The sequence below is a fragment of the Duganella rhizosphaerae genome (assembly GCF_040364205.1).
Classification (GTDB): Bacteria; Pseudomonadota; Gammaproteobacteria; order Burkholderiales; family Burkholderiaceae_D; genus Rugamonas; species Rugamonas rhizosphaerae.
Window position 1 is genome coordinate 335,082 of sequence record NZ_BPWK01000004.1, and the last position, 110,635, is coordinate 445,716.

Annotated in this window: 108 protein-coding genes, 2 tRNA genes and 1 pseudogene (2 of these 111 only partly in view); 44 read left to right on the forward strand and 67 right to left on the reverse strand. The window is 64.2% G+C overall.

What is annotated here, in order from left to right:
- Positions 1-1,638, forward strand: the 3' portion of a protein-coding gene (leuA, locus tag RUGAMON1_RS11480; protein ID WP_445230628.1) for a 2-isopropylmalate synthase. 63 nt of this gene lie to the left of the window's left edge; 1,638 of the gene's 1,701 nt are visible here — the last part of the coding sequence; the start codon falls outside the window, past its left edge; it ends in the stop codon at positions 1,636-1,638.
- Between the two features lie 20 nt (positions 1,639-1,658).
- On the opposite strand, the gene RUGAMON1_RS11485 is transcribed toward leuA, so the two are convergent.
- The gene (locus RUGAMON1_RS11485; protein WP_445230629.1) at positions 1,659-2,612 is read right to left on the reverse strand and encodes a CE1 family esterase; all 954 of its coding nucleotides are present in this window, start codon (positions 2,610-2,612) and stop codon (positions 1,659-1,661) included.
- A gap of 135 nt (positions 2,613-2,747) precedes the next feature.
- Between RUGAMON1_RS11485 and RUGAMON1_RS11490 the strand changes: the two genes are divergently transcribed.
- Positions 2,748-4,295 carry a methyl-accepting chemotaxis protein gene (locus tag RUGAMON1_RS11490; protein WP_445230630.1) on the forward strand — a complete coding sequence of 516 codons (1,548 nt, stop codon included), beginning with the start codon at positions 2,748-2,750 and terminating at the stop codon, positions 4,293-4,295.
- On the opposite strand, the gene RUGAMON1_RS11495 is transcribed toward RUGAMON1_RS11490, so the two are convergent.
- The 4 genes from RUGAMON1_RS11495 to RUGAMON1_RS11510 are packed head-to-tail and all read right to left on the reverse strand — an operon-like array spanning position 4,270 to position 7,131.
- Positions 4,270-4,797, reverse strand: coding sequence for a GNAT family N-acetyltransferase (locus RUGAMON1_RS11495; protein ID WP_445230631.1), 528 nt, complete (start codon positions 4,795-4,797; stop codon positions 4,270-4,272). The two genes, RUGAMON1_RS11490 and RUGAMON1_RS11495, sit on opposite strands and share 26 nt — an antisense overlap.
- 9 nt (positions 4,798-4,806) lie before the next feature.
- Positions 4,807-6,066, reverse strand: coding sequence for a hypothetical protein (locus RUGAMON1_RS11500; protein ID WP_445230632.1), 1,260 nt, complete (start codon positions 6,064-6,066; stop codon positions 4,807-4,809).
- Between the two features lie 5 nt (positions 6,067-6,071).
- Entirely contained in the window at positions 6,072-6,494 is a 423-nt protein-coding gene (locus tag RUGAMON1_RS11505; RefSeq protein WP_445230633.1) for an ExbD/TolR family protein, read from the reverse strand.
- Between the two features lies 1 nt (position 6,495).
- Positions 6,496-7,131, reverse strand: a complete 636-nt coding sequence (locus tag RUGAMON1_RS11510; RefSeq protein ID WP_445230634.1) for a MotA/TolQ/ExbB proton channel family protein — start codon at positions 7,129-7,131, stop codon at positions 6,496-6,498.
- Between the two features lie 119 nt (positions 7,132-7,250).
- On the opposite strand from RUGAMON1_RS11510, the gene RUGAMON1_RS11515 reads away from it, so the two are divergent.
- Positions 7,251-7,502, forward strand: coding sequence for an AbrB/MazE/SpoVT family DNA-binding domain-containing protein (locus RUGAMON1_RS11515; protein WP_445230635.1), 252 nt, complete (start codon positions 7,251-7,253; stop codon positions 7,500-7,502).
- The gene (locus RUGAMON1_RS11520) at positions 7,496-7,843 is read left to right on the forward strand and encodes a type II toxin-antitoxin system ChpB family toxin (protein ID WP_116989695.1); all 348 of its coding nucleotides are present in this window, start codon (positions 7,496-7,498) and stop codon (positions 7,841-7,843) included. The genes RUGAMON1_RS11515 and RUGAMON1_RS11520 overlap by 7 nt, the downstream gene beginning before the upstream one ends.
- Here RUGAMON1_RS11520 and RUGAMON1_RS11525 read toward each other — a convergent pair.
- Complete coding sequence (locus RUGAMON1_RS11525; RefSeq protein WP_445230636.1) at positions 7,833-8,516, reverse strand: response regulator; 684 nt, start codon at positions 8,514-8,516, stop codon at positions 7,833-7,835. The two genes, RUGAMON1_RS11520 and RUGAMON1_RS11525, sit on opposite strands and share 11 nt — an antisense overlap.
- Before the next feature lie 23 nt (positions 8,517-8,539).
- The gene (locus RUGAMON1_RS11530) at positions 8,540-10,048 is read right to left on the reverse strand and encodes an ATP-binding protein (protein ID WP_445230637.1); all 1,509 of its coding nucleotides are present in this window, start codon (positions 10,046-10,048) and stop codon (positions 8,540-8,542) included.
- 153 nt (positions 10,049-10,201) lie between these two features.
- On the opposite strand from RUGAMON1_RS11530, the gene RUGAMON1_RS11535 reads away from it, so the two are divergent.
- Positions 10,202-11,785, forward strand: a complete 1,584-nt coding sequence (locus tag RUGAMON1_RS11535) for a cytochrome C (RefSeq protein WP_445230638.1) — start codon at positions 10,202-10,204, stop codon at positions 11,783-11,785.
- Positions 11,786-11,802: 17 nt separating this feature from the next.
- On the opposite strand, the gene egtB is transcribed toward RUGAMON1_RS11535, so the two are convergent.
- Together egtB and egtD are read right to left on the reverse strand one after the other, a co-directional pair.
- Positions 11,803-13,056: an ergothioneine biosynthesis protein EgtB gene (egtB, locus tag RUGAMON1_RS11540; RefSeq protein WP_445230639.1), complete on the reverse strand. Its 1,254-nt coding sequence runs from the start codon at positions 13,054-13,056 to the stop codon at positions 11,803-11,805.
- Positions 13,057-13,071: 15 nt separating this feature from the next.
- The gene (egtD, locus tag RUGAMON1_RS11545) at positions 13,072-14,085 is read right to left on the reverse strand and encodes an L-histidine N(alpha)-methyltransferase (protein ID WP_445230640.1); all 1,014 of its coding nucleotides are present in this window, start codon (positions 14,083-14,085) and stop codon (positions 13,072-13,074) included.
- Positions 14,086-14,241: 156 nt separating this feature from the next.
- Here egtD and RUGAMON1_RS11550 point away from each other — a divergent pair, with 156 nt between their 5' ends.
- The 7 genes from RUGAMON1_RS11550 (at position 14,242) to RUGAMON1_RS11580 (ending at position 20,617) form a co-directional block, all read left to right on the forward strand.
- Positions 14,242-15,117, forward strand: a complete 876-nt coding sequence (locus tag RUGAMON1_RS11550; protein WP_445230641.1) for a putative selenate ABC transporter substrate-binding protein — start codon at positions 14,242-14,244, stop codon at positions 15,115-15,117.
- Between the two features lie 3 nt (positions 15,118-15,120).
- Complete coding sequence (locus tag RUGAMON1_RS11555; protein WP_445230642.1) at positions 15,121-15,939, forward strand: phosphonate ABC transporter ATP-binding protein; 819 nt, start codon at positions 15,121-15,123, stop codon at positions 15,937-15,939.
- Entirely contained in the window at positions 15,939-16,766 is an 828-nt protein-coding gene (locus RUGAMON1_RS11560) for a PhnE/PtxC family ABC transporter permease (protein ID WP_445230643.1), read from the forward strand. Before RUGAMON1_RS11555 ends, RUGAMON1_RS11560 begins: the two co-directional genes overlap by 1 nt.
- Positions 16,763-17,554, forward strand: coding sequence for a phosphonate ABC transporter, permease protein PhnE (phnE, locus tag RUGAMON1_RS11565; RefSeq protein WP_445230644.1), 792 nt, complete (start codon positions 16,763-16,765; stop codon positions 17,552-17,554). The genes RUGAMON1_RS11560 and phnE overlap by 4 nt, the downstream gene beginning before the upstream one ends.
- A gap of 16 nt (positions 17,555-17,570) precedes the next feature.
- Positions 17,571-18,266, forward strand: coding sequence for an ABC transporter ATP-binding protein (locus tag RUGAMON1_RS11570; protein WP_445230645.1), 696 nt, complete (start codon positions 17,571-17,573; stop codon positions 18,264-18,266).
- A 181-nt stretch (positions 18,267-18,447) separates the two neighbouring features.
- The gene (locus tag RUGAMON1_RS11575; protein WP_008447145.1) at positions 18,448-18,735 is read left to right on the forward strand and encodes a hypothetical protein; all 288 of its coding nucleotides are present in this window, start codon (positions 18,448-18,450) and stop codon (positions 18,733-18,735) included.
- A 265-nt stretch (positions 18,736-19,000) separates the two neighbouring features.
- Positions 19,001-20,617 (forward strand): methyl-accepting chemotaxis protein, encoded by a 1,617-nt coding sequence (locus RUGAMON1_RS11580; RefSeq protein ID WP_445230646.1) that lies wholly within the window; start codon positions 19,001-19,003, stop codon positions 20,615-20,617.
- 10 nt (positions 20,618-20,627) lie between these two features.
- Here RUGAMON1_RS11580 and RUGAMON1_RS11585 read toward each other — a convergent pair whose 3' ends face one another.
- Together RUGAMON1_RS11585 and RUGAMON1_RS11590 are read right to left on the reverse strand one after the other, a co-directional pair.
- Entirely contained in the window at positions 20,628-21,227 is a 600-nt protein-coding gene (locus RUGAMON1_RS11585) for a YdeI/OmpD-associated family protein (RefSeq protein WP_445230647.1), read from the reverse strand.
- Between the two features lie 28 nt (positions 21,228-21,255).
- Positions 21,256-22,590 (reverse strand): hypothetical protein, encoded by a 1,335-nt coding sequence (locus RUGAMON1_RS11590; protein ID WP_445230648.1) that lies wholly within the window; start codon positions 22,588-22,590, stop codon positions 21,256-21,258.
- A gap of 53 nt (positions 22,591-22,643) precedes the next feature.
- Between RUGAMON1_RS11590 and RUGAMON1_RS11595 the strand changes: the two genes are divergently transcribed.
- Together RUGAMON1_RS11595 and RUGAMON1_RS11600 are read left to right on the forward strand one after the other, a co-directional pair.
- Positions 22,644-24,188 (forward strand): DUF1800 domain-containing protein, encoded by a 1,545-nt coding sequence (locus RUGAMON1_RS11595; protein WP_445230649.1) that lies wholly within the window; start codon positions 22,644-22,646, stop codon positions 24,186-24,188.
- A gap of 11 nt (positions 24,189-24,199) precedes the next feature.
- Positions 24,200-25,387 carry a DUF1501 domain-containing protein gene (locus RUGAMON1_RS11600; protein ID WP_445230650.1) on the forward strand — a complete coding sequence of 396 codons (1,188 nt, stop codon included), beginning with the start codon at positions 24,200-24,202 and terminating at the stop codon, positions 25,385-25,387.
- 18 nt (positions 25,388-25,405) lie between these two features.
- Here RUGAMON1_RS11600 and RUGAMON1_RS11605 read toward each other — a convergent pair whose 3' ends face one another.
- From RUGAMON1_RS11605 to RUGAMON1_RS11615, 3 genes are all read right to left on the reverse strand, one after another.
- Complete coding sequence (locus RUGAMON1_RS11605; protein ID WP_445230651.1) at positions 25,406-25,966, reverse strand: TetR/AcrR family transcriptional regulator; 561 nt, start codon at positions 25,964-25,966, stop codon at positions 25,406-25,408.
- Positions 25,967-25,985: 19 nt separating this feature from the next.
- Positions 25,986-26,453 (reverse strand): nuclear transport factor 2 family protein, encoded by a 468-nt coding sequence (locus RUGAMON1_RS11610; protein ID WP_116989679.1) that lies wholly within the window; start codon positions 26,451-26,453, stop codon positions 25,986-25,988.
- Positions 26,454-26,551: 98 nt separating this feature from the next.
- Positions 26,552-28,108 (reverse strand): carboxylesterase/lipase family protein, encoded by a 1,557-nt coding sequence (locus RUGAMON1_RS11615; protein ID WP_445230652.1) that lies wholly within the window; start codon positions 28,106-28,108, stop codon positions 26,552-26,554.
- Positions 28,109-28,239: 131 nt separating this feature from the next.
- Here RUGAMON1_RS11615 and RUGAMON1_RS11620 point away from each other — a divergent pair, with 131 nt between their 5' ends.
- Positions 28,240-29,127, forward strand: a complete 888-nt coding sequence (locus tag RUGAMON1_RS11620; protein ID WP_445230653.1) for a LytR/AlgR family response regulator transcription factor — start codon at positions 28,240-28,242, stop codon at positions 29,125-29,127.
- Positions 29,128-29,203: 76 nt separating this feature from the next.
- Positions 29,204-30,172: a PEP-CTERM sorting domain-containing protein gene (locus RUGAMON1_RS11625; RefSeq protein ID WP_445230654.1), complete on the forward strand. Its 969-nt coding sequence runs from the start codon at positions 29,204-29,206 to the stop codon at positions 30,170-30,172.
- 10 nt (positions 30,173-30,182) lie between these two features.
- Here RUGAMON1_RS11625 and RUGAMON1_RS11630 read toward each other — a convergent pair whose 3' ends face one another.
- Positions 30,183-30,425 carry an ArsR family transcriptional regulator gene (locus RUGAMON1_RS11630; RefSeq protein ID WP_445230655.1) on the reverse strand — a complete coding sequence of 81 codons (243 nt, stop codon included), beginning with the start codon at positions 30,423-30,425 and terminating at the stop codon, positions 30,183-30,185.
- Between the two features lie 87 nt (positions 30,426-30,512).
- Here RUGAMON1_RS11630 and RUGAMON1_RS11635 point away from each other — a divergent pair, with 87 nt between their 5' ends.
- Positions 30,513-32,834, forward strand: coding sequence for an FdhF/YdeP family oxidoreductase (locus tag RUGAMON1_RS11635; protein ID WP_445230656.1), 2,322 nt, complete (start codon positions 30,513-30,515; stop codon positions 32,832-32,834).
- Here the strand turns inward: RUGAMON1_RS11635 and fdhD are convergent, their stop codons facing one another.
- The 9 genes from fdhD to RUGAMON1_RS11680 all read right to left on the reverse strand — a co-directional run bounded on the left by fdhD (position 32,835) and on the right by RUGAMON1_RS11680 (position 42,131).
- Positions 32,835-33,653, reverse strand: coding sequence for a formate dehydrogenase accessory sulfurtransferase FdhD (gene fdhD, locus RUGAMON1_RS11640; protein ID WP_445230657.1), 819 nt, complete (start codon positions 33,651-33,653; stop codon positions 32,835-32,837).
- A 53-nt stretch (positions 33,654-33,706) separates the two neighbouring features.
- Positions 33,707-34,480 carry a GNAT family N-acetyltransferase gene (locus tag RUGAMON1_RS11645; RefSeq protein WP_445230658.1) on the reverse strand — a complete coding sequence of 258 codons (774 nt, stop codon included), beginning with the start codon at positions 34,478-34,480 and terminating at the stop codon, positions 33,707-33,709.
- A gap of 107 nt (positions 34,481-34,587) precedes the next feature.
- Positions 34,588-35,076, reverse strand: coding sequence for a hypothetical protein (locus RUGAMON1_RS11650; RefSeq protein ID WP_445230659.1), 489 nt, complete (start codon positions 35,074-35,076; stop codon positions 34,588-34,590).
- A 175-nt stretch (positions 35,077-35,251) separates the two neighbouring features.
- The gene (locus RUGAMON1_RS11655; RefSeq protein WP_445230660.1) at positions 35,252-35,629 is read right to left on the reverse strand and encodes a response regulator; all 378 of its coding nucleotides are present in this window, start codon (positions 35,627-35,629) and stop codon (positions 35,252-35,254) included.
- Positions 35,626-38,271 carry an ATP-binding protein gene (locus tag RUGAMON1_RS11660; protein WP_445230661.1) on the reverse strand — a complete coding sequence of 882 codons (2,646 nt, stop codon included), beginning with the start codon at positions 38,269-38,271 and terminating at the stop codon, positions 35,626-35,628. The genes RUGAMON1_RS11655 and RUGAMON1_RS11660 overlap by 4 nt, the downstream gene beginning before the upstream one ends.
- 13 nt (positions 38,272-38,284) lie before the next feature.
- Positions 38,285-39,073 carry a substrate-binding periplasmic protein gene (locus RUGAMON1_RS11665; protein WP_445230662.1) on the reverse strand — a complete coding sequence of 263 codons (789 nt, stop codon included), beginning with the start codon at positions 39,071-39,073 and terminating at the stop codon, positions 38,285-38,287.
- Between the two features lie 15 nt (positions 39,074-39,088).
- Positions 39,089-40,543, reverse strand: coding sequence for a Ppx/GppA phosphatase family protein (locus RUGAMON1_RS11670; RefSeq protein WP_445230663.1), 1,455 nt, complete (start codon positions 40,541-40,543; stop codon positions 39,089-39,091).
- A 123-nt stretch (positions 40,544-40,666) separates the two neighbouring features.
- Entirely contained in the window at positions 40,667-41,842 is a 1,176-nt protein-coding gene (locus RUGAMON1_RS11675; protein WP_445230664.1) for a GGDEF domain-containing protein, read from the reverse strand.
- Positions 41,843-41,855: 13 nt separating this feature from the next.
- The gene (locus tag RUGAMON1_RS11680) at positions 41,856-42,131 is read right to left on the reverse strand and encodes a hypothetical protein (RefSeq protein WP_020705967.1); all 276 of its coding nucleotides are present in this window, start codon (positions 42,129-42,131) and stop codon (positions 41,856-41,858) included.
- Between the two features lie 136 nt (positions 42,132-42,267).
- On the opposite strand from RUGAMON1_RS11680, the gene RUGAMON1_RS11685 reads away from it, so the two are divergent.
- Positions 42,268-43,038: a spermine/spermidine synthase domain-containing protein gene (locus tag RUGAMON1_RS11685; RefSeq protein WP_445230665.1), complete on the forward strand. Its 771-nt coding sequence runs from the start codon at positions 42,268-42,270 to the stop codon at positions 43,036-43,038.
- A 93-nt stretch (positions 43,039-43,131) separates the two neighbouring features.
- On the opposite strand, the gene RUGAMON1_RS11690 is transcribed toward RUGAMON1_RS11685, so the two are convergent.
- Positions 43,132-43,590: a Rid family hydrolase gene (locus tag RUGAMON1_RS11690; protein WP_445230666.1), complete on the reverse strand. Its 459-nt coding sequence runs from the start codon at positions 43,588-43,590 to the stop codon at positions 43,132-43,134.
- Between the two features lie 21 nt (positions 43,591-43,611).
- A complete protein-coding gene (locus tag RUGAMON1_RS11695) occupies positions 43,612-45,198 on the reverse strand; it encodes a flavin monoamine oxidase family protein (protein WP_445230667.1) in 1,587 nt (528 codons plus the stop codon).
- 178 nt (positions 45,199-45,376) lie between these two features.
- Between RUGAMON1_RS11695 and RUGAMON1_RS11700 the strand changes: the two genes are divergently transcribed.
- Positions 45,377-48,250, forward strand: coding sequence for a bifunctional diguanylate cyclase/phosphodiesterase (locus RUGAMON1_RS11700; RefSeq protein ID WP_445230668.1), 2,874 nt, complete (start codon positions 45,377-45,379; stop codon positions 48,248-48,250).
- Positions 48,251-48,323: 73 nt separating this feature from the next.
- On the opposite strand, the gene RUGAMON1_RS11705 is transcribed toward RUGAMON1_RS11700, so the two are convergent.
- The 5 genes from RUGAMON1_RS11705 to RUGAMON1_RS11725 form a co-directional block, all read right to left on the reverse strand.
- The gene (locus RUGAMON1_RS11705; RefSeq protein ID WP_445230669.1) at positions 48,324-49,262 is read right to left on the reverse strand and encodes a hypothetical protein; all 939 of its coding nucleotides are present in this window, start codon (positions 49,260-49,262) and stop codon (positions 48,324-48,326) included.
- Between the two features lie 273 nt (positions 49,263-49,535).
- Complete coding sequence (locus RUGAMON1_RS11710) at positions 49,536-50,024, reverse strand: MgtC/SapB family protein (protein WP_445230670.1); 489 nt, start codon at positions 50,022-50,024, stop codon at positions 49,536-49,538.
- Between the two features lies 1 nt (position 50,025).
- On the reverse strand, positions 50,026-50,547 hold the full coding sequence (locus RUGAMON1_RS11715) for an SET domain-containing protein (RefSeq protein WP_445230671.1): 522 nt from the start codon (positions 50,545-50,547) through the stop codon (positions 50,026-50,028).
- A 14-nt stretch (positions 50,548-50,561) separates the two neighbouring features.
- Positions 50,562-50,840, reverse strand: a complete 279-nt coding sequence (locus tag RUGAMON1_RS11720) for a KTSC domain-containing protein (protein ID WP_445230672.1) — start codon at positions 50,838-50,840, stop codon at positions 50,562-50,564.
- A 9-nt stretch (positions 50,841-50,849) separates the two neighbouring features.
- Positions 50,850-51,317, reverse strand: a complete 468-nt coding sequence (locus tag RUGAMON1_RS11725) for an acyl-CoA thioesterase (protein ID WP_445230673.1) — start codon at positions 51,315-51,317, stop codon at positions 50,850-50,852.
- A 129-nt stretch (positions 51,318-51,446) separates the two neighbouring features.
- Between RUGAMON1_RS11725 and RUGAMON1_RS11730 the strand changes: the two genes are divergently transcribed.
- Positions 51,447-52,760 carry a M16 family metallopeptidase gene (locus tag RUGAMON1_RS11730; RefSeq protein ID WP_445230674.1) on the forward strand — a complete coding sequence of 438 codons (1,314 nt, stop codon included), beginning with the start codon at positions 51,447-51,449 and terminating at the stop codon, positions 52,758-52,760.
- A gap of 4 nt (positions 52,761-52,764) precedes the next feature.
- Entirely contained in the window at positions 52,765-54,162 is a 1,398-nt protein-coding gene (locus tag RUGAMON1_RS11735) for a M16 family metallopeptidase (protein WP_445230675.1), read from the forward strand.
- Positions 54,163-54,166: 4 nt separating this feature from the next.
- Here the strand turns inward: RUGAMON1_RS11735 and RUGAMON1_RS11740 are convergent, their stop codons facing one another.
- The 7 genes from RUGAMON1_RS11740 to RUGAMON1_RS11770 form a co-directional block, all read right to left on the reverse strand.
- Entirely contained in the window at positions 54,167-57,592 is a 3,426-nt protein-coding gene (locus RUGAMON1_RS11740; RefSeq protein ID WP_445230676.1) for a response regulator, read from the reverse strand.
- A gap of 77 nt (positions 57,593-57,669) precedes the next feature.
- Complete coding sequence (locus RUGAMON1_RS11745) at positions 57,670-58,035, reverse strand: hypothetical protein (protein ID WP_445230782.1); 366 nt, start codon at positions 58,033-58,035, stop codon at positions 57,670-57,672.
- A 141-nt stretch (positions 58,036-58,176) separates the two neighbouring features.
- Positions 58,177-58,314, reverse strand: coding sequence for a hypothetical protein (locus RUGAMON1_RS11750; RefSeq protein WP_175001208.1), 138 nt, complete (start codon positions 58,312-58,314; stop codon positions 58,177-58,179).
- Between the two features lie 142 nt (positions 58,315-58,456).
- Positions 58,457-58,600, reverse strand: a complete 144-nt coding sequence (locus RUGAMON1_RS11755; RefSeq protein ID WP_199538447.1) for a hypothetical protein — start codon at positions 58,598-58,600, stop codon at positions 58,457-58,459.
- Positions 58,601-58,724: 124 nt separating this feature from the next.
- Positions 58,725-59,423: a DUF6624 domain-containing protein gene (locus tag RUGAMON1_RS11760; protein WP_445230677.1), complete on the reverse strand. Its 699-nt coding sequence runs from the start codon at positions 59,421-59,423 to the stop codon at positions 58,725-58,727.
- Positions 59,424-59,460: 37 nt separating this feature from the next.
- Positions 59,461-60,465: a phosphotransferase family protein gene (locus RUGAMON1_RS11765; protein ID WP_445230678.1), complete on the reverse strand. Its 1,005-nt coding sequence runs from the start codon at positions 60,463-60,465 to the stop codon at positions 59,461-59,463.
- Positions 60,462-61,193, reverse strand: a complete 732-nt coding sequence (locus tag RUGAMON1_RS11770) for an SIMPL domain-containing protein (RefSeq protein WP_445230679.1) — start codon at positions 61,191-61,193, stop codon at positions 60,462-60,464. Before RUGAMON1_RS11770 ends, RUGAMON1_RS11765 begins: the two co-directional genes overlap by 4 nt.
- Before the next feature lie 117 nt (positions 61,194-61,310).
- Here RUGAMON1_RS11770 and RUGAMON1_RS11775 point away from each other — a divergent pair, with 117 nt between their 5' ends.
- Entirely contained in the window at positions 61,311-61,460 is a 150-nt protein-coding gene (locus RUGAMON1_RS11775) for a hypothetical protein (RefSeq protein WP_445230680.1), read from the forward strand.
- Between the two features lies 1 nt (position 61,461).
- Here the strand turns inward: RUGAMON1_RS11775 and RUGAMON1_RS11780 are convergent, their stop codons facing one another.
- The gene (locus RUGAMON1_RS11780) at positions 61,462-61,965 is read right to left on the reverse strand and encodes a DUF2059 domain-containing protein (protein WP_445230681.1); all 504 of its coding nucleotides are present in this window, start codon (positions 61,963-61,965) and stop codon (positions 61,462-61,464) included.
- An 88-nt stretch (positions 61,966-62,053) separates the two neighbouring features.
- Here RUGAMON1_RS11780 and RUGAMON1_RS11785 point away from each other — a divergent pair, with 88 nt between their 5' ends.
- Positions 62,054-62,611, forward strand: coding sequence for a UPF0149 family protein (locus RUGAMON1_RS11785; protein ID WP_445230682.1), 558 nt, complete (start codon positions 62,054-62,056; stop codon positions 62,609-62,611).
- Here the strand turns inward: RUGAMON1_RS11785 and RUGAMON1_RS11790 are convergent.
- The 7 genes from RUGAMON1_RS11790 to RUGAMON1_RS11820 all read right to left on the reverse strand — a co-directional run bounded on the left by RUGAMON1_RS11790 (position 62,608) and on the right by RUGAMON1_RS11820 (position 66,917).
- Positions 62,608-63,060, reverse strand: a complete 453-nt coding sequence (locus RUGAMON1_RS11790) for a hypothetical protein (protein WP_445230683.1) — start codon at positions 63,058-63,060, stop codon at positions 62,608-62,610. The genes RUGAMON1_RS11785 and RUGAMON1_RS11790 overlap by 4 nt on opposite strands.
- Positions 63,053-63,319 (reverse strand): PAAR domain-containing protein, encoded by a 267-nt coding sequence (locus RUGAMON1_RS11795; protein WP_116989649.1) that lies wholly within the window; start codon positions 63,317-63,319, stop codon positions 63,053-63,055. Before RUGAMON1_RS11795 ends, RUGAMON1_RS11790 begins: the two co-directional genes overlap by 8 nt.
- Before the next feature lie 136 nt (positions 63,320-63,455).
- Positions 63,456-63,545: transfer RNA gene (locus RUGAMON1_RS11800), tRNA-Ser, on the reverse strand.
- A gap of 31 nt (positions 63,546-63,576) precedes the next feature.
- Positions 63,577-63,666, reverse strand: a tRNA-Ser gene (locus RUGAMON1_RS11805).
- Positions 63,667-63,733: 67 nt separating this feature from the next.
- On the reverse strand, positions 63,734-65,023 hold the full coding sequence (gene serS / locus RUGAMON1_RS11810) for a serine--tRNA ligase (protein ID WP_445230684.1): 1,290 nt from the start codon (positions 65,021-65,023) through the stop codon (positions 63,734-63,736).
- A gap of 90 nt (positions 65,024-65,113) precedes the next feature.
- Positions 65,114-65,311 (reverse strand): hypothetical protein, encoded by a 198-nt coding sequence (locus tag RUGAMON1_RS11815; protein ID WP_445230685.1) that lies wholly within the window; start codon positions 65,309-65,311, stop codon positions 65,114-65,116.
- A gap of 154 nt (positions 65,312-65,465) precedes the next feature.
- Positions 65,466-66,917: an aminotransferase-like domain-containing protein gene (locus RUGAMON1_RS11820; RefSeq protein WP_445230686.1), complete on the reverse strand. Its 1,452-nt coding sequence runs from the start codon at positions 66,915-66,917 to the stop codon at positions 65,466-65,468.
- A gap of 102 nt (positions 66,918-67,019) precedes the next feature.
- Between RUGAMON1_RS11820 and RUGAMON1_RS11825 the strand changes: the two are divergent.
- The 3 genes and pseudogenes from RUGAMON1_RS11825 to RUGAMON1_RS11835 all read left to right on the forward strand — a co-directional run.
- Positions 67,020-67,097 (forward strand): annotated as a pseudogene (locus RUGAMON1_RS11825) (hypothetical protein); the annotation flags it as partial.
- Positions 67,094-67,417 carry a DUF2917 domain-containing protein gene (locus tag RUGAMON1_RS11830; RefSeq protein ID WP_445230687.1) on the forward strand — a complete coding sequence of 108 codons (324 nt, stop codon included), beginning with the start codon at positions 67,094-67,096 and terminating at the stop codon, positions 67,415-67,417. The pseudogene RUGAMON1_RS11825 and the gene RUGAMON1_RS11830, both read left to right, overlap by 4 nt.
- Before the next feature lie 86 nt (positions 67,418-67,503).
- A complete protein-coding gene (locus RUGAMON1_RS11835; RefSeq protein ID WP_445230688.1) occupies positions 67,504-67,917 on the forward strand; it encodes a hypothetical protein in 414 nt (137 codons plus the stop codon).
- Between the two features lie 4 nt (positions 67,918-67,921).
- Here RUGAMON1_RS11835 and RUGAMON1_RS11840 read toward each other — a convergent pair whose 3' ends face one another.
- Both RUGAMON1_RS11840 and RUGAMON1_RS11845 read right to left on the reverse strand, forming a co-directional pair.
- Complete coding sequence (locus RUGAMON1_RS11840; RefSeq protein WP_445230689.1) at positions 67,922-68,755, reverse strand: alpha/beta fold hydrolase; 834 nt, start codon at positions 68,753-68,755, stop codon at positions 67,922-67,924.
- 36 nt (positions 68,756-68,791) lie between these two features.
- On the reverse strand, positions 68,792-69,541 hold the full coding sequence (locus RUGAMON1_RS11845; RefSeq protein ID WP_445230690.1) for an alpha/beta fold hydrolase: 750 nt from the start codon (positions 69,539-69,541) through the stop codon (positions 68,792-68,794).
- Between the two features lie 98 nt (positions 69,542-69,639).
- On the opposite strand from RUGAMON1_RS11845, the gene RUGAMON1_RS11850 reads away from it, so the two are divergent.
- Complete coding sequence (locus RUGAMON1_RS11850) at positions 69,640-70,071, forward strand: MarR family winged helix-turn-helix transcriptional regulator (RefSeq protein WP_445230691.1); 432 nt, start codon at positions 69,640-69,642, stop codon at positions 70,069-70,071.
- On the opposite strand, the gene RUGAMON1_RS11855 is transcribed toward RUGAMON1_RS11850, so the two are convergent.
- The 5 genes from RUGAMON1_RS11855 to RUGAMON1_RS11875 all read right to left on the reverse strand — a co-directional run bounded on the left by RUGAMON1_RS11855 (position 70,068) and on the right by RUGAMON1_RS11875 (position 77,863).
- Positions 70,068-71,696, reverse strand: a complete 1,629-nt coding sequence (locus tag RUGAMON1_RS11855; protein ID WP_445230692.1) for a diguanylate cyclase domain-containing protein — start codon at positions 71,694-71,696, stop codon at positions 70,068-70,070. The two genes, RUGAMON1_RS11850 and RUGAMON1_RS11855, sit on opposite strands and share 4 nt — an antisense overlap.
- Positions 71,697-71,844: 148 nt before the next feature.
- A complete protein-coding gene (locus tag RUGAMON1_RS11860; protein WP_445230693.1) occupies positions 71,845-73,140 on the reverse strand; it encodes an NRAMP family divalent metal transporter in 1,296 nt (431 codons plus the stop codon).
- Positions 73,141-73,463: 323 nt separating this feature from the next.
- On the reverse strand, positions 73,464-74,768 hold the full coding sequence (locus tag RUGAMON1_RS11865; RefSeq protein WP_116989635.1) for a replication-associated recombination protein A: 1,305 nt from the start codon (positions 74,766-74,768) through the stop codon (positions 73,464-73,466).
- An 86-nt stretch (positions 74,769-74,854) separates the two neighbouring features.
- Positions 74,855-75,490, reverse strand: a complete 636-nt coding sequence (gene lolA / locus RUGAMON1_RS11870; RefSeq protein ID WP_445230694.1) for an outer membrane lipoprotein chaperone LolA — start codon at positions 75,488-75,490, stop codon at positions 74,855-74,857.
- 15 nt (positions 75,491-75,505) lie between these two features.
- Positions 75,506-77,863 (reverse strand): DNA translocase FtsK, encoded by a 2,358-nt coding sequence (locus RUGAMON1_RS11875; protein WP_445230695.1) that lies wholly within the window; start codon positions 77,861-77,863, stop codon positions 75,506-75,508.
- A gap of 249 nt (positions 77,864-78,112) precedes the next feature.
- Between RUGAMON1_RS11875 and trxB the strand changes: the two genes are divergently transcribed.
- Both trxB and RUGAMON1_RS11885 read left to right on the forward strand, forming a co-directional pair.
- Positions 78,113-79,066: a thioredoxin-disulfide reductase gene (gene trxB / locus RUGAMON1_RS11880; RefSeq protein ID WP_445230696.1), complete on the forward strand. Its 954-nt coding sequence runs from the start codon at positions 78,113-78,115 to the stop codon at positions 79,064-79,066.
- Positions 79,067-79,070: 4 nt separating this feature from the next.
- The gene (locus RUGAMON1_RS11885) at positions 79,071-79,739 is read left to right on the forward strand and encodes a Smr/MutS family protein (protein WP_445230697.1); all 669 of its coding nucleotides are present in this window, start codon (positions 79,071-79,073) and stop codon (positions 79,737-79,739) included.
- Between the two features lie 12 nt (positions 79,740-79,751).
- On the opposite strand, the gene RUGAMON1_RS11890 is transcribed toward RUGAMON1_RS11885, so the two are convergent.
- Positions 79,752-80,645, reverse strand: a complete 894-nt coding sequence (locus RUGAMON1_RS11890; RefSeq protein WP_445230698.1) for a LysR substrate-binding domain-containing protein — start codon at positions 80,643-80,645, stop codon at positions 79,752-79,754.
- 115 nt (positions 80,646-80,760) lie between these two features.
- On the opposite strand from RUGAMON1_RS11890, the gene RUGAMON1_RS11895 reads away from it, so the two are divergent.
- The 7 genes from RUGAMON1_RS11895 to RUGAMON1_RS11925 all read left to right on the forward strand — a co-directional run bounded on the left by RUGAMON1_RS11895 (position 80,761) and on the right by RUGAMON1_RS11925 (position 87,605).
- Positions 80,761-81,438 (forward strand): FMN-dependent NADH-azoreductase, encoded by a 678-nt coding sequence (locus tag RUGAMON1_RS11895; RefSeq protein WP_445230699.1) that lies wholly within the window; start codon positions 80,761-80,763, stop codon positions 81,436-81,438.
- 88 nt (positions 81,439-81,526) lie between these two features.
- The gene (locus tag RUGAMON1_RS11900) at positions 81,527-82,165 is read left to right on the forward strand and encodes a trimeric intracellular cation channel family protein (protein ID WP_116989629.1); all 639 of its coding nucleotides are present in this window, start codon (positions 81,527-81,529) and stop codon (positions 82,163-82,165) included.
- 19 nt (positions 82,166-82,184) lie between these two features.
- Positions 82,185-82,559: a VOC family protein gene (locus RUGAMON1_RS11905; protein WP_445230700.1), complete on the forward strand. Its 375-nt coding sequence runs from the start codon at positions 82,185-82,187 to the stop codon at positions 82,557-82,559.
- 153 nt (positions 82,560-82,712) lie between these two features.
- Positions 82,713-82,913: a hypothetical protein gene (locus RUGAMON1_RS11910; RefSeq protein WP_445230701.1), complete on the forward strand. Its 201-nt coding sequence runs from the start codon at positions 82,713-82,715 to the stop codon at positions 82,911-82,913.
- 329 nt (positions 82,914-83,242) lie between these two features.
- The gene (locus RUGAMON1_RS11915; RefSeq protein WP_445230702.1) at positions 83,243-84,790 is read left to right on the forward strand and encodes a hypothetical protein; all 1,548 of its coding nucleotides are present in this window, start codon (positions 83,243-83,245) and stop codon (positions 84,788-84,790) included.
- Between the two features lie 183 nt (positions 84,791-84,973).
- Positions 84,974-87,127: a formylglycine-generating enzyme family protein gene (locus tag RUGAMON1_RS11920; RefSeq protein WP_445230703.1), complete on the forward strand. Its 2,154-nt coding sequence runs from the start codon at positions 84,974-84,976 to the stop codon at positions 87,125-87,127.
- 25 nt (positions 87,128-87,152) lie between these two features.
- Positions 87,153-87,605, forward strand: a complete 453-nt coding sequence (locus tag RUGAMON1_RS11925; protein ID WP_445230704.1) for a GNAT family N-acetyltransferase — start codon at positions 87,153-87,155, stop codon at positions 87,603-87,605.
- 15 nt (positions 87,606-87,620) lie between these two features.
- Here RUGAMON1_RS11925 and RUGAMON1_RS11930 read toward each other — a convergent pair whose 3' ends face one another.
- The 7 genes from RUGAMON1_RS11930 to RUGAMON1_RS11960 form a co-directional block, all read right to left on the reverse strand.
- Positions 87,621-88,007 carry a type II toxin-antitoxin system VapC family toxin gene (locus tag RUGAMON1_RS11930; protein WP_445230705.1) on the reverse strand — a complete coding sequence of 129 codons (387 nt, stop codon included), beginning with the start codon at positions 88,005-88,007 and terminating at the stop codon, positions 87,621-87,623.
- 8 nt (positions 88,008-88,015) lie between these two features.
- Positions 88,016-88,276 (reverse strand): antitoxin, encoded by a 261-nt coding sequence (locus RUGAMON1_RS11935; RefSeq protein ID WP_445230706.1) that lies wholly within the window; start codon positions 88,274-88,276, stop codon positions 88,016-88,018.
- 72 nt (positions 88,277-88,348) lie between these two features.
- Positions 88,349-89,764 (reverse strand): sulfatase family protein, encoded by a 1,416-nt coding sequence (locus RUGAMON1_RS11940; protein ID WP_445230707.1) that lies wholly within the window; start codon positions 89,762-89,764, stop codon positions 88,349-88,351.
- A gap of 13 nt (positions 89,765-89,777) precedes the next feature.
- Positions 89,778-92,162: a TonB-dependent receptor gene (locus RUGAMON1_RS11945; RefSeq protein ID WP_445230708.1), complete on the reverse strand. Its 2,385-nt coding sequence runs from the start codon at positions 92,160-92,162 to the stop codon at positions 89,778-89,780.
- A 126-nt stretch (positions 92,163-92,288) separates the two neighbouring features.
- The gene (locus RUGAMON1_RS11950) at positions 92,289-93,698 is read right to left on the reverse strand and encodes an aryl-sulfate sulfotransferase (protein WP_445230709.1); all 1,410 of its coding nucleotides are present in this window, start codon (positions 93,696-93,698) and stop codon (positions 92,289-92,291) included.
- A gap of 188 nt (positions 93,699-93,886) precedes the next feature.
- The gene (locus RUGAMON1_RS11955) at positions 93,887-94,225 is read right to left on the reverse strand and encodes a P-II family nitrogen regulator (protein ID WP_020705920.1); all 339 of its coding nucleotides are present in this window, start codon (positions 94,223-94,225) and stop codon (positions 93,887-93,889) included.
- A 112-nt stretch (positions 94,226-94,337) separates the two neighbouring features.
- Positions 94,338-96,401, reverse strand: a complete 2,064-nt coding sequence (locus RUGAMON1_RS11960) for an NAD(+) synthase (protein WP_445230710.1) — start codon at positions 96,399-96,401, stop codon at positions 94,338-94,340.
- Between the two features lie 127 nt (positions 96,402-96,528).
- On the opposite strand from RUGAMON1_RS11960, the gene RUGAMON1_RS11965 reads away from it, so the two are divergent.
- Complete coding sequence (locus RUGAMON1_RS11965; RefSeq protein ID WP_445230711.1) at positions 96,529-97,656, forward strand: GNAT family N-acetyltransferase; 1,128 nt, start codon at positions 96,529-96,531, stop codon at positions 97,654-97,656.
- 10 nt (positions 97,657-97,666) lie between these two features.
- Here the strand turns inward: RUGAMON1_RS11965 and RUGAMON1_RS11970 are convergent, their stop codons facing one another.
- Positions 97,667-98,299: an HdeD family acid-resistance protein gene (locus RUGAMON1_RS11970; protein ID WP_445230712.1), complete on the reverse strand. Its 633-nt coding sequence runs from the start codon at positions 98,297-98,299 to the stop codon at positions 97,667-97,669.
- Between the two features lie 247 nt (positions 98,300-98,546).
- On the opposite strand from RUGAMON1_RS11970, the gene RUGAMON1_RS11975 reads away from it, so the two are divergent.
- Positions 98,547-99,137: a Crp/Fnr family transcriptional regulator gene (locus RUGAMON1_RS11975; protein WP_116989620.1), complete on the forward strand. Its 591-nt coding sequence runs from the start codon at positions 98,547-98,549 to the stop codon at positions 99,135-99,137.
- Positions 99,138-99,190: 53 nt separating this feature from the next.
- Here the strand turns inward: RUGAMON1_RS11975 and ppa are convergent, their stop codons facing one another.
- Positions 99,191-99,733 (reverse strand): inorganic diphosphatase, encoded by a 543-nt coding sequence (ppa, locus tag RUGAMON1_RS11980; protein ID WP_008447002.1) that lies wholly within the window; start codon positions 99,731-99,733, stop codon positions 99,191-99,193.
- A gap of 173 nt (positions 99,734-99,906) precedes the next feature.
- Between ppa and RUGAMON1_RS11985 the strand changes: the two genes are divergently transcribed.
- The 3 genes from RUGAMON1_RS11985 (at position 99,907) to RUGAMON1_RS11995 (ending at position 101,577) form a co-directional block, all read left to right on the forward strand.
- The gene (locus RUGAMON1_RS11985; protein ID WP_445230713.1) at positions 99,907-100,308 is read left to right on the forward strand and encodes a hypothetical protein; all 402 of its coding nucleotides are present in this window, start codon (positions 99,907-99,909) and stop codon (positions 100,306-100,308) included.
- Between the two features lie 263 nt (positions 100,309-100,571).
- Entirely contained in the window at positions 100,572-101,321 is a 750-nt protein-coding gene (locus RUGAMON1_RS11990; RefSeq protein ID WP_445230714.1) for a DUF899 domain-containing protein, read from the forward strand.
- Positions 101,308-101,577, forward strand: a complete 270-nt coding sequence (locus RUGAMON1_RS11995) for a hypothetical protein (RefSeq protein WP_445230715.1) — start codon at positions 101,308-101,310, stop codon at positions 101,575-101,577. The genes RUGAMON1_RS11990 and RUGAMON1_RS11995 overlap by 14 nt, the downstream gene beginning before the upstream one ends.
- Before the next feature lie 28 nt (positions 101,578-101,605).
- Here the strand turns inward: RUGAMON1_RS11995 and RUGAMON1_RS12000 are convergent, their stop codons facing one another.
- From RUGAMON1_RS12000 to hemC, 4 genes are read right to left on the reverse strand one after another with little or no spacing between them, the layout of a single operon-like run.
- Positions 101,606-102,802 carry a heme biosynthesis protein HemY gene (locus RUGAMON1_RS12000; protein WP_445230716.1) on the reverse strand — a complete coding sequence of 399 codons (1,197 nt, stop codon included), beginning with the start codon at positions 102,800-102,802 and terminating at the stop codon, positions 101,606-101,608.
- Between the two features lie 2 nt (positions 102,803-102,804).
- Positions 102,805-103,950 (reverse strand): uroporphyrinogen-III C-methyltransferase, encoded by a 1,146-nt coding sequence (locus RUGAMON1_RS12005; protein ID WP_445230717.1) that lies wholly within the window; start codon positions 103,948-103,950, stop codon positions 102,805-102,807.
- Positions 103,947-104,750, reverse strand: a complete 804-nt coding sequence (locus RUGAMON1_RS12010; protein WP_445230718.1) for a uroporphyrinogen-III synthase — start codon at positions 104,748-104,750, stop codon at positions 103,947-103,949. Before RUGAMON1_RS12010 ends, RUGAMON1_RS12005 begins: the two co-directional genes overlap by 4 nt.
- 7 nt (positions 104,751-104,757) lie before the next feature.
- On the reverse strand, positions 104,758-105,807 hold the full coding sequence (gene hemC / locus RUGAMON1_RS12015; protein ID WP_445230719.1) for a hydroxymethylbilane synthase: 1,050 nt from the start codon (positions 105,805-105,807) through the stop codon (positions 104,758-104,760).
- A gap of 148 nt (positions 105,808-105,955) precedes the next feature.
- Between hemC and ppc the strand changes: the two genes are divergently transcribed.
- The 3 genes from ppc to RUGAMON1_RS12030 form a co-directional block, all read left to right on the forward strand.
- Positions 105,956-108,796, forward strand: a complete 2,841-nt coding sequence (ppc, locus tag RUGAMON1_RS12020; protein WP_445230720.1) for a phosphoenolpyruvate carboxylase — start codon at positions 105,956-105,958, stop codon at positions 108,794-108,796.
- Positions 108,797-109,356: 560 nt separating this feature from the next.
- Entirely contained in the window at positions 109,357-110,289 is a 933-nt protein-coding gene (locus tag RUGAMON1_RS12025; RefSeq protein WP_445230721.1) for a hypothetical protein, read from the forward strand.
- A 79-nt stretch (positions 110,290-110,368) separates the two neighbouring features.
- Positions 110,369-110,635: the 5' portion of a nuclear transport factor 2 family protein gene (locus tag RUGAMON1_RS12030; RefSeq protein ID WP_445230722.1), read on the forward strand. Its footprint extends 249 nt past the window's final position; only the first 267 of its 516 coding nucleotides appear in the window; its start codon is at positions 110,369-110,371; the stop codon falls past the right edge of the window.

The window sequence follows — 110,635 nt, forward strand, 5'->3', positions numbered from 1 at the left end:
CAGTGGCCGAACAACGTGATCTCCAAGCCGCCGATCTGGATGAGCACCGATCTGCGCGACGGCAACCAGGCCCTGATCGAACCGATGAGCGCCGAGAAGAAACTGCGCTTCTTCGAACTGCTGGTCAAGGTCGGCCTCAAGGAAATCGAAGTGGGCTTCCCGTCCGCCTCGCAGACCGACTTCGACTTCGTGCGCAAGCTGGTCGAGGAAAACCGCATCCCCGACGACGTCACCATCATCGTGCTGACCCAGTCGCGCGATGAACTGATCCGCCGCACCGTGGAATCGGCGGCCGGCGCCAAGCGCGCCATCGTCCACCTGTATAACTCGGTGGCGCCGGTGTTCCGCAAAGTGGTGTTCGGCATGTCGCGCGAAGAGATCACCAACATCGCCACCACCGGCACCAAGCTGGTGAAGGAATTGATCAAGCAGCACCCGCAGACCGAATGGGGCTTCGAGTACACGCCTGAATCGTTCTCCACCACCGAACTCGATTTCTCCAAGCACATCTGCGACGCCGTCACCGCGATCTGGGAACCGACGCCGCACAACAAGATGATCATCAACTTGCCGTCGACGGTGGAATGCAGCACCCCCAACGTCTACGCCGACCAGATCGAATGGATGTCGCGCAAGCTGGCGCGCCGCGATTCGCTGATCATCAGCGTCCACCCGCACAATGACCGCGGCACCGCCGTCGCCTCGGCCGAGATGGCCGTGATGGCAGGCGCCGACCGTGTCGAGGGCTGCCTGTTCGGCAACGGCGAACGCACCGGCAACGTCGACCTGGTCACGCTGGCCTTGAACCTGTACACGCAGGGCGTGCACCCGGGCCTGGACTTCTCCGACATCGACGAAGTGCGCAAATGCGTTGAAGAGTGCAACCAGCTGCCGGTGCACCCGCGCCATCCATACGTGGGCGACCTGGTGTTCACCGCCTTCTCCGGTTCCCACCAGGATGCGATCAAGAAGGGCTTCGCCCAGCAGCAGGAAGGCGCGCTGTGGGAGATCCCTTACTTGCCGATCGACCCGCAGGACCTGGGCCGCAGCTACGACGCCGTCATCCGCGTCAACAGCCAGTCCGGCAAGGGCGGCATGGCTTACTTGCTGGAGCAGGATTACGGCCTGGTGCTGCCGCGCCGCTTGCAGATCGAATTCAGCCGCGCGGTGCAGGCCGTCGCCGATTCCACCGGTCTGGAAATCACCGCCGAAGGCATCTACGACATCTTCAACAAGGAATACTTCGAGCAGACCTCGCCGTATGCCTACAACGCGCACAAGATGGTGGAAGACACCAGCAGCGACGAGCCGGTGCAGATCGACATCGCCCTCACCCACCGCAAGGCGCAGCTGGCGCTGCAAGGCGGCGGCAACGGCCCGATCGACGCCTTCGTCAACGCGCTCGGTCTGGACATCAAGCTGATGGACTACCATGAGCACTCGATCGGCTCCGGCGCCAACGCCAAGGCGGCCTGCTACGTCGAACTGCGCCTGGCCAACGGCCCGACACTGTTCGGCGCCGGCATCGACAGCAACATCGTCACGGCCTCGTTCAAGGCGGTGCTGAGCGCCGTCAACCGCCAGCTCTCGCAGCAGCAAGCCGCGGCAGCACCAGCGGGCGCCGACGCTACCGCATAAACCCCGGCGCGCGGTTGCCGCTAGGCGGCCGCGCGCTTCTCCCTGAAAAACTCCCAGGCGACTTCCGCCACCTCAAAGTCGGCGTTCTGCCGGCCTGTCAGCTTGTTGATGAAATAGGGATAGCGCTTGCTGCTGCTTGGCTCCGCGTGGCCGCCATTCTCGATTTTATACAGTCCCACTTGCAGCCCGCTTCCGGCCTCGCCCCACATCGTGCGCGTGGCCCGCGTCTTGTCCCACTGGTTGCGATGGGGGATCTCCAGCACATTCGGTTCGTCGGGAAGGCCAGCCAGTTCGCGCCAGATCCTGGCGCTGTCCTCGATGCTGCTGACCGGGTCCAGGAAACCCAGAACATAAAAAAATTTACCTCCCCGGTAAGGCATCAGCGGATCCGCCGTGCAGCCCATGATCAATGCCGGCAGCGCGGCCGTGGGCATCCGCGCCGCGTGCGGCGGCGGCATGCAGGCGAGGACGGTCGAGAATGCAGCCAACTTGTGTGGAATCTCCACCGCCGCGCGGTAGGTCAACAAGCCGCCACGGGAAACGCCGATCAGATAGACGCGGCTGGCATCCACCTCGTATTCGGCCACCGCCTTGTCGATCAGCGCGGCGATGAACGCGACGTCGTCCTTCTTCGCCACCTTCTCCGCGCTGGCGAAACAATCGCTCCAGCCACCCGCGCCCGCATCCGGCGCGATCACGACGATGTCGTCACGCTCGGCGATCTCCAGCCAGACCGACAACGGCGACGGTGGAAACGCCTTGCCCATCACCTGCTCCGCCGAAGCGCCGGCGCCATGCACGACGATGACCAGTGGGCGCTTGCCGGATGTTTGCCGGCTCGGTCGCGCGAGCAGATAGCGGCGCAATCCATCCGGCCGCAAAAGCGTCTCCCGCGTGGCCTGCGCACATGCGGCATTCACGACGGAAGTACCGAGAAACGAGGCCTTCAGCCCCGCGCGTATGCGTCCCAACATGCAGCCTCCGTAGACAATAGTGTCACAATACTATGCGTCGTCACACCTGCGCAACAGTCGTCGTTAGCCAATTCCGCCGCACCGCAGCATTGCCGCTATACTGGCTTCTCGCCTGGTGTTCTCATGGAGCCATTCATGAATATCTCGAATTTGAAGATCGGTGTGCGGCTTGCGGTCGCATTTGGTGCGGTGCTGGTCTTGATGGCGGTGTTGATCGGCGTCGGCCTGCAAAGGCTGAACAGCATCAGCCGGCTCAACGCGGTCATCATCGACAAGGATTGGGTCAAGGCCGATGCGGCTGCCACCGTCGGCAGCACCACCCGCGCCAACGCGGCGCTGACGCTGGAGCTCTTCACCACCACCGATGCGGCGCGCACGGCGGAGATCTACCGCGAGATGGACGTCAACAAAAAGACCATCACCACCGCGCTGGAAACCCTGGACACCCTGATCTACACCGACGAAGGCAAGGCCCTGATGCAGACCATCCGCGAGCAGCGCAAGGCCTACGTCGCATCGTTCACGCAGGTCGGCAAGATGCTGGCCGGCGGCCAGCGCGACGAAGCGCAAGCCGCGCTGCGCGCCGACATGCTGCCCAAACTGGCCAAGGTGCAGGCCAGCATCCGCCAGCTGGCGGAGCTGCAAAAATCCGTCGTCGTCTCCAACGGTGAGCTGGTCAAGCACGATATCGCGATGGCCAGCCAGATGATGGGATGGCTCGGCATCGTGGCGCTGGCGCTGGGCTTGGCCTTCGCCTGGCGCGTCACGCGCTCGATCACCGATCCTATCGGCCACGCCCTGAAGATGGCGCGCGCCGTGGCCTCCGGCGACCTGACCTGCCGCATCAGCAACGAGCAACGCGACGAAATGGGCCAGCTGCTGGGGGAGCTGGGCAAGATGAACGACAACCTCGCCAGCATCGTCGGCCGTGTGCGCAGCGGCACCGGCGCCATCACCACCGCCTCGGCGGAAATCGCCAGCGGGAATATGGACCTGTCCTCGCGCACCGAGCAGCAAGCCAGCTCGCTCGAGGAAACCGCCGCCTCGATGGAAGAACTGACCAGCACCGTCAAGCAGAACGCCGCCAACGCGCAGCAGGCCAACGAACTGGCGCTGTCGGCGACACAGGTGGCGCAGCGCGGCGGCGACGTGGTGGCGCAGGTGGTCGGCACCATGAACTCGATCAATGACTCGTCGCGCAGGATCGTCGACATCATCGGCGTCATCGACGGCATCGCCTTCCAGACCAATATCCTGGCGCTGAATGCGGCGGTGGAAGCGGCGCGGGCGGGCGAACAGGGACGCGGCTTTGCGGTGGTGGCGTCGGAAGTGCGCAACCTGGCGCAACGCTCGGCCGGCGCGGCCAAGGAAATCAAGACCCTGATCGACGATTCGGTGGACAAGGTGGCGGCGGGCGCGCGCCTGGTCGACCTGGCCGGAAGCACCATGAACGAGGTGCAGGACAGTGTGCGTAAAGTGACCGACATCGTCGCCGAGATCACGCTGGCCAATCGCGAGCAGACCGGCGGCATCGAGCAAATCAATATCGCCATCAGCCAGATGGACCACGTGACGCAGCAGAATGCCGCGCTGGTCGAACAGGCGGCAGCCGCCGCGGCGGCGATGCAGGACCAGGCCGGCCAGCTGAATCAGGTGGTCAGTCAGTTCCGGCTGATGGTTTGACGACGAGCGCGCGCGACATCATGATTTCGTCGTAAAACCGGCCGTCGACGATCATCGAGTCCGGCTCGCGGCCGAACTCGATGAAGCCCAGCGATTCATACAGGCCGACCGCTTCCGCATTGCCGGCGGTGACCGAGATCGTCATGCGCAGCACGCCATCCAGGGTGGCGGCGCACGCCATCACCTGCTCCATCAGGCGCCGCCCTATGCCCCGGCCACGGTGAGGCTCGGCCACGTACATCGCATACACAAAGGCTTTGTGGCGGACCTTGAGCGCCGTTTCGCGCGCCAGACCGACGATGCCGATCAGTTGATCGCCGTCGAAAGCGCCGAAGACGATGCGGCCCGAATCCGGCGCCAGCCGCGCCTCCGTGGTGGAAAGCGGCATGTCGCATTCCTCCTGGTAGCTGGAACCAAAGGCGGAAGCCGACGCACGCAACCCCGCCAGCCGCAGGGAGCGGAACGCGGCGGCATCGGATGGAGTCAAACGACGTATCAACATGTTTAGCCTTTAAAGAGAATTGGCGAGCACCAGCGAGAAGAACATTTCTGCCTGTCCGTTGTAGAGTTTAAACAGCAGCGTGTTCCGCCCTTTTTTCAGATGGACCTTGCGGCTGCCCTCAGTCAGGTCAAGCGCGGCGATTTCCTTCCCGAAGGCGCGATAGGTATCGTGATACCACGGCTTCATGCCGTCGGCGCTGGTCCACACCAGCGTGTCGTTCAACCAGAGTTTCGAATCGTCGTCGCTGCCGATATCGAACCAGACGTCGCGTTCGCGGTCCGCCACGATCTCCGTGTAGCCATAGTAGACGGCGTTTTCCGCGCCATGCGGCGGCACGATGGGATAGCGGTCGAAATGCGTGTACTGCCACTTCAACAAGCGGCGATTCTTGCCCAGGTAGACGGCATCGAGATCGATCAACTGCTCCGGCGGGAACTCTTCCGAAACGCGGGTCGCATTGCTGGCCGCGAAAGGCCCAAGCAAATACCAGGTGTCGATGAAGACCCGGCTGGAAAAAACTCCGTCGCGGCCGATCGCGCGGCCGGTGCCCGGACGCACCGCGCCCTGGTCCAGCGCGCGCGTCTTCGCCGCCACCGCATACTCGCGATGGGCGGCCACGCTGGAGTCGGTCAGGTCCAGCGCACCGCCCATCGGCAGCGGCATGCCATCGCCCTGGCGTTGCGAAACGCCGCTAAAACCGGTGTTCTCGCCATTGCCGCCGACGCTCATCCGCGCACCGTCCACCTGCCGCTGCTGCTGTTCCTGGCGCGCGGCCAGCGCCTGGCGTGCCTGGCGCTGCATCTGGCCTAACGCACCGCTCAACTGCGCCGGCGTCATCGACTTTGTATCCAGCGCCACCGGTTTGCGCTGCTCGACCTTTTTCAGCGCTTCCTCTTTCGGTATCTTCAAAAGGCGGGACAGTTCAGCGGCCTTGGTCTCGCGCCTGAGCTGCTCGATCGACTGCGACAGCTCCTTGATCTTCTCCGCCATCTGCTCCGGCGTCTTCTTCACCTGCTGCTCGCGGGAAGCGGCCGACGGGCCAGACGCGGCGACCTTGACGGCATCCTGGCCGCTGCCCTGCTCCAGCGCCGCCTTGATATTCGCCAGCTCGTTCATCTCGCGATCCAACGCCGCGTTGCCGGCCTTCTCGGCGTAATCGACCGCCCGCACCTCGTTCTGGTTTCCCTCGACATAGCTGGCCACCGTCCACAGGGCGCCCAGCACAGCGCCGTGGCCCAACATGGAAAGCAGCAGATACTTGCGATCCATCGGATTCAATTCCTGGTGCGCATGGCGACGTTATGCAGGCCTTCGATCTGGCACAGGTCCATCACCCGCACGATATGCTGGTAGGCGGCGAGCTTGTCGCCGTCGATACGGACGCGCGTGCCGGCATCCGCCTCCGCAATGGCCCGCAGCCGCGCATGCAGCGCTTGCGCCGTCACCGCCTGGCCCTCCAGATACAGCTTGCCGTCGCGGTCCACGCCGATGATGAACGGATGGGCGTTGTCGTCAGACTGCTCCAGCGCGTTGGACGACGCCGGCAACGTGATCGGCAGCTGTTTTTCCTTGCGCTGCGTGGTCTGCTGCTTGAAAGACGTCGCGACCATGAAAAACATCAGCAGGAAAAAAATGCAGTCGATGAGCGCAGTCAGGCCGATCTCCGGCTGTTCCTCGTCCCCCAGGTCGATACGCATGCTATGCGACCTCCCGCGCCGCGATGAACCAGCGGCTGATCAGGCGGTTGACCTGCTTCTCCAGCTCCAGGCCATACAGCACCACGCGGCTCTTGAAGTAATGGTGCAGGCAAAGCGCCGGCAAGGCCACGCTCAGGCCGGCCGCAGTGTTGATCAGCGCCTTGGAAATGCCGCCGGCCAGCAAGGCGGGATCGCCCATGCCGCCCGAGTAGGCGATGACGTGGAAGGATTCGATCATGCCGATCACGGTGCCCAGCAGGCCGACAATGGGCGCCACCGTCGCCACCACCGCCAGCGGTTGGGCTTTTTGCTGATGCTGGCGCATCTCGATCGAGGCCAGGTCGCCGCAGCCGGCCGAGATGACGGCCGCGCTTTGCTTGCGGTGCTCGACCATGTATTCCACCGTGCGCGCCAGCGTGCTGTCGTTCGCCGCCAGCAGCACTTCGATCTCGTCGAATTTACCGGCATCCCACAGCGGTTGCAGTTGCTGCGCCAGCCCGTCCGGCGTGATGAACTTACGGCGCAGGTGCGCCAGGCGCTCCAGCGTTACCGCCGCCGCCAGTATCGACAACGCCAACACGACCACCATCGCGACGCCGGCATGGGAAATTTGTTCGATCAGATTCAAGTCCTGCATGCCTGTGTCCACTTGTCAGTCAAGCGATGATTATCAATTAATTTATATTTATAAGCAACACCGACATCTTGACCTGGCACTTTTCATGAATCTACAATGTATCAACATTCGGAGGTTTTATGGAATTATCGATTCAAAAATGGGGCAACAGTGCGGCGGTGCGTCTGCCGACTGAGTTGCTGGGCATCCTAAAGGTCGCTCTGGGGGACAAACTTAGCGTCAATGTGTTGCCAGACGGCGTACTGTTGAAGGCGGCGCGGCCGTCATATTCGTTGGCTGAACTGGTGGCACAATGCGATACCACGTCTCAGGAGCCTGCCGACATGACGGCATGGCATAACGCCAAGCCTGTTGGACGTGAAACGTGGTGAGCCGGAGTAAATTCGGACGCGGCGACATCGTGATGGTTAATCTCGATCCGACGCAAGGGCATGAACAGAAGGGAATGCGGCCCGCACTGGTGCTCTCCACTAGCGCGTTTAATGCGCTGGGTACGGTGCTGGTGGCACCGATCACTCAGGGAGGAGACTTTGCTCGTCACGCCGGATTCGCCGCGTCTCTTTCCGGGACTGGAACGAAAACTCAGGGCGTCGCTTTGGTCAACCAGATTCGCATGCTGGACTTGGAAGCACGAAAGGCAAAGCGGGTTGAGACCGTGCCTGAGTTTGTTATAGAAGACGCGCTTGCACGCCTGCGCGCAATTACCGATTGAACTCAAAGCGGTAGCCCACGCCATAAACCGATTGCAGGCATTCGGCGTCGGGCAGCTTGCGGCGGATGTTCTTGATGTGCGAATCGACGGTGCGGTCGCTGATGTCGCGCTGGTCCTGGTGTGCAAAGTCCAGCAGTTGCTGGCGCGTGTAGACCCGGCTTGGATTGTCGATCAACTCGGCCAGCAGGCGGAACTCCAGCGGCGTGAGCGCCAGCGCGGCGCCCTGGTGCAGCACGCGCATGCCGGCGCGGTCGATCTGGAACGGCGAAACGGGCGCGGTCGGCGTCGCCGCTGCAGTCGCAGTCACAGTCGCGCCGCTGCGACGCAGGTGCACGCGCACGCGCGCCACCACCTCGCGCGGGCTGAATGGCTTGCAGACATAGTCGTCGGCGCCGCTGTCCAGGCCCAGCAAACGGTCGATCTCGTCGACGCGCGCGGTCAGCATGATGATCGGCAGCTGCGAAAAGACGCGCACCTCGCGGCACACGCCGATGCCATCCAGTTCGGGCAGCATCAGGTCCAACAGCACCAGATCCACGCCGCCGTCGCGGATGGTGTCGACCGCGCTGCGGCCGTCGGCGACGCGCCGGGTTTGCCAGCCGGCGGCGTTCATGTAGTCCGCCAGCAGCGCGGCGATCTTGGTATCGTCTTCGACGATCAGGATAGTGGGCATGATAGTAGGCACCTCGTTGCTTCCTAAGTTTTCAACGGCAGGCGCACCAGCATCTTGACGCCGCCCAGCACCGACGGCGCGGCGACGATGCTGCCGCCGTGCGCTTCCGCCAGCGCTTTGCAGATCGCCAGTCCCAGCCCGCTGCCGCCGCGTTCGCGCGTGCGGGCGCCGTCCACGCGGTACAAGCGCTCGAAGATGCTGCCAAGGACGGCGGACGGCACGCCGGGCGCGCTGTCCTCCACCACGATCTCGGCGACGCCGCCGGCGCAGCTCAGCGCGACCACGATCTGGCCGCCGCTGTCGGTGTAACGCAGGCTGTTTTCCAGCAGGTTGGTGACCACCTGTTGCAAGCGGCCGGCATCGCCTTGCAGCAGCACGGGCGCGGACGGCAGGCTCCAGCTCAGGTCCAGCCCGCACGCCTGCGCGCGCGGCTGGTAGCGTTCGAGCGTGGGCCGCAGCAGTTCGCCGAGGTTCAGCTCATGCCAGTGGTAGTGCAGGTCGCCGGCATCGGCCATAGTCAGCTGGTGCAGGTCGTCGACCAGTTTATTCAGGCGCAGCACCTCGGCATGCAGCGATTGCAGCGCGTTGGCGTCGGCCTTGCGGATGCCGTCCAGCAGTGCCTCGATCTCGCCGCGTATCACCGTCAACGGCGTGCGCAGCTCGTGCGAGACATCAGCGAGCATCTTGCGGCGCTGGCGTTCGCTGTCCTCCAGCGCTTCGGCCATGGCGTTGACGTGAAGCGCCAGTTCCGCCACTTCGTCGCGCGACAGCAAGGGTGCGCGGGCGCTCAACTCGCCCAGCGCCAGCCGCGCCGTGACGTCGCGCAGCGCGGCAACGGGCCGTAGCAGATGGCGGGCAAGCCAGATCGCCGCCAGCACGGCAAGGCCGATCAATCCGGCGGACAGCAACAGGATCGATTGCAGCTGTTCGCGCAGGAAGACGGTGGCGCTGGCGTCGGCGCCACCCGTCTCGCGCAGCGGCATCAGGCGCATGTGGCCGACCACCACGCCACCGACCTTGATGGCGCGTTCGGCGCCGACCTGGATGTCCGGAGGACCGATCAGTTTATGGCCCTGGGCATCGGTGATGGAGAGGCGCTGCGCGAAGTCCATCGGGTCGTTGCGGCGCGGTGGCGGCTCGCCGTGGCGTGCTTCGGGTGGCGGCGGGTCGGCCTCCGGCGGTGGTTCACCTCTCGGCGGCCGTTCGCCTCGCGGCGGCGGCGGTCGGCGTTCATGGCGTGGACGGCGCGCGTCGCCATCGGGCTCGAAGACTTGGCTGCGCGGCGTGATCCTGTTGAGCAGTTCGCCGAGCGCGCGCGGCTGCCCGCGCAGCCAATCGAAATTGCCCTCGACCCGATAGCGGTCCTCCAGCAGCTCGCGCAGCTGGTCGAAGTCCTGTACCTGAAGATCGTTGAGATAAGCGACGAAACCGCGCTTGAGATTACTGCTGGCGACCCACGCCATCGTGCCCACGCACAGGATGACGATAGCGATGACCGCCAGCGCGATCTTGCGGGCGATGGTCAACCGCATGGCTGGCTCCTTGGCTTCATGCCTCCATCATAACCGCCAAATGTGGAGAAATTATGAGCGACTGACAAAAACGCGACACCACCGCCGGTCTTCATTTTTTCTACACAATTGCACGTCAATCTCGCACCGTCATCACACAAGACGGAGAACACCATGTATCAACGCGCGCTTTACCTGACACCGGCCATCGCCGCAGCAGCCTTGCTGACCGCATGCGGCGGCAGCGATCCAACGGCGGACACCACGACCAGCGCCACCGCGCGCGTGCTGCAAGGCGGCGCACCGGCCGCCACCACGCTGGCAGCGGTCACCGTGCAGGCGGCAGCGCCCACGCCGACGGCAGCGCCGCCCGTGGTGCTGGCGCCGGTGCCGAACGATGAAGGCGCCTCCCTCACCTTCAGCAGCGTGGGCGCGGTGGACACCGCCAATCCCTTCTTCAAACCCTTCGGCAACGGCCGCTCGTGCGCAACCTGCCACCAGCCCGACAACGGCTGGAGCATAGGCCCGGACAAGCTGGCCGTCCGCTTCGCCAACAGCAACGGCGCCGATCCGGTATTCCGCCTGGTGGACGGCGCCGTCTCGCCGCTGGCCGCCACCGCCACGCTGGACCAGAAGCGCGTCGCCTACAGCATGCTGCTGACCAAAGGCCTGATCCGCGTCGGCCTGCCGATGCCGGCCGGCGCCGAATTCTCGCTGGTCAAAACCGAAGACCCCTACAACTACGCCAGCGCCAAGGAACTGTCGCTGTTCCGCCGCCCGCTGCCCACCACCAACCTCAAGTTCAACAGCAGCGTCATGTGGGACAGCCGCGAAACCGCCAGCGATCCCGCTTCCACCCTGTGCCTCAAGGACGTGCGCCCGGCCCAATGCTTCGCCACCCTCGACGCCAGCCTGCTACACCAGGCCAACAGCGCGGTGCGCGGCCACGCGCAAGCAGCGCAGGACCTGACCGCCGCCGAGCAGCGCGCCATCGTCGATTTCGAGAAAACGCTGTTCACCACCCAGGTCAGCTCCATCGACGCCGGCAGCCTGACCGACGCGGGAGCACTGGGCGGACCTGCGCGCCTGGCGGCGAACGCCTTCTACTTCGGCATCAACGACCTGGAATCCGGCGACTACCAGAACGGTGCGCCCTTCAATCGCAATGTGATGACGATCTTCGGCGCGTGGCGCAACCTGGACCGCCCTGCACCGCCGCCTCCACCACCGGCACGCGGTCGCCCCGCCCCACCGCCGCCGGCGGCCCCAAGCCCGCAGAACCTGGCGCGCGCCTCGATCGCGCGTGGCGAGCAAATCTTCAACAACAAGCCGTTCAACATCAGCGGCGTGGCCGGCTTCAACGACGAACTGCGGCGCCCCTTGCAGCGCGGCTCCTGCGCCAGCTGCCACGACACGCCCAACTCCGGCACGCATTCGGTGGTCCGCATGTTCAACACCGGCGTATCGGATGGCGCGCGCCGCACGGCGGACATGCCGCTCTACACGCTGCGCAACAACGTCAGCGGCGAAACGGTCGCCACCACCGATCCGGGTGCGGCCATGTTGACGGGTAAATGGAAGGATATCGGCCGCGTCAAAGTACCGAGCCTGCGCGGCATCGAATCGCGCTCGCCCTACTTCCACAACGGTTCGGTGCACACGATCGAGGACATCGTAACCTTCTACGACAAGCGCTTCAACATCGGCTTCACCGCGCAGGAGGCGGCCGACCTGGCGGCCTTCATGAAAGCGCTGTAAGTCGTAAGGCTTAAGCTTTACGGCGCCAGGCGCGCCAGCCGGATGCCGGTGAACTGCCAGCGGGCGCCGGCAGGGAAGAAATTACGGTAGCTGGCGCGCGCGTGGCCGTCCGGCGTGGCGCAGGACGAGCCGCGCAGCACGTACTGGTTCAGCATGAACTTGCCGTTGTACTCACCCAGCGCACCGGGCGCGCTCTGGAAGCCGGGATAGGCGGCGTAGCTGCTGCTGGTCCACTGCCAGCAGTGGCCGAACATTTGCAGCAGGCCGTCCTCATCGGCGGCGCCTGCCGGATGCAGCGTGCCGGTTTCCACCTCCGCCTGCGCGGCGGCGAATTCCCACTCCGCCTCGGTCGGCAGGCGGGCGCCGGCCCAATGGGCATAAGCATCCGCTTCAAACAGCGACAGATGGGTCGCGGGCCGCGACAAGTCCAGCGGCTGCGCACCATGCAGCGTGAACTCCCGCCACTGCCCCTGCTCGTCCTGCTGCCAGTAGATCGGACAATTCAGGTTCTGGCTGCGCACCCAGTCCCAGCCCTCCGCCAGCCACAGCGCCGCGTTGAAGTAACCGCCGGCGGCGACAAACTCAAGGTACTCGCCGTTCGTCACCAGCCGAGACGCCAGTTCGAACGGCGCCACGTACTGCTTGTGGCGCGGCAGTTCGTTGTCGAAGCAAAAACCGCTGCCGTGATGCCCGATGTCGGTCAAGCCGCCCACAAACGGCAGCCATGCCATCGGCGGCGCCGCCTTGGCCGGCGCCAACGGCAGGTCCATATACTCCGGCAGCAGCGCGCTTTGCGCCAGCAGGTGCTTGACGTCGGTGAGCATCAGTTCCTGGTGCTGCTGCTCGTGCTCCAGTCCCAGCGTGACCAGCATCGTCAGCTGCGCGCGCTGTTCGGCATCGAGATCGCTGGCCAGCAGGCGGGCCACGCGGGCGTCGACGTCGGCGCGATACGCGCGCACCTGCGCCATCGCCGGCCGCGTCAGCAGGCCGCGCTGCGCGCGTGGATGCTTCTCGCCGATGCCGTTGTAGTAGGAATTGAACAGCACCCGGAACGCCGGATGGAACGGTTCAAAGCCGGCCTCCATCCGTTCAAGGATGAAGGTCTCGAAGAACCAGGTGGTGTGCGCCAGGTGCCACTTGATCGGACTGGCGTCCGGCATCGACTGCGCGCCGCAGTCCTCGTCGGTCAGTGGTTCGGCCAGCGCCAGCGAGCGGCGGCGAACCTTGTCATAGCGGGCGTGCAGGTCTTGCTGCGGTGGGCGCATGTCCATGGGTATGATCGGCTTTCAGCCAGGGATAACCCTGGCGTGGATGACGGCGAACCAGTTCGACGAATCGGTCCATACCTGGGCCGTGGCGAAGCCGGCCCGCTCCAGCAGGTTGACGAAGGACTGCCGCGTGTACTTGTAGCTGTCCTCGGTGTGGACACGCTCGCCGCGCGCGAAATGACGTTCGCCGCCGGCCCAGCGCACGGTCAGCGCGGCGCGCGCTTCCAGGTGCATCTCGATGCGGCTGTCGGCCTCGTTGAAGAAGGCACGGTGCTGCCACTGGGCGACATCGAAGTCGGCGCCGATCAGGTGGTTCAGGTGGCGCAGCATGTTCAGGTTGAAGGCTGCCGTGACGCCCAGCGCATCGTCATAGGCCGCGTCCAGCACGGCGCTGTCCTTGATCAGGTCGACGCCGATCAGCAGGCCGCCGTCCGCGCCCGCGTTGGCGCGCAGCCCGCGCAGGAAGGCGACCGCCTGCTCCGGCGAGAAATTGCCGATCGAGGAACCGGGATAGAAGAACAGGCGGCGGCCGTGGCGCACGCTGTCCGGCAGTTCGAAGCCATGGGAAAAGTCCAGCCCCAGCGCCGTCATCTCGATATCGGGGAAGCGCTGCTGCAGGCGGCCCACCGCCTCGGTCAGGAAATCGCGCGAGATATCGACCGGCACATACTGCGCCGGTTGCAGCAGCGGGAACAGGCTGGCAGCCTTGGCGCAATTACCTGCGCCCAGGTCGATCAGCGTGGCGCCGGTGCCGATCGCGCCCGCCATGTCGGCGCCGTGCTCGGCGAAGACGCCGGCCTCGGTACGGGTCGGATAGTATTCGGGCAGCTCGCAGATGGCCTCGAACAGCTTGGAGCCGAGGCCGTCGTACAGGTATTTGGGCGAAATGTGCGGCTTGGCGGCCAGCAGGCCGGCGCTGATCTCCGCGACCACTTCGGCACTGCCGTGCGCAGCTTGCCGCGGCTGCGGCGCTGGCGTGTTGCTTGCGTCGGGCGAAACAACACGGATCGCCGAGGAGCGGGACATCTGCATAGAAGCTCTGCCTTTAAAGGAGGTCATCCCATTTACGGAAGACATTTTTGTTATGATAGCCGAATATCCATTTTGCAGCGCCGGGCCCACAAAACTGTGCGGTCCTTCACATTCGTCGCAACTGAAGCACAAATCTTACAAAAAAGGCACACGACTATGACATTCTCCGCCATGCGCACGATCAAATCCCTGTTTGCCGCCGGCCTGATGCTGGCAGCAGCCCACTCCCAGGCCCAGTCGGCCGACCACGTGTTCCGCGTCTCCGCCATCCCGGACGAAGCGCCGACCGAATTGCAGCGCAAGTTCAAGCCGCTGGGCGAGTACCTGGAGAAGAAGATCGGCATGAAGGTTGAATTTACGCCCGTGACCGACTACGCCGCTTCGGTGGAAGCGCTGATCAACAAGAAGGTCGACATGGTCTGGTTCGGCGGCTTCACCTTTGTGCAAGCCAAGGACCGCAGCAAGAACCAGATCACGCCGCTGGTGCAGCGCGCCGAAGACGAGAAGTTCCGCTCGGTCTTCATCACCACCAACAAGGACATCAACAAGCTGGAAGACCTGAAGGGCCACACGCTGAGCTTTGGTTCGGAATCGTCGACCTCGGGCCACCTGATGCCGCGCTCCTACCTGCTGGCCGCCAAGATCAACCCGGACACCGACCTGAAACGCATCGCCTTCTCCGGCGCGCATGACGCCACCGTGGCCGCCGTCGCAGGCGGCAAGGTCGACGCCGGCGCGCTGAACATCTCGGTCTGGGAAAAACTGGTCGCCGAGAAGAAGGTCGATCCGGCCGTGGTCCGCGTGTTCTACACCACGCCAGGCTACTACGACTACAACTGGAGCGTGCGCACCGACATGAACGCCGACCTGAAGAAAAAACTGACCGACGCCTTCCTGGCGCTGGATCCGAAGAACCCGCAAGACAAGGCCATCATGGACCTGCAGCGCGCCTCCAAGTTCATCCCGACCAAGGCCGAGAACTACACCGCGATCGAAGCCGCGGCACAGAACGCGGGCCTGCTGAAGAAGTAATCGATGTCCACTTACCACCTGCAGAACCTGACGGTGCGCCATCTCGGCGCATCGCGGGCGGCCGCACTGCATGCGATCTCGTTGACGATACAACAGGGCGAGCAACTGGCGCTGATCGGCCCATCAGGCGCCGGCAAAACCACCTTGCTGGCGACGCTGGCCTGCGCCCACCAGCCGGCTGAAGGCAGCTTCCAGGCCTTCGGCGTCGACCCGTGGGCGCTGGGCCACGCGGAGCGCCACCGCCTGCGCGCGCAGCTGTTCCTGGCGCCGCAAACGCCGCCGTTGCCGGCGCGCCAGCGCGTGGTGACGGCGGTGCTGGCCGCGCGCCTGCCGCAATGGAGCTTGTGGCGCGCGCTGGTGTCGCTGGTCAAGCCGGCCGACCCGGAAGCGGCGTGGCAGGCGCTGTCGCGCTTCAACCTGGGCGACAAACTGTATTCTCGCGTCGACCGCCTGTCCGGCGGCGAGCGCCAGCGCTGCGGCCTGGCGCGCCTGCTGCTGTCGCCGGCCAAGGCGCTGCTGGTGGACGAGCCGCTGTCCGCGCTCGACCCGGTGCTGTCCGAACTGACATTGACCACCTTGCGCGACGAAGCCAAGGCGCGCAACGCCACGCTCATTTGCAGCCTGCACCAGGTCGACCTGGCGCTGAGCCACTTCCCGCGCATCGTCGCCCTGCGCGACGGCCGCATCGAATTCGACCTGCCGCGCGCCCAGGTCACTCCCGACATGATCGCCGCGCTGTACCAGGGCGAACAGCCCGCCGCCAGCCCGCCGCCGCTGGACGAGGCCATGGCCGTCAAGCTCGGCGTCGGCGCCTGTCTGTAATGGCGACGCTGACTGCCCATCCAGATCCGGCCTGGCGCGGCCGCGTCGCCGCCACCGCCGTCTGCCTGCTGATCCTGTGGCCGATGCTGGTGGTCACCGAGTTCAAGCCGTGGACGCTGTTCGACTGGCAGAGCCTCCGCTCCACCGGCCGCTTCCTGGCCGACTTCCTGGTGCCGGCGCACGGCGCCGAATTCCTCACCATGCTGCTGGAGCAGACCTGGCTGACCATCGCCATCGCCACCTCCGGCCTGGCGCTGGCGCTGCTGGGCGCCATCCCCGCCGCGCTGATCATCAGCGAGCAGCTGTCGATCTCGCGCCTGGGCACGGGCCGCATGCGGCCGCTGGCGCGCATCGTGCGGCAAACGGTGCGCTGGACGCTGGTGCTGCTGCGCAGCGTGCCGGAGCTGGTATGGGCGCTGCTGTTCGTGCGCATCATCGGCCTCGGGCCGACCGCCGGCGTGCTGGCCATCGCCCTCACCTACTGCGGCATGCTGGGCAAGGTCTACGCTGAAATTCTCGAATCGTCCGACGCCCATGCCAGCGACACGCTGCTGGCCAACGGCAGCGGACGACTGGCCGCGCTGCTGTACGGCGCGCTGCCGGAAGCGGCGTCGGAACTGATGTCCTACACCGTCTACCGCTGGGAGTGCGCGATTCGCGGCTCGGTGGCGATGGGCTTTGTCGGCGCCGGCGGCCTCGGTCAGCGCATGGACGAATCGATGAAGATGCTGGCCGGCGCCGAAGTGTCGTCGATGCTGCTGGTGTTCGTGCTGCTGGTGGCGCTGGCCGACCAGTTCTCCAAGATCCTGCGGAGGCGCCTCGGATGAACCACATGATGCCCAAGCCGCCGCGCCGCGACTGGACCGTGCTCGCCATGCTGGCGATGGTGGCGGTGCTGGTGGTCGCCAGCTTCGCCTCGCTGCCCTTGAAGTGGCGCGAGTTCTTTACGCTCGAAGCGGTCAACAGCACGCTGGAGCTGCTGGCCGGCTTCGCGCCGCCCGACCTGTCCACGCCCTTCCTGGTCAAGACCGGCTGGGCCGCCATCGAGACCATGGCCATGTCCGCGCTCGGCACGCTGCTGGCGGTGCTGGCCGGTTTGGGGTTCTCGCTGTCCGCGTCCGGCCGCTTCGGCCGCCCGGCGCGCGCGTTGATGCGCGCCCTGCTCAACGTGCTGCGCTCCATCCCCGAGCTGGTGTGGGCCTCGATCCTGCTGATCGCCTGCGGCCTGGGGCCGTTCGGCGGCACGCTGGCGTTGGCCGCGCACACCGCCGGCGTGCTGGGCCGCCTGTTCGCCGATTCGCTGGAAAACGCCGCGCCGCTGCCGGAGCAAAGCCTGCGCACCAACGGCGCCTCCGCCGGCGCCGCCTTCTTCTACGCCACGCTGCCGCAAACGCTGCCGCAGATGCTGTCCTACACGCTGTACCGCTGGGAGAACAACATCCGCGCCGCCGCCATCCTCGGCGTGGTCGGCGCCGGCGGCCTGGGGCAGATGCTCAAGTACCACCTGTCGCTGTTCCAGATGCAGCAAGCGGCCACCGTCATCGTCGCCATGCTGCTGCTGGTCGCGCTGGTCGACGGCATCAGCTTCGCGCTGCGCCGCGTCCTCACCCGCTAACCCCGATAAAAACCCCATGCTCGAACTGCGCAACCTGTCCAAGTCCTATGCCAGCGGCCGTCCGGTGCTGTCCAACCTGTCCTGGAACTTCAAGGCCGGCGAATTCGTCTCCATCATGGGCGATTCCGGCGTCGGCAAATCGACGCTGCTGAACCTGATCGCCGGCCTCGACACCCCGGATGTGAGCCCGAACCCCGCACCGGGCGACTCGCCCATCATCGTCGACGGCGTGCCGATGTCCGGCTTGGACGACGATGCCGCCACCAGACTGCGGCGCGCGCGCATGGGCTTCATCTTCCAGGCCTTCCACGTGCTGCCGCACCTGACGCTGCTGCAAAACGTCGCCCTGCCGCTGCTGCTGAACGGCCTGCCGACCGAGCGCGCGGCGGAAATGCTGGAGGCCGTGGGCCTGGGCGGGCGCGGCAACGACTTCCCACATCAACTGTCCGGCGGCGAAATGCAACGGGTGGCGATCGCCCGCGCGCTGGTGCACCGCCCGGCCCTGGTGCTGGCCGACGAACCGACCGGCAATCTCGATCCGGATACCGCCCACAGCATCCTGACGCTATTGCGGCGCGAAATCAAAGCCACCGGCGCGTGCGCGATCATGGTCACGCATTCGCAGGCGGCGGCCGAAATGACAGACAAAACCCTACAACTATCAAAATCAGGCATACAAGAAACAACAATCGTCAACCCGTTTAAGCAATAAACAAGATAATTTTTTTATCAAACCCTCCCATTCTTTTCTCCGCGTAGTATTATTGAAACCAACTTGCATGGTTATCAAGAATGTTGAGTTGCGTACCACATTCAGACCAAAAAAGTGTGGACGCTAGCCTTGCCGGGAAACGTTAGTTCTTTTCACGTTTTGAGCAAAGGAGGAGCAAATCATGAACGTACGGCAAAAAAAGCTGGAACTGATCGAAGCCATGAATCGCGCTCGGGCGCTGGAACCATCCAGTTTTGTTCCGAACAAGCTTCTTGATACTTTGATCGAAAAGATGAACCTGAAAAACGACGCGGAACTTTGCCGAGTTTTAGAGGTACAGCCTCCCATCATCAGCAAGATCCGACACCGCAAACTGGCCGTCGGAGCTACCATCTTGCTGCGTATGCATGAAAAGTCAGATATCAGCATACGGGAATTGAAGGATCTGTCGACCGCGTCTATGCATTGAGCAGCCTAGCTGGTCTTGCCATGCCAGGCGCCGGCATGCGGTATCCGGCGCCCTCTAATGCAATAGCGTACAGCCCAAACCCCGCTGAACGCCGCATTACCCCTCCTGTAGCGCCTCTTCCACACATTTCAATTTGATACTCTGCGACAAAAAATCAGGCTTATACTGATTTTCAGGCCTCCTATCGCCATCCCGCTTCTGTCGTCGTCACGTTGTTCTGGCCGCCCCGGCCGGCATGTTCTTTTGCGCTCCGAAGGAAAACATCATGAAATGGTTCTACGATCTGAAAATCGCCACCAAACTGGTCACCTCCTTCATGGTTGTGCTGGGCCTGATGCTGGCCAACGGCGTCATCTCCATCGCCAACATGGGCACCATCAACGGCTCCACTGTGGACCTGTATAGCAACTGGCTGCCCAGCGTGCGCACGGTCATGATGGTCCAGACCGACCTGCTCGCGGTACGCCGCTGGGAACTGTCATCCTTCCTGTACAGCGAAGGGCCGGCGCGCACCAGCATCAATACCCGCATGGCGGCCGCTCTCGCCTCGCTCACCAAGGACGCGGCCACCTATGCGGCGCAAGTATCAGAGCCCGAAGAGAAGCGCATACACGCGGACATGGTCAAGTCGATGAACGGCTATCTGGCCTCGCACGAAAAGCTCATGGCCCTGCTGACGGCTGGCCCGGATAAAGCCGAAGACGCCAAGGCGCTGCTGTCCGGCGACTCGGCCCGGCAGCTTGGCGACGCGCTCACCGAGATCGATCAACTGGTCAAGATCAATCTTGCAGGCGCCGATAAGTCAGGCCTGACGGCGGCCACGGTGTTTGCCAACGCGCGCATGTGGACCATCGGCCTGCTGGCCGCCGCCATCGTGGGCGGCATGGCACTGGCGATGTGGGTGGCCCGCATCATCTCGCGGCCGCTGCGCACCGCGCTGGACGTGGCGCAGCAGGTGGCCAAGGGCGACCTGACATCATCGATCGAAGTCGAGTCGGACGACGAGACCGGACAGCTGATGCAGGCGCTGCGCAATATGAACGACAACCTGCTGAAGATCGTCGGCCAGGTGCGCCACAGCACCGACGAAATCGCCACCGCCTGCGGCGAGATCGCCACCGGCAACCTGGACCTGTCGGCGCGCACCGAGCAGCAAGCCAGCTCGCTCGAGGAAACCGCCAGCTCGATGGAGGAACTGACCTCCACCGTCAAGCACAACGCCGACAACGCGCGCCAGGCCAATCAGCTGGCGGCCACCGCCACCAGCGTCGCGGCCAAGGGTGGCAACGTGGTGTCGCAGGTGGTCGACACCATGAACTCGATCCACGACTCGTCGCGCAAGATCGTCGACATCATCGCCGTCATCGACGGCATCGCCTTCCAGACCAATATCCTGGCGCTGAATGCGGCGGTGGAAGCGGCGCGCGCCGGCGAACAGGGACGCGGCTTCGCGGTGGTCGCCAGCGAGGTGCGCAACCTGGCGCAGCGCTCGGCTAGCGCCGCCAAGGAAATCAAGACCCTGATCGACAACTCGGTAGGCCAGGTCACCATCGGCAACCGCTTGGTGGGCGAAGCCGGCACCACGATGACGGAAATCGTCGACAGCGTGCGGCGCGTTAGCGACATCATGGGCGAGATCAGCTCCGCCAGCCGCGAACAGACGGAGGGCATAGAACAGATCAACCAGGCGGTATCGCAAATGGACGCGGTCACGCAGCAGAACGCCGCGCTGGTGGAACAGGCGGCAGCGGCGGCGGGCAGCCTGCAGCAACAGGCCGAACACCTGACCGCTGCGGTGCAGGTGTTCAAGCTGCACGCGGATCCGGTTGCGCGGCCGGTGCTGGCGCGCGGCGGCCGCAAGCCGGCGCTGTTGGCCGGCTAGGCGTGGTTGTTCAGCACTTCTCGTATTTCCAGTTGCGCGCCTTGCCCTCGGCGATCCACTCGACCGCCTGCTCGCGCCGGCGCGTGCGGGTGGCCTCGGTCTTGGCTTCGGCGATCCATTCCGCGTAATCGCGCTTCTTGCTCGGACTGAAGGCTTCGAAGTGCTGCTGCGCCGCCGGCACCGCGCGCAGCGCTTCGGTGAAATCGTCGGGGATGACCAGCGGCCTCGGTTCGGCGGGCTTGGCGCGGGCCGGCGCGGCGATGCCGTCGTCATTGAGCTTCATCGCCTTCTTGATGTAGCCGGTCAGGACCTTCTTGGACGGCAGGTCCTTGACCGTTTCGATGCGGCCGAACTGCCCCATCGCTTCGCGGTTGGCCTCATCGGCCATCAGCAGCTCGCCCTTCCAGAAACCCAGCGCGCAGTGGGCCTTGAAGGCCGACATCCCGCACATCATGCCCTTGTACATAAAGTGCGGGAAGCTCCACTTCATCGTCTCTTCAACGTCCGGGCAGGCCTCGTGCACGACCGCGCGCAGGTGCTTGAGGATGGGCTGCGCAAATTCGGCGGACTTGGCGATGTAGGCGTCGACGCGCGGATCGATGGTGGGCATGATGATGCTCGGCTGGTTGTTGTTTGCGTCAATATACCAAATACTCGGGGTGGCGCTTGGCGATTTCGCTTTCCAGCTGGTTGACGAAGGTGAAATTCGGCAGCGTCGGCGCGATGCGGCGGCCGATGTCCCAGCTACGCCACGCGCTGGGCGTATCGAAGCGCATGATCATCAGGTCGCCCAGGTCCTTCCACGCGCCACCCAGCACCGGATTGGCCTCCAGCACATCGGCGAACAGCTGATCCGATTCCTTGTACTGCCCCAATCTGGCGCGGTTGTTGGCTTCGAACAGCTTCAGGATATAGGCCTTGCGCGGCGCCTGGTTGCGCAATCCGGACAGGGTCGACACGGCCGCCGCGAACTCCTCCTTCTTGGTGACGCTGGTGGCGCTGAAGGTCAGGCTGACCGGGGTGCTGGCACGCATCTGCTCCAGCTGCGCCGGCGTAAATGGCAGCATGGGGGCGCCGGTGGCGAGCGTACATTCGACCCGGCCGAGCATCGTATCGAGCAGCTGGTCGGCGCGGTAATCGGCCTCGGTGTCGCAGGGATGGGCGGCGCGCAGGGCGGCCAGTTGCTCCGGCGTCTGCGCCGCCATGCGGTCCATCAGCGCGTCGATCGCGCCTTGCACCGGCGCGGCCTGGCGGCGCGTGTAGCCTTGCAGCGTATAGGCCGGCGGCGTTGCGCTCTTGACCTGCTCCACGCTGACATTGACCGTGCTGACACCCATGGTGGTGTTGACGGTGAAGGTCAGGCTGTCGGGAATCACGCCGCCTTCGGCCAATTTGGCCAGCACCTGCGGATGGACCGACTGCGTGTAGCGCAGCAGCTGCGCGAAGTGCGCCACATCGCGCGCGCCGGCCTTGGCGCCATGCTTGCTCCATGTGGCCAGCGGGCCGCCCTCGCTGGAGAATTTCAGCGCATCGCCGCCGCTGGAGGCGTCGATGACGGTGGCGCTGTCCTCGGCCAGCGTCAGTTCCTGTTCCAGGTCCACCTTGCGGGCCGGCTTCAACTCGGTATTGAGCTTGGCCAGCATGGCGTTCATGCCGATGCGGTTGCGCATTTCGAAGACCCGGAAACCGGCGGTGTCGAACAGCGAGTAGTCAACGTAGGTTTTACTGGCGCCATCCAGTACCACGCGCCGCCGGTTCTTGAAATCGTATATCGTCGTCGCACTGTCCGACCTCGCTTCGATATAGTCGTCGGCCAGGGTGACGTACAGTGTGGTCTTGCTATCGGCCGGCGACTTGGTCACGGTCTTCAATGGCTCGTGATGCACGGACGACGTGACTTGCAGCGTAACGGCCGCCTGGCAGCTGGCGCCGCAGGACAATGCCAACAGGGCCAGCAACTGAATTCGATTCATAAGTACTCGTCCGATGTTAGTAAAAAAACTCATGCTAAATGGGCTTATCATTAATGACAACATTTTTTACGAATTTATCGCTGCCCCTGGCCGCTAGCGCCGCCCTGTTGCTGGCCGGCTGCGCCGCGACCGGCAACGGCGGCGGCCCGTCCGCCGTCAAGCCGGAGCAGTTGAGCGGAGCGCTGAATCGCGTCAGTTGGGGCGTCAATCTGAGCACCTACCAGCAGGCCGAAAGACTCGGCTACGACGCCTGGCTGGAGCAGCAGCTGCATCCCGCCGCGGCACGGCTGCCAGCCGCCGCGCAGACGCAGATCGACGCCATGACGATCACCCGGAAAACGCTGGTGCAGCTGAACCAGGACCTGGACCAGCAGCGCAAGGACGCCGACAAGATCGCCAACGACGACCAGAAGAAAGCCGCGCAGCAGGCCTACCAGCAGGAGCTGAATCGCATCGCCAGGGAAGCGGCCACGCGCTCGCTGCTGCGCGACCTGTACTCGACCAACCAGCTGCAGGAGCAGATGACGTGGTTCTGGATGAACCACTTCAACGTCCACCAGGGCAAGAGCAACCTGCGCGTGCTGGTCGGCGACTACGAGGACACGGCGGTGCGCGCCCACGCGCTGGGCAAATTCCGCGAACTGCTGGGCGCCACGCTGCGCCATCCGGCCATGATCCGCTACCTGGACAACGAGCAGAACGCCGTCGGCCGCATCAACGAAAACTACGCGCGCGAATTGATGGAGCTGCACACGCTGGGCGTGGACGGCGGCTACAGCCAGCGCGACGTGCAGGAACTGGCGCGCATCCTGACCGGCGTCGGCGTCAACCTCGGCGCCACCGCGCCCAACGTGAAGAAGGAACTGCAAACGCAGTATGTGCGGCAAGGGCTGTTTGAATTCAACCCGAACCGCCACGACTACGGCAACAAGGACTTCCTCGGCCAAGCGGTGAAGGGACGCGGCCTGGCGGAAGTGGACGAAGCACTGGACCGCCTGAGCCGCCACCCGGCCACCGCCCATTTCATCAGCCGCAAGCTGGCGCTCTACTTCGTCGCCGACGAAGCGCCGCCGGCGCTGGTGGAGCGGATGTCGGCCACCTTCCTGTCCACCGACGGCGACATCGCCGCCGTGCTGCGCACCCTGTTCACGTCGGCCGAATTCGCGCAGTCGCTGGGCCGCAAATTCAAGGACCCGGCGCATTACGTGGTGTCCGCCGTGCGCCTGGCCTACGACGACAAGGTGGTCCTCAACACCGGGCCGATGCTGTACTGGCTCACGCGCATGGCCGAACCGCTGTACGGCCGCCAGACGCCGGACGGCTACCAGCTCACGCAATCCGGCTGGGCCAGTCCGGGCCAGATGACCACCCGCTTCGAGATCGCCAAGGCCATCGGCTCCGGCAGCGCGGGCCTGTTCAAGACCGATGGCCCGCAGGCGCAGGAGCGCGCCGCCTTCCCGCAACTGGCCAACGCGCTGTACTACCAGTCGCTGCAAAAAACCATCGCCCCCGCCACCCGCCAGGTGCTGGAGCAGGCGGTCTCGCCGCAGGAGTGGAACACCTTCCTGCTGTCATCCCCGGAACTGATGCACCGCTAAGGAATCGCACCATGAAACGCCGCACCCTGCTCAAATCCCTGTCCGCGCTGGCGCTGCCGGCGATGGCCGGCAACCTGTGGGCCGCTCCGGCCACCAAGACCCGCCTGCTGTTCGTCTTCATGCGCGGCGGTTACGACGCCACCAGCCTGCTGGTGCCGATCGCCAGCCAGTACTACTACCAGGTGCGGCCCAACATCGCGATACCCAAGCCCGGCGCGGACCTCAATTCCGCGCTGCCCATCGACAGCGACTGGGGCCTGCACCCCGCCCTGCGCGACAGCATCTACCCGCTGTTCACGGCCGGCCAGGCGGCGTTCGTGCCGTTCGCCGGCACCGAGGACATCTCGCGCAGCCACTTCGAAACCCAGGACAGCATCGAACTGGGACAGGCGCTGGACCGCACGCGCGACTACCGCTCCGGCTTCCTGAACCGGCTGGCGCAGACGCTGACCGCAGACCGGGCCAGCGCCATCTCCTTCACCGATCAGCTGCCGCTGGTCATGCAGGGCGGCGTGCAATTGCCGAACATGGCGCTGCGTTCCATCGCCAAGCCCTCGGTCGACGCCCGCCAGGCCAAGCTGATCTCCGCCATGTACGACGGCACGCCGTTGTCGCAGCAGGTGCGCGACGGCTTCGCGGTGCGCGAGGACGTGATGAAGGAAATGATCGGCGAGATGGACGCGGCCAACCGCAACGCCATCACCGCCAAGGGCTTCGAGCTGGAAGCGCGCCGCATCGCCAAGCTGATGAAGGACAAATACAACATCGGCTTCGTCGACGTCGGCGGCTGGGACACCCACGTCGGCCAGGGCGGCGCCACCGGTTACCTGGCCGGGCGGCTGGACGAACTGGGACGCGGCCTGGCCGGCTTCGCGCAGGAGATGGGGCCGGACTGGAAGGACACGGTGGTGATCGTCGTCAGTGAATTCGGCCGCACCTTCCGCGAGAACGGCAACCGCGGCACCGACCACGGACACGGCTCGGTGTACTGGGTGCTGGGCGGCGGCGTCCAGGGCGGCAAGGTGCGCGGCGAGCAGATAAGGCTGGAGCAAGCCACGCTGTTCCAGAACCGCGACTACCCGGTGCTCAACGAATACCGCGCCATGTTCGGCGGCCTGCTGACGCGCATGTACGGTCTGAATGCCGCACAAGTCGAAACGATTTTCGGCGCCAAAGGGCGCGATATCGGGCTGCTCTGACTAAAGCGCCGGACGCTGTCAGGCCAGGGTCAACCGGCGGTGCAAGCGCTCCAGCGCGCGCATGAACAGTTCCGGCTCGCCGGCAGCGCGCGCCAGCACCAGCGCCCCCTGGATGCCGCCGACGGTGTCCTCGGCCAGCGCCAGCGCGGTGTCGGCATCGCGGCCGGCGCGCTCCAGCGCATCGGCCAGCGCCGCCACCCACTCGGCAAAATAGCCCTGCACCTTGACGGTGAAACGGTCGCGCTCATGGCCCAGCGCGAACACGCCCACCAGGCACACCTTGCGGCCCGACTCGAAGTAACGGCCGACCGCGACGAACATCCGCTCTATCCCCTGCGCCGCATCGTCGGCGCTGCGCAGCGGCTGGAACACCTGATCGCGGAACCAGCCGTCGATCTCGGCCAGCACGGCATCGGCCATCTCGTCTTTGCCGCCGGGGAAAAAGTTGTACATGCTCCCCTTGCCCAGCTTGGTGCCCTCGGAAATCCGGGACAGGCTCGCGCCCTCGAACCCGTAAGTCCGGAACACTTCCGCCAGCAGCGGGATCACGTCGCCGCGTTCGACCATCGTTCTTGCCATAGCTACCTTCTTAAAACAGTCAAAATCCGAACTCGCTCAGTCCCGCGTGGTCGGCCGGACGCGGGCCGTTCAGGTCCCAATGGAACTTGCGGTCGGCCGCGGCGATCGGCGCTTCGTTGATGCTGGCCAGCCGGTGGCGCATCAAGCCGTCCTCGGCGAATTCCCAGTTCTCGTTGCCGTAGGCGCGATACCACTGGCCGGAATCGTCATGGTATTCGTAGGCGAAGCGAACTGCAATGCGGTTGCCCTCAAATGCCCACAATTCCTTGATCAGCCGATACTCGAGTTCGCGCGTCCATTTGCGCGACAGCAAGCCGACGATGGCGGCGCGGCCGGTCACGAACTCGGCCCGGTTGCGCCAGCGGCAGTCCTCGGTGTAGGCCAGCGAGACCTTTTCCGGATTGCGGGTGTTCCAGCCGTCTTCGGCCAGGCGGACCTTCTGGATCGCGGTTTCACGGGTGAACGGAGGGAGAGGTGGACGTGTCATGGGATTACCTTTTCAAGTTGTTTGTACCGATCGGTACAAACAAAGTGTAGTCTTCGCCTTGAACGATTGCAAGCGGTTTTTTTTAGCGCCGCCGTCCGCTAGGGCAATCCGAACTCCTTGCCCCGCAGTCCGGAATACACGGCGTCGAACACCCGCAGATGATCGATCGCCGGCAGCGGACCGGCACCGATCGGCTCGCCCAGCCGCTGGACCTTCCCCGCCGCGCCGTGAAATGCCGGCCAATGCGGCACGCCGCTGCCGTTCGGATCACCCGTGGCGGCAAAATTGACCCAGTAGCGCGACATCGCCGCCGCCAGTTCGCGGTCGGCACGGCTCCATGCCCAAGGCGCCTGCCCCAGATGGTCGAACATATACCAAAGCTCGGCGTAGTGGCTGGCGCCCCAGCCGGCATGGACCGAATCGGCCGGAAACGGCGGGCGCTGCGCGAAGCTGTAGTAGTACACCGGACTGCGCCCAGCCTGCGCCAGCCGCGCCCAGGCCCACATGTCCCAGCCAAAACGCAGGTCGCGCTCAAGCCCGAGACGGCCCTCGCGCGCCTCGGCGTCGGTGGCGTGCGGATAGGCCGCCAGCAGCGCCGGCGGCAAGGCGCCGACACTGGCGGTGATATCGGCCTCGAAGCGCTCGGCGCGCACCGCCGTCACGTCGACCAGCGCGCGCGCCTCCTCGGCGTTCGAGCCCAGCAGCAAAGGCACGTCCTGATAGCGGCCCTGGACATAGGCCTCATACGGCGACATGGGCAGCACGTCCGGTTCGATCACGGGGTGTGAGACCGCGCCCGCGCCACCACCAATCAGGCGATCGGCCGGCAGCTGGCGCATCGCCTCAAGGGTGGTGGCGCCGAGCGAATTCATGTAGCTGGCGCCGTCGCGTTCGGCGTTTGCCAGCAGGTAGCCGGGCGCTAGCTGCAAGGGCTCGAAGATGCCGCCGCTCTGCGCGATGGCGCGCTGGCACAGGCCCCGCGCGCGCGGCGACGCCAGCAGCGCGCTGACGGCCATCGCGCCGGCCGACTGTCCGGCGATGGTCACGCGGCCCGGGTCGCCGCCAAAGGCCGCGATGTTGCGCCGCACCCATTCCAGCGCCGCAATCTGGTCCATCAGGCCGTAGTTGCCCGACGAGCGATGCGGCGATTCGGCGCTCAGCGCCGGGTGGGCCAGGAATCCCAGCGCGCCGAGGCGGTAGGCGATCGTGACCACCAACACGCCTTTGCGGGCCAGCCGGTCGCCGTGATACAGCGGCATCGCCGCCGAGCCATTGGCATAGCCGCCGCCATGGATCCAGACGATCACCGGCAAGCGCTGGCCGGCGCGGCGCGGCGGCGCCCACAGATTGAGGTACAGGCAATCCTCGCTGACGGCCGGTGGCGTCTCGCCGGGCATCGACACGCCTTGCTGCATGCACGCCGGCGCAAACTGGCCGGCGTCGCGTACGCCCTGCCACGCAAGCACCGGCTGCGGCGGCCGCCAACGCCACTGCGCCACTGGCGGCAACGCGAACGGAATGCCGCGATACACGTCCACACCGCCTTGCCGCCGCCCCGCCACTGCGCCGTCCCCGGTCATCACCGGCGCCGCCTGCGCCCAGCTCCAACCCGACAACAGCAACGCCAGCCACCATCTGCATACCGTCTTTCCCATGTCCGCTCCCTAGCGATTTGTCAGCGACCAGTGTGGCTTGCCGGCGCCGCCCAGGCCAGACCGCCTGGTCACTTTTTCGCACGGCTTATCCCATTTCCGCCGGCGGCGTGAACGCTGCTAGAATCGATCGCATGACGATTTCCGCCCATCCCGCCCCTGCGACCGCGACTGCGACTTCACGCTGGTCAGCCTGGCTGCGTCCGCACGCCTGGGTCCTGCTGTACTGGCTGGCCTTCCTGCTCGTGCTTGAACCCGGCAACATCCAGCGCGCCAGCCAGGCCGGCCAGATTCTCAGCCTGCCGCACGAAGCTCTCCGCATCCTGGTGGCCGCCCTGCTGGGCGCGACGGTCACCTCGGCGGTGCAGACGCTGGTTGAGCGTTACCCGCTGCACGGTCCGGATCGCGTCCGCCATGTGCTGATCCATGCCGCCGGCGCCGCCGGCCTGGCGTTCACGCTGATCCTGGCGTCGTGCCTGCTGGCGGCATGGCTGTTCGCGGGCCGGTGGCTGCCGTCCTGGGACGAAATCCGGGACCAGCTGGTGAGCAACTTCACGCTGCTGGTGTTTGCGCTGGCCGCGCTGACGGCGCTGGTCCAGGCCAGTCTTCAGCGTGGGGCATCGGCCGCCGCCCCGGCGCGGCCCGCCATGCCGGCGCACGCCGGCGACACCTTCCCCCCGCTGACCCACGTGGAAGTCAAACGGCGCGGCCAGCTGATCTCGCTACCACTATCCGAAGTGGACTGGATCGAATCGCAGGGCAACTACGTGGCCCTGCACGTCGGCGAAGAACAGCATCTGGTGCGCGACACCGTGTCACGCTTTGCCGAACGGCTCGATAGCCGCCAGTTCCTGCGCATCCACCGCAGCATGATCGTTGCCGTCGACCGCGTCCGCGCAGTCGAACCGCTGACCAACAGCGACACCCTGCTGCACCTGACGCGCGGCGGCCCGTTGCGTGCCAGCCGCAGCTACGCCGCCGCCGTCAAGGCGGTCGCGGCGCAACTACACCCGCATCAATAAGCACCATTCTTTGTCGTGGGCCGGTCACAAAACAGCGTTATCATAACTACAAGTTAATTTGATAACGGAGTAAATCATGCGCATCCCTGCCCTGCTGGCCCTGGCGCTCGGCGCCGCCGCATTCGCCCCGGCCCACGCCGCCGACGCCTGGCAGCTCGCCGGTGTCGACAATTTCTACATGCACACGCCCGCGCCCGATTCCTTCACCGGCCTGTATCGCAGCCAGGGCATGGCCACCGACGGCAAGCAATGGTTCTTCTCCTGGCAGTACGGGCTGGAACGCGCCAATGACAACTTCGACTCCCTGCAGCGCAATTCCTCGTTGACGCTGGCCGGCGGCCTGTCGCCCGGCATTCCTGGCGCGCTGCTGGCGCAGGGACTGAACCACATCGGCGATATCGATTACCACAACGGCATCATCTACGCTTCGCTCGATTCCACCGCCGGCTACACCAAGCCGCATGTGGCGCTGTTCAACGCCTCGGACCTGAGCTACACCGGCAAGACCTATGAACTGGGCGGCACGCCCGCCAACCCGAACAAGGACCTGGCCAGCTGGGTCGCGGTGGACGCCAAGCGCGGCTTCGGCTACGGCAAGGAATGGCAGGACGGGAACACCATCAATGTCTACAACCTGAACGACTGGAGCTTCAGCCACACGTTCACGCTGTCCGCGCCGCTGGGCCGCGTCCAGGGCGCCAAGGTGGTCGGCGACTGGCTGTACATGGCCTCGGACAACGACACGCAATCGATTTACCGCAGCAACCTGCTGACCGGAGCGGTGGAGGAAGTGCTGCGCCTGCCGCAGCCGCCGGGCGATATCGAAATGGAGGGACTGGCGCTGCGCGAAGGCGCCAACGGTGCGCTCGACATGTACATCGAACAGGTGGTCGATCCGGACCGCAGCGGCCAGTCGCTGACCAATCCCAACCTGCACCTGGCGCTGTACCACTACCAGCTGGCGCCGGTGCCGGAACCGGCCACGTATGCGATGCTGCTGGCGGGCGCCGGCCTGCTGGCCATGCGCCGCCGGCGCGTCGCCTAGGCCAACACCTTCAGGCGAACAGTTCCCGGCCCAGCTGCCGGCCGCTCTCGGTCAGCAGCACGGTGCCGGCGACGCCGCCCTCTTCCAGCCGCAGCTCGACCCAGCCGGCATCGACCAGCAGCGTCAGCTGGCGCCGCAGCACCGACATCGGCCGCTCCGACTGCTTGCTCAATTTCGCCAGCGTGCAGGGCTTGTCCGGCCACTCCGCGTTGATGCGCCACAGCGCCTCCAGCACGCCGACCAGCGCTGCCATGACCTCTTCATCCATCCTGTGCACCCGTAAGCTCAAAAACGCAATTCTGCACTATACTCCGCTCAACAAGATCGACTGGAATATGGCATGCAAAAAACGAAACCCGAAGGGCGCATCGAACCGTATCAACACGCCGCCGCGGGCTGGGGCGCATTGAAGCAGGTGGCGATTAATCTGGTGCGCGAAAAGGTCAGCGGCGGCAACTACAAGACGCTGCTCAAGCAAAACCAGCCGGACGGTTTCGACTGTCCCGGCTGCGCCTGGCCGGACCGCGAACATGCGTCCACCTTCGAGTTCTGCGAGAACGGCGTCAAGGCGGTGGCGGCCGAAGCCACCAGCAAGCGCGTGCGTCCCGACTTCTTCGCCGCCCACACCGTGGCCGAACTGCTCACGCAATCCGACTACCAGCTCGAACAGCACGGCCGCCTGACCGACCCCATGGTCTACGACGGCGCCAGCGACAAATACCTGCCGATCGCCTGGGACGACGCCTTCGCGCTGATCGCCCGCCACCTGCAGGCCCTGCCCGATCCGAACCAGGCCACGTTCTACGTCTCCGGCCGCACCGGCAACGAAGCGGCCTTCCTGTTCCAGCTGTTCGTGCGCATGTACGGCACCAACAACTTCCCCGACTGCTCCAATATGTGCCACGAGCCCACCAGCCGCGGCCTGCCGGGCACCGTCGGCGTCGGCAAGGGCACGGTCACGCTGGAGGACTTCGAGCACGCCGACACGCTGCTGATCTTCGGCCAGAACCCGGCCACCAACCACCCGCGCATGCTGGGCGAGTTGCGCGACTGCGCCAGGCGCGGCGCCACCATCGTCTCCATCAACCCGCTGCGCGAGCGCGGCCTGGAGCGCTTCACCAGCCCATCGCACCCGATGGAGATGCTGACCAATTCCAGCACCAGCATCAGCAGCATGTTCGTGCAACCGAAACTGAGCGGCGACTTCGCGCTGATCAAGGCCGTCGCCAAGCGCCTGGTCGAACGCGACGACGCCGCGCTGGCCGCCGGTGACGCATCGCTGCTGGACCGCGACTTCATCGCCGCCCACACCAGCGGCTACGAGGCCTTCGAACAGGACCTGCGCGCCCAGGACTGGGACCAGCTGCTGGCCGAATCCGGCGTGCCGCGCGCGCAGATCGAGGAGCTGACCGAGATCTACATCAAAGGCCAGAAGGTGATCTGCACCTGGGGCATGGGCCTGACCCAGCACAAGGGCGCGGTGGCGACGATCCAGATGCTGTCCAACCTGATGATGATGCGCGGGAATATCGGTCGCTTGGGCGCCGGCCTGTGCCCGGTGCGCGGCCACTCCAACGTGCAAGGCGACCGCACCATGGGTATCGAAGAAAAGCCGACCAAGGCCTTCCTCGACCGCATGCAGAAAGTGTTCGCGTTCGAGCCGCCGCGCGCGCACGGCTACGACACGGTGGAAAGCATACAGGCCATGCTGGACGGGAAAGTCAAAGTCTTCTTCGGCATGGGCGGCAACTTCGCGATGGCGACGCCGGACACGCCGCTGACTTTCGACGCCCTGCGCGCCTGCGACCTGACCGTGCACGTGGCCACCAAACTCAATCGCAGCCATCTGGTGCACGGCAAGGACGCGCTGATCCTGCCGACCCTGGGCCGCACCGAGATCGACATGCAGGCCGGCGTGCCGCAGGGCGTGACGGTGGAGGATTCGATGAGCATGGTCCACCTGTCCTACGGCATGAACACGCCGGCCTCGGACAACCTGCTGTCCGAGACCATGATCGCCGCCCGCATGGCGCACGCCACGCTGGGCAGCGACAAGGTGGACTGGCTGGGATACGGCAGCGACTACGCCCGCATCCGCGACGCCATCGAAACAGTGTTCGACGATTTCCACGACTTCAACGCGCGCGTGGCCAAGCCGGGCGGCTTCCATCTGAAGGTGGCCTCGCGCGAGCGCGAATGGCGCACCGCCAGCGGCAAGGCGCAGTTCGTGCCGCACGCGGTCGACACCGACACCCCCATCCACCGCGCCCGCGCCCTGCACGGCGAACGGCTGATGACGTTGATGACTGCCCGTTCGCACGACCAGTACAACACCACCATCTACGGCATGGACGACCGTTATCGCGGCGTGTTCGGCCTGCGCCGCGTGGTGTTCATCAACGCGGCGGACCTGGCGCTGCTGGGCATGCGCAACGGCCAGTGGGTGGACATGGTCAGCGTGTGGGACGATGGCGTGGAACGCCGCGCCGAGCGCTTCCTGCTGGTGGAATACGACATCCCGCGTGGCTGCCTGGGTTCCTACTTCCCGGAGACGAACGGCCTGGTCCCGCTGCACAGCACCGCCGACGGCGCCGGCACGCCGACCTCGAAATCGATCCCGGTGCTGCTGCAGCTGTCGGCCGAGCAGGCGTCGGCGGAATAGTCAGGTATATTCGACGCAGCCGTCCTGGCGGCAAAAGCTCACCAGCTTGATGCCCGCTTCGGCGGCGATGTCGATCGCCAGCGTGCTGGGAGCGGAAATGGTCGCCAGCATCGGAATGTGCATGCGCGCCGCCTTGCGCACCAGTTCATAACTGGCGCGGCTGGACATGAAGACGAAACCGCGCTGCAGGTCCACGCCGTCATGCGCCAGATGGCCGATCAATTTATCGAGCGCGTTGTGGCGGCCCACGTCCTCGCACACGCGCAGCACGGCGCCGTCCACCGCGCACCATGCGGCGGCATGCACGCCGCCGGTGTCGCGCATCAGCTGCTGGTGCGCGCCCAGCTCCGCAGCCGCGCGCGCGATGGCCGGTGACAGCGTATCCACATCGTGCAGCGCCGCCGCGTCGATACGCGCGGGCTGCAAATCCAGCAGCTCCAGGCTCTCGATGCCGCACACGCCGCAACCGCTGCGGCCCGCCATCGAGCGGCGCTGCTGCTTGAGCTGCATGAAATCTTCCTGGGCGATGGTGAGCGCGACTTCGAAGCTGCGCGCGTGTTCCCGCAGTTCGATATCGAAGACGTCGGCGGCCTTGCCGACCAGGCCCTCGGTCAATGCGAAGCCGAGCGCGAACGCTTCCAGCTCGCGCGGCGTGACCATCATGACGGCATGCGAAATGCCATTGACGACCAGCGCCACCGGCATTTCCTCGGCAACGCGGTCGGTGGTGCGGCTGGCGTCCTGCTGCGCCAGGCCGCGACGGCGCAACACGGACCGCTCCTGCGATCCGCTTCGTTCCGTCTCAGTTTCAAACTTCATCCCCGCCCCGCTGAATAAGCACAACAGCTTATTCTACACGGGGCGAACGCACATCAGGCAGCCAGCTGTTCGCCGGCCACGCCGTAGTGGCGGGCGTAGCGGCCATCCAGGTTGGCCAGCGGCAGCAGCAGGAACAGGTCGGCGCTTTCGAAATCAGGATCCCAGGCCGGTTCGCCGCAAATCCAGGCGCCCGAACGCACATACCCCTTCAGCAGCGGCGGCACTTGCGGCTTCTGCGCGGCTTCCAGTTTCGAGAACGGGAACGGCAGGTGCGGGGTGACGCGGTATTCGGACGGCGCCAGGTGGGCGCCGACCAGCGACTGGTAGACCGCGACCGCATTGTGGCCGCCATCGGCCAGGCTGATGCTGGCGCAGCCGGCCAGGTAGTCGCAGTTCTCGCGGCGCATGTATTCGGCCAGGCCGGACCACAGCAGCATGATGACGCTGCCGCCACGGTAGTCCGGATGGATGCAGGCGCGGCCCGCTTCCACCATGCGGCCACGCAGGTTATTCAGGCGGCCCAGGTCGAACTCGCCTTCGGAGTAGACGCGGCCCAGTTTGCGGGCGCGCGATGCGCTCAGCAGGCGGTAGGTGCCCACCACCTTGAGCGTGCTCGAATCACGCACGATCAGGTGATCGCAGTGTTCGTCGAATTCGTCGCTGTCCAGGCCATCCTCGCGGACCAGCGAGCTCAATCCCATTGTTTCGATGAACACCTTGTAGCGCAAGCGCTGCACCTCGCGCAGCTCTTCCGGTGTGCTTGCCATACTGAGTACCAGCTTACCGGACGCTGCCCGCGCGTCGGCTTGTATGATCGAAGTTTGCATGCTTCATCCTTTCTGTGGGAGACGAAGCAAGCGTAACGGTCGAATACTTCAGGAAAATGACATCGTGGTGTCAGTTCCGTGACATGGGCCGAAGTGTTGTTTTTTAATTAGTCTTTCTTTGGGCGGCCGGTCTTCAGTTGCGGCAGGCTTGCCAACACATTTTGCAGCGTGGCAAGGTCGATCTGGCTGATCAGGGCCACGCCGATACGCAGCAATTCGCTCTTCTTGATCTCGAAGCCGGCCTTCAGGCAAGCCTTCTTGACCTGGCCCAGCACCGCATATTCCTGCTCGGGCATGGTGAAGCTGTCGCGCACCAGTTTTTCCTTGCGGGTTTTGTCCTTGGCGGCATCCACTGGCGCCGGCTTGGCTGCTGCGGCCTTAGGTGCGGCCTTGACGGCGGTTTTAGGCGCTGGCTTGGCGGCGGCTTTAGGCGCGGCCTTGGCGGCCGGCTTGGCGGCGGCCTTGGGTGCGGCCTTGGGTGCTGCCTTGGCTGCCGCCTTAGGTGCTGCTTTCGGCGCGGCCTTGGCGGCGGCTGGTTTGGCGGCGGCTTTAGGTACGGCCTTCGTTGCGGCCGGCTTGACTGCGGCCTTGGCCACAGGCTTGGCCGCGGCTTTTGCGGCAGGAGCTTTGACAGCTGCTTTTACTACAGGTTTTTTTGGCAGCGCAGGTTCTTTTCCATTCAGCGCGCCAGTGACAGATTTGTTCATACCAACTCCATTTATTAATCAACAATATAAACAATATATATCATTTACGGTTTTTTTGCTTGTCCTAGCGCAAATGCAGAGCGACGCGGGCAAACAAAAGGTCGGGATTGACGGGCTTGCGCAGGAAATCTACAGCGCCTAAAGCGAGCCCCCTGGCCTCGTCCTCGGACTGGCTTTTCGCGGTCAGGAACAGCACCGGAATAGCGCTGCTGTGCGCATCGGCCTTGAGCCGTCGGCAAGTCTCGAAGCCGTCCATGTCCGGCATCATGATGTCGAGCAGGATCAGGTCCACCGGCGAAGCGGCGACGATTTGCAGCGCCGTCGCGCCGCTGGTCGCGACCTTGGTGTTGTACTTGTCCTTCAGCAGATTGGACAGCAGCGTAATATTGTCCGGTGTATCGTCGACGATCAGTATCGTCGGCCGGCTGATTTTTCCGTTCATGGTTTCTCCAGTTCCCGCACGACCGCCGCCAGCAGTTTTCCGGCAGCCTCGAATTCATAATGCATCATATGGTTGGCCAGGCTGGTCATCGTCACCGGCGGCAGCAGCGTCGCCAGCGATGCCTGAACGCTGCCGAAATAATCCACGCTGTCGCCGCTGAAGTCCGCCAGCAGCGCACGCAATTCCGCCAGCGCCAGGTGCGGATCGACCAGGTCCGCATCGGCGCGCGGCGGCAGCGGCGGAATCGCCTTCATCGACACCCCCAGCCAGCGCGACAACACGCTGTACAAGCGCTGCGGATCGAGCGGCTTGGTGATGTAGTCCTGCATGCCCTCCTCCATGCAGCGCGCCTCCACGCCGGCCAGCGCGTGCGAGGTCAACGCGATCACCGGCAGCTCGCTGAAACGGCTGTCCTGGCGCAGCAGGCGCGTGGCTTCGTGGCCGTTCATCACCGGCATGCCCAGGTCCATCAGCACCAGGTCGTAGGTATCGGGATCGGCGGCCTGCAGGCGGTCCAGCGCCTCGCGGCCGTTGGCCACCACGTCGACCACGATGCCCTGCAACTCCAGCAGCTCCACCGTCACATCCTGGTTGTCCGGACTATCCTCGGCCAGCAGCACGCGCGGCGCGCGGCGCGGCGAGGCCTGCAGCATCAGGTCGCCCACCGGTCCCTGGTGCACGGCCGCCTGCACCGCCACCGCCGCCACGTCGGACAGCGCGAACTGAAGCTCGAAGTGGAAACTCGAACCTTGATCCGGCTCGCTCTCGACCTCGATGCGCCCGCCCATCAGCCGCACCAGTTGCTGCGAAATCGACAGTCCCAGGCCGGTGCCGCCGTAGTGCCGCGTGGTCGAGCCATTGGCCTGGCTGAAGGCGTGGAACAACTTCGCCTTCTGCTGCTGCGTCATGCCGATGCCGGTGTCGCGCACCGTGAAGCGCAGCGTGGCCTTGCCTTCCTCGGCGTCGACATAACTGGCTTCGCAGCGCAATTCCAGCTCGCCGTCTGCAGTGAACTTGACCGCGTTATTGGCCAGGTTGACCAGCACCTGGCCCAGGCGCAGCGGGTCGCCCACCAGATAGCGCGGCACCTCGGGCGCGGTCGAGACCAGGTAGCGCAGGCGCTTGTCGGCGGCGCGCTGCGCGGTCACGCTGGAGACGTGGGCCAACACTTCCTCCAGCGCGAACGGGATGGCCTCCACCTCCAGCCGTCCCGCTTCGATCTTCGAGAAATCCAGGATGTCGTTGATGATGCCCAGCAGAGACAAGGCGGCGCGGTGGATCTTGCTGACGTAGTCGTGCTGCTTGGGCGTCATCTCGGTGCGCAGCGCCAGGTAGGCCATGCCGATCACGGCGCTCATCGGCGTGCGGATCTCGTGGCTCATATTGGCCAGGAATTCGGACTTGGCGATATTGGCCGCCTCCGCCGCCACGTTGGCGTTGACCAGCTTTTGCTCGCGCTCGCGGCGGTCGCTGATGTCGCGGATGAAGGCGCAAAACTCGAAGCTGTCCTGCCCCTCCGACTTGACCTGGGTGATCGCCAGCTCGATCGGGAATTCCTCGCCGTTGCGGCGCAGCGCCACCACTTCGATGCGGGCGTCGAGCACCGTGGCGGCGCCGCCGCCGGCCATGTAGCGCTGCATGCCGCGCCGGTGGTCGTAGCGGTAGCGCGCCGGGATGATGGTCTTGTCCAGCGCCAGCCCCAGCGCCTCGTCGCGGCTCCAGCCGAAGATCCGCTCGGCCTGCGCGTTCCAGCCGACGATGCGGCCGGCCAGGTCCATGCGCACCACCGCGTCGAGCGCGGTGTCGAGGATGGTTTGCAGCTTGGCCTGGCTGTCGCCCAGCCGCTGCATGGAGCTGGTCAGCTCCCCGGTGCGGGCGGCGATGCGCAGTTCCAGGTCGCTGTTCAACTCGCGCAACTCCTGCTCGGCGTCGCGCAGCCGGGTCAGGGTGTCGCGGAAGCGCAGCACGGCGCCGGACAGGCGGCCCACCTGGTCCTCGCGGCCAATGCCGGACAGCTTGATGTGGGTCTCGCCGCGCGTCAGTTTTTCCAGCCCGGACTGGATGTCGGCGAACGGCCGCGCCGCGCGCCGCCCGACCACGAAGATCGACAGCACGATGCCCAGCGCCAGCAGCAGGTTGGCCGCCACCGTGTTGTAGATCTGGCGCCGCAGGTCCTGATCGATCTGCTGGCGCGAAAACGCCAGGTCGATCGAGCCGACCGGATAGCTGCGGCGGGCGTCGGTGAAGCTGATGTCGCGATGCACCTTGATCGCCGCCACCGGCTCGCGCAGCGGCGAGACGTAGCTGGCCAGCTCCGCGCCGTTGGGCGCCAGCACCCGCAGCACCAGCACTTCCGGCGTGGCGCCGGAGGCGTCGACCACGCTGGAGACGGCCGCGCTGTTGATGTCGAACAGCGGCCGCGCCAGCGCCTGCGACAGCACCGCCGCCAGCCGTTCGGCGCGTTCGCGGACGTTTTGTTCGGCCTCGCTCCTGAGCGTCTGCATCACGTAGGTGGTGTAGATGGCGGTGGACGCGGCCACCGACACGAAGATGCCAAAGCCCAGCCGCAGCAGGATGTTGCGGCGCCACGCGCTGCGCAGGCGCGCCAGCGGCCCGCCGCCGCCCAGCGCCGGGTTCAGCACCGGATCCAGCGCATCAATGACGCACTCCTTCGGCCGCTTCCAGCTTGCGGTAGGCCGCGCTGTTGCGGGCTTCCTCGATGGCGTGCCAGATGCGCTCCGCCAGCTGCGGCCGCGCCGCCACCATGCCGTGCGAGAGGATCAGGAAGTAGGGTTTTTCGATGATGGGGATGGGCAGCTCCTCCAGCTGCGGCGCCAGCGGCCCGTTCATCAGGCCGTGCGCGTCGCTGCCGCCGATCGCCGCCGCCGCCACCCGGCCGGCGATCACCTTGCGCGCCAGTTCGTCGGCGCGCTGGCTGCCTTCGTCCACTTCGACGTTCTGCGCGCGCAGCACGTCGCCCACCGAATAGCCAAGCTGGAAGCCGATGGCGCCGTCGAGGTTGTGGAAGCTCTTGCCGTCCCATTCGACCTTGCTGCCTTTTTTGCGGACCACGACGTAGCTGTCGATGTGCATGCGTTTGCTGGCGTCGATCTGCTGGCCGCCGGGATACTCGCCCAGCTCGCGCCGGTCCGGCTTGTAGCTGACGGCGAAGGCGCCGTCGACGGCGTTGGCCTTGAGTTCGGCCAGGCAGCGTTTCCACGGAATGCTCTGGTAATCGAAGCGCAGGTCGAGCCGCTGCTCGACCATCTTGAGCAGCGCGAAATTCAGGCCGCCCCCCTGCTCGGTGCGCCACGGCCGCACGTCCTGCTGCTCGAAGCACAGTGTCACGGTTTCCTTCTTGCCGGCGGCGCCGGCAAGCTGCGACACCAGCGACAGCGCCAGCAACGCGCCGGAGCAGCTGCGATAGATGACGTCTTTCGTCATAGCCCTCCCCAGAATTTAGCCGATAGTGCGTATGCTGAAGTCTACCCCAACTTCATCCCACTGCTCCTGTTCCTTCTCCAGCCAGTAGGACAGGGTTGGATGGTCGCCTATCCATTCGCGCCGGATTTCCAGCTCGATGCGGTTCTTCATGCGCAGCTTGATCAGCGTGAAATCGATGTCCATGCGCGAGTGCATGAACAGCACCGCCAGCCGCAACGCCACCACCGCCTTGACGAAGTCCGGCTCCGCCAGCGCGTCGGCCACCTTGCGCAGGTTGCCCTTGTGGGCGGCGATCAGGCGCGCCATGGTCTTCTGCTCGCGCGCCGTGAAGCCCGGCAGGTCGGCGTTCTCGATCATGTAGGCGGCGTGCTTGTGGTAGCCCGTGTGCGACACCACCATGCCCATTTCGTGCAGCAGCGCGCTCCAGTACAGGTGGCGGGTGTACTGGTCGCCCGCCGGCTTGGTCTGCACATACAGGGCCAGCGCGTCGTCGGCCACGCGGTTGGCGCGCCGCTCGTCGCAATGGAACTTGAGCAGGCAGGCCTGCACCGACTGTTCGCGGCGGTCACGCTTGGTCGAACGCAGGTGCAGGTCCCACATCACGCCCATGCGCAGGCCGGCCTCGATCGGCTGCACCACCGGGATATCCAGCTCGCGTACCAGGCCGATGAGGATGGCCAGGCCGCCGATGATGGTGCCGGCGCGGTCCGGGCGCAGGCCCGCCATCTCGATCCGGCTGACGTGGCCGAATTCGATGAAGCGCTGTTTGAGCGCGTTGAGCGTGTCGATATTGACTTCGCGGCCGATGCCGTTCTTGACGATGATGTCGGCGATGGTGCGGGCGGTGCCGGAGGAGCCGTAGCACTGCTTCCAGAACTGCGGATGGTAGGGCGGCGCCGCGTCCTCGAAATGGCTGCGCGCCGACAGGATGGCCGCTTCGTACGAGGCGGCGTCGACCCGGCCGCCGATGAAGAACGACAGGCTTTGCTTGACCGTGCCGACGCTGAACGACTCGACCCGCTCGATTTCCTGGCCGCGCCCCAGTATCAACTCGGTGGAACCGCCGCCGATGTCGATCACCAGCCGCCGTTCGCCCGGCGTGGCCAGCGCGCTGGCCACGCCCATGTAGATCAGGCGCCCCTCCTCCTCGCCGGAGATGACCTCGATCGGATAGCCGATCGCCAGTTCGGCTTCGGGCAGGAAAGCGGCGGCATTGCGCGCCACCCGCATGGCCGACGTGGCCACCACGCGCACGCCATCGAGCTTGTAGGCGGCCAGCACGGCGCGGAAGTTTTTCAGGCAGGCCAGCGCGGTCTGCATGGCGACGGGCGTCAGATTGCCCTTGTCATCCAGGCCGGCGGCCAGGCGGATCGGCTCGCGCACGGATTTCAGCACGCGGATCGCCTCCCCGTCATGCTTGCCGATGTGGAGGCGAAAACTGTTGGAACCCAGATCTACTGCTGCGTACATATTTGGAAGCCTCTCTCGGCAAACGGCAACGAAGGCTCGCGGGTGAATCAAACTAAACGATTTACATGATTATAATCACGATAAGCGCAGTTTGTTACCGGCTGATGACAGTGGTGTAGCAATTCAGGCTTCCAGCGCGCCGGCGCCGGCCTGCGCCTCGACCACGCGGTTGCGGCCGGCCTGCTTGGCCAGCTGCAGCGCCTCGTCGGCGCGCTTGAACAGGCTGACGGTGGTGTCGTCGGCGCGGATGGTGGTCACGCCCAGGCTGGCGGTCATGTTGATGACGGCTTTTTCCGCCTTCACCGGCTGCGCGGCGACGGCGTTGCGGATACGCTCGGCCACCGTCAGCGCATCCTCCAGCGAGGTGCGCGGCAGCTGGATGGCGAACTCGGCGCCGCCCAGGCGGCCCATCAGGTCGCTGTCGCGCAGCTGTTTTTTGCAGACGTCGACCATGGCCTTGAGCACCAGGTCGCCCACCGGATGGCCGTAGTTGTCGTTGACGCGCTTGAAATGGTCCAGGTTCAGGATGATCAGCGAGGTCGGCATGCCGGGCCGGCGCGCCAGCGCGATCCACGGCGTCAGCGTCTGGTAGAAGCCGCGCCGGTTGGGGACGTCGGTCAGGGCGTCGACCACTTCCAGCCGCGCCAGCTCGCCCTGTTGCTGCTCGCGGGTCAGCAGCAGATAGCCGAAGGCGTTGCTCAGCATCATCAGGTACAGCGCGCCTATGCCCACGCCCTGGATGATGGCCGGGCTGACCCAGCCCCAGCCGTCCGGCAGCAGCGCCGTCAGCAGGCCGCGCGCCATCACGGCCAGCGCCAGCAGCAGCGAGGACAGCACCAGGTAGCGCCGCAGCAGGGTGCCGGCGCTCCAACCCCGGCCCAGCGCGGCGGCGCCGGCGATGAAGAAGAAACCGATGATCAGCGAGGCGATGGCGATGCGTTCGGCGGCCGGCAGGTCCAGCAGCCAGGCGCCGGTGAACACGCCGATCGCCGCGCCCAGCGCCGGCAGCAGGTAGCGCCGCCACACGCGGCGGCCGGCCTGCTCCCACAAGGCCGAGGCGTCCAGCGCGAAGCCGGCGAACAGCAAGGCGTTGGCGACGGGGATGGTGAGGAAGTCAGGCAGGGTGCCGCGCAGGAACAGCAGGCCCCAGGCCACGGCCTGCAACTGCTTGGCCATGCCCCAGGTGGCGGCGGCCGGCGGCTGGCCGTCGCGGCGCCGTTGCTGCTCAAAAAAGAACAGCGCCGCGCACAGGCTCAGATTGCCCAGCGCCAGCGCCAGTACCAAAGTTTTTATATCCATGACCTGGGGCGGGTCAGACCTCGTGCTCGACGTTGGTGCTGCCGTCGCCCATCTTGCTGGCCCAGGCCTGCGAGAAATAGGCTTTTTCGTCGTCGGTCGGGGCGTCGTGCCAGAACACGATCAGCGTGCCCTTGTGATCGTGCAGCTGGCTGACTTTTTCGATAAAGGCCGGCTTGCCGGCCATGTCCGCCAACGCCACCACGTAGCCGTAGACGCGCAGCAGACGCTCCATGCGGTCAGGTTCGGTGAAGCTGTTGGTGGCGGTAAGCGTTGGGTGGTCTAAAAACATCGTCTCTGTCTCCATGGGGGCCGCCGGAGGGGCTGGCCTGTGCTATCGCCAATGTACCTACAAATGTTGCTTCTGTAAATGCAATGTGGCTTACTGGCCGGCATGCTACTATAAATTGACCTTGCAAATCCACAATATGACCGTCCCCCCGCCCTCCCACCTGCCGCAAGTGCATACGCGCGGCGACAAGCGCTCGCTCGAATTCCAGCCCGGCATGGTCCAGAGCGAGATGCGGCTGTCCCGGCCGGACGACCTGGTGCTCAGCTATGCGCGCGCGATGATGTGTTTCGTGCTGTTCCAGCCGAAGCCGGAGCACATCGTCATGGTCGGGCTGGGCGGCGGCTCGCTGGCCAAGTTCTGCTACCGCTACCTGCCGCACAGCCGCATCACCGTGCTGGAGCTGCGCGCCGACGTGATCGCGCTGCGCGAGCAGTTCGCCATCCCGCGCGACAATGCGCGTTTCCGCATCGTCCAGGCCGACGCCACCGAGTACATGGCCGGCCTGGCCGGCGCCGCCGACGTGCTGCTGGTGGACGGCTTCGACGCCGAGGGCCTGCCGCCGGCGCTGGGCAGCGCCGCCTTCTACGCCGACTGCCGCCGCGCGCTGCGGCCCGGCGGCGTGATGGTGGCCAATATCTTCAGCTACGATCCGCAGTACGGCCCCATGCTGCGGCGCCTGCGCGAGACCTTCCAGGGCCGCATCTGCTGGTTCCGCGGCATCGCCGGCAACAACCGCATCCTGTTCGCGGTCAAGGGCGGCAAGCCGTCGCCGGCGCTGGCCATGCAGCAGCGGGTGGCGCGCAGCCACGGCCTCGGCTTCGCGCTGTTCAACCGCCTGCTGGCGCACTGGATCGTGCTGCGCCTGCGCTGGAACCCCGCACTGCCAAGCGGGGGCAGGTCCCGATAGGGAACTGCGGGGCGCAGCCCCTGCCCGGCCCCTGGGTCTGACCCCTAAGTGACGCGGCAGGCTTATCGCTGAAGCATGCCGGGTTGAAAAGAGCTATTTTTTGGCCGGCAGGCCGCGCACCGCCACCACTTCGATCTCCACCAGCGCCTTCGGCACCACCAGCGCCGCCACCTGCACCGTGGCACGGGCCGGCTTGTTGGGCTGGGCCGCCGTGCCGAAGTACTCCTTGTAGGCCTCGTTCATGCCGGCGAAATCCAGCTTGCCGGCGGCGTCCGCCACCAGGTAGACCCGCATTTGCACCACGTCGCCCATGCCCAGGCCCTGCTCGCGCAGCGTGGCTTCGAACTGCCTGAGCACGTCGGCCGTCTGCGCCCTGGTGTCGCCGTCAAACGACTTGGCCAGTTTGCCCGAGACGTACAGCGTGTCGCCGGCCCACACGGCGCTGGCGATGCCGCTGTCGGCGCTTTGCAGGTGCTGGACCTTGAGCTGGGCGGCGGCCGGCAACGCAATCAGGGCGGCCAGCAGCAGTGGAACGGAGGCGGTCAATTTCATGTTCATCCTTTCAGGGGAAAATCAGGCGCGCACCCGCGCCGCCAGTTGCTCGATCACGTGGTGGGCCGACAGCACGGCGCCCTCCTGCCACGAACTGAGATAGCCCAGGTACTCGCCGGCAAAGTAGATCGGGCCGTCCGGCTGTTGCAGCAGCTGGTAGACCGTGTCGTACTGTTCCGGCTTCCATTCGGCCCAGGAGCCCAGGCTGTACGGCACCTTGGGCCAGGCGACGTTGATACCGTCGCGCACCATGCGGCGGTAGCCGGGATGGATCGCCTCGCCCGCCGCCAGCGCCTTCTCGATGCGCTCGGCCAGCGGGTACTGCCCCATGTCGTCGCCGGGAAAGGCGCCGAAGCAGTAGGAGCCGACCAGCACGCCGTCGGCCTGGCCGATGCCGTGCGAAGGATAGAGGATTTGCGTGACGTCGCGGCTGGTCCACGACAGGCCGCCGTAGATGCCGTCGTCCTGTTCCCAGAAGCGGCGCGGCGCGTAGAACGCGGTCTTGGCCGAGCGCGCATAGTCGACCTCGGCGATGGCTTGCTGGTAGGCCGGCGCGAAATCGTTGGGGATGTCGCGCAACACCGACAGCGGCAAGGTGCAGATCACATAATCGCTGTCGATGACGGTGCGGGCGCCGCCGTGATGGCAGACCACGCGCGCGCCCTGCGCCGTCTTGCGGATTTCGTCGACCACCGTGTCGTAGCGGATCACATGCCCTACCCGTTTGGCGAACGCCATCGGAAAGCGGTCCATGCCGCCCACCGGCTGCAGCATGGTGCCGGCCTGGTCGAAGTCTTCGGCGAAGGACGCCTTGAACTGCCAGAAGTCGGCCCGCAGCAGCTCGTCCAGCGGCAGCGGCGCGCGCACCGCGCCGTGCGGCCGGCCCGGCGCCGGCGTGGCGCTGTAGCCGCTGCGTGCGCTGCCGGCGTAGCGGCCGTCGCGCTGCAAATCGCCGAAGCTGGCGATGGCGCCGAGCAAGCGCTCGCGGTCTTGCCGGCTCAGTTCCTGGTCCAGCTTGCCGGTGGAGACGGCCTTGCCCAGCAGCTCGCCGAAATAGCCGTGCGTGTCGCCCAGCACCTGGCGCGCCTGCACCGGCTTGCCGCCGAAGGCGCCGTCGTCCTGCAGCAAGGCGGCGCGGTCGTCGTTCATCATGATTTCCAGCGGCACGCCGAACTCGCGGCAATAGCCCAGCACCGCGCGGTGGTGGTGCGAGATGCGCGCCGGGCCGGGATTGAGGTAGAGGTGCGGCGCCTTGGGCCAGCGCGCCTGCTGCACGCCGTCGCTCTGCTCGAAGCGCTCGCCGCCGCGGATGGTCCAGCTGCGCCCGCCGGGCCGGTGGCGCGCCTCCAGCACCGTGCAGGCGAAACCGGCCTTGCCCAGCTGGTAGGCCGCCGTCAGGCCGGCCACGCCGGCGCCGAGGATGGTGACGCGCTTGCCCTTGCCCAGTCCGCCGGGCAGCACCGGCGGCCCTTGATAGGCCAGGTCCTCGCCCCAGGCCAGGCTGGCGCAGCCGAGCGCCTCGAGCGCGGCAAACGCCGCCGCGGCGCCGCCGCTACGGGCGATCTGCGCCAGAAAGCTGCGGCGGGTGACGACATGAGCGGGTTTCATGGCCGGTGCTCCTCCAAGGCTGGGGAGATGGCAATATAACATCAATTCCGTCCCGGAACGTGGCTTGCATAAGACAATCCCACTAGTGCCAACAGTCCAAATATCTGTCGCAAAAGCATGACTTATGACACACTAGATTCATCCACACGTCCTGCCGTTCCCACCCAGAAAGCGCCGCATGCCGCTGCTCTCCAAGTCACCGCCGTTTTCGCTGGCCGCGACGCTGACACTGGTCACCGGGATGGCGGTCACCGGCCTGCTGTTCGTGGCGGTCAGCGCGCTGGAGTACGGCAAGATGGAGCTCAGTTTCCAGCAGCGCGCGCAGGTGCGGGCTGCCGCCATCCGCCGTGGCCTGGACGATACGCTGGAACTGGTCACCATCCTCAACGACCTGGTCAAATCGGTGGGCCCGGTCAGCCGCGAGCAGTTCGGCGACTTCACCCGGCCGCTGCTGGCGCGTTATCCTTTTGTGCAAGCTTTCAACTATCACCGCGTACTGAACGACGACGAGGCGCGCCGTTATGCGGCCGCACTGCAGGACCGTTATCCCGGCTACACCATGTTCGACGGCCGCCACCTGCCGCTGTCGTCGCGCCCGCAGCATGTGATCGTCGACTATCTGGAACCGATGGCGGGCAACGAGGCGGCGTTCGGGCTGGACGTGATGTCGCTGGGGCCGATGTCCAACGTCATCAACCAGGCGGTGGCAGCGGGCGCCATCATGGCCACGCCGCTGCTGCGGCTGGAACAGGAGCGCGGCAACCAGAAAGGCTTCGTGCTGCTGATGCCGGTCTACCGTCCCGGCGCGCAAACGGCCACGGCGGCGCAGCGGCGCGCGGCCTGGATCGGCAACACCGGCGCCGTCATCCGCTCCACCGACCTGATCCACAAGATCCTGTACGCCGCCGACCTGCTGGACGACGCCTCGCTGGTGGTGCGGGTCTACGTCGGCGACGACGTCCGGCCGGACAACCTGATCTACAGCCTCGGCCAGCAAGGCCAGCAGACGGTGGCCGCCAAGCCCTTGCAGCGCTGGCTGGCCTTCGACTACCACGACCTCTACACCCGCACCTTCAGCGCGGCCGGCAAGGCCTGGCACGTGCAGGTGACGCCGCTGCCCCGGCCCTTCCTGGCCAGCCACCTGGGTTCGCTGTCGACCTTGATCGGCGGCCTGCTGTTTTCGCTGCTGACGGCGGCCTTCGTCAACTCGCTGGCGCGCCGCTCGGTGCGGGTGCAGCGGCTGGTCGACGAGCGCACCCGCGCCCTGCAACTGAGCAACGAACGCCTGAATGAAGACGTCGCCGCCCGCAAGCGCACCGAGGAAGCCTTGCAGGAAAGCGAGCTGCGCTTCCGCCGCCTGCTGGCGCTGTCGTCGGACTGGTATTGGGAGCAGGATGAAGAGTTCCGCTTCACCAGCATCACCGGCGGCTTCTTCGACAAGGGCAAGCAGGACCCGGACGCCTTCATCGGCAAGACGCGCTGGGAGCACCATCCCGAAATGTTACAGGCGCGCTGGGGACAGGACCATATCGCGCTGCTGGAGGCCCACCTGCCCTTCCTCAACTTCGACTACGCGCTGCCCGGCACCGACGGCCAGCTGCACTGGTTCAGCATCAGCGGCGAGCCGCTGTTCGACAAGGATGGCGCGTTCAAGGGCTATCGCGGCACCGGCACCGACATCACCGAGCGCAAGCTGTCCGAGCAGCGCATCCACCACATCGCCCACCACGACGTGCTGACCGGCCTGCCCAATCGCGTGCTGCTGCAAGACCGGCTGACGCAGGCGGCCGCCTTCGCCAACCGCAGCGGCAATCCGCTGTGGGTCATGCTGATCGACCTCGACCGCTTCAAGTTCGTCAACGACAGCCTGGGCCACAAGGCCGGCGACCTGCTGCTCAAGACCGTGGCCCAGCGCCTGCAGGACAGCGTACGCGAGAGCGATACCGTGGCGCGCCTGTCCGGCGACGAATTCGTCGCCATCCTGACCGAGTATCCGGACGAGGCGCTGTCGCTGGACGTCACACAGCGCATCATGCGGGCGGTGGCGCAGCCGGTGCTGCTGGAGGGGAAGGAATTTTTCGTCACCTGCTCGATCGGCGTGGCGGTCTACGACCCGGACGGCACGCCGGCGCAGCGGCTGATCGAGCATGCGGACATCGCCATGTACCGCGCCAAGAAGCTGGGCCGCAACAACACGCAGTTCTACCAGCCGGCCATGAACGAGGAGGCGCTGGAGCGGGTGCGCATCGAGACGGCGCTGCGCAGCGCGCTGGAGCGCGACGAGTTTGTGCTGCACTACCAGCCGCAGGTGGACCTGCGCAGCGGCCGCGTCGTCGGTATGGAGGCGCTGATACGCTGGCAGCATCCCGAGCTGGGCATGGTGGCGCCCTACCGCTTCATCGGCCTGGCCGAGGAGACCGGCCTGATCGTGCCGATCGGCGCCTGGGTGCTGGCCACCGCCTGCGCGCAGGCCAAGGCCTGGCAGGATGCGGGGCATGGGCCGCTGCGCGTCGCGGTCAACCTGTCGCCGCGCCAGTTCAGCGAGCCGAACCTGCTGGCGTCGATCGCGGAGGTGCTTGAGCAGACCGGCTTGCCGCCGTCCTGCCTGGATATCGAGCTGACCGAGGGACTGTTCATGCACGACGTGGCGCTGGCGGTGGAGTTGCTGCACAAGCTCAAGGCGCTGGGGCTGGCCCTGTCGATCGACGATTTCGGCACGGGGTATTCGAGCTTCTCCTACCTGCGCAAGTTCCCGATCGACGTGCTGAAGATAGACCGCTCCTTCGTCAGCGACATCGGCGCCGACGACGAGGCGGCTATCGTCGTGTCCATCATCGCGCTGGCCCACAACCTCAAGCTGCGGGTGATCGCGGAAGGCGTGGAGAGCGAGGTGCAGCTGGACTATTTGCGGCGCAACGGCTGCGATGAAATCCAGGGCTATTACTTCAGCCAGCCGGTGCCGGTGGCGGCGTTCGAGCAGATGCTGGTCGAGGGCAAGAACCTGAAACCGGGATCGACACTGGAAAACCTGTTGGGGATAGCACGAAGCTAATAAAACAGCGCGCCATCCCGAATTTCACGGCGACTTTTATCGTTAGATATTTGCCATACCTGAAACCGACCGTTCACCTAGCGTCGAAATTTCCTTCTTGTACATAGCGCCCGCGCGATGCCAAGGTACTAGCTTGGGTCCAACGAACTGCCCCTATAAACTGTTCTCTTCCGATACCTTCATCGAATGCCAATGCAAAACTTAGCGCCACTTGCTCTAGGTCCGCGTCTCCCAAACTAGCTGGCGTTACGGTTGGAAATGCAGAATAGGTAGGCCAGAGGCGAGTGAGTCCTAGCGATTCCGCGCAGCGCGCCGCCTTTATCCATAAACTGCCCGCCATGTTGCCCATTGTTTTGTCCGCGAGTCCAAAGACTAAAAAGACCAACTTCCCTATCGTAACGACGAGGATAAAACTATTTTTTACTACTGGATCCTTCACGATGCGAACCAACGTTTCTTCCACATCAAGGAAATTCATATAAAATCCGCGATACCAACTTGCCATCGACTCCGTTCCATGAAATGGGGCGATCCACACACTCAAATTTTCGAACGGCAAACGAGTAGTATGAAATTTTAGGCGCTGCTCGGAACTAATTGCGGCCAATTCAGGGTGCACGAACTGACGAGTCATTACAAACGAGGAAATCCAACTCGCAATGAGTTGCCTATTTTTATCTGAAACCCACCACTGCTCACCATTTAACAGCGGTTTCATGACCGCTGACACAGCATCCTGCAGAGCGCTACCCAACTCGTTATTGCAGGCTTTGCATAAAATGGCAAGCTTGGCATTCGCGTGGCCATGTTCAGACGCTCTTTCAGACCTATTGTCGATTCTTGTCCTGACAAAACGCTGATCGGTCCAAAGGAAACTATCGGTAAATTCTTGGGTATCATGGATATGGCGACCGATCCATGCCGCAAAGATGTGCTCTCCCGTTAACTCACCATATTTTCCGCACTCTACGCACTCACCATATGGACGGACATCTTTTTTGATTTTTTCCATTTTACTCTCGACTACTTTATAAACAGACTAACGCCAGTCTATCTGCTTGTGGCGCTGGGAAGAGAGAGGCTGCACGAGTGAAAAGCGCTGGGACGGTCACTCGTGTCGTCGATCAACACCGTCGGCATGGGCCATTCGAGTTTTTCGTACCTACACAAGTTCCCGATCTCAGGCGGACAGCGCCGATGGCTATGGCGACTTCCAAGCAAATGTTTATCAAAGGCTGGATTCTGTACGCCGCGCCCGTGACCGCATAACGTACAGAAGGTACAGCTATTCTTCATGCAGGTCGATTTCGGCGCGCTCCTTCTCGCTCATGCCCAGCCAACGCTTGTGCAGCATGCGCTCCAGCGGCTGCCCGAGGAAAAACAGCAGCAGCACCAGGATCAGGCCGATGCCGGCGATTTGCCACGCGCCCATGCCGCAGATGATGCCGATGCCGGCCGTCACCCAGATCGACGCGGCGGTGGTCAGGCCTTTGATCTTCGACGTCTCATGATGGAACACGATCACGCCGGCGCCAAGGAAACCGATGCCGGTGATGACGCCCTGGATGGCACGGCTCAGCGCATCATGGCTGAATTCGCCCGAGACCGACGCGAACTCCATGCTGGCCGTGGTGACCAGCGCCGCGCCCAGCGCGACCAGGCCCAGCGTTTTCATGCCGGTGGGCTTGCCGCGCAGGTTGCGTTCAAGGCCGATCACGCAACCGAACAGCATCGCGATCACCAGCCGGCCGGCCACGCTCCAATAGTCAATCATGCTATGCCTGCTCCGAATCCTTCTGCTTGCGGCGCCGCTTCTTGGGCGCCAGCATGGTGCCGCTGCAGCCCGGCGCGCCGCAGCGGCAGGCGAAGGAGCGCTTGATGGCCGGCGTGTGGCGGCCATCGTAGATCAGCGGATAGGAATAGCTGAGCTCCTCGCCTCGCTTGATATCGTGCAGCGCATAAATGTAGATGCGCCCCTCGTCCTCGATGGCCTGGCAGTTGGGCTCGCACGAGTGGTTGATGTAGCGCGCCTCGTTGCCCTGGTCGCCGCCGTCGATGACGTTGCCGTTGGCCAGGCTGAAGAAGAAGGTGTGGTTGTGCGGCATGTCCTGCTCGGCCGCGCGTTCCAGCGCCACCGACCACGGAATCTCGCGGCCGGTGTATTCGATCACGCATTCGCTGACCGCGATATCGCGGTTGGCGAACACGCCCCGGCCATGCACCGGCGAGATCCTGACCACATAGGCCAGTTGGTCGGACAATTCCGCAGGACTTTCCAGGACGTTTTCAGTGAGCATAAGTACGGGTAAGGTTAAGTGGGGTCGCCGCCAGGCGGCTTGAAAAGGTCTTCCAGGTCGGCGCGGCTGGTGGGCTTGCGCACCACGTCGCGCCGGCCGGCGAATTCATCCTCGATATGATCGCGGTAATAGCTCCACGCGGCCGCCGAGGTCGACAGCTTGCGCCACACCTCGTTGCCCACGCCAGAATAATCGATGGCGCGGCCGTCGTCGAACTCTACCCGCAGCATGCGGTCGCGCGCATCGTACCCGATGGCGCGCAGCTTGCCGGCATTGATGCGTTTCATTTCCATACAGCCTCCTCAGGCCTTGCGAGCTCCATGCAGCATTTGACGGGCCTGCTTGCGCAGCAGGGCCTGGTCCCAGCGCTGTTTCTGCTCTTCGGTTTCCGGCGCCAGCGGCGGCACCTCGACCGGTTTGCGGCTTTCGTCCACCGCCACCATCGTAAAGTAGCAGCTATTGGCGTGTCGCACCAGCCGCTGTTGGATATTTTCCGTCACCACCCGGATGCCGACCTCCATCGAGGTGCGGCCGGTGTAGTTAATCGACGCCAGGAAAGTCACCAGCTCGCCCACATGGATCGGTTGCAGGAACATCACCTGGTCCACCGACAGCGTCACCACATAGCTGCCCGAATAGCGGCTGGCGCAGGCGTAGGCCACGCTGTCCAGGTATTTGAGGATGGTGCCCCCGTGGACGTTGCCGGAGAAATTGGCCATGTCCGGGGTCATCAGGACGGTCATGCTCAGTTCATGGGCGGTCCAGCTCATCGGTTTTTCCATTGCATACTCCCTAGTTGTTTTCTCCATGCTATCCGCTAAGCTTGTCATTCGCAAATAGTTATCAAAAACAACTAACTTTATCGTATGCTTTGCGCTTTGCGATCACAAGGAGCACTCATGAAATGGAAAGTCCTGGCCGCCGGCATCATGCTCGGCGCGGCCGCCACAGCCCAGGCCGTTACGGCCGACGAGGTGCACACCTTCACGCTGGCCAACGGCATGAAGTTCATCGTGCTGGAGTCGCACACCATCCCCAACGCCAATATGTACACGTTCTGGAAGGTCGGTTCGCGCAATGAGGCGCCCGGCATCACCGGCCTGTCGCACTTCTTCGAGCACATGATGTTCAACGGCTCGAAAAACTTCGGCCCGAAAATGTTCGACCGCACCATGGAAGCCCGGGGCGGCTCCAACAACGCCTACACCAGCAACGACCTGACGGTGTACCAGGACTGGTTCCCGGCCTCGTCGCTGGAGACCATCTTCACATTGGAAAGCGACCGCATCGCCCACCTGACGATCGACCCGAAAATGGTCGCCAGCGAGCGCGGCGTGGTGCTGTCCGAGCGCAGCACCGGCCTGGAGAACTCCAACATCCGCGCGCTGCGCGAGGAAATCAACGGCGTCGCCTTCCAGGCCCACCCGTACTCGTGGCCGGTGATCGGCCATGAGTCCGACATCAAGGCCTGGACCCAGGACGACCTGCAGCGCTACTTCACCACCTACTACGCGCCCAACAACGCGGTGTCGGTGATCGTCGGCGACGTCAAGACCGACGACGTCAGGAAGCTGGCCACCAAGTACTTCGGCGGCATCCCCAAGCGCGCGCTGCCGCCGGCGGTGCGCACCGTCGAGCCTGAACAGAAAGGCGAACGCCGCGTGTTCGTCGCCAAGGAATCGGCCACCTCGGCCAACCTGGTGGTGGCCTACAAGGTCCCGGCCGCCAACAGCGCCGACTACTACGCGCTGGAAGTGCTGCAAAGCATACTGGGCGACGGCAAGACCTCGCGCCTGTACAAGACGCTGGTCGAGCAGCAACTGGCCACCCAGGTCGGCGCCAGCAGCATGGACGGCTTCGATCCCGGCCTGCTCTATCTGTCGGCCGTGGCCACCGCCAAGACCGAACCGGCGCAGCTGGAGAAAGCCCTGCTGGCCGAAGTCGACAACGTCGTCAAGAACGGCGTGACCGCCGACGAGCTGCAAAAGGTCAAGAACCAGAAGCTGCTCAACCTGTACCGCGAGCAGGAAACCATCAACGGCAAGGCCCAGCAGCTGGGCAACTATGAGGTGTTCTTCGGCGACTACAAGAAAATGTTCGTCGCCCCGGCCGCCTACGAAAAACTGACGACCGCCGATATCCAGGCCGTCGCCGCCAAATACCTGAAAAAATCGCAGCGCACCGTCGGCGTGCTGGCTGCGAAGGAGGATTGACTACATGAGCATCAAAGCAACCGTAATGGCCGCCGCCGTGCTGGCCGCAGTCGGCGCCGCGCCGCTGGCCGGCGCCGCTGATTTTCGCCTGCCGGCGTTCGACACCGTCACCCTGTCCAACGGCCTGACCGTGTACCTGATGGAGCGCCATGAAGTGCCGCTGATCTCGGTGCGCGCCGTGGTCAAGGCCGGCGCCGTCAACGACGCCAAACAGCCCGGCCTGTCCAACCTGACCGGCGACGCCCTGCTGCTGGGCAGTAAAGCCCACAACAAGACCGCCATCGACCAGGCCTTCGACTTCCGCGGCGCCCGCCTGGCCGGCGGCGCCGGCACCGAGGCCAGCACCGTGCAAGCCAACTTCGCCCGCGCCGACAGCGCCGCGCTGCTGCCGCTGTTTGCCGAGATCATCCAGCAGCCGAGCTTCGACGAGGCCGAGCTGACCAAGCTGCGCGACCGCAAGGTCAACGGCCTGAAGCAGGCCAAGGAAGCGCCGCGCAACGTGGTCGGCAACTACTACCGCGCCATGCTGTTCGGCGAGGCGCCGTATGCGATCCCGGCCAGCGGCACGGTCAGCAGCGTGAGCGCGCTCAAGCAGGGCGACGTGCAGGGCTACTACCAGCACTACTACCGTCCGGACAACGCCGCCATCATCGTGGTCGGCGATTTCCAGGCGGCCGAGATGCGCCAGCAGATCGAGTCCTTGTTCGGCGCATGGCAGGCCAGCGGCCCGGCGCTGCCGCAGCAGGACAACGGCAAGGTGCAGGCCGACAAGGCGCGCGTGTGGCTGGTCAACAAGCCGGACGCGATCGAGACCACCTTCCTGATCGGCGGCGTCGGCATCGCCCGCAACGATCCGGATTATGTGCCGCTGCAAGTGCTCAACACCATCGTCGGCGGCCGCTTCACCTCGTGGCTCAACGACGAGCTGCGCGTCAACTCGGGCCTGACTTACGGCGCCCGCAGCGAGTTCGCCACCCTGTCGCAGACCGGCACCTTCGCCATCTCCAGCTTCACCGCGCTGCCCAAGACCGAGGCGGCGCTGGCGTTGGCGCACAAGACCTACCAGCGTCTGTGGGACAAGGGCATCGACAAGGCGACGCTGGAATCGGCCAAGGCTTACGTCAAGGGCCAGTTCCCGCCGCGCTACGAGACCAGCGAGCAGCTGGCCGGGTTGTTGGGTGATATGTACGCGTCCAAGGTCGGCCGCGAGCAGATCGACAACTTCATGAAGGATGTCGACAGCCTGACGCCGGAACGCGCCAAGGCGCTGGTGGACAAGCACTTCCCGCGCAACAACTTGCAGACGGTGCTGGTGGGGAAAGCCGACGCCATCCGCGAGATCGCCAAGACCTACGGTGAAGTGACCGAGCTGCAAATCAGCGCGGACGGTTTCCAGCCCTGACGCGTCACTGCGGGCCCAGCTGGCGCGCCAGTTGTTCGATGTCGGCGGTGACGCCCGGGATGGCGTCGACCACCAGCGCCAGCTGCTCCCAGGCGGCCGTGCTGGCGCCCTTCTTGAGCGCCTGCTCCGCCAGGTGCGCCAGGCCGGACAGGCGGTCGGCGCCCACGGTGCCGGCCAGGCCGCGCAGCGTATGCAGCAGGGGCAAGGCCGCGTGGAGGCTCCTGTCGGCGCAGGCCGCTTGCAGCTGCGTCGCCATATTGCCGGCCTCCGCCGCAAAACTGCGCAACGCCATCAGATACACCGAATGCAGGCCGCCCAGCCGTTTCAACGCGGCGGCGCTGTTGATGCCGGCTTCCGGCAGCGGCGCGGCCCCGGCCGCATCGCCGCCAGCCACATCAACAGCCACAGCCTCGGCCGCGTCCATCGCGGCGGCCCCCGGCCGCGCGTGCTTGCGTATCACAGCAATCAACTGCACCAGATCGAAAGGTTTGCCGATATGGTCGACCATGCCCGCGTCCAGCGCGGCGACGCGGTCGGCCGGCATGGCGTTGGCCGTCATCGCCACGATGGGCGGCGCCTGCCCGCCCAGCTTGCTCTGGATCGCCAGGGTCGCTTCGTAGCCGTCCATCTCCGGCATCTGGATGTCCATCAGGATCAAGTCCGGCAGCGGGCCGGGGCGCGACACGGCGGCCAGCGCCATCTGGCCTGAGCTGGCCACCTCGACTTGCGCGCCGTCGTTGCCGAGCAGTTCGCTGGCGACTTGCTGGTTGGCCGGGTTATCGTCCACCAGCAGCAAACGCAAGCCTTCCAGCCGGCGCAGCGACGGCAGCGCCACGGCGGCCAGCGGCGCCCGTTTTTCCATGCGCGCATCGGCCACCGCGTCGAACAGCATCGACGCCGTGACCGGCTTGACCACGAAGCCGTCCAGCACCGGCGCCATTTCCAGGTGGCGCTGCGCCAGCAGTTCGCGGTCGTGCGCGGTCACCATGACGATCAGCGGCAGCTTGCCGTGCGGCGCCAGCTTGCGGATCGCGCAGCTGGTTTCCCAGCCGTCGAAGGCCGGCATGCGCCAGTCGATGAAGACCACGTCGTAGGCGCGCTGCTGGGCCATGCGCCCGGCCACGGCGGCCAGCGCCTCGCGCCCGCCCTCGGCCACGTCGACCTGCCAGCCGAACGACACCGCCATTTCGCTCAGCACCATGCGCGCCACCGGGTTGTCGTCCACCACCAGGCAGGCCAGGTCCTTCAACAAGGCGTGCTCCGGCGGCGGCGACGCCGTCTCCAGCGCCTCGGACGGCGTGGCCGCCACGCCGCAATCGACGGTGAATTCGAACACGCTGCCCTGCCCCAGCGTGCTGGTCACGGTCAGCTCGCCGCCCATCAGGCGCACCAGGCGCTGGCTGATCGCCAGGCCCAGGCCGGTGCCGCCGTAGCGGCGCGCGGTCGAGGCCTCGGCCTGCGAGAACCCTTCGAAGATGCGCCGGCTCTGTTCTTCCGAAATGCCAATGCCGCTGTCGCGGATGGCGAAGGCGACCGACAACGTGGTGGCGTTGCGCGCCAGCAGCCGGGCCGACAGCACCACCTCGCCCTGCTCGGTGAATTTGATGGCGTTGCCGGCCAGGTTGAGCAGGATCTGCTGCAAGCGCAAGGCGTCGCCCACCACCAGCGCCGGCAGTTGCGGATCAATGCTGAACAGCACTTCGATATTCTTGCCGCCGACATTGGCCGACAGGATCACCGCCAGGTCGCGCCACAGTTTGTCGAGCCGGAACGGATGCGGATCGAGCGCCAGCTTGCCGGCCTCCACCTTGGAGAAGTCCAGGATGTCGTTGAGCAGCCCCAGCAAGGCGCTGGCGGCCGCATGGGCCTTGGCCGCGTAGTCCTGCTGGCGTTCGCTCATCTCGGTCTGCTGCAGCAGTTGCAGCATGCCCAGCACGGCGTTCATCGGCGAACGGATTTCATGGCTCATGTTGGCGACGAATTCGGACTTGGCGCGGCCGGCCTTGTCGGCCTCTTCCTTCGCCAGCAGCAGCGCGTCGTGCGCGGCGCGCGCCTCGGTGTGGTCGGTGCTGCTGCCCACCCAGCCCAGCACCTTGCCGTCGCCGTCCTTCTGCGGTAGCGCGTGGTTGTCGAACACGCGCCAGGCGCCGTCGGCGCGGCGCAGCCGGCAATCGCAGCGGAAGGCGTCGCCCGCGGCCCTGGCGCGCTGCCATTCGGCCAGCAGCGCCGGACGGTCGTCCGGATGCAGCACCGGCGTCCAGTCGCCCGCCTCGATCAGCAGCGCCGACGACACGCCGCTGAAACGCTCCCAGTGGTGGCTGATGAAATCGAGGCGGAGCTGCGGCGTGACGGTCCACACCATTTGCGGCAGCCCCTCGGTCAGCGAGCGCCAGCGCGATTCCGAGGCCGTCAGCCGCTCCATCGACGCTTGCAGCGCGCGGTCCGCCTCCACCAGCTGCTGCACCGACTGGTATTGCTTGCGCATCAAATACCAGACGCCCGCCAGCAGCGCCGCCGCGATGGCCGCCAGCACGGCCAGGAACAGGATGGCGTTGCGCACCTCCTTGCGCCACGGCGCCAGGAAATCCTCGCTGGCCAGCCCGACCGCCACATAGATCGGATAGCTGCCGACGCGCGCCAGGCTCACCGTGCGTTCGCGCTCGTCGCGCTCGCTGAGGATGTTGTAGGTAGCACTCTTCTGCCCGCTGTCCAGGATGGACTGGGTTTGCGCCGAGACCGGGATGGTGCTGCCGATCATCATCTTATCAACCTCGGGATGGCGGTGCAGTATGCGGCGGCGGTCGTCCAGCAGCACGATGGAGCCGTTGGCGCCAACGTTCAGCGACGAGAACAGCTCGGTCAGGCGCGAGCTGTTCATCAGCACGTAGGCGGTGCCGCCGAAACTGCCGTCGGCCAGCGCCAGCGGGTAGACCAGCGGCAGCACCCATTCGCCGCTGATGCGCGACTTGACCGGCACGCCGATGATCAAGTCGTGTTCGACCTTGGCGCGCGGGAAGAACTCGCGGTCGGACACGTTTTGCGGATGGGCCGGATCGACCTGCTCGCCGTAGATCACGCGGCCGGCGGCGTCGGAGCCGCGCACCGCCTGCGCGTTCGGGATGCGTTCGCGCAGCGTGCGCAGGTAGGCGCTGAACTTCTCGTCGTCGAAGTGGCCGGACGCATGCATGGCGCGGAACTCGACGCCGGCGCGGCGCATCGCCAGGTCGACCTCTTCGAAGTGGGAGTGCAGGAAGTTTTCCAGCGAGACGGCCAGGTTGTGCGCCGTCTCGGCCGCGTTGGCGTAATAGCGCGCCTGGCTCACTTGCAGCACATGGGCAACGAACAGGGACACCAGCAGCAGCACCGCAGCCACCGCCGCAACGAGTACGCCGAACAGTTTACGGAATTTCTGCAGCGTGTGCACTTTCATGGCGGCTGGCGGTCTCTTCTTGTTTTAATGCCTCTACATTAACGCAAAAAAAACGCCCCGGAGGAGCGTTTTTTGCGTTACAAGCCTTGCCTGGCGATATCCGCCAGCGACTCCCGGCCCTTGTCGCTGATATCGTAGCCGCCTTCGGCGCGCGGCACGATGTGGGACTTCTTGCCGAGGAACTGGGCGACGTCGGCGTCGATGGCGCTGGACGGGTCGGCTTCGATGGCGCGCAAGCCCAGCACGCAACGGCGCAGGAACAACACTTCCTCGCCCTTGTCGGTGAGCGAAATGCGGCCGTTCTTGGCGATGGTGAACAGCTTGATGCCGGCCAGGCGCTTGGTGTTGCGGCCGACGCAGGCGCTGACGCGCTCGCCCTTGATGCCGCGCTTCACTTCATCGAGCGCGTTGTATTCGTCTTGCGTTAATTTCTCGTTCTTCATTGCCATTTTATCCATAAGAGACTGCTGCGGCCCTCATGGTACGCGCCCGGCGCAGCGACGGCAAGACAATGCGCCTCCCCGACGCCTCCGATACGCGACCGGAGGCGGCATGGGCGCCTCAAAACGAGAATAAAGTGTGGATCAAAACGCTCGTATCGCCAGCCAGATCAGGCCGATGGTGGCAAATGCCGCTACACAAATCAGGGCTTGAACACGCTTCGCGCTGAAGGCGACGCTACGACGGCCGAGGTAGATTTTGTTGTGTAAGGAATTGCCCATGATGCTCTCCGTGAGAGGGTAAATCGATGACATGACTTAATTATAGAAACTCTTTGATTACCCTAGTGTGACGGTCAGCACAAAGTTTAAAATATGTATCCGTTGAGCAACAACTATCACACTTTCTCACAGGGTAACGAAATCAGGTTTTGATCGGCGCTTGCTTGGGTTGCGGCTCTTCGATCGGAGCCTGGTCTGGCAGCGGCATATTGTCCGGCGGCGGATCTTTTTCCGGCTGCGGCGGCGGCATATCGGGCTCGGGCGTGGTGTGGGCGCGGATGTTCATGGGACTGTCCTCCTTGAAGTGGAAATGAGCTGTTCAAGAGGCAGATTAGGGGAAGCGGCGGATAAACAAGTGGCCGATTGCAGGCCAGCGTGCGTTGCCGCACGCTGGCCGTCGCTTCGCCCGATTATGGCTGCCGTCGGCGCGCGTAGCTCATCATGCACACATAGTCGGCCAGCGGCATGATGCCGAGCTCGCGCCGATGCTGGTCGATCTCGCGCACGCTTTGTTCGTCGGGCAAACCGAAATGGCTGGTGGCCCAGGCCTCGGGCGTGAACTGGGTGCCGTAGCGCTGCGCCTTGCCTTGTCCGACCAGCACGCGGTCGGTGTAGCGCGACAGCGTGATTCCGCTGAGCTCGCCATCTGCATGGCGTTGCTCCAGCGTCGGCAAGAGCGCAGCCTGGAACTGCGGCGCCTGGTCCGCATGCTGGGCCAGCAGCCAGGCCTGGCGCACCCCCAGCTCCCCCACTTGGGCGGCGCTGGGGAAGCCCTTGTCGCGCACCAGCCTGATCAACCACGCAAGATTATCGGCATCCAGCTCGCGCACACGCTGGCGCAGGCGCGCGTTCGCCGGATAGGCGAGCCAGGCGACGCGCGCCTCCTGGTCGCGTTGGAAGCGTTCGGCCAGGGCGGCGCGCAACGCCGGGTCGCCGAACGAGCGGGCCGCATCGCGCCGCGCCATCGCCGCGTCCGATTCTTCCGGATGCGCGGCGTTCCAGGCAATCGCGCCTGGACATGGCATGGCCGCAGGATCGGCCGGCTCCGCGCCAAAGGCGGGCAAGGCCAACAGCGCCAGCAGCAACACCCCCGGGGTCAGATCTGACATTCGGACACGAGCTCGGCCATAAACGTTCATCTACGGCTCAATCCGTGTCCGAATGACAGACTTGACCCCGGTGTTCGATGGGGAAAATCTGTGCGGCGATCTGTTCCCAGTTGTCGCGCGGGCCGTTGAGCGGCACTTGCTGCATGCAGAACATGACGTCGGAATCCGGCCTGACCAGCATGCACGCCGTCAGTTGGCGCTGCAGCGCGGACGGGCTGATATCGCCTGTCGCGCCGTATGATGCGAGCAGCGCCTTGAGCAGCAAAGGGCTGCCTTGCGCCATGAAGATCATCGGCGTCAACAATTCGAAACGGTCGCTGTTGCCGACGATCGCATCGCCGAAATCAAGCAGGCCGGTCAGTTTCCAGCGGCCCTCTTCCTGCTTCGCCATCAGGTTCCACGGATGGATGTCCATGTGGATGAAGCGCAGCGTTCCCTGTCGGGAGAAATCTTGCGCCGTCGCGATATACGGCAGGACCTGATCCAGCAAGCCATCGGGCATCATCCTGCGCTGATGCCGCGCCAGGCAGCCGTCCACCAGGCCCTGCACATACGACGGCCAATCCACCTTGATGGCGATATCGTCGCCGAAGGTCACGCCGCGCAGTTCGCGCAGGACTTGCCCGGTCTGCAGCATGATCGCGTGTTTCTGTTCGATCGCCAAAGTCGGCCACACGTCCGCCAGCACCACGCCGTCCAGGCGGGTCGAGATCACGAACACCCAATCGTCGATTTCCCCGCTGCCGATCAGGCGTGGCGTTTGCAAGGAGAGCTTGCCCTCCAGTAGCGGCGCGACCAGGATTTCCTTGTCGCCCTGCCGGCGCCAATTGGGCGGCACCAGCTTGACGATCACATCGTCCCCCAAGCCGAACAAGGCGTTCGATCCTTGCGGGATCTTCTGCCACCGACCGTCCTCCAGGCCGAACTCCCGCCGCAGATGGTCGAGTACCGGCTGCCACGACGACAACGGCGCATTTTCTATGAAGTCGCGGCAGGCGGCGTTATCGACGCCTCGCGGCAGACATTGGAGGAAGGCTTTCATTTGATGCGGAAGATCACGTCCACAGTCTGCGTCCATTGCAGCGACTGGATCGACAGGAAGTCTTTTTCCGCCGAGTTGGCGGCGGTGCCGCGCGTACGATTGTTGAAGAAGTCCACCGGCAGCAGGCCGACGGCGTTGGTCAGGTTGCGCAACTGGCCGGACGAGATGGCCGTCACGGCGCCCACCTTCTTGCCAAAGCCGGCCGCCATCGCCTCGGCGCGCCGCTGCGCGTCCTTGATCGCCACGGCGGTCAGTTCCTGCTCCACCTGCAGGCGGTCGCTCTTGCCGAAACCGGTGCTCATGTGGTCGATATTCGGCTTGGCCAGCAGACCCTGCATGATGGCGCGCCACTTGGTCAGGTCGCGCACGACGACGTGCACGGCGCTGCGGATTTCATACTCGGGCGACGCGTTCGGATCGGGATTGGCGGACTTGCGCATTTCCTTGCGCATGTCGCGGAACGACGCTTCGGCTTCGGTATCCTTGCCGGGATCGCCGCCCTGCTCGGCCAGCAAGGCCTGCACTTCCGCCACGCGGGCCTGGACCAGAGCCACGGCGGCGTTGGTGTCGGCGTCGAAGGCGCTGATGTCGAAGTCGATCTCGCCCATGTCGGGCATGACCCGCAGGAAGCCCTCGCCGCCGACGTGGATGAAGGGATAATCCGGCAGGTTGGAAGCGTGTGCGGCCAACGGCAACAGGGCAGCGGCAAGCGCGAGTTTCTTCAGCATTAAGTAGCTTTCAAGAGTGAAAGCGTGAGTATCCAATACTTTTTACTATTTAACAACTTGCAAAAAGTGACGGCAACCCCATTTGCCACTCCAACAACAATCACTCGGGGGAAGAATATGCTGGTTCCAAGGCGTCCACGGTCGGTGCACGACAACCGGCCGGTCGCGGTGCAGGTGGTCAAGCAGGAAAAATCGGGCGCCGTCGACAAGCATGTGCTGATTGTCGAGACGCCCAAGCTCAAGCCGGTGCCGCCGAAAACGAAATAAACTATTTACCTTTATTGATCTCGGCGATCAGCAGGAAGGCTTCGTGGTGGATGGCCTGCTCGGCGGCCTTGAATTCCTGGTTGGCTTTGACGAAGGCCGGCTTCTTCAGTTCGGCCTTTTCCTTGGCGCTCGGGGTCGGATCGGCCGGATACAGGCGCGGCGGGCCGTTGTAGGTCTGGGCCAGCACTTTCTGGCCGTAGCTGGACTGGTAGTACTGGGTCATCTCGACCGCCGTCTCGGTGCTGAGCAGGCGCGCCACCGGCAGCGCCAGGCGGCTGTAGATGGTTTCGTTGGGCAGCTTGTCGAGCTTGGCCATCATCAGCTCGCGCTGCGCCGGGCTCGGATACTTGCTCATGCCGGCGGTGGTGCGCAGCATCTTCTCGGCCTGCATGGACGCCAGCAGGTCGTGCGCGGCCTTGACCTGGGCGGCGTCCGGCGTGGCGGCATGGGCGCACAGTGCGGCGATCATCAAACTGGCTGCGGCCAGCATTTTTATTGGTTTCATGTCTGCTCCTTGTTTGTCGGTATTGGATGGTGCTGGTACGCATCATATTGCTAAAGTCGCAAACATGGCCACATGATTGGTGCGTAGAATGTCGGCTCACACAGACTACGAGGCCCTCACCATGCAGCACACGCCACTGAACGACGACGAATACGATGCGCTGGACGCGCTGCAGGACGTCTCCTGGCTGGAAGGATTCCTGACCGCCATTGTCATCGGCCCGACCAGACAGACGCCTGAAAGCTGGCTGCCGGCGGCTTTGAAAAATCCCGCCGCCGAGCCGCTGGCGCTGCGCCACTACCACTACATGCAGACCTGGATGAGCAAGGACCCGGCCAGTTTCGAGCCTATCTACGAATGCGGCGGCAACTGGGGTCCCGAGCAGTGGTGCCAAGGTTTCGCGGCCGGCATGCAGGTGGACGCGGCGGCCTGGGCGCCGCTGCAAGCGGCCCATCCGGAATGGCTGGCGCCGTTCCAGCGCGAAGACGCTGGCGAAGACGAATCATGGGCCGATGCCGTGACGCCATCGGTCATCCAGATCAACGCCTACTGGCATCCGCCGAAAGGCCCGAAAGTCGGCCGCAACGATCCCTGCCCTTGCGGCAGCGGCAAGAAGTACAAGAAGTGCTGCGGCGACGCCGCCTAGGCGTGGAACTCGAAGAACTCGCGCCAGTCGTCCGAGGCTTGCGCCAGTAATTGTTCGCGCTCGTCCGGCGTGGCGTTATTCCAGTACGGCATCCAGAGCCAGGTCCACCAATAATCCAGGCTGCCTTGCAGACTTCCATAGGCTGCGGGCTCGATATCGGGAAAGGCAAGCCAGGGTGCCGGTGGACGCAGACGCATGGCATCCACCGCCCGAAGCAATACCACGGAGTTGGTCACCAGCTCGATGACGCTGCCGCCAAACTCAGGCCGCGCCGTGTGGTGCGTGAAGCAGCTCGCATCGCTCGCGTGCACGGCCAGCAGATTCAGCAAGCGTGGCGCGTCGTCGTCCGCTACGACGAACTGGCTATGAAATACCGGGCCATGACGGCTGTCCGCCAGCTCCTTGAATGGATACGGGGCAAGGCCGGCTGCGTCGTGCTGCTCACCCAATGGTATCGGTTTGCTGGGAGGCGATGAGGACGGCGCCGCAGGAGGTCTTCATCCCTTCCACGGCGGTGCTGACGCCCATGATGGTGTGCGTGACCGCGCCTTCGACGATGGTTGGCGTGCCGCGGCACTTGGGGCAGCTGACCTTGTGGCCGACACCGGCCACCGGCTTGCCCATCACGATCACGTCCTGATGGCCTTCCAGCACGGTGCCATGGTGCGACGTCTTGTCGCCCAGTCTGATGATTGCTTTCCCGCCCATATCGCCTCGCACTGATTCAATGCGGCGATCATAGCATTGCTATTTTCGCCACGTCGCACGGTATCGATCTCGGCAGCGGAAAACGCGGACGAAAAAAAAGCTTCCTCCCGGAAGCTTTTTTCTCTACTGCTATTCGTGGCGGAGAGGGTGGGATTCGAACCCACGGTACGATTTAACGTACGCTTGATTTCGAGTCAAGTACATTCGACCACTCTGCCACCTCTCCTGGTGGTACATTTTCTTACAGCAGCGTTTTGTGGCGGAGAGGGTGGGATTCGAACCCACGGTACGATTTAACGTACGCTTGATTTCGAGTCAAGTACATTCGACCACTCTGCCACCTCTCCGTTTTCCCACCTGCTGCTGCGAGAAGGCAAGATTATAGCAGGCCGCCGGGAAAAAGGAAGGAGTATTTTACGCCTTCAGATGGGTTAATCCACCCATGTACGGACGCAGCACCGGAGGGATCTCCACCGAGCCATCCGCCTGCTGGTAATTCTCCAGCACCGCGACCAAGGTGCGGCCGACCGCCAGGCCCGAACCGTTCAGCGTGTGCAGCAGTTCCGGCTTGCCCTGGGCGTTGCGGAAGCGCGCCTGCATGCGGCGCGCCTGGAAGGCTTCGCAGTTCGACAGCGACGAGATTTCACGGTAGGTGTTCTGCGCCGGCAGCCATACTTCCAGGTCGTAGGTCTTGGTGGCGCCGAAGCCCATGTCGCCGGTGCACAGCGACATCACGCGGTACGGCAGGCCCAGGCGCTGCAGAATGGTTTCCGCATGGCCGACCATTTCGTCCAGCACCGCGTACGAGGTGTCCGGATGCACCACCTGCACCATCTCGACCTTGTCGAACTGGTGCTGGCGGATCATGCCGCGGGTGTCGCGGCCGTAGCTGCCCGCTTCCGAGCGGAAGCACGGGGTGTGGGCGGTCATCTTCAATGGCAGCGTGTCGGCCGCCACGATCTCGTCGCGCACCAGGTTGGTCAGCGTGACTTCGGAGGTCGGGATCAGGTAGAAGTTCTCGCCCTCGCCTTCCGCGCCGCCTTTTTTCACCGAGAACAGGTCGGCTTCAAACTTCGGCAGCTGGCCGGTGCCGCGCAGCGAATCGGCGTTGACCATGTACGGTGTGTAGCACTCGGTGTAGCCGTGCTCGTCGGTGTGGGTGTTCAGCATGAACTGCGCCAGTGCGCGGTGCAGACGGGCGATGCCGCCTTTCATGACCGAGAAGCGCGAGCCGGTCAGCTTGGTCGCCACATCGAAATCCAGGCCCAGCGGGGAGCCGACATCGACGTGATCCTTGACTTCGAATTCGAAGCTGCGCGGGGTGCCGACTTTGCGCACTTCGACGTTGCCGCTTTCATCCGTGCCGACCGGGACCGATTCGTGCGGCAGGTTCGGGATCGCCTGCATGAAATCGCCCAGCTTGGCCTGCACTGCCGACAGTGCCGTTTCGTTGGCCTTGAGCTCGTCGCCCAGGCCGGCCACTTCCGCCATCAGGGCGGTGGTGTCTTCGCCCTTGCCCTTCATCATGCCGATCAGCTTGGACTGCGAGTTACGCTTGCCCTGCAGCTCTTCGGTGCGCGTCTGGATCGCTTTGCGTTCGGCTTCGAGGGCGTTGAAACCGTCCACGTCGAGCTGGAACTTGCGGGTCGCCAGGCGCGCGGCGACGTTGGCTATATCTTTACGGAGAAGTTGGATATCAATCATGGGAACAAGTGCCGTTGTATCGAAAAGGTCAATTGTACCAAGAGGATGCCACTTCCCTGCGAGTTTTGAACAGCCCGCCGGCTGCGGTGATTACAGTGCAGCTTTTTCGGCGGCGGTCAGGCGCTTGGCGGTCACGGTCACGACTTGCATTTTGGCGGTCGAGACGGCGACTTTGGCGGCTGGAGCGACCGGTGCGACATCAGCGCCGGCAGCGGTGGCGAAACTCGTGGCGGCGGCCAGTACGGTAGCGGCGACGAAGATGATTTCCATGTTTTTAGCGATGTTCATGATGTACTCCTTCAGGTGGTTGGTTTCGCGTTATTTTGTAACGCTGCTTGGTATGGTTGTACTGTACCTAAAGGCCCTACACGTCGCCATCGGGATGCGACGAAGCGCCGGAAACGGCGCCTGAAGTGCAAAAAACAGGTGGGAAATGAAAGATTCAGGCGGCGCTGCGCAGCACGGCCGGCTGGTCGGCATGGCGATGCACCAGCTGGCCCAGCGTGGCAATGGCGGCCTCGGTGCGCGGCCCCCATGGATTGCCGCAATTGAGCCGCAGATAGTTGCGGAACTTGCCCGTGGCGGAGAACAACTGCCCCGGCATCGACGCCACGCCGGCCGCCACGGCGTCGCCGTGCAGGGCCAGCGCGTCGACGTGCTCCGGCAGGCTGACCCACACCACGAAGCCGCCCTGCGGCTCGGACACGGTGCACTGATGGGGAAAAGTCTCGCAAATCGCGTCCGACATGCGGGCGATGCGCTGCGACAGCGCGCGCCGCATCTTGCGCACCTGGTTTTCATAGGCGCTGCCGGTCAGGAAATCGGCCAGCACGGCCTGGAAGAAGTGGCTGGTGGCGCCGCTGGCGATCATCTTCTGCACCACGATATCCTGCGCATAGCGCCCCGCCACCACGTAGCCGACCCGCGAACCGGGACTGATGGCCTTGGAAAACGACGCGCACAGCATCACGTGGCCGCTGGTGTCGTAGGCCTTGACCGGCCACGGCCGCTGCGGCGTGAAGCACAGGTCGCCGTAGACATCGTCCTCGATCAGCGGTATATCGTGCTGCGACAGCAGCTTGGCCAACCGCTGCTTGTTCGCCTCCGGCATGATGCAGCCCAACGGATTGTTGGCGTTCGGGATCAGCAGCACCGCCTGCACCAGGCCGGCGTTCAGCGCCAGCTCCAGCGCGTCGATCGACGGCCCGGTCTTCGGATGGGTGGGGATCTCGAGCGCCTTCATGCCCAGCGACTCGATCAGCTGCAACAGCACGAAATAGGTCGCCGACTCGATCGCGATGGTGTCGCCGGCCTTGGCCACCGCCCGCAGGCACAGGCTGAGCGCCTCGGTGCAGGAGCCGGTGACGACGATTTCGTTCAGGTCCAGGTGGCCCCAGTCCAGCGCGCGGCGGGCGATCTGCCGGATGAATTCCGGATGGTTGGTGTCGTAGCAGCTGACCGTGCTCAGCAGGCCGGGATCGCGCCGGGCCACGGCGGCCACGGTCTTCTGCATGCGCTTCATCGGCAGCAGTTCCTGCAGCGGCCATGCCGAGCCCATCTGCACCAGGCCGGGGTCTTCGTTGGCCCTCAGCACCCGCATCAGCAGGTTGTTGATGCCGACATAGGCCGGCTCCTGCAGATGCCCGACGTCGGTCATCACCGCAGCCATGCGCGAACGATGGCGCACGTAATAGCCGGCCTGCGGCTTGGCGTCGACCAGGCCGCGGTCCTCCATCAGCCGCAGCGCCTGCATCACGGTGCTGACGGACAGACGCTTCTGCTGCGCCAGGTGGCGGATCGACGGCAGCCGGTCGCCCGGCGCGAACACGCGGCTGGCGATCAGCCCGCCCAATTCGTTGGCCAGGTCTTCGTAGAGGGTGAGTTGATGGGACATCCGGCTATTGTGGCCCCGACCCGCCCGGTGGCGACAGGTACAGCGAGCGTAAATTTCGACCATAACAGTTTAGTCCAAACGCCATTGTGACGGTCACAATTTCGATTTGCTGCATCTGTTACGGTCGCCCGCGCCTGCGTATTCTGGTTGCACGAACCACCACGGCAGGAGTTGCAATGAAACCCGAACTACTCGCACTGACACAGGGGCAGGCCGAATACAGCCTGTCGGAGAATCATCCATTGCGCATCGCCGGCGCGGCCGGACGGCACATCGAATGCCTGGCCGGCACCGCCTGGATCACCGCCTACGGCGAGCATACCGACTTCATGCTGCGCCAGGGCCAGACCTTCGAAGTGCCGAACGACGGCCTGACGCTGATCGACGCGGTCGGCCCGCGCGCGGTGCGGGTGCGCCTGCCGGCCGACACCGAAGTGCCGCACGGCTGGGCGGCGTTCCAGGCCAGATTCGCCTCCGCGCTGCAGGGGTGGGGATTGTAGGATTTCACCTACGCAACTAATCGTGCGCCACGCTATCCCCGGACTATGTACGATGTATCAACAGTACAGACACCGAGGAGAATAATTTGAAAACACCGTTCCTGAAAATCGCCGCCGTCGGCGCCGTCATGATGATCGCCGCCGGTTGCTCGACCATGGGCGGCCCGCCCAAGGACGAAGCACCGCCGCCGGCCAACCCGGCCTTCGCCGGTGAGATGGCCAAATTCAACGCCCAGTTCCCGAACGACAAGGCGACCAAGTACGAGGAAGTGTCGATCAACTTCAACAACTCGAACAAGCTGGACGAGCGCGGCAACTGCCACGACAAATCCAAGTATCCGGTGGTGATCGTGCTGACGCTGGACGCCGCAGGCAAGGTCATCCGCAGCACCACGGACGTCGACAACAGCAAGGCCGAATGCTTCCGCCAGGCCTACGCCTCGGCCCAGCTGCCGGCGCCGCCGTTCGCGCCCTACCTGAAGCCGATCAAGCTGCGTTAATGGTTCAGGCCGCCGCGTCCTGCTCGGTGGCCTCGTCGTTGTCGGCCGGCTTTTCCAGCCAGCCCAGCACCACTTCATTGAAACGCTCGGGCTGGCGCAACATCGGCCAGTGGTCGGTGTTGAAGCCCACCACCTTGCAGCCCTCTTTCGCTTCCAGCTTGCCGGCCCACGCGTCGGAATGGAACATGAAGGGCTTGCGGGCGCCGTAGATGAACAGCATCGGCACCTGCGGCACGAAACGCACCATGTTGCGGTAGGAGCCGGCCTCGCCGGCGGCCATGATGTAGTACGGGAAGTTCATCTTGACGCTAATATATTCCGGCGGCGACGGCACGCGCAGCACGCGCGCCATGTAGCGCGTCATCATATTGCCGATCGGCCCGCCGATCGCCCAGGCCAGCGCCAGCGTGCCCTGGTAGCCCTTGACCATCATTTTCTGCGACAAGGTGCGCGAGTCCTGCACCGCCTTCGACTGCGCGTCGCCGATGTCGACGCCGATGATGGCCGACACCGCCTGCTTGTTGCGCATGTAGTACTCGTAGCCGAACATGCAACCCCAGTCGTGCAGCATCAGGATCACCTTCTGCTTCTGGTTCACGCTGTTGACGATGTAGGAAATCAGGCGGATGGTGGCGTCGAGCGAGTAGGCGCGGCGCGGCTTGCTGATGTCGAAACCCGGCAGCGTGAAGCGCACGCAACGATAGCGGTGCTTCAATTCTTCAACCTGGGCATCCCACACGCGGTAGGTATCCGGCCAGCCGTGTATCATCACGATGGTCTCGGTGCCTTCGCCTTCGATATAGACTTCGATGCCGTCAACCTTGGTCACCTGCTGCATGTTGCTCCTCACTTGCCGCTTCCACAATCCTTCATCTTACAACATTTGGGCGCGGCTGAAATCATCGATCAGGCCCAGCACCTGCGGCAATTGCTCGATGTGAGGGAAGTGCCCCGCCTCCTCGACCAGGGCGAACGCGGCGCCGGGCATGCTGTCGCACAGGCGTCGCCCATATGCCACATCCACGATGCCGTCGCTGGCGCCCCACGCCACCAGCGCCGCCACCTGTAGCCCGGCCAAGCGCGCCCGCAGGGTCGGATCGTGCATGAACGGCTGTCCCGCGTACGCGTGCAGCGCGGCGTGGTTGGCGGCCATGATCGCGGCGGTCTCGGGGCTGGCAGGGGCCAGCGAGTAGCGCTGCGGATCGTGGAAGGCTTTGGCCGCGCGCTCGGCGGGCGCCAGCCCGACCGGATCGACAATGTCGCCGTCAATGCCGACCGCGTTGAGCAGCACGATGCCGGCCAGCCGCCGCGGCGCCAGCAGTGCCATTTCCGCCGCGACCCAGCCGCCGAAGGAATTGCCGACGATGATCACGTCCTTGACATCCATTCGTTCGAGCAAGTCCAGGTAAGCCTTGGCCAGATCGCCGGCGCTGGCAAATCCCTGCGGCCTGGGCTGGCCATCGAAGCCCGGATGCGTGGGCGTAAGCACGCGCGCCTTGGCCGACAGCGCAGTCGCCAGCCCCGCCACCGACGCCGGCCCGGCGCCGCCATGCAACAGCAGGAATGCCCGCCCCTGCCCCTGGTCGGTCAAGGCGACCGTCACCGTATCGTTCAATAATTGCATGTTCACCTCATCTCAAATAATATAAACATCTTTATATAAATATACTTACATGTCAAGCCGATCTTGACAGCCGGTTAGCGATATATAAATATGTTGAGATGACTATTTCCCTCGAAGCCCTCGGCCTGCTGGTTAAGCAAGCCCAGCACCGCCAACACCGCGCCCTGGAGGCGCAACTCGCGCCGCTGGGCGTGAGTCTGGTGCAATGGAACGCGCTGCGCGAAATCGACCGCCACCCCGGCAGCACCATGCACGGGCTGGCCGAACTGACCTTCAATTCCGACCAGGCCTTCGGCACCCTGGTGACGCGCTTGATGAAGATGGGTTTGGTGGAGCGGCAACCGGGCCAGGGCCGGGCCATGCTCCACACGCTGACGCCGGCGGGCGCGGCCCTGCTGCACCAATGCCAGCAGGTCGTGCCCAAGGTCACCAGCCAAAACTTCGCGCCGCTCTCCCAAGCCGACCGCAAAGAGTTGTCGCGCCTGCTCACCTTGCTGGTCGACAGCGAACCATCGCGCAGCGACGGCTAGGTTTTCGCCCGCGCCCGCAAGACGCGCTCGGCGCCGACCTGGTTCACGGCAAAGCCATTGCGCCCGGCAGCCTTGACGCCGTACAGCGCCTGGTCCGCCGCTCGCATGACTTCGTCGACCGTGACAGTCGGACTGGTCGTGAGCGCAATGCCGATGCTGGCCGTGACCCGGCGTTGCGTTGCGCCGCACGGGAAAGGCTCATGCATGGCCTCCACGATCTTCCTCCCCAGCACATCGATTTCGGTATTCGAGGCCAGCTGCTCGAACACGATCACGAATTCATCGCCGGCCAGGCGGGCCACCGTATCCGTGGTGCGCACCGAGGCCGTCAGGCGCCGGGCGAACTCCACCAGCACCTGGTCGCCGGCGGCGTGGCCCAGCGTATCGTTGATCTGCTTGAAGTGGTCGACATCCAGGAAGGCCAGCCCCACCTGCTGGCCGGCGCGCGCGGCCCGCGCCAGCGCCTTCGGCAGGAAATCGTCGAACATGCGGCGGTTGCCGATGCCGGTCAGGACATCGGTGCTGGCCAGGCGGTGCAGCTCCAGCTCGGCGCGCGCGCGGCTTTGGGATAGCGCATAGAACGCCCGGCTGAGGTGGCCGAACTCGTCACCCCGGTCCACGTCGAACACTTCGATACTGGCTTTGCCGGCGCTGATGTCTTCCACATGCCGTTGCAGGCGCCCCAATGGCTGCAGCAATTTCTTGGTGATCGCCCAGCCGAACAGTCCGGCCAGGCCGGTCAGCAGCGCCGCCCCGACAAAGGCGCGCAGCCGCACGCTGCGCATCGGCGCGAAGGCGCTCTCGACCGGATAGGACAAGGCGATGGTCCACCCCACCTCGCGCAAGTGCTTATGCACCAGCAGCACCGGCACGCCATCGTCGAGGATGCCTTCCTGCCAGCCTTCGCCGCCTTGCAGGGCGGCCTCCATCACGGTGCCGGCGCCGTCGTCGCCCTTTTCCAGCAGCAGTTTTTTATTGGGATGATGGACTATCACGCCATCGTCGGTGACGATGAACAAATACCCCTCGGAGCTGGAGCGCAGCGAGTCGATCTGCGCGGAAAATGAAGGCCGCAGCAAGTCGATCGCGCCCAGCAGGACGCAGACGATCTTGCCGCTGGAATCGCGCAGCGGCTGGGTCAGCACGAACACCGGCTTCCCGGAAAGCACGCTCTTGAAAGGCGCCGAGATCACGCCGTCCTTTTGCTTCAAGGTCTCCTGGAAGTACTTGCGCTCGGAGATGTTGATGCGCTTGGCGTTGCGGTCGCGCAGGCTGGCGATCAGCTTGCCGTTGGCGTCGAATGCGGAGACATTGAAAAACTCCTCGCGCAGGGTTTCGTGGGTTTCCAGTTCCAACTGAATTTGATCTAACGTCAGTTCATGCGCCTGGAACTGCTCGGCCAGCAACCTCAGCAGCTGCCGCTTGTCCTGCAGATCGCTGTCGATCAAGGCGGCCGCACTGGTCAGCAGCGACAACTCCTGGCGCGCGATCACCTGCCGCAGCTCCGACTCGGCGATGAGCAAGGAGATGCCGCCCGTGCCGATGCCGGCGACCAGCACCAGCGCGATCACGAGGGCGGTGATCTTAAACTTAAAGCTGAGAAAAAAGCCAAATGTAGGCCGCATGGAAACTCCTGAAGTGCAAGCCCGTCAGGACACTGCGGATCGAATGGGCTGGCCATCGCTGCACGCGGGAGTTCGGCGGCACTATGTGTTCCCAGTATATTACGCCGGTTGAGAATCGCACCGATTCCGTTGCCATGAAACAACGTACTTAGGGCAACATCATCCAGAACATGGCCAGCACCGCCAGCGTCATGGCCGCCGTCGCGCCCCAGCCCAGGATCCGCAGGCGGCGGCCGATCACGAAGCGGCCCATGATGGCGGAGCGCCCCGCCATCAGCATCATCACGACCATGATGGGCACCGAGATCACGCCATTGATCACCGCGCTCCAGTACAGCGCCTTGATCGGATCGATGGACGTAAAGCCCAGCAAAATGCCGACGATGGTGGAGACCGCGATGATGCCGTAGAAGCCCTTGGCCTGCGAGGCGGTTTTCTCCAGTCCCTTCTCCCACTGGAAGGCGCCGGCCACCGCGTAGGCCGCCGAGCCGGCCAGTACCGGCACCGCCAGCATGCCGGTGCCGATGATGCCGGCGCTGAACAAGGCAAACGCAAACTCGCCCGCCAGCGGACGCAAGGCGGCCGCCGCCTGGGCCGAGGTGTCGATCGCGGCGATGCCGTGCAGGTGCAACGTCACCGCCGTGGTCAGCATGATGAAGAACGCCACCAGGTTGGAGAAGCCCATGCCGATCACGGTGTCGACCTTGATGCGCTGGAAGTGCGCGCGCGCCTGCTCGGGCGCCTCGCGCAGCGCCTGCGACTGCGGGCAGGCCTGCAACTCTTCCACTTCCTGCGAGGCTTGCCAGAAGAACAGGTAGGGGCTGATGGTGGTGCCGAATACCGCCACCATGGTGGTGATGTAGGCCGGCGACCATTCCAGACGCGGCATCGTGGTGGCGGCCGCCACTTGCAGCCACGGCACATGAACGGTGAACACCGCCGCCACATAGGCCAGCAAGGCCAGGGTCAGCCACTTCAGAAAGCGCACATAGCTGCGGTAAGGGATCAGCACCTGCAGCAGCAGCGAGATCAGACCGAACAGCGCCGCATACCAGCGCGACGAGCCGCCGATGATCAGCGTGACCGCCTCGCCCATGGCCGAGACGTCGGCCGCGATGTTGACGGTATTGGCGATCAGCAGCAAGGCGACGATGGCGCGCACCAGCCACGCCGGGAAATGTTCGCGGATATTGCCGGCCAGCCCCTTGCCGCTGACGCGCCCGATCTGCGCGCTCACCACCTGGATGCCGACCATCAGCGGATAGGTGAACAAGATCGTCCACAGCATATGGAAGCCGAACTGCGCGCCCGCTTGCGAATAGGTGGCGATGCCGCTCGGATCATCGTCGGCGGCGCCGGTGATCAGGCCGGGGCCGAGTTTTTTCAGCCAGGCGGAGGCGGAGGAGCGCGCGGGCGCGGTAACGGTGTGATCAACATTCAACATAAGTCATCCAACAACAGAATTCGCCCGACAACGGGCGCAAAACGGAGGTGCGGCGACACCGGCGCAAGCGATACAAGGGCGCGGCGTGGCTACAAAAATTTGGATGGGTGCGACGCGGGCCGGGCCCGCATCAGACGCCATCATCCGCGGTGAGCAAGATGACGGCAGGGAATGCTGCGTTATCTTGCCGAGGCGGCGCCAGAGCTGGTCTGGCTACAACTATCACTCGAACAAGTACCCATGAGGGTCTCCGGAAATGGAAAACAGGCGAAAGATACGGGAAATCCGCTGCTTAAGTCAATAACAATTATTGCGGTGGCGCGTCAGCGCTTGCCGGCGTCCTCGTCCAGCTGGCGCAGGAAGGCCATCTTGTCGGCGATCTTGCTTTCCAGGCCGCGCGGGACGGGCTGGTACCAGCCGGGTTCGCGCATGTCGTCGGGGAAGTAGGTTTCGCCGGCCGCGTAGGCGTGCGGCTCGTCGTGGGCGTAGCGGTATTCGTGGCCGTAGCCCAGTTCCTTCATCAGCTTGGTCGGGGCGTTGCGCAGGTGGACCGGCACTTCACGCGACTTGTCCTTCTTGACGAAGGCCATGGCCTGGTTGAAGGCGTTGTAGCCGGCGTTGCTCTTGGCGGCGATGGCCAGGTAGATCACCGCCTGCCCCAGCGCCAGCTCGCCTTCCGGCGAACCGAGGCGCTCGAAGGTGGCGGCGGCGTCGTTGGCCATCTGCATCGCGCGCGGATCGGCCAGGCCGATGTCTTCCCACGCCATGCGGACGATGCGGCGCGACAGGTATTTGGCGTCGGCGCCGCCGTCCAGCATGCGGCACAGCCAGTACAGCGCGGCGTCCGGGTTCGAGCCGCGCACGGATTTGTGCAGCGCCGAGATCTGGTCGTAGAAATTGTCGCCGCCCTTGTCGAAGCGGCGCGCGTTCAGGGTCAGCGCGTTCTGGATGAACTCGGGCGTGATCTTGTTGGTCTTGGCGGCGTTGGCGGCGGTGCTGGTCTGCTCCAGCAGGTTCAGCAAACGGCGGCCGTCGCCGTCGGCGTAGCCGATCAAGGTGTCGATGGCCGCTTCGTCGAACTCCAGATGCGTCAGCACCTTGGCGCGGGCCTTGTCGACCAGCTGGCGCAGCTCGGCGTCGTCGAAGGAATGCAGCACGTAGACCTGCGAGCGCGACAGCAGCGCCGAGTTGACTTCGAACGAAGGGTTCTCGGTGGTGGCGCCGATCAGCGTCACCAGGCCGGATTCGGCGTACGGCAGCAAGGCGTCCTGCTGCGACTTGTTGAAGCGGTGGATCTCGTCGACGAACAGGATGGTGTGCTTGCCCATGTCCAGGTTGTGCTGGGCCTGCTCCATCGCGGCGCGGATGTCCTTCACGCCGGAGAACACCGCCGACAAGGCGATGAACTCGCACTCGTAGGCGTTGGCGGTCAGCCGCGCCAGCGTGGTCTTGCCCACGCCCGGCGGCCCCCACAAGATCATCGAATGCGGCTGGCCCGACTCGAACGCCAGGCGCAGCGGCCGGCCCGGCCCCAGCAGGTGATGCTGGCCGATGACGTCGTCAAGCGTCTTGGGCCGCAGCGCTTCGGCCAGCGGCTGGCGCGGTTCGGTGGAAAAGAGATCAGCCACGATGTGTACACTCGTTCAAATGGAAAAACGCCGCAGCGTCGCAGCTGCGGCGTCGGCGCCCGCGATGGCGGGTGTTTGCTTACTGCTTAATTATTATTGAATACGTCGGCGCCCTTCGGCATGACGAATTTAAAACTCGTCGCAGTCAGCGCCGGATTTTTTTCGATCTTGCGGAACGACAGCACCGAAGTCTGGCCGAACGAATCCTTCAGCTCCATCGCTTCCGGCAAGCCGTTGCGCAGGCCGATGGTGATCTGTTCGAAGCTGGTGTCCTTGGCTTTCGGCACGGCCTTCAGCCATTCCAGGCCTTCCTTGCTGCCGGCTTCCGACAGCGTGAAATTCTTTTCCAGGTCGTTGCTGCCGAACAGGATCGCGGCCGGCGACGAGCCCAGCGCGTCGCCCAGCTTCTTCACCGTGACCTGGTTCAGGTCCTTGTCGAAGATGAACAGCTGGTCGCCGTCGGCTTGCAGCACCTGGTCGTAGGGCTTCACGTAGGTCCAGATGAACTTGCCGGGACGGGCGAACACGAAGGTGCCGGTGGCGGTGTTGGATGCCTTGGGCGTTTCGCCGTTAGTGTTCTTCACCTGCTTCTGGGTGAACTCGCCCTTGGCGGCCTTGGTCGAGGCGACGAAGGATTTGAACTGCTCCAGCGCGCTGGCTTGCGCCAAGGCGGCCGCCAGCAGGCCGGCGGTCAACACTGCGATATTTTTGAAACGCATCATACGGTTTATCCTATTTTATTCTGCACTGGCAGCCGGCACCAGAATGTCGCGGTTGCCGTTCGACTGCATGGCGGAGACCACTCCGCTATTTTCCATTTGTTCCAGCAGGCGCGCCGCGCGGTTGTAGCCGATGCGCAGATGGCGCTGCACCAGCGAGATCGAGGCGCGGCGGTTCTTGAGCACCACCTGCACCGCCTGGTCGTACATCGGATCGGCCTCGCCGCCGCCCTCGCCCGCCACCGCATCGCCGCCGCCGGCTTCGCCTTCCAGCGTGCCGCCTTCGAGGATGCCTTCAATATAGTTCGGCTCGCCGGTGGTCTTCAGATGCTTGACCACGCGGTGCACCTCGTCATCCGACACGAAGGCGCCGTGCACCCGCACCGGCAGGCCAGTGCCCGGCGGCATGTACAGCATATCGCCCATGCCGAGCAGCGCTTCCGCCCCCATCTGGTCCAGAATGGTGCGCGAGTCGATCTTCGACGATACCTGGAACGCGATACGGGTCGGGATGTTGGCCTTGATCAGGCCGGTGATCACGTCTACAGATGGGCGCTGCGTCGCCAGAATCAAGTGCAGGCCGGCAGCACGGGCTTTTTGCGCGATACGGGCAATCAGCTCCTCCACCTTTTTGCCGACGACCATCATCAGGTCGGCCAGCTCGTCGATGATGATGACGATGGTCGGCAGTTTTTCCAGCGGCTCCGGCGAATCCGGCGTCAGGCTGAACGGATTCGGGATGTGTTCTTCCTTCTTCTTGGCTTCGGCGATCTTGGCGTTGTAGCCGGCCAGGTTACGCACGCCCAGCTTGGACATCAGCTTGTAGCGGCGCTCCATCTCGTTGACCGCCCAGTTCAGCGCATGGCCGGCCTGGCGCATGTCGGTCACCACCGGCGCCAGCAGGTGCGGGATGCCTTCGTACACCGACATCTCCAGCATCTTCGGATCGATCAGGATCATGCGCACGTCGGCCGGGTCGGACTTGTACAGCAGCGACAGGATGGTGGCGTTGATACCCACCGATTTACCCGAGCCGGTGGTGCCGGCGACCAGCAAGTGCGGCATCTTGGCCAGGTCGGCCACCACGGCCTTGCCGGCGATGTCCTTGCCCAGGGCCACGGTCAGCGGCGATGGATTGTCGTTGTACACCTTGGAACCGACGATCTCGCTCAGGCGCACGATCTGGCGCTTCGGATTCGGCAGCTCCAGCGCCATGTAGTTTTTGCCAGGAATGGTCTCGACCACGCGGATCGAGGTCAGCGACAGCGAACGCGCCAAATCGCGCGCCAGGCCGACGATCTGGCTGCCCTTGACGCCGGTGGCCGGCTCGATCTCGTAGCGCGTGACGACCGGGCCCGGATAGGCCGCCACCACCTTGGCTTCGACGCCGAAGTCGGACAGCTTCTTCTCGATCAGGCGGCTGGTGAATTCCAGCGTTTCGATCGACACGGTTTCCTGCACCTCGGCCGCCTCGTCCAGCAGGGACAGGGCCGGCAGACGGCTGTCGCCGCTCAGGTCCTGGAACAGATTGGCCTGGCGTTCCTTCTCCACGCGCTCGGACTTGACCACGGCAACCACCTGCGGCTCGATCTTGACCGGCGCCGCCGCCACGGGATGCTTCTCGACGTGCTTGGCGCGCTCGATGACCACCACCTCTTCGCGCTTGACGGCGGCGACCTCGCCCTGGCGGCGGTCTTCGCGGTACTGGTAGCGCTGGATGAACCAGTCGATCATCAACTCGATGCCGCCGCCGATGCGCTCGGCCAAGGTCAGCCACGAGACGTGGAAGAACAGGCTCAGGCCCAGGCCGAACAGCAGCAACAGCAGCAAGGTGGCACCGGTGAAGCCGAACGCCACGTGGGTCGAATGGCCGATCAACTGCCCCAGCACGCCGCCCGGCGCGCGCGGCAGCTGCACATGCAGCGAGTACATGCGCAAGTATTCCAGTCCGACGCTGCCGATAAACAGCAGCACGAAGCCTATCCCGCGTATCAACGGTTCCTGCGCGTGTTCCGGATCAGGTTCCTTGGACAGCACATATTTCTGCGTCAGCCGGCGATAACCGAGCCAGACGATGCGCAGCAGACAAAACGCCCACCACCAGGCCGAAAAACCGAAGATATACAACAGCAGGTCTGACAGCCAGGCGCCCGCGCGCCCGCCGAGGTTGTGCACTTTAGGCACCAGCGTTTCGTGGGACCAGCCGGGGTCCATCTTGTCGTAGCTGATGAGTATCAGCACGAAATACAGGCCGAGTACGGCCAGCGCCAGCCAGCGGGCCTCGGACAGCAGCCGCACCAGCCGATTGGGCAGGGGCTGGCGCTCGGTCGGGGTGCGGGTATAGGCGGAAGATCCGGCGGAGGAGGCTTTTGGCATGCGTTCCTGAACTTTTTTACTGCTCATAGGTATAAAGGTGTTGCAATCTTATCGGTCAGGAAATAATCAGGTATGGGTATTCTAAGGCATATGGGCCCCAACCGGCCCTACGATTCATCCTGATCCGCTGCTTGCACTATAATCTTGTATTGCCTGCGTGAATGCAATAGCGGTTGCCCTGCCATCGCCCTTGCCGTCGCTATAATTGCCCCCAAATTCGGATTAATCCAACATATTAAGAAGCCTTCCATGACCACACCTAAACACGCCCGTGTATTGATCCTTGGCTCCGGCCCAGCCGGCTACAGCGCCGCTATCTACGCCGCCCGCGCCAATCTGAAGCCGATGCTGGTCACCGGCGTCGAGCAAGGCGGCCAGCTGATGACCACCACCGACGTGGAAAACTGGCCGGCGGACCCGATGGGCGTGCAAGGCCCGGACCTGATGCAACGCTTCCTGCAACACGCGGAACGTTTCAATACTGACATCGTGTTCGACCATATCCACACCGTCAAGCTGCAAGAAAAACCGATCCGCCTGATCGGCGACAGCCACGAGTACACCTGCGACACGCTGATCATCTCGACCGGCGCCTCGGCACAGTACCTGGGCCTGCCGTCGGAACAGGCGTTCATGGGCAAAGGCGTGTCCGCCTGCGCCACCTGCGACGGTTTCTTCTACCGTGGCCAGGAAGTGGCCGTGGTCGGTGGCGGCAACACCGCCGTCGAGGAAGCGCTGTACCTGTCCAACATCGCCACCAAAGTGACGCTGATCCACCGCCGCGACAAGTTCCGCGCCGAAGCCATCCTCATCGACCGCCTGAACGCCAAGGTCGCCGAAGGCAAGATCGTCATCAAGTACAACCACACGCTGCAAGAAGTGCTGGGCGACGACAGCGGCGTTACCGGCATCAAGATCGCCTCGACCGACAGCAATGCCGTCAGCGAGCTGACCGTGCACGGTCTGTTTATCGCCATCGGCCACAAGCCGAACACCGGCATCTTCGAAGGCCAGCTGGACATGCACAACGGTTACATCAAGACCAAGACCGGCACCGAAGGCATGGCCACCGCGACCAGCGTACCGGGCGTGTTCGCCGCCGGCGACGTGCAGGATCACATCTACCGTCAGGCCATCACCAGCGCCGGCACCGGCTGCATGGCCGCGCTGGACGCCCAGCGCTACCTCGAAGGCCAGGAGTAATACCGTGGGACTGAAAGACTTCGCCGACCTGAAATCGCTGGCCAAGCAGCTCAAGGAGCAGGCCGACACGCGCGCCGCCGCCGAGGCGGAACGCGTCAAGCGGGAAAAGGTGCAGGCAGTGGAGGCGAACATCTTCCAGTCCAGCGTCGGCGGCGTCAAGCGCATGCCGGTGTCGGATCGTTATGTGCCGCAGATGCCGAAGACGGCGTCCGTGACCGCTACCCCGGCCCGCAAGCTGACGCAGGCCGAGGACGACGCGGCCGTGCTGCGCGAGTCGCTGTCCGACCTGTTCGAAGTCGATCACTACCTGGAAGAAGATCCGGCGCTGAACTACGCCGCTCCCGGCGTCGGCCCGGACGTGGTGAAGAAGATGCGCAAGGGCCACTGGCCGGTGCAGGACGAGTTGGACCTGCACGGCCTGCGCCGCGACGATGCGCGCGACGCCATCGGCGATTTCCTGCGCAAGTCGGCGATGCGCAACCACCGTTGCGTGTGCGTGATCCATGGCCGCGGCTTCGGCTCCAGAAGCCAGGAGCCGGTGCTCAAGTCGATGGTGCACAGCTGGCTGGTGCAGAAGGAGGAAGTCGTGGCCTTCTGCCAGGCCCGTCCGTCCGAAGGCGGCGAAGGTGCGTTGATCGTGCTGTTGCGCGCGGCGCTGCAGGTCCAGCGCTAAGCAACACAGGCATCACGGCGCGGCGGCGTCCCACTCGCTGCGCAGCCAATCGAAGAAAGCCTGCACCGGCGGATGCCGCTCCCGGCCCGGCACGCACAACACCGTGTACGTGCCGCCAGCGATCTGTATATCCGGCCGCGCGACCTTCAACAATCCTCTCTGTTCCGTATCGGCGACCAGGATGGAGCTGGCCATCACCAGGCCCTGCCCGGCGATCGCCGCCTGCAGCGCATACATTTCCTCCGCATACTCCCTCAGCGCCAGCCTCGGCAGCCAATCTTTGCCGGCCGCTTCGCCCCACGCGTGCCAGCTGTCGCGGTATAGCGTGGACTTGGCCCAATGCACAGATATCAGCGACGGCGCCGCTTGGTCCATCAACTCATCCACCCTGCCCGGCGCGCCGTAGACACCGAAAGTCTCGACCATGCCGCCCGGGCTGTACATCTCCGGATACGGGCCGCCACCGTAACGGATCGCGACGTCGACACTGGCATCTTGCTGCAAGTCGATCGGCGTGGTCGAGGTATCCAGCCGAAGGTTGACTTCCGGATGCAGGGCGTAGAACCGGTCCAGGCGGGGAATCAGCCACAGCGCGGCAAACGACGAGGGAGTGGTCACGGTCAGGCGGCCGGCCACCGGCGCCGCGCGCAAGTTGTTGGTGACCTGCGCCAGGTCGGCCAGCGCCGAGTGCAGCGAGTGGAACAGCGTCTCGCCCTTGGGCGTCAGCCTTACGCCGCGCGGCAGGCGCTCGAACAGCGCCACGCCCAGCCATTCCTCGAGCGCGCGCACCTGATGCGACACCGCGCCCGGCGTCACCGCCAGTTCATCGGCCGCCAGCTTGAAGCTCAGGTGGCGCGCCGACGATTCGAAAGTGCGCAGCGCGATAACCGGTAAAGCACGAAACATGGGGTGTCCTCAAGTGAATCCAATTCGTCTGGCGTCAATTCAGCTGGTTTGTCGGGTGCGACAGCGCGGCCTATAGTCATTGCTCGACAACCAACGAGCATACCGCATCTACATCATGACCACACTCCTGCACCTCGACTCCAGCGCCCGCCCCGGCAATTCCGCAAACCAGCCATTCGGATCGCATACCAGGCGGCTGACGTCGCGCTTCGTCGCCCGCTGGCAGGCCGCGCATCCCGACGACACGGTGATCTATCGCGACCTGGGCGCCCATCCGCCACAGCACGTGACGGGCGACTGGATCCATGCGGCGTTTACCAAGCCCGAGCAGCGCCTGCCGTGGATGCACACGGTGCTGCAAGAGAGCGACCAGCTGATCGACGAACTGTGCGCGGCCGATCTGGTCGTCGCGGGCGTGCCGATGTATAACTTCAACGTGCCGGCACAGTTCAAGGCCTACATCGACAACATCGTGCGCGTGGGCCGGACCTTCGGCTTCGACCGCGGCCGCGCCGGCGCGCCCTACTGGCCGCTGCTGGACCAGCAGCGCAAATCGTTCGTCATCCTCAGCTCGCGCGGCGACTATGGCTACGGCCAGCGCATCGTCCACATGAACCATGTGGAACCGTCGGTCACCACGGCGCTGGGCTATATCGGCATCACCGAAGTGCATGGGGCGGCCATCGAGTTCGACGAATTCGGCGACGAGCGGCTGCAAGCATCGATTGTGGCGGCAGAGTCACACGTCGACGAGCTGGTGACGCTGTTGAGCACGCAACGGCAGCCCGTGTAGCCGTCAGCCGCTCCAGACCGCAGAATCATGACACGTGGTCGGTTTGTCATGTTAACCTATGGCATCATCACTTTGTCCATCAGCCTACATGAAGCACGTCCCTGTTCCGCACGTTTCCCTGATCACCGTCATCGAGATAGTCGCGATTCTGGTGGGCGCGTTTTCCGGCTTCGTTGAAGCGCGCCGCAAGCGCATGGACGTGGTGGGCGTGTTCACGGTGGCCTTCATCACCGCGTTCGGCGGCGGCACGCTGCGCGACATCCTGCTCGACCGAAGACCGCTGTTCTGGGTGCTGCACCAGGAATACGCGATCCTGATCTTCATCCTGGCGCTGGTGGCCGCGCCGCTGATGCGCACCCTGCGCCAGATCCTTTCCGAACGCTTGATCGTGGTGGCCGACGCCATCGGCCTCGGGCTGTTTGCCGTGGCCGGCGTGTCGCAGGCGCAGGCAGCGCACATGCCGCTGTTCATCGCCTCGATGATGGGCGTGATCACCGGCATCTTCGGCGGCGTGCTGCGCGACATCGTCTGCAACGAAGTGCCGATGGTCTTCCGCGACGGCAAACCCTACGCCATCTGTGCCTTCTTCGGCTGCTGGATGTACATCGGCTTGCAATACACCGACGTCTCCGACGACTTCGCGCTGTGGGCCAGCGCAGCCTGCATCACGCTGCTGCGACTGGTGACGTGGAAGTTCGAACTGCATCTGCACTACCACAAGAACTGAGCGCATCAAGGAGAAACGCATGTCGGAATTCACCAATGTTCGATACACGCTGGCAGTCCTTGACCTGGCCAAATCCACGACCTACTACACTTCAGTTCTCGGCCTGAGCATTGACTTTACGGTTCCCGGCTGGACATTTCTGTCGCGAGGCAGTTTTCGCGTGATGCTCGGCGAGTGCACGGATGCCATGCCACCGTCGGAGCTTGGCGACCACTCCTGGTACGGCTACGTGACGGTCTCGGACGCCTCTGCCTTATTTGCGGAGTACCAGGCTTCGGGAGCCGAGTTCACTCAGACGCTCGCGGACAAGCCGTGGGGTATGCGAGAGTTTGGCATCCGCACAATCGACGGCCATCGCCTCATGTTTGGCCAAGAGCTGGGATTAAACGCCTAGGGGGACAATGCGCACTTACTCCTTTCCGCATTACGGTTCCAAACTCACTTCATGGAAGCAATCTGTCGACATGACAATGCGTGAGCCTTTTCATTTGGCAAGATGCTATCCTATCGCGTAGGCCGCAAGCGGCCAGTATTTTAGGAACAAAAAATGGACCAAAAAAATATGGAACGCTACATCCCTGTAGTGACCATCGTTCTAGGTTTAGTCATTGCTAGCGCAGTGGCGTGGGAGCTGCTCTTCCCTGACTCTCACCTGGCTAAGGTTATTGGCTTCATTGCGTTCGGTGCGCTTTGCGTTTTCCTTCGCGCCGTTCCGCCAAAACTTTTAATTCCGAAGCCGAAGAAGTAGTGTGCGAATTTCCCGCACAATGGGACGACACATGGCCAGATATCCAGCTAACACGAGTTTATGACAACGGCTTGCGAGGATAACGGCTGCAACCGGTTGAATCCACAGCCAGAAGCTGCCGTTGGCGCTAGCTCTTCAGACAAAACAAAATAAATCGACTTAACGATTAATTTCCTTAGCTCGAAGTCGCCTGAGGCCAGTGCAGCATACATAGACAAATGCTTCGCGGTAGTTTTTTTATTTTAACGCCACCGTGAAATTTTATTTATTTGACATTGTCTATTTAATATCTTAGGATGCAAAACCCCAAGTCTTGAACGGAAATTGAAATGCGCAACGCCGCACGCACCTCAGCGACTCTTGTAGTATTCGCTGCTCAGTTGGGAGTGGCTTCGTCGGCCTTTGCCGGCGTCGATTCCCTGGTTGTCGGCAACGACAGCAGCACCATATCCTTTCTGATGTACTACAGCAGTACGACCTCGACCACTTCGCGTCAGCTGTATATTGACACCGACCGCTCAAACAGCTCCGGTTTCACAATCGGCGGCGTCGGCAGCGAGTTTTTTGTCGCTGACGGTAACCTGTATCGCTACACGGGTACTGGCGCCTATAACTGGTCGTGGCAATTGATCGCCCCCGTCAGCTTTGCGGATGATGGCAGCAAGGCGCAATGGACTATCCCGCGCAGCCTGCTCACGACGGCAGCAACCTTCGACATCGTAGGCAAAGTACAAGGACCAAACTGGCAGTCCGCGGGCGCTAAGCAAAACTACACCATCAATTCCGACACGCCAGTGCTGGCACGCGATCCGTACACTTGGCCTTTCGCACAGGACAGCATCTGGAACATGCCAATCGGCAGTGGAGCGCAATATGTTCCAGCCAACCTGCCGCTTGTTCCAGGCAACGATCCATGGGCCAATATTCCACAAGCCGATCGCGAGAAAATCGTGCTGAAGCCGAGCGCACCAGCAACGCCGGTTTATTACAGCTCGGCTGGCTGGACCGCCGGAGCCAATCGCTGCGCACCGACTGGCGCACAGCTGACCACCGTACCTATTCCAGCCGACTACATCGTAGCGAACGGTAACGGCAACAGCTCTGCCGCCTTCCTGAGTGCAGACGGCCGCACCATTATCCAAAGCCAGCCACTGGCCCGTTGCACTGCCGGTGGCCCGGCCACCAGCCAGATTGCGCTTGCACCGGTCGATCTTTACGGTCCTGGCATCACCGGTGCGCATGGCGGCTCGCGCATGTCGGCCATCGGAGGCACGTTGCGCCGTGGCGAATTGCGTCCAGGCGGTCAAGGTCCACGCCATGCGCTCAAGCTGAATGTCTATGCGGCGCAGGTGCTGTACAAATGCACCGACTCGGCCGGGCATTCGGATTGCTACCGCTGGCCAGCGCAAACTGCCGACAGCTACGCGGTAGGCAGATATGGCACTGTCAACAATGGTCTGGTTGAAAATGGCGTCCCGAAAACTGGCGGTTCCTATGCGATGCGGATGGGTGCACTGCTGGCCATCCCTGCATTGCAGGATATCAATGCGCTGGGCCTGAAGACCGAACCGGCACGCCAGTTGGCTTGGACTTTGCAGAACTACGGCGCTTACATCGTCGATGATGCCTGGGGTGCCAGCTATGCTTTCAACGTGGAAGACGGCGCTGACGGCTCGTTTACGGATCAGTTCATGACGGACTGGAAGTATCCATTCGAAGCGACGTACCAGAACAAGATTGACTGGATGAACGACATTCAGCGCCTGATGACCGCTCTATACGTTGTCGACAACAATTCGCCAACGACTATTGGCGGTGGCGGAGATCCACTGCAGCCGCTGGCTCCAGCCCTGCCTTCGCTATTGCCGCAACGCTAAAATCGCACGCAACAAAAAAGCCGATCTTTCTAAAGATCGGCTTTTTTAAATGATGGATGTCACTTGGAATTCTTAATGCGAAGTGCAAGTTTCGAACGTGCGCCCCTGCAGGGTGATGCTATTGCCGCCGCAAAAGCGCCAAGACAAACCTCGTTGACCGCTTGGCTCCTAGGTGCGCTACTTATGCAAACGTGCCAAGCCGCCGTGGCGGCGCCCATCGCGATCGACATTCGAGGCAGCCAAATTCTGGGTCCCGATCAGCAAGATATCGGTGAAGTGGACTGGCTGGCGCGGCTGAACAACTGGAAGCGCGATCCCAACGGCAAACATGAAGAATGGCTGAGCGCCATGCGAACCTGGCGCACCGGACAGCTGGCTAAGATCAAGTACGACGACGCGCAGTATCGCCGCACTGAGCTGCGTTGGACCCAGCGCAATTTCGTGCAGCCGCAGGCCATGGTGGAGGACCGCTATCTGTACGACCCGGTCACCGGACGCTACACCGTCGACCGCTACCTGAAAGACCTTGAGCAGCGCTACGGCGGCATCGACAGCGTCCTGCTCTGGCCGGTCTACCCGAACATCGGCATCGACAACCGCAACCAGTGGGACATGGTGCGCGACCTGCCCGGCGGCATCGACGGCGTTCGACAGCTGATCAAGGACTTCCACGCGCGCGGCGTCAAGGTCTTCTTTCCCACCATGCCGTGGGACACCGGCTCGCGCGACGTCGGCACGACCATGCATCAAGCCACCGCAGCGCTGATGGCGGAGATCGGCGCGGACGGCGTCAACGGCGATACCATGGACGGCCTGCCACTGGAGTACCGCACAGCCTCCGACGCCACCGGCCATCCGGTCGCGCTGGAGCCGGAACTCGCGTTCAAGGACGACGGCATGCTGGCCTACAACCAGCAGAGCTGGGGCTACTGGCCAACTGCACTGGTGCCCCTGGTCAGCAAATGGAAGTGGATGGAACCACGCCATATGGTGCATGTGTGCGACCGCTGGGCTACGGACCGTACCAACATTCTGCAAGATGCCTTCTTCAACGGCGTCGGCATCGAAAGCTGGGAGAACGTCTGGGGCTGGTGGAACCAGTTCACGCCGCGCGACGGCGAAGCGATGCGGCGTATCGCCACCATCTATCGCTCCTTCCCCGATCACCTCGTCAGTGCCGATTGGCGGCCACACGTGCCGACGCTGCACTACGGCGTGTACGCCAGCGAGTTTCCGCTGGGGGGCAAATCGCTGTGGACGATCATCAATCGCACCGACTGGAGCGTGAACGAAAGCATCATGCGCGTCCCGCACAAGCCGGGCCAACGCTATTTCGATGTGTGGAACGGCAAGGAAATCACGCCGCTGATCCGCCACGATCAAGCCGAGCTGAGCTTGCCACTGGAAGCCCACGGCTACGGCGCTGTGCTGCGCATCGACCGCGATGCCAGCGTCGCCGGCCTGGACATCACCTTGAAGCGCCTGGCGCGGCAGGCCGCCAAGCCATTGGGTTCCTACTCAAACGAATGGCAACCGCAGCCGCAGAAAATGACGCCGATCGCAGCCAGCCCTCCCGCACGCAACCAACCCGAGGGCATGGTCAAGATACCGGGAACCGTTTTTGACTTCCAGGTTCACGGCGTTGAGATCGAAGGCGAAAACAAACCGGGGCTGGATGTGCAGTATCCGTGGGAAGCGTCCGCCAGACGAGGCCACTTGCATCGTTTGAAGATCAAGCCGTTTTACATGGACAAATACCCGGTCACCAACGCGCAGTTCAAGGCATTCGTCAGCGCGACCGCCTACCATCCCAAGGTCGACCATAACTTCCTCAAGCATTGGGTGAACGGCAGCCCTCGCTCCGGCGATGAAAATCGGCCGGTGACCTGGGTTTCGCTGGAAGACGCGCGCGCATATTTGCTATGGGCCGGCAAGCGCTTGCCGAATGAATGGGAGTGGCAGTATGCTGGCCAAGGCAACGACGGCCGCCTCTACCCATGGGGAAATGAGTGGGATGCAGCGATGGTCCCGACACCGGCCAAGGGGCGCGACCTTCCGGCACCGGAACAGGTCGGCCAGCACCCGGGCGCGGCCAGCCCATTTGGCGTCGAGGACATGATCGGCGGCGTCTGGCAATGGACCAACGAGTTCGCCGATGAGCATACCCGCACAGCGATCCTGCGCGGCGGCAGCTACTACCAGCCACAAGATTCATACTGGTACTTCCCGCAAGCCTACAAGCTGAATGAACACGGGAAGTACTTGCTGATGGCCCCTTCCAAGGACCGCTCCGGCGGCCTGGGATTCAGGGGCGCAAAAGACACAACAACGGAATAATCTACTTTTTAAATATGGAACCCGCATGAGCACAATTAGTATTCGTCAGGCAGCACTCTCTGATATTGAAGCATTGTCCGTTTTATTCGATGGCTACCGCCAGTTCTATGGCCGCGAAAGCGACGTCGCGGCAGCAAAGCAATTCCTGATCGACCGATTCGGCAACGGCGAGTCAGTACTGTTTATCGCGCACGACGGGGCCGAGCCCGTCGGCTTTACCCAACTGTACCCAAGCTTCTCCAGCGTTTCACTGGGCCGCATCTACGTCCTGAACGACTTGTTCGTCAATGAACTGGGCCGCCGCAAAGGAGTGGGTTCCAAACTGTTGACAGCCGCCGCCGATTTCGCACGCGCAGTCGGGGCAATTCGTCTGGCGCTGTCAACCTCCAATACAAACACAACGGCACAAGCGCTCTATGAAGCCGAAGGCTGGGAGCGCGACGACGATTTCTTCTACACCTACGCCACCAAAAAATAGTCCTTGACGAAAATGCTAGCGGGTCCAGTCCTCGACCCGCAGTTTGGGGACTTTAGCGAAAGCATGGTCGCTCGTGACCAGGACCGCATCCTTGATCAGGGCATGGGTCGCAATCAGCAAATCGAGCGGCGCCAGAACATTGCCGTTCGCCGTCATCTGTTCACGCACCGTGCCGTAAAGTTCCGCAGCATCGCCATCCCATGGCAGAACATCGACGCGCCGCAGAAATTCTTGCATCACCGTCCGCAACCGGGTCGCCTCCGGCCGCCTGGCTAATCCGAACATCAGTTCACCCTTGGTGATGGCCGAAATGCAAAGCAACGCCATCGGCACATTCAACAAGCGCCCGGCAACAACCGGATGGTCCTTGACCAGATGGCTGACCGTATTGGTATCGAGCATGTACAACGTCATTCTCGCCATCCTTCAAAAGGATCGCGCTGCGGCGAGTCCTGGTGACGCTCTTCCTCGCTCAGGAAATCGGCGGGCACATCGGCGCCCTTCAGCGCTGCGAAAAAACCATCCCAATTACTGGGTCGCCGTGACAGGATCACATCCCCGGTTTCAGGGTCTTGTCGAATAAAGACCTCTTTGGTGTCAAACCGGTAGGCGGCAGGCAAGCGCACCGCTTGGCTGCGCCCATTGATAAAGAGTTTTGCGATATAGCTCATGATCACCTCTTTGGCATATACCAAAGTATATGCCAACTCAAAAAAGGTGCAATGCCAATCAGATGATAGGCCTCAATCGACGACGCTGCCCGCCGGCGGCACGCCATAGCGGTCTGCCTGTACCTTGCCGCTGACGCCGTGCGTGCGCACGTCGGCAGTGATCGGCAGCATGTCCTTGTTCCACTGCTCCCACTGCTCTTTCAACTTCGCGAACACTTCAGGGTGGCGCTTGGCCAGGTTGGCGCGTTCGCGCTGGTCCTTGACCACATCGAACAGGAACTCGTTGCCGCCGATTTTCAGATACTTCCAATTGCCGGAGCGGATGGCGCGCTGCGCATTGGCCTTGTAGCGCCACAACAGCGTGCGCTCCTGCTGCTTCGCCTGGCCCAGCAACAGCGGCAGCAGATTGGTTCCGTCGGTCGGATAGGCAGGATCGGGCGCGCCGCCGGCTGCGGCCAACAGCGTCGGCAGCCAATCCATGCTGATCGCCACCTGCTCGGACACCTGCCCCGCCGCGATCTTGGCCGGCCAGCGCACGATGGCCGGCACGCGGATGCCGCCCTCCAGCAGCTCGGTCTTTTGCCCGGTCAGCGGCCAGGTCTTCGAGAAGCGCTCGCCGCCGTTGTCGCTGGTGAAGATGACGATAGTGTTGTCCGCCAGTCCCTTGTCCTCCAGCGCCTTCAGCACGCGGCCGATCGACGCGTCCAGCGATTCGACCATGCGACCGTAGGTGGCCAGGTCGCCGCCGTCGTAGTGGAAGATGTTGTCGATGTCGCGCGAGATCGCCTCGTCGCCCGGACCTTCCCACGGCCAGTGCGGCGCCGTGTAGTGCAGCGACAGCAGGAAGGGCTTGCCGGCCTGCTGCTTCTGCACGAAGTCCACCGCGCGCGCCCCCAGCAGGTCGGTGTAGTAGCCGATCTGGTGCACCGGCACTTCGCCCTCGTACAAATCCTCCTTCACCTGCGGGCCAACGCCCGGCTTGTGCGTGAAGTAATCGATGGCGCCGCCGTAGTTGCCGAAGAAGCTGTCGTAGCCGCTCTTCAACGGCCCGAAGGTCGGCAGGTAGCCCAGGTGCCACTTGCCGATCAGCGCCGTGCCGTAGCCCTGCTTCTTCAGCAGCGACGGCAAGGTTGGATGCGTGCGCGGCAGGCCGATGGTGTCGGAGGCGCCGGCGATCGGCTCCTCCAGCCCGCCGCGCAGGCGGTACTGGTAGCGGCCGGTGATCAACGCGAAGCGCGTGGCCGAGCACACGGCCGAGTTGGCATAAGCCTGCGTGAAACGGATGCCCTGCCCGGCCAGCTTGTCCAGGTTGGGTGTGCGGAAATCGGTCTGGCCGTAGACGCCCAGGTCGGCGTGGCCCAGGTCATCGGCCAGGATAAAGATGATGTTGGGCTGCTCCTTGCCAGCGGCCAGGCCGTTCGGCAGAACGCCGGCCAGCGCCAGCGCAGGCAGGGATTTCAGAACGCGGCGGCGGGTGGTATTGGTCATTCTTGGTCTCCAATCAGAAATCTGCGCGGGCGGTCACGCCGACCTGGCGGGGCGTTCCGATCACGGCGTTATAGGCGCCCGGGTTGGTGTTCCAGGTGCTGGTGTAATAGGTTTTGTCGAACACGTTCTTGGCCCATACCGAGATATCCCAGCGGGTCTGGCCGTTCTTCACTTTCACGCCGGCCGACAGGTTGGTCAGGCTGTAGGCTGGAATGCGCGAGTACTCCGAAGCATCCAGCGTACCGTAAGTTCCGCTGCGGTAGGCATAGTTGATGTTGCTGTAGCCTTCGACGTTGGCCTCCAGCGTGGCCGCATATTGCGCGCTGAGGTTGCCGATCCAGCGCGGCGCATTGACCAGCGCGGCGCGGCCCGACAGATCGCACGAGGCGCCGGGACGCTCGCTCGGGCATGGCGCATTTTTGTACTCCTTGTACTTGACGTCGTTGAACGAGCCGTTGGCGCCCAGCGTTAAGCCACGCACCACGACCAGGCTGGTGTCCAGTTCCAGGCCGCGGCTACGCACGTTGCCGGCGTTGGTCAGGTAGGACGTGGCGCTGACCGGATCGTAGGCATTGCTCTGGTAGCCCTTGACCTCGTTCCAGAACAGGCTGGCGTTGACTTGCGCGCGGCGCTCCAGCAGGTTGCTCTTGATGCCCAGCTCCAGGTTGTTGGCCTTCTCGTTGTTGACCCTGAGCGAGGACACGCCCGCCGCGCCCGGCACCGACAGGTTGATGCCACCCGATTTCTCGCCGTGCGACAGGCTGCCGAAGGCCAGCACGTCGGTATCGACCTTGTAGGCCAGCGTGACCAGCGCCGACGGGCTCAGGTTGTTGAGGTGGACGTCGCCCGAGTTGTAGGTGCCGTAGCGGGCGTTGCGCGAAGCCAGCGCGGCACCGCTGACGACCGGACCGGTCGGCGCGTCGCGCGTCACCTGGGCGATCTTGTCTTCGTAGGTGGCGCGCAGGCCGCCGGTCAGGTCCCACTTCGGATCGATGTGCCAGATCGACTGGCCGAACAAGGCGTAGCTGTTGACGCGCAAGTGGCCGTTGCCGATGCTGGTGACGTTGCTCCAGGCGCCGGCCGGCGTGGCGTTGAACTTGTCGGCCAGCGGCCCGTTGTAGGTGAAGTTGACGTTATCCAGGTTCTGGTAATAGTAGTACGCGCCGAACACCGATTCCACCGGCCGCCCCAGCGGCGTGGCCAGGCGCAGCTCCTGCGTGAACTGGCGATGGCGCGCCGAAGCGCCGACGTTCAGCGTCACCGGCACGTCGAGCCCGTCGTCGTTGTGCGGCGTGAAGTTCCAGAAACGGTAGGCACTGATGGAAGTGAACTTGTAGTCGTTGTCGAGCTTCCAGTTGACCTCGCCCGAGACGCCGCCCTGGTGCACGTCCACATGCGAGCCGCTGTCCAGGTTGACCTGGCGCTTCGTCGGGTCGGTGATCGGGTGGCCTCCGACGGCGGCGGCCTGCGCCAGGAACTTGCCGCCCGGGCCGGCGCTGTAGAAGATCAGCGTGCCGTTGTTGGAGTCCTCGACGTTGTAGTCGGCGATCAGGCGGGCGCTGACTTTGTTGTTCGGTTCCAGCAGCAGCTGGGCGCGCACGCCTTCGCGGTCGCCGCCCTGTACCTTGCTGCCGTTGTAGACGTTGGTGATGTAGCCGCCTTCATGCGTCTTGTAGACGGCGATGCGGCCGGCGGCCGTGTCCGAGAACGCGCCCGACAGCACGGCCTTGGCCTGCACGTAGTCCTGCTGGCCGAGCGACAGCTGGGCGCTGTTCTCGCTGCGGAAGGTCGGCTGTTTGGTGGTGATATTGAGCACGCCGGCGGTGGTGTTCTTGCCGAACAGCGTGCCTTGCGGGCCGCGCAACAGTTCCAGTTGCTGGATGTCCAGCGCATCAAAGGCGGCCATGCCGGGACGGGCCAGGTACACGTTGTCGAGATAAACGCCGACGCTGCCTTCGAGGCCGTCGCTGGCCGGGTTGTTGCCGAGGCCGCGCACGGCAAAGCTCATCTGGCGCGCGTGGACGTAGTTGACGGTGGTGCTGGGCAGCAGTTGCTGCAAGTCCTGCACGCGGTAGACGCGGTTGCCCTCCAGCGCGCTGCTATCGAGCACGCTCATCGATGTCGGCACGCTTTGCGACGTCTCGTTGCGGCGGCGCGTGGAGACGGTGACGCGGGCCACCACTTCCAGCGAAGCATCGGCTCCGGCGGCGGCGGTCGTGGCGGCGGCCGACGGCCCGGCGCCTTCAGCGGCGGCGACTTCGGCGGCTGCTTCGGCGGCAGTGGCGGAAACAGCCGACAGTCCCAGCGCCGCAGCGTTCTGCGCCTGTACCGGCGCAGCGGCAACCAGCAGGAGTCCATATGCCGCAGCGACGGCGGCGGCCAATTTATTCTGTTGCATAGCAGTCTTCCATTCAAATTAACGGGCGTGAACCGCCCCGCACGCCGGCTTGGCGGCCGGCGTGTTCTGTTGTTGTAGGTAGGTGATGGCGCCGCAACGATGTGCGGCGCGGGGGCGGGTTCGCGCTTAGTTCGTGACCACGCGGAACCTGCCTGGCTCCGGCGGCGTGACCGCTTTTTCGGAACGCGGAGTGCCTTCCGGCACCCAGTTGTACGGCACCGGTTGGGCGCGGTACAGCCAATTACTCAACACCGGCTTGCCCGCGCCGGCCACCGGCGTCGGCGCGAAGTACGGGCTGACGTATTCCCAGGCGATGTCGCCCTTGCTCGTGACCTGGAAGATGCGGCCGTTCATGCCTTCATCGATCAGGGTGTTGCCGTTCGGCAGGCGGCGCGCGCTGCTGATGAAGGAGCTGTAGAAGCTCCACTCCGGTCCGTTCGAATCGCCGCCCGTGTATTCCCAGACGATCTGCCTGGTGACGGGATCGATCTCCAGCACCCGCGAGCGCGGCTGCACGCCAACGCTGACGCGCGGATAGCCGGCCTCGCCCTGGTTGTCGAACACCAGGAGGTTGCCGGCGCCAGGCAGGCCCGGCTCGATCAGGTGCGCATCATGCTGGCCGATGATCTGGTCCACCGGGCGCGGCAACACGCGCGGACCGCGCACCTGCGCCGGATAATCAGGTCCCAGCGACCACACCACTTTGCCGGTCTGCTTGTCGAGGATGATGATGAAGTTCGCTTCGCGCGAATCGATCAGGATGTTATCGGGATTGAAGCGCTTATCGCCCGCATCGAACCAGCGGTTCGGTCCCAGCACCGACATGTTGTTGACGTGCAGGTAGTCGAACGGCGCAGCCTTGCCGCGCGGCGAGTAGCCGTTCTTCACTAGCTTCAGCGATTCCGGCTTGAAGCCGAATTCGTCCAGGTGATCGGAGGCCAGCCACTTCCAGACGATGTCGCCGCCCGGCGTGACCTCGTAGATCACGTCGTCCAGTACCTGCGGCGCGGCGAAGCCGGCCAGCGGATGCACCAGGTTGGCCAGCACCAGCGTATTGCCGTTAGGCAGACGACGCCAGTCGTGGTGCTGCTTGGCGCTGCCGCCGGGCACTTGAGCGGAGGCCTTGCCTTCCACCGGCGCGGCATACGCATCCTGCGCACCACCGGCCTCGCCCCACTGCCAGACGACCTTGCTGTTCCAGTCCAGTTCACCGATGGCCTGGTTGCGCAGACCGTTGCCCTCGTTGGAGGTGCCGGTGGTGCTGGCCAGTTGCACCAGCACGTGGCCGCGCTTGCCGCCGGTCAGCGCAGGGTTCAGCAGCACCGGTGGGAAGCCTTCGGCGTTCCAGCGGTGTACCTCGTTGCCGTTCATGTCGATCAGGTGGGTGTTCTTGTCCTGGCCGCTGAAGATCACGTAGCTGTTGTACGCAGTGGCGGTGTCGTAGCGGGTGACGCCGGTAGGATAGATGCTGGGCGCGGCGCCCAGGTTGGCTGCGACGATGAACAGCGACAGTGCGGCGAGTGTACGAGTAGTCATGACACGAGTTCCCAGTGAGTGGACAGTGTGTCTATATTACTAATCCACGTAGAAAACTCGAACTAATATAACCAAACATCGTTATACAAAAAATGCCGAAGAACCCCGTATGCTCTTAGCGATACGCTGACTGCGCCGCTTAGGGGTCAGACCCCGTCCGGGGTCTGACCCCGCTTGGCCGTGCGGGTTTAAACAGCTTCGGCGCCGGTCTCGCCGGTACGGATGCGGATCACCTGCTCGACGTTCTGCACGAAGATCTTGCCGTCGCCGATCTTGCCGGTGCGGGCAGCCTTGATGATGGCGTCCACCACCTGCTCGGCTACGCCGTCGTCGACCACAACTTCGACTTTCACTTTCGGCAGGAAGTCGACCACGTATTCCGCGCCACGATACAGTTCGGTGTGGCCCTTCTGGCGGCCGAAACCTTTGACTTCGGTAACGGTCAGGCCGGTGACATTCACTTCGGCCAGTGCTTCGCGCACCTCGTCCAATTTGAACGGCTTGATCACAGCGGTAATCTGTTTCATGACTTCTCCTTATTTTGTTTCAACGAAAATCTGGTGCCGGGCGTGCCGCGAGCGATTACTTTGTATTGTAATCGACGCGCACACGCTGTCCATCAACGTATGCGAATACCTGTCAATTCCCTGCTTCTTGCACCGGAATGGAGCGTAATTCCTCCAGCCATACAACGCTTTGCGCATCGCTCGGCGCGCGCCAGTCGCCGCGCGGCGACAACGAACCGCCGCTGCCCACCTTCGGTGCATTCGGCACGCAGCTGCGCTTGAACTGGCTGGTGCGGAAGAAACGGTCCAGGAAGATGCCCAGGTTTTTCTTGATCTCGGCCAGTCCGTACTGGTTGCGGGTGACGTGGTCGCCATCCGGCCAGCGGCCCTTCTCCTTGTCCTGCCACGCGGTCAGCGACAGGAAGGCGACCTTGGACGGACGGAAGCCGAAGCGCAGCACGTAGTACAGATTGAAGTCTTGCAGCTCGTAAGGACCGATGGTGCTTTCGGTACGCTGTTCCGGCTGGCCGTCCGCCGTGCCCGGCACCAGCTCGGGGCTGATCTCGGTGCCCAGGATGTCGAGCAGCACCTGCGCATCGTTGCGGCCGATCACGCCTGACTCGGCGACCCAGCGCACCAGGTGCGAGATCAGCGTCTTCGGCACGCTGGCGTTGACGTTGTAGTGCGACATGTGGTCGCCCACACCATAGGTGCACCAGCCCAGCGCCAGCTCGCTCAGGTCGCCGGTGCCGCAGACGATGGCGTTGTGGTGGTTCGCCAGGCGGAACAGGTGATTGGTGCGCTCGCCGGCCTGCACGTTTTCAAACGTGATGTCGTACTGCGCCTGCCCTTCCGAATACGGATGGTTCAGGTCCTTCAGCATCTGGATGCAGCTCGGGCGGATGTCGATTTCTTGCGCCGAGCAGCCGACCAGCTTCATCAGCGCATGCGCTTGCGTCAGCGTGCGGTCGCTGGTGGCGAAGCCTGGCATGGTGTAGGCCAGGATGTTGGTGCGCGGCAGGTTCAGCTTGTCCATCACGCGCGCGCACACCAGCAGCGCATGGGTCGAATCGAGGCCGCCGGAGACGCCGATGACGATCTTCTTGATGTTGCTGGAGCTCAGGCGCTGCGCCAGCGCCTGCACCTGTATGTTGTAGACCTCGTTGCAGCGCTCGTCGCGGCGGCGCGCGTCGGCAGGCACGTAGGGGAAACGTTCGACGCAGCGCTTCAGAGCCAGCGGCTCTTCGCGGCCGATCTCCAGTTCGAAGAATACGGTGCGGAACTTGTTCACCTCGGCAGCATGGCGCTGCACCGATTGCGCGAAAGTGTTCATGCGCATGCGTTCGCGCGACAGACGTTCCAGGTCGATGTCGGCAAAAGTCAGCGTGGCCTCGTCGCTGAAGCGCTTGGACTCGGCCAGCATCTCGCCGTTCTCGCAGATCACGCCCTGCCCGTCCCACGCTAGGTCGGTGGTCGATTCGCCGGTGCCGGCCGAGGTGTACAGGTAGGCGGAAATGCAGCGCGCCGATTGCTGCGACACCAGCTGGTTGCGGTAGCCGGCCTTGCCCACCAGAGCGTTCGACGCCGACAGGTTGACCAGCACGGTGGCGCCGGCCAGCGCCGCGAACGACGATGGCGGAATCGGCACCCACACGTCTTCGCAGATCTCGACGTGGAATTTGAACAGCGGCATGTCCGCCACTTCGAACAGCAGGCTGGAGCCGAACTGCACGCGCTCGCCCAGCAGGTCGATCTCGGTGGCGACCGCGTAGTCGCCGCTGCTGAACTGGCGGGCGTCGTAGAACTCGCCGTAGTTGGGCAGGTAGCTCTTCGGCACCACGCCCTGGATCTGGCCGTTGGCGATCACCACCGCGCAGTTGTACAGCTGGTGCTCAACGCGCAGCGGCACGCCGACCACCAGCGCCAGCTTCCATTGCGCCGAGGCGGCGACGATGCTGTCGAGCGCGTCGAGACAACCATCGAGCAAGGCACGCTGGTGGAACAAGTCGTCGCAGGTGTAGGCCGACAGGCCCAGTTCAGGGAAAGCCACCAGCGCCGCGCCTTGTGCGGCGGCCTGTTCGGCCAGGGCGATGGTCTGGAGCGCGTTATAGGCTGGGTCGGCGATGCGGCAAATCGGGGCGGCGATGGCGACCCGGGCGAAATCGTGGGTGTACAGATTCAGGAAATTCGAGGTCATGTGTAGTCTTTCGCGAGCACAAGGGACATGCAAAATCGAATTATCGCACGGGGACAGCCGTGCCGCCGCCAACAGATCGGCTTCAGATAGGCTAGACTTGCGCCAACATCAAAGGCCGGAGGCAGACGTGGCAGTAGCAGTATTTACGATCATCGACTCACTGGACGGCGTGGACCCGGCGCAATGGCAGGCGCTGGCCGGCGACAATCCGACGCTCAGCTACACTTTCCTGCACGCGCTGCACGAGAGCGGCTGCGCCTCGCCCGACACCGGCTGGTCCCCGCGCTACCTGGTGCTACACCGCGACGGCGTGCTGGCCGGCGCCATGCCGCTGTACCTGAAGGATCACAGCCGCGGCGAGTATGTGTTCGACCACGCCTGGGCCGACGCCTTCCACCGCAACGGCATCGAATACTATCCCAAGCTGCTGTCGGCGGTGCCGTTCACGCCGGTGACCGGCAGCCGGCTGCTGGCGCAGACGCAGGAAGACCGCCAGTTACTGGCGCGCGCCGCCGTGCAGGTGGCGCGCCAGCTGGGCACCTCATCGCTGCACATCCTGTTCCCCGACCAGCAGGACAAGCGGGCGCTGGCCGACGCCGGCTTCATGCTGCGCGAAGGCGTGCAATTCCACTGGGATAATCCCGGCTATGCCGATTTCGAAGCCTTCCTGGCCAGCATGAAGATGGAGAAGCGCAAGAAGATCCGCCAGGACCGGCGCCGCGTGCTGGACGCGGGCATCGTCTTCGAGCACCTGGCCGGCGAGCAGATCACCGCCGAGGTGCTGGGCTTCTTCTACGACTGCTACGTGTCGACCTACCACGCGCACTATTCCAAGCCCTACCTGTCGCTGGCATTCTTCGAACGCATCCTGCGCGAAGCGCCGGACAGCATGATGATGGTGCTGGCCAGGCGTGGCGACGCGCCGGTGGCGGCCGCGCTGAACCTGGTGGGCGGCGGCACCATGTACGGCCGCTACTGGGGCACGCTGGAATTCGTCTCCGGCCTGCACTTCGAAACCTGCTACGTGCAAGCTATCGACTACTGCATCCGCCACGGCATCGCCCGCTTCGAGGGCGGCGCCCAGGGCGTGCACAAGATGTCGCGCGGGCTGGTGCCAACGCCGACCTGGTCGGCCCACTGGGTGGCCGACCCGCGCTTCGCCGGCGCCATCGCCGACTTCCTGCGCGAAGAAACCGCCGCCATGAACGACTACATCGACGAGCTGGCCGAGCACGTGCCGTTCAAGGCCGGCTGAGGCGGGCGCGTCAATGCTGGCCCGCCGGCGTCATGCGCCGTTCGGCCACGCGCCGCTCGGCATTGACATTCCTGGCCGGCTTGGCGGGCAGCGGTCCGTAGGCGCGGTAAGCCAGCGCCAGATACAGCAGGCCCGCCACGATGGCGTACGCGCCGACCAGCCAGACCAGCGCCAGCACGCCCATGTTCGGCATAGTCACCAGCACCGTGCCGAACATGACGGACACCAGGCCACCGGCCAGCAGCAGCCAGTCGCCGCCGCGCAGATGGCTGCGCAAGCGCACCGCCAGGATGATATCCAGCACGCCGCTGATTATCGCGTTGACGCCGATGACGATCACCAGCACCAGCGCCGCCAGCACCGGCTGCATGACCGCCAGCACGCCGGCGGCGATGCTTACCAGCCCCAGCACCAGCAACAGCCACCAGTCGAACGCATGCGACCCGGTGGCGTGCCGCCGGTTGCGCACCACGCCGGTCAGGTACACCACGCCGGCCAGCAGCGCGTACACGGCGAAGATCGCCACCAGGCTCAACACGGTCGGTCCCGGCATCGACAGCGCCAGTCCGCCGAACACCAGCAACAGCACGCCGCGCAACGCCAGCATCCACCAGCTACGCAGCACCATCGGCCTCGCATCCATGCTCACCTCCCCTCATAAACGGTCGCTCATGGGTGTCAGACCGGCGTGACGGGCAAAGGGTTCCGCAAAACGCAGGTAGAATGGTAGCGTTACCTACTATCGATGCGAGCATGAAACCAGTTTGCTTCACAGCAATTTCAAACGGGCCTATACTCTGGGCCCCTTTGTAGGGTTTTATCAGGAACGTGGCAAGCCAAGCATGAATGCAGATTTTATAAGACAACGTGAGCGGTTCAAGTCCGCCACGATGAAGCGGATCGACGTCAGCGATGAATCCTACAGCAACGTAACCGAATTATTGGCGGCGATCGCCAAGCCTTTCCACGTCCGCAAGGGCGAATACATGCAGCGCGCCGGCGTGCCGGCGACCCAGGTGCACTGGATCAGCAGCGGTGTGGTGCGCAGCGGTTTCTTCAACCGCGACGGCATCGAAGTGACCTTGCGCTTCTACCGCGAGGGCGAATCGGCCACCACGCTGACCGACCTGATCAGCGGCGAAACCGGCCAGCCGGCGGTGCAGTTCCTGATCGCGGAAACGCCGATCCACGGCTTCACGCTGGACTGGAAGCGGTCCTGCGAACTGCGGGCGCAGCACGAGGTGATGCAACATTACCATTTGAACATCGCCATGCATGGCCTGCAGACGCTGGCCCAGCGCGCCTACACCAACGGCGAAACCTCGGCCCACGAGCGGCTGGCGGCGTTCCGCGAAGAATATCCGGGGCTGGAGGCGCGCATCTCCCAGCGCGCGATCGCGTCCTACCTGGGCATCACGCCGCAATACATGTCGCGCTTGCGGCGCGAGGCCGAAGCGGCCACCGGCGCGCCGCGCGGATAAAAAAAAGCCCCTGGCGCTGGCGCTCGGGGCTTTCTTGTTTCAGGCGGCGCGCATTACGCGATGCCGTTTTCCTTCTTGTAAGCGGCGACGCCGCTCAGGATCTCTTCTTTGGCTTCGTCCGGGCCGTACCAGCCGTCGATCTTGACCCATTTGCCTTTTTCCAGGTCTTTGTAGTGCTCGAAGAAGTGCTGGATCTGGCGCAGGCGCAGTTCGTTCAGGTCTTCCGGCTTCTGCCAGTGGCTGTAGATCGACAGTACTTTGTCGACCGGCACGGCCAGTACTTTGGCGTCTTCACCGGCTTCGTCGGTCATCTTCAGCACGCCAACAGGACGGCAACGCACGACCACGCCTGGGATCAGCGGGAACGGGGTGATCACCAGCACATCGACCGGGTCGCCGTCGGCGGACAGGGTGTTCGGCACGTAGCCGTAGTTGCATGGGTAGTGCATGGCGGTGCCCATGAAACGGTCGACGAAGATCGCGCCCGATTCCTTGTCAACTTCATACTTGATCGGATCGGCGTTCATCGGGATTTCGATGATGACGTTGAAATCGTTCGGCAGATCGCGGCCGGAAGATACTTTATTCAAGCTCATGGGGGTTTCCTCGTAAGTGCTGGCAAATGTTTAACCGCGTAATTATAGCGAACTACAGCCCGCTTGTGCGGCGCAGCACTGCGAAACAGCCCATCAGGCGCGACTGTGTCGTGAGCGGACTCAATAGCAAAACCCCTCGCCCCATCTAAACTGAAGGTTTCAGGAGGCGAAAAATGAAGCCATTGAAGAGCAAGTGGATTGCCTACACGGTCGTTGTGGGGCTGATCCCAATGCTGACGCGCTTGCTGATATGGACGGCGACCACAGCAGGCCGAGTCGCACCGCTTGCCGCCTCAGACTTTGTCGCACTCGGTCTAGTGTTGCATATTTCGATCGTCAATGAACTGGAGCACGTCCCGTCAAAAGAAGCGGAAATAAAAACCATCCTTAATGGTACTTCCCTGCTTTTTATCACTTTGTACGGGGCATTACACGCGCTCACGGTCCTCGCAGAGCAGAATGCCACCTTGATAGATCCCACGTCAATATTGCAAGATAGCATCGCATTGGCAGGGGCATCGATGGCGCTAAGTTTGGTTGTATTCCAATACTTATCAAGAAGGAGCAAGCGATGACCACAATTCTTAACATCATCACCTATATAGCGGTAGCAGTCGGATTTGGGGTCTCAATCTGGGTATATCTCAAGACCGGAAAACAAGCCCCACAAGAACACCCGCAAGATGAAAAACCCGACCCCTCAACTATGAAATAAAGACCCGTCGCCAGGACGGGGGCGTAGCCGGTTTCGCGACAATCTTGTTACTCCCGGCGACGGCGCCGAAGGCATAAAGTTCTCCTGCGGCGCCAATCCTGGGCGCTCCCAAAGGAGACAGCAATGACCACTATCACCCACACTATCGCCTCCCCCGCGCTATGGCTGCAGCAACGCCTGGCCTTGCTGGCGCGCGAGAAGGAATTGACCCACCTGCACGACCAGGTCGCCCGCGAACGCCGGGCGCTGCCCTGGGTGCGCGTTGAAAAAAACTATGTGTTCGACACGCCGCAAGGCCAGCGCACGCTGGCCGACCTGTTCGAAGGCCGGCGCCAGCTGGTGGTGCAGCACTTCATGTTCACGCCGGGCGCCGAACAAGGGTGCAGCCACTGCTCTTATATGGCGGACCATACCGACGGCGCCCTCGCCCACCTGGCGCAGCGCGACGTGACCTTTGTCGCCGTCTCGCGCGCGGCGCTGGCCGACATCGAGCGCTTCCGCCATCGCATGGGCTGGCGCTTCAATTGGGTATCGTCGGGGGAAGGCGATTTCAACTACGACTTCCACGTCAGCTTCCGGCCCGATGAGCTGGCCAGCGGCGAAGTCAACTACAACTACCAGCGCCAGCCCATCAAAAACCCCGACATGCCCGGCGTCAGCGTGTTCTACAAGGATGACGACGGCGTGGTCTACCACAGCTACTCGACCTACGGCCGCGGTGTGGAAGTGATGATGCACACCTATAACTTCCTCGACCTGACCCCGCTCGGCCGCAACGAGGAAGACCTGCCCTATACGATGGCGTGGGTGCGTCACCACGACCGTTACGAGGCCGCGCCGGCTGCAGCCGCGTGCTGTCATGCGCAGGCATAAGCCGGCACTGCAGGTCATGGCGCCCATCGCGGCCGGCCACGCCGCCTCGGCCGCCTTGATGACCGCCGTTCACGGCGCCGGCCTGATGCTGGCGCCGGTGCTGGTTCCGCTGTGCGGCAGCGACGGCACCGTGCGCGAGGTGGCCATGGCGGGTTCGCAGACGCTGGCGCTGGCGGCGTCCGGCATGCACGCGGCGGCGATGCTGGGCATGACCGCCGCCGTCAACGCGCTGCTGAAACGGTACTACGCGGTATAAAAAAACCCGTCGCAAGGACGGGTTCTGCTTAGAGGACGGTGGCCAGCGCGCACTGGCGGTAGTGGTTGGCGGCGTCTTCCGGCTGGGCCAGCGCTTCGTGCAGCTGCGCCAGCTTCAGGTGGGATTCGCGCACCATGCGCGGGTCGGCGGCGTCGGACAGGGCTTGCTCCAGGTAGCGCTGCGCCTTGCCCCACAATTTCTGCTTCAGGCACAGCGAACCCAGCGTCAACGCCAGCTCGGCGTCGGTCGGACGGGTGTGTATCCAGTTTTCGCAGTGCTCGATCTGCATCAGCAAGGCGGCCGAGCCGGCAGGCGCAGCCGCTTCGCGGTAGGCCCGCACCACGCGGTCGTCCCAGTCGGCGGCCAGCGATTCTTCCGCCACCAGGCGCGCCTCGTCGTGCAACCCGCGCGCATTGAGCGCGGTGGCGGCGCGACAGGCCACGTACGGTTTGATGCGGTCGGCGCCAGGCACGGTCGACCATACCCGCTGCAGCGATTCCGCATCGTGGCTGCTGTCGGACAGCATGTCGTCATAGGCCAGCTCGCGCAGGCGCGACGACAGCGCCGGATGCAGCGCGCGGTGCTTGTCCAGCGAACGCACCAGGCGCAGCACTTCCGGCCAGTTCTTGGCTTGCTGCTGCGCCTTCAGCGACCATTGCAAGGCGTGGATGTGGCGGGTGCCGCTGGCGTTGAGCTCGCGCACCGCCGCCAACGCCTGCTCCGGCTGATGGTCGTCGACCAGCAGTTCGGTCATCGTCATCAGGCGCGCGGTCTTCATCGCGTTGTCATCGCTGAGCTTGGCCAGCCAGTTGTCGCGGCGCGCGCCCTGGCGCATGCGGTGCGCGGCGCGGGCGCCGATCAGCGCGGCCACGCCGGCGTTTTCCGGCAGTTCCGAGGCGCGCATCGCGGCCTTTTCGGCATGGCCGAAACGGCCTTCAAACAGCGCCTTCAGCGCTTCGCGCAGGCCCTTGTTGCCGTCGCGCTCGCGCTTGCGCTGGCGGTAGGCCGCCACCTTGCCCGGCATCTTGACCGTGGCGCGGAAGGCGCGGATCACGATGTACAGGAAGGCGAACAGCGCCACTTCCAGCACCACGAAGAAATTCAGCGACAGGTCGATCCGGTTCGGCGGGTAGAACAGCACCACATTGCCCGGATTGAAACGCGCCGTCACGGCGATACCGATGGCGGCAGCCATCAAAGCGACTATCCAGAGAAATAAACGCATGACTATGGCTTCGCTTTGTAGTTGCGCACAGCGTTCAGGCTGTCCGACAGGGTCGGCATTTCAATCGCCAGATTGCTGGTCTGCACCTGGCGCAGCAGCATCTGCACGGTCTGCGTCGATTTGGCGCGGACATCGAAATACTTGACCAGCGCTTCCTGCGCCGCGATCAGGTCGGCGCGGAAGGCCGTCTCATTGCGCGACAACAGGGCCATGCGCGCGTTCAGCAGGCGCAGTTTGAGGTTCTCGCGCAGGAAGTAAGCCTGGGTCGGCGACAGCATCAGCGCGTCCGGCGTAGTCACGCTGCGCACGCGGATCAGCTGGCGCACGTCGGTCCACATCTCGGTGCTCCAGCTGCTCCAGGTGTCTTGCAGCGCTTGCAGCCACGGGCTGGTCGGCTCGACCGGCTCAGGCTTGCCGCCCTTGCCCACGGCCGGCTTGGCCTTGGCCTTCTTTTCCGGCGGCGCCGGCAAGGTCGGCTTTTCGTCCGACAGCATCGGCAGCGTATCGATCTGCGCGATCACGTTGTCCAGGCGCAGCGCCATGCCCACCGAATCGACGCTCGGCAAGGCCTTCAGCTTTTCCGTGTCCTTGGCGATGGCGCGGCGGATGGTGATGAATTGCGGCTTGTCCGAACGCGACAGGCTGCGGTCGGCGTTTTGCAGCGCGATCAGCGCGCCCGGCACGTTGCCGGCCAGTTGCAGCTGCTGGCTGGCGGTCGACAGCACTTGCTCGATCTCGGTCAGCGCCCACTCGTCGCGGTTCTTGGACAGGTCCTGGTACAGCTGCTCCAGCGCCAGTTGTTGGCTCTGCGCTTCCTGCTGCTTGCTTTCCAACAGGGCCACCTTGCCTTGCAGCTCCTTGCTGGTCTCCTGCACGGCGCGCGCCAAGGTGCCGGTTTCGGCATTGCTGGCGTCGCCCTTTTGCAGGCGGCGCGCCATTTCCTCGCGCAGGTTGCGCACCTGGTTGTGCGAAGACCAGGTCTGGCCGGCCAGCAAAATGGCCAGCACGACGATACCGACCAGCAGCATCTGCGGCTGTTGCACGGTTTCGAGCAGGCTGGGCTCAGGCTGCGGCTTGGCCGCAGGCGGGGTCTCGGCGGCGGCGCCGGCGGAGACGACAGGATCGGGTAAGGTAGGCAAATCGTTCATAGGCGTGATTGTAACGCGGCCAGCAGGCGTTCGTCGCCTGATCCGGTGAGCGTCAGTCGGGAAAACCCTAAATTGTTTGCCGTTTCGGCAATTCGGGCGTGCGGGATGATCAAATGCTGTTGTTGCATCAATACAACGCAACTCTGCTGCGTTGCGTCAGCCTGCTGCGCGTCCAGTTGCGCCAGCAGCTCGCACAACCCGCGCAGCGCTTCGGAACTGGTGATGATCCAGTCGTTTTGCTGCGCCAGCAAATCGCGCAGCGTGGCCGCCAGCTGCGGCGTCAGGCGCGGCACCGAGCGGCGGTAGGCCGGCACCACGTCGACCACGGCGCCGGCCGCGCGCAGGCCGTCGGCCATCAGCTCGCGGCCGCTTTCGCCGCGCACGATCAGCACCGGCTGGCCGCGCAGCGCGGCCAGGTCCAGCGTTTGCAGCAAGTGTTCGGAGTCGCTGTGGGCGCTGTCGGCCGGGCTGACGATGTCGACCGTCGCCGGCGTCACGCCATGCGCGGCCAGGGCGGCGCGGCTGCCCTCCCCCAGCACCGCCAGCTTGACGCCGGCCGGCCATTGCTTGATGTGTGCGAAGGCGGCGTCGATGGCGTTGGGCGAGACGAAGGCCACCATCTTGTAGCCGGGCTGCGGCGCGCACAGCTTCGCCAGCGCGGCCAGCAAGGCGGCCGGTTGCGGCAAGGGCTCGATTTCCAGCAGCGGCAACAGCTCGACCTGGCGGCCCAGCGCGCTAACGCGGGCCGCCAACGGCAAGGCTTGCGCCAAAGGACGGGTGATGACGACGGCGCCGGTCATCCGCTGGTCAAGTGCCGGAGGACGGCGCGGCGGCTGGCGCCGGCGCATCGCCGGCCAGCGTGGCCGAACGGGCGTCGGCGTCGGCCTGGGCCGCTTCGCTCAGGCAGGACGCCAGGATGCCGACCGCGTCCTGCGCGCGCAGCAGCTCGGCGACCTGCTGGCCCAGCGCTTCCGGATCGGCGGCGCCGCCGCGCACCTCGGCGCTGGCCATGCGCGCGCCGTCCGGCGTGGCGACCATGGCGCGCAGGTGCATCTGGCCGTCCGCCACGGTGGCGAAGGCCGCCAGCGGCACCTGGCAGCTGCCGCCGAACACCTTGGACACCTTGCGCTCGGCCGTGACGGCCTGGAAGGTGGCTTCATGGTTCAGCGGCGCCAGCAGGGCCATCAGGTCGATGCCGCCGGCCTCCTTGCGCACCGGGATCTCGATCGCCATCGCGCCCTGGCCGGCGGCCGGCAGGCTGTCGGCGGGGTCCAGCAGCGCGCGGATGCGCTCCGGCAGGCCCAGGCGCTTGAGGCCGGCGGCCGCCAGGATGATGGCCGCGTAGTCGCCGCGATCGAGCTTGCCCAGGCGGGTGTCGAGGTTGCCGCGCAACGGTTTGATCACCAGGTGCGGGTAGCGCGCGGCGATCAGCGACTGGCGGCGCAGGCTGCTGGTGCCGACCACGGCGCCGGCCGGCAGCTCGCCCAGCGAGGCGTAATCGTTGGAGACAAAGGCGTCGCGCGGGTCTTCGCGCTCCAGCACGGCGGCCAGGGCGAATCCTTCCGGCAACTCCATCGGCACGTCCTTGAGCGAGTGCACGGCCAGGTCGGCGCGGCCTTCGGCCATGGCGACCTCGAGTTCCTTGACAAACAAGCCCTTGCCACCCACCTTGGACAGGGTGCGATCAAGAATTTGGTCGCCTTTTGTCGACATTCCTACAATTTTAATATCGCACTGCGGATATAATAATGTCAAACGCGCCCGTACATGCTCGGCCTGCCACATGGCAAGCCGACTTTCACGCGACGCGATCACCAAGGTGGACGGAGGATTTTGTAGTAATTCCGATATTTTCAAAACCAGTTCTTTCGCTGTAGCGGGCGCTAACCGGCGCAGGCCAGTCACACGCGCGTGTTTAAGATCACAAATTTTATCATGCTCACCTTCTTGCAGAACCGGGCCACAAGCCTTTGCACCGACTTTTCACATCTTTGCGGCTTATCTCATGGCAAACCAATCTAGTGCAACGAACGATCAAACGGCTGAACAACCTGGCGTAGACAAAGACGCGCCACTTAAAGAAGACATCCGCCTGCTAGGCCGCCTGCTGGGCGACGTGCTGCGCGACCAGGAAGGCGAAGAAGTCTACGCCGTGGTCGAAACCATCCGCCAGACGGCGGTGCGTTTCCGCCGCGAAGCCGACGCCGGCGCCGCCAAGGAACTGGACGGCATGCTGAAGATCCTGACGCGCGAGCAGACCATTTCCGTGGTGCGCGCGTTCTCCTACTTCTCGCACCTGGCCAATATCGCGGAAGACCAGCACCACATCCGCCGCCGCCGCGCCCACCTGCTGGCCGGCTCCAACCCGCAGCAAGGCAGCGTCAACTTCGCCCTGTGCAAGCTCAAGGAAGCCGGCGTCAGCCAAGAAACCGTGGCCACCTTCTTCCAGGACGCGCTGATCGCCCCGGTGCTGACGGCCCACCCGACCGAAGTGCAGCGCAAATCGATTCTTGATGCGGAACACGATATCGCCCGCCTGCTGGCCGAGCGCGACCTGCCGCTGACGCCGAAGGAGCAGGCCGCCAATATGCACCTGCTGCGCGCCCGCATCGCCACGCTGTGGCAGACCCGCATGCTGCGCTACTCCAAGCTGACCGTGGCCGACGAGATCGAAAACGCCCTGTCCTACTACCGCATCACCTTCCTGCGCGAGCTGCCGGGCCTGTACGACGACATCGAGTCCGACATCGCCGCCCACTATGGCAACGGCGACGGCGCGACCAAGGCGATCGACGCGCCCTACGTGCAGATGGGCAGCTGGATCGGCGGCGACCGCGACGGCAATCCCAACGTCAACGGCGGCACCATGGAGCACGCGCTGACGCGCCAGGCCACCACCATCCTCGACTTCTACCTGGAAGAGGCGCACACGCTGGGCGCCGAGCTGTCGGTGTCGACCTTGATGATCGCCTGCAGCCCACAGCTGCAAGCGCTGGCCGACCAGTCGCCCGACCTGTCCGATCACCGCGCCGACGAACCGTACCGCCGCGCCCTGATCGGCATCTACGCCCGCCTGGCCAGCAGCGCCCGCGCGCTGGGCGCGACCAACATCCTGCGCAAGGAAGTGGGCCACGCCGAGCCGTACGCCACCGCCGCCGAATTCTCGGCCGACCTGCAGGTGCTGATCGACTCGCTCAACGCCAACCACGGCGCCGTGCTGGTGCAGCCGCGCCTGTCGACGCTGAAGCGCGCGGCCGACATCTTCGGCTTCCATCTGGCCTCGCTGGACATGCGCCAATCGTCGGACATCCACGAGCGCGTGCTGGCCGAGCTGTTCGCCAAGGCTGCCGCCCAGCCGGACTCGCAGTTACCTTATTCTTCGCTGGACGAGGACGCCAAAGTGGCGCTGCTGCTGAGCGAGCTGTCGCAACCGCGCCTGCTGTATTCGCCGTACATCGCCTACTCGGCCGAGACCGACTCCGAGCTGGGCGTGCTGCGCGCGGCGCGCCAGATCCGCGCGCTGTACGGCGCCCGCGCCATCCGCAACTACATCATCTCGCACACCGAAACCGTGTCCGACCTGCTGGAAGTGCTGCTGCTGCAAAAGGAAATGGGCCTGCTGCGCATCGCCGAGCAAGAACTCGACCTGATGGTGATCCCGCTGTTCGAAACCATCCCCGACCTGCAACGCGCGGCCGGCATCATGGAAGCCGTGATGGCGATCCCGCTGGTCAAGGCCCTGATCGCCAAGCAGGGCCAGATCCAGGAAGTCATGCTGGGCTATTCGGACTCCAACAAGGACGGCGGCTTCCTGACCTCCAACTGGGAGCTGTACAAGGCCGAGACCCACCTGGTGACCGTGTTTGAAAAAGCCGGCGTCAAGCTGCGCCTGTTCCACGGCCGCGGCGGCACCGTCGGCCGCGGCGGCGGTCCGTCGTACGAGGCCATCCTGGCGCAGCCGCACGGCACCGTCAACGGCCAGATCCGCCTGACCGAACAGGGCGAGATCATCGCCTCCAAGTTCTCCAACAAGGACATCGGCCGCCGCAACCTGGAGCTGCTGGTCGCCGCCACGCTGGAGGCCAGCCTGATGCCGCAGTCGGCCGACAGCGCGCACCTGGCCCAGCTGCGCCAGTTCGAAGCCATCATGGCCGAGATTTCCGACCGCGCCTACAAAGCCTACCGCAACCTGGTCTATGAAACCCCGGGCTTCACCGACTACTTCTTCGCCGCCACGCCGATCGCCGAGATCGCCGAGCTGAACCTCGGTTCGCGCCCGGCCTCGCGCAAGTCGACCAAGCGCATCGAAGACCTGCGGGCGATTCCATGGGGCTTCTCGTGGGGCCAGTGCCGCTTGCTGCTGCCGGGCTGGTACGGCTTCGGCAGCGCCATCGGCGCCTGGATCGCCGACGGCAAGCAGGCCGAACGCCTGGCCCAGCTGCAGGCGATGTTCAAGCAGTGGCCGTTCTTCGCCACCCTGCTGTCGAACATGGACATGGTGCTGGCCAAGACCGACCTGGCGATCGCCTCGCGCTACGCCGAGCTGGTGCAGGACAAGGAACTGCGCGAGCGCATCTTCAAGCGCATCACCGAAGAGCACGCGAGCACCTTGTCCATCCTGCAAAGCATCACCGGCGCCACCGAGCGCCTGGCCGGCAACCCGCTGCTGGCGCGTTCGATCCAGAACCGCTTCGCCTACCTCGATCCGCTGAACCACTTGCAGGTGGAGCTGATCAAGCGCCACCGCGCGCTGTCGAGCGAACCGGGCAAGGCCGACGAGCGGGTCCATCGCGGCATCCACCTGTCGATCAACGGCGTCGCCGCCGGCCTGCGCAACACCGGTTAACACCGTTACGCCGCCAAGAACACCGCGCGCCGCAAGGCCCGGGGTGTTTTTTTTGCACCTTTGTTATAAAACGAAAAAAAGCCTACCACCAGTAATACCCCCGCCAAATAGTGATGGTTTTCAGCGTGGGAATATTGCCTATCATTTAGGAAAGGTGTATGGATTTTCAGACATACCGGACGAAATACTGCTGACAGCGTGAAACATTTCAGTAGAATTAAGTGCAGTTGATCGACGCATGAAAACGGTATAAACAATTTCCGTCGGCGCCATAAGCGCGAAGCGGAGCGGCAAAATCTGACCCGGAGAGTTCACATGAAGTTGCGCCCACGTCGCCTGCAGCACACCGACCGCCCCGCCCCGACACAGCAAGCGCTCTTGCTCTAGAACCGCTTCTCCCGAATCTCATTCCCCTTTTTCACGCGTGCCGCCAAGGCACGCGTTGGAAGCGTGCGCGCCGCGCCTGGCTGCAGACCTGCGCTGCGACGCATACATCAGATCGTCCCCCAGGACGACTTTACTCAGTTGAACCTTGCGACACACCTTTTGGAGAGATCGACATGACATTCAGCCGCAAACTGACCATGCTGGCAGCCTGCCTGGCCTGCGTATCCGCCGCCCACGCCGGCGCCATCAAAGAAGACAAGGACTCCCTGTTCAAGCCTACCGGCAAAGGCTGGGGCGAGCTCGACCTCGACTCGATGAGCCGTCCGGAACGCGCCGCCACGCTGAAAGCGCAGCGCAGCGCCAACCTGACCTACCAGGGCGGCCCGGTCATGGTGGCGCCGACCAAGGTGTACTACATCTGGTATGGCTCGGCCTGGGACAGCGCATCGCAAAACGTGCTGAACAATATCGCCTCGCACATCGGCGGTTCGCCTTACTTCAACATCAACACCACTTACTACAACGCCAGCAATACTCACGTGGTGAACCAGGTGACCCTGGCCGGCAGCACCGCCAACTCCGGCACCCTGGGCACCAAGCTGACCGACGCCAACATCCAGACCGTGGTGACCAACGCCATCAGCTCGGGCGCGCTGCCGCTGGATTCCAACGCCATCTACTTCGTGATGACCGACAAGAACACCACCGCCACCTCGGGCTTCTGCACCCAGTACTGCGGCTGGCACACCAACACCAACTTCAACGGCCAGAACATCAAGTACGCCTTTGTCGGCAATCCGGAAACCCAGTGCGCATCGGCTTGCGGCGCCACCTCGCCGAGCCCGAACAACACCCCGGGCGCGGACGCCATGGCCAGCATCTTCGCCCATGAACTGGAAGAAGCGGTCACCGACCCGGACGGCAACGCCTGGTACGCGCTGTCGAACGGCATGGAGAACGGCGACAAGTGCGCATGGAACTTCGGCACCACCGCCACCGCATCGAACGGCGCCAAGTACAACCAGACCTTCGGCACCATGAAGTATCTGATCCAGCAAAACTGGGTGCTGGCTCCGTCCCAGGCGTGCGCGCAGCACTATCCTTGAGCAGGCTAGTACAATCAGTTTGAACTGATCCGGGCCGCCGCGGCGCATCGCGGCGGCTTCCCTCCCTCTTGGAATGTTCATGCAAAAAATTTCTTTGATCGGGCTGGCGCTGCTGGCCCTGAGCCACACCGCGGCGCACGCCGCGCCGCCGCGCACGGTGCCGACCGTCACCCGCACGGTGCAACTGTTCAGCACCCTGGAAAACGACTGGCTGGACGCGGTGCACAAGCGCGACGCCGAAGCCTTGAAGAAAATCGTCGCCGACGAATTCGAACTGCGCAGCGCCAGCGTTCCCGGCCGCCCCACCGCGCGCGCCGAATGGCAGCAGCAGGCGTTTGCCGCGCCG

Excerpts from the sequence above, each read along its gene's own strand:
- RUGAMON1_RS11485 (WP_445230629.1), bottom strand. The coding sequence starts at position 2,612 with ATGTTGGGACGCATACGCGCGGGGCTGAAGGCCTCGTTTCTCGGTACT.
- RUGAMON1_RS11490 (WP_445230630.1), top strand. The coding sequence starts at position 2,748 with ATGAATATCTCGAATTTGAAGATCGGTGTGCGGCTTGCGGTCGCATTT.
- RUGAMON1_RS11495 (WP_445230631.1), bottom strand. The coding sequence starts at position 4,797 with ATGTTGATACGTCGTTTGACTCCATCCGATGCCGCCGCGTTCCGCTCC.
- RUGAMON1_RS11500 (WP_445230632.1), bottom strand. The coding sequence starts at position 6,066 with ATGGATCGCAAGTATCTGCTGCTTTCCATGTTGGGCCACGGCGCTGTG.
- RUGAMON1_RS11505 (WP_445230633.1), bottom strand. The coding sequence starts at position 6,494 with ATGCGTATCGACCTGGGGGACGAGGAACAGCCGGAGATCGGCCTGACT.
- RUGAMON1_RS11510 (WP_445230634.1), bottom strand. The coding sequence starts at position 7,131 with ATGCAGGACTTGAATCTGATCGAACAAATTTCCCATGCCGGCGTCGCG.
- RUGAMON1_RS11515 (WP_445230635.1), top strand. The coding sequence starts at position 7,251 with ATGGAATTATCGATTCAAAAATGGGGCAACAGTGCGGCGGTGCGTCTG.
- RUGAMON1_RS11525 (WP_445230636.1), bottom strand. The coding sequence starts at position 8,516 with ATGCCCACTATCCTGATCGTCGAAGACGATACCAAGATCGCCGCGCTG.
- RUGAMON1_RS11530 (WP_445230637.1), bottom strand. The coding sequence starts at position 10,048 with ATGCGGTTGACCATCGCCCGCAAGATCGCGCTGGCGGTCATCGCTATC.
- RUGAMON1_RS11535 (WP_445230638.1), top strand. The coding sequence starts at position 10,202 with ATGTATCAACGCGCGCTTTACCTGACACCGGCCATCGCCGCAGCAGCC.
- egtB (WP_445230639.1), bottom strand. The coding sequence starts at position 13,056 with ATGGACATGCGCCCACCGCAGCAAGACCTGCACGCCCGCTATGACAAG.
- egtD (WP_445230640.1), bottom strand. The coding sequence starts at position 14,085 with ATGCAGATGTCCCGCTCCTCGGCGATCCGTGTTGTTTCGCCCGACGCA.
- RUGAMON1_RS11550 (WP_445230641.1), top strand. The coding sequence starts at position 14,242 with ATGACATTCTCCGCCATGCGCACGATCAAATCCCTGTTTGCCGCCGGC.
- RUGAMON1_RS11555 (WP_445230642.1), top strand. The coding sequence starts at position 15,121 with ATGTCCACTTACCACCTGCAGAACCTGACGGTGCGCCATCTCGGCGCA.
- RUGAMON1_RS11560 (WP_445230643.1), top strand. The coding sequence starts at position 15,939 with ATGGCGACGCTGACTGCCCATCCAGATCCGGCCTGGCGCGGCCGCGTC.
- phnE (WP_445230644.1), top strand. The coding sequence starts at position 16,763 with ATGAACCACATGATGCCCAAGCCGCCGCGCCGCGACTGGACCGTGCTC.
- RUGAMON1_RS11570 (WP_445230645.1), top strand. The coding sequence starts at position 17,571 with ATGCTCGAACTGCGCAACCTGTCCAAGTCCTATGCCAGCGGCCGTCCG.
- RUGAMON1_RS11575 (WP_008447145.1), top strand. The coding sequence starts at position 18,448 with ATGAACGTACGGCAAAAAAAGCTGGAACTGATCGAAGCCATGAATCGC.
- RUGAMON1_RS11580 (WP_445230646.1), top strand. The coding sequence starts at position 19,001 with ATGAAATGGTTCTACGATCTGAAAATCGCCACCAAACTGGTCACCTCC.
- RUGAMON1_RS11585 (WP_445230647.1), bottom strand. The coding sequence starts at position 21,227 with ATGCCCACCATCGATCCGCGCGTCGACGCCTACATCGCCAAGTCCGCC.
- RUGAMON1_RS11590 (WP_445230648.1), bottom strand. The coding sequence starts at position 22,590 with ATGAATCGAATTCAGTTGCTGGCCCTGTTGGCATTGTCCTGCGGCGCC.
- RUGAMON1_RS11595 (WP_445230649.1), top strand. The coding sequence starts at position 22,644 with ATGACAACATTTTTTACGAATTTATCGCTGCCCCTGGCCGCTAGCGCC.
- RUGAMON1_RS11600 (WP_445230650.1), top strand. The coding sequence starts at position 24,200 with ATGAAACGCCGCACCCTGCTCAAATCCCTGTCCGCGCTGGCGCTGCCG.
- RUGAMON1_RS11605 (WP_445230651.1), bottom strand. The coding sequence starts at position 25,966 with ATGGCAAGAACGATGGTCGAACGCGGCGACGTGATCCCGCTGCTGGCG.
- RUGAMON1_RS11610 (WP_116989679.1), bottom strand. The coding sequence starts at position 26,453 with ATGACACGTCCACCTCTCCCTCCGTTCACCCGTGAAACCGCGATCCAG.
- RUGAMON1_RS11615 (WP_445230652.1), bottom strand. The coding sequence starts at position 28,108 with ATGGGAAAGACGGTATGCAGATGGTGGCTGGCGTTGCTGTTGTCGGGT.
- RUGAMON1_RS11620 (WP_445230653.1), top strand. The coding sequence starts at position 28,240 with ATGACGATTTCCGCCCATCCCGCCCCTGCGACCGCGACTGCGACTTCA.
- RUGAMON1_RS11625 (WP_445230654.1), top strand. The coding sequence starts at position 29,204 with ATGCGCATCCCTGCCCTGCTGGCCCTGGCGCTCGGCGCCGCCGCATTC.
- RUGAMON1_RS11630 (WP_445230655.1), bottom strand. The coding sequence starts at position 30,425 with ATGGCAGCGCTGGTCGGCGTGCTGGAGGCGCTGTGGCGCATCAACGCG.
- RUGAMON1_RS11635 (WP_445230656.1), top strand. The coding sequence starts at position 30,513 with ATGCAAAAAACGAAACCCGAAGGGCGCATCGAACCGTATCAACACGCC.
- fdhD (WP_445230657.1), bottom strand. The coding sequence starts at position 33,653 with ATGAAGTTTGAAACTGAGACGGAACGAAGCGGATCGCAGGAGCGGTCC.
- RUGAMON1_RS11645 (WP_445230658.1), bottom strand. The coding sequence starts at position 34,480 with ATGCAAACTTCGATCATACAAGCCGACGCGCGGGCAGCGTCCGGTAAG.
- RUGAMON1_RS11655 (WP_445230660.1), bottom strand. The coding sequence starts at position 35,629 with ATGAACGGAAAAATCAGCCGGCCGACGATACTGATCGTCGACGATACA.
- RUGAMON1_RS11665 (WP_445230662.1), bottom strand. The coding sequence starts at position 39,073 with ATGACGAAAGACGTCATCTATCGCAGCTGCTCCGGCGCGTTGCTGGCG.
- RUGAMON1_RS11670 (WP_445230663.1), bottom strand. The coding sequence starts at position 40,543 with ATGTACGCAGCAGTAGATCTGGGTTCCAACAGTTTTCGCCTCCACATC.
- RUGAMON1_RS11675 (WP_445230664.1), bottom strand. The coding sequence starts at position 41,842 with ATGGATATAAAAACTTTGGTACTGGCGCTGGCGCTGGGCAATCTGAGC.
- RUGAMON1_RS11680 (WP_020705967.1), bottom strand. The coding sequence starts at position 42,131 with ATGTTTTTAGACCACCCAACGCTTACCGCCACCAACAGCTTCACCGAA.
- RUGAMON1_RS11685 (WP_445230665.1), top strand. The coding sequence starts at position 42,268 with ATGACCGTCCCCCCGCCCTCCCACCTGCCGCAAGTGCATACGCGCGGC.
- RUGAMON1_RS11690 (WP_445230666.1), bottom strand. The coding sequence starts at position 43,590 with ATGAAATTGACCGCCTCCGTTCCACTGCTGCTGGCCGCCCTGATTGCG.
- RUGAMON1_RS11695 (WP_445230667.1), bottom strand. The coding sequence starts at position 45,198 with ATGAAACCCGCTCATGTCGTCACCCGCCGCAGCTTTCTGGCGCAGATC.
- RUGAMON1_RS11700 (WP_445230668.1), top strand. The coding sequence starts at position 45,377 with ATGCCGCTGCTCTCCAAGTCACCGCCGTTTTCGCTGGCCGCGACGCTG.
- RUGAMON1_RS11705 (WP_445230669.1), bottom strand. The coding sequence starts at position 49,262 with ATGGAAAAAATCAAAAAAGATGTCCGTCCATATGGTGAGTGCGTAGAG.
- RUGAMON1_RS11710 (WP_445230670.1), bottom strand. The coding sequence starts at position 50,024 with ATGATTGACTATTGGAGCGTGGCCGGCCGGCTGGTGATCGCGATGCTG.
- RUGAMON1_RS11715 (WP_445230671.1), bottom strand. The coding sequence starts at position 50,547 with ATGCTCACTGAAAACGTCCTGGAAAGTCCTGCGGAATTGTCCGACCAA.
- RUGAMON1_RS11720 (WP_445230672.1), bottom strand. The coding sequence starts at position 50,840 with ATGGAAATGAAACGCATCAATGCCGGCAAGCTGCGCGCCATCGGGTAC.
- RUGAMON1_RS11725 (WP_445230673.1), bottom strand. The coding sequence starts at position 51,317 with ATGAGCTGGACCGCCCATGAACTGAGCATGACCGTCCTGATGACCCCG.
- RUGAMON1_RS11730 (WP_445230674.1), top strand. The coding sequence starts at position 51,447 with ATGAAATGGAAAGTCCTGGCCGCCGGCATCATGCTCGGCGCGGCCGCC.
- RUGAMON1_RS11735 (WP_445230675.1), top strand. The coding sequence starts at position 52,765 with ATGAGCATCAAAGCAACCGTAATGGCCGCCGCCGTGCTGGCCGCAGTC.
- RUGAMON1_RS11740 (WP_445230676.1), bottom strand. The coding sequence starts at position 57,592 with ATGAAAGTGCACACGCTGCAGAAATTCCGTAAACTGTTCGGCGTACTC.
- RUGAMON1_RS11745 (WP_445230782.1), bottom strand. The coding sequence starts at position 58,035 with ATGAAGAACGAGAAATTAACGCAAGACGAATACAACGCGCTCGATGAA.
- RUGAMON1_RS11750 (WP_175001208.1), bottom strand. The coding sequence starts at position 58,314 with ATGGGCAATTCCTTACACAACAAAATCTACCTCGGCCGTCGTAGCGTC.
- RUGAMON1_RS11755 (WP_199538447.1), bottom strand. The coding sequence starts at position 58,600 with ATGAACATCCGCGCCCACACCACGCCCGAGCCCGATATGCCGCCGCCG.
- RUGAMON1_RS11760 (WP_445230677.1), bottom strand. The coding sequence starts at position 59,423 with ATGTCAGATCTGACCCCGGGGGTGTTGCTGCTGGCGCTGTTGGCCTTG.
- RUGAMON1_RS11765 (WP_445230678.1), bottom strand. The coding sequence starts at position 60,465 with ATGAAAGCCTTCCTCCAATGTCTGCCGCGAGGCGTCGATAACGCCGCC.
- RUGAMON1_RS11770 (WP_445230679.1), bottom strand. The coding sequence starts at position 61,193 with ATGCTGAAGAAACTCGCGCTTGCCGCTGCCCTGTTGCCGTTGGCCGCA.
- RUGAMON1_RS11775 (WP_445230680.1), top strand. The coding sequence starts at position 61,311 with ATGCTGGTTCCAAGGCGTCCACGGTCGGTGCACGACAACCGGCCGGTC.
- RUGAMON1_RS11780 (WP_445230681.1), bottom strand. The coding sequence starts at position 61,965 with ATGAAACCAATAAAAATGCTGGCCGCAGCCAGTTTGATGATCGCCGCA.
- RUGAMON1_RS11785 (WP_445230682.1), top strand. The coding sequence starts at position 62,054 with ATGTCGGCTCACACAGACTACGAGGCCCTCACCATGCAGCACACGCCA.
- RUGAMON1_RS11795 (WP_116989649.1), bottom strand. The coding sequence starts at position 63,319 with ATGGGCGGGAAAGCAATCATCAGACTGGGCGACAAGACGTCGCACCAT.
- serS (WP_445230684.1), bottom strand. The coding sequence starts at position 65,023 with ATGATTGATATCCAACTTCTCCGTAAAGATATAGCCAACGTCGCCGCG.
- RUGAMON1_RS11815 (WP_445230685.1), bottom strand. The coding sequence starts at position 65,311 with ATGAACATCGCTAAAAACATGGAAATCATCTTCGTCGCCGCTACCGTA.
- RUGAMON1_RS11820 (WP_445230686.1), bottom strand. The coding sequence starts at position 66,917 with ATGTCCCATCAACTCACCCTCTACGAAGACCTGGCCAACGAATTGGGC.
- RUGAMON1_RS11830 (WP_445230687.1), top strand. The coding sequence starts at position 67,094 with ATGAAACCCGAACTACTCGCACTGACACAGGGGCAGGCCGAATACAGC.
- RUGAMON1_RS11840 (WP_445230689.1), bottom strand. The coding sequence starts at position 68,755 with ATGCAGCAGGTGACCAAGGTTGACGGCATCGAAGTCTATATCGAAGGC.
- RUGAMON1_RS11845 (WP_445230690.1), bottom strand. The coding sequence starts at position 69,541 with ATGCAATTATTGAACGATACGGTGACGGTCGCCTTGACCGACCAGGGG.
- RUGAMON1_RS11850 (WP_445230691.1), top strand. The coding sequence starts at position 69,640 with ATGACTATTTCCCTCGAAGCCCTCGGCCTGCTGGTTAAGCAAGCCCAG.
- RUGAMON1_RS11855 (WP_445230692.1), bottom strand. The coding sequence starts at position 71,696 with ATGCGGCCTACATTTGGCTTTTTTCTCAGCTTTAAGTTTAAGATCACC.
- RUGAMON1_RS11860 (WP_445230693.1), bottom strand. The coding sequence starts at position 73,140 with ATGTTGAATGTTGATCACACCGTTACCGCGCCCGCGCGCTCCTCCGCC.
- lolA (WP_445230694.1), bottom strand. The coding sequence starts at position 75,490 with ATGATGCGTTTCAAAAATATCGCAGTGTTGACCGCCGGCCTGCTGGCG.
- RUGAMON1_RS11875 (WP_445230695.1), bottom strand. The coding sequence starts at position 77,863 with ATGCCAAAAGCCTCCTCCGCCGGATCTTCCGCCTATACCCGCACCCCG.
- trxB (WP_445230696.1), top strand. The coding sequence starts at position 78,113 with ATGACCACACCTAAACACGCCCGTGTATTGATCCTTGGCTCCGGCCCA.
- RUGAMON1_RS11890 (WP_445230698.1), bottom strand. The coding sequence starts at position 80,645 with ATGTTTCGTGCTTTACCGGTTATCGCGCTGCGCACTTTCGAATCGTCG.
- RUGAMON1_RS11895 (WP_445230699.1), top strand. The coding sequence starts at position 80,761 with ATGACCACACTCCTGCACCTCGACTCCAGCGCCCGCCCCGGCAATTCC.
- RUGAMON1_RS11900 (WP_116989629.1), top strand. The coding sequence starts at position 81,527 with ATGAAGCACGTCCCTGTTCCGCACGTTTCCCTGATCACCGTCATCGAG.
- RUGAMON1_RS11905 (WP_445230700.1), top strand. The coding sequence starts at position 82,185 with ATGTCGGAATTCACCAATGTTCGATACACGCTGGCAGTCCTTGACCTG.
- RUGAMON1_RS11910 (WP_445230701.1), top strand. The coding sequence starts at position 82,713 with ATGGACCAAAAAAATATGGAACGCTACATCCCTGTAGTGACCATCGTT.
- RUGAMON1_RS11915 (WP_445230702.1), top strand. The coding sequence starts at position 83,243 with ATGCGCAACGCCGCACGCACCTCAGCGACTCTTGTAGTATTCGCTGCT.
- RUGAMON1_RS11920 (WP_445230703.1), top strand. The coding sequence starts at position 84,974 with ATGCAAACGTGCCAAGCCGCCGTGGCGGCGCCCATCGCGATCGACATT.
- RUGAMON1_RS11925 (WP_445230704.1), top strand. The coding sequence starts at position 87,153 with ATGAGCACAATTAGTATTCGTCAGGCAGCACTCTCTGATATTGAAGCA.
- RUGAMON1_RS11930 (WP_445230705.1), bottom strand. The coding sequence starts at position 88,007 with ATGCTCGATACCAATACGGTCAGCCATCTGGTCAAGGACCATCCGGTT.
- RUGAMON1_RS11935 (WP_445230706.1), bottom strand. The coding sequence starts at position 88,276 with ATGAGCTATATCGCAAAACTCTTTATCAATGGGCGCAGCCAAGCGGTG.
- RUGAMON1_RS11940 (WP_445230707.1), bottom strand. The coding sequence starts at position 89,764 with ATGACCAATACCACCCGCCGCCGCGTTCTGAAATCCCTGCCTGCGCTG.
- RUGAMON1_RS11945 (WP_445230708.1), bottom strand. The coding sequence starts at position 92,162 with ATGCAACAGAATAAATTGGCCGCCGCCGTCGCTGCGGCATATGGACTC.
- RUGAMON1_RS11950 (WP_445230709.1), bottom strand. The coding sequence starts at position 93,698 with ATGACTACTCGTACACTCGCCGCACTGTCGCTGTTCATCGTCGCAGCC.
- RUGAMON1_RS11955 (WP_020705920.1), bottom strand. The coding sequence starts at position 94,225 with ATGAAACAGATTACCGCTGTGATCAAGCCGTTCAAATTGGACGAGGTG.
- RUGAMON1_RS11960 (WP_445230710.1), bottom strand. The coding sequence starts at position 96,401 with ATGACCTCGAATTTCCTGAATCTGTACACCCACGATTTCGCCCGGGTC.
- RUGAMON1_RS11970 (WP_445230712.1), bottom strand. The coding sequence starts at position 98,299 with ATGGATGCGAGGCCGATGGTGCTGCGTAGCTGGTGGATGCTGGCGTTG.
- RUGAMON1_RS11975 (WP_116989620.1), top strand. The coding sequence starts at position 98,547 with ATGAAGCGGATCGACGTCAGCGATGAATCCTACAGCAACGTAACCGAA.
- ppa (WP_008447002.1), bottom strand. The coding sequence starts at position 99,733 with ATGAGCTTGAATAAAGTATCTTCCGGCCGCGATCTGCCGAACGATTTC.
- RUGAMON1_RS11985 (WP_445230713.1), top strand. The coding sequence starts at position 99,907 with ATGAAGCCATTGAAGAGCAAGTGGATTGCCTACACGGTCGTTGTGGGG.
- RUGAMON1_RS11990 (WP_445230714.1), top strand. The coding sequence starts at position 100,572 with ATGACCACTATCACCCACACTATCGCCTCCCCCGCGCTATGGCTGCAG.
- RUGAMON1_RS11995 (WP_445230715.1), top strand. The coding sequence starts at position 101,308 with ATGCGCAGGCATAAGCCGGCACTGCAGGTCATGGCGCCCATCGCGGCC.
- RUGAMON1_RS12000 (WP_445230716.1), bottom strand. The coding sequence starts at position 102,802 with ATGCGTTTATTTCTCTGGATAGTCGCTTTGATGGCTGCCGCCATCGGT.
- RUGAMON1_RS12005 (WP_445230717.1), bottom strand. The coding sequence starts at position 103,950 with ATGAACGATTTGCCTACCTTACCCGATCCTGTCGTCTCCGCCGGCGCC.
- RUGAMON1_RS12010 (WP_445230718.1), bottom strand. The coding sequence starts at position 104,750 with ATGACCGGCGCCGTCGTCATCACCCGTCCTTTGGCGCAAGCCTTGCCG.
- ppc (WP_445230720.1), top strand. The coding sequence starts at position 105,956 with ATGGCAAACCAATCTAGTGCAACGAACGATCAAACGGCTGAACAACCT.
- RUGAMON1_RS12025 (WP_445230721.1), top strand. The coding sequence starts at position 109,357 with ATGACATTCAGCCGCAAACTGACCATGCTGGCAGCCTGCCTGGCCTGC.